A 115,343-nucleotide genomic window follows, 5' to 3' on the forward strand; every position below is an offset into this window, starting at 1 on the left:
ATGTATGTATAAACTGTAGCAACCAAATAATAATTCCCGAAATAGAGCCTACTGCCACTAAAAATATTTGTAGTGGCGCTACTCGTTTATATATTGGTGGAAAAAACCTACCGCCTATTCCAGTTCCTGCCTCCAAAGAAGCTGGGTGTTGTGCTAGAGAAATATAAACTGCCGCACCAAAAAATGTGCCTCAATTGAATAGTGCTATTACCTGTAAAATCATTAACCAGCCGCTGTTTGTGTATAACAATCAATCGTAGCACTTAATTATATTAATATAATTTATCTATTAACTCTTTCATAATAAGTATGTTTTTCTCTTTTCTTTATTCAAAAGTGCAAAAAGAAAGAGACCCAATGGGGAATTAAAGTAAAAAAAGATTCTTTCTTTAGTATAGTGTTCCAACATGCTTTGAATTCGGGGGAGGGTGGATAGTTATTTTCGCCTGTTGGATCGACATCTTTTATCAGAATGGCTAATTTTAATCTCGCCTGTTACGCATAATATCGACAAAAATCAATGGAGCCTCTTACCTCAGAAATACTGTCATCTTGCGTATGTTTTGCTTCGTGAGTGATAATGCTGATAAATTCTAATTGATTATCCTCTAATTGTTTCGCTACTTTGTCTGACAAATTTGCCCGTTTATTGAATCCGAATTTCTGCCAAAAGTCTTGTGCTGCAAGTGCTTTATTAAATTCTATCTTTACAAATTAAATAATTCAAAATTCCCACCACGGGCAACTAAATTTTCACAACAATGTCTTTCATTAATAAAACGCAATAAGTAATTAGGTCCACCAGCTTTAGGCCCTGTTCCTGAAAGTCCTGAGCCCCCAAAGGGTTGTGCTCCAACAACGGCTCCTATCATGTTGCGGTTTATATAGGTATTTCCTATCCGTGTATTGTCGATTATTTTATTAGCAAAAGACATTACTCGACTGTGAATGCCAAGTGTTAAATTATAGTGAGTGTTATTAATTTCAGCAATCACTTTGTCCAGCTCGTTAGAACTATAACGAATTATGTGCAATACTGGGCCGAACACCTCCTCTTGTAACTGAGATAAACTTTTTAGCTCAACAAGTGTTGGCGCAACAAAATGTTCAAATTCACTGTCGTTTATACTGGTCTGAAAGAGTAGTGTTGCTTCTTTCTTCATTTTGTTAATATGTTTATTAAGGCGCGTTGCTGCTATTTGGTCTATGACTGGACCAACATCTGTTGATAGCTTCTGAGGCTGACCTACATTTAGCTCCTTCATAGCACCAATTAGTAGCTCAATTGCCGATTCTGCAACCTCTTCTTGTAACCAAAGAACTCGCATAGCGGAGCAACGCTGTCCTGCACTTTTGAAAGCAGATAAAACAACATCATCAACTAATGTTTCAAGCAACACGGAAGAATCAGTTACCATACAATTTTGCCCACCTGTTTCAGCAATAAGTGTTGCTATAGACCCTTTACGTTTCGCTAATTGTTGATTGATAATAGAGGCAGTCTGGGTTGAGCCAGTAAAAGCTACGCCTGCTAATTGGGGATTGGTAAAGACTATCTCCGCTATTTTTGCACCGTCTCCAATAGCTAGTTGCAGTACATCTTCTGGAATGCCAGCTTTACGGCATAGCTGTAGAGTAAATTGAGCAATGTATGGCGTTTGCTCAGCAGGTTTAGCGATGACAGTATTGCCCGTTACTAATGCAGCCATTACCTGACCCATAAAGATGGCTAAAGGAAAATTCCAAGGACTGATACATACAAACACTCCTTTACCATGAAAACTAAGATAGTTACTTTCGCCTGTTGGACCAGACATCTTTATCGGAGTGGCTAATTTTAATCTCGCCTGTTGCGCATAATATCGACAAAAATCAATAGCTTCTCTTACTTCAGAAATACTATCATCTTGCGTACGTTTTGCTTCGTTAGTGATAATACTGATAAGTTCTAATTGATTATCCTCTAATTGCTTCGCTACTTTGTCTAACAAATCTGCCCGTTTATTGAATCCGAGCTTCTGCCAAGAGTCTTGTACTGCAAGTGCTTTGTTAAAAATTTGTTGTATTTCTTTTTCACTATGTTGTTTAACAATAGGAATATTAGACGTTACTTGTAATTGTGCAACTTGTATTGAACAACTCAAATCCAGACCTTTAGAGTTATCTCGTAAATCATTTTGATGGCGATATAAATCACACGGTAACGGAATACTTGGGTTAGAGTGCGTAGTATTATTTTTCACTAATTCAAGCGTATCTTTTACCAAGTGATTTGGAGCAACTTTTGCATCTAAAAAACGATTAACAAATGAACTGTTTGCACCGTTTTCAAGTAACCTTCTAACCAAATAGGGTAATAATTTTTCATGTTTCCCAACAGGTGCATATACTCTAATAGGAGCGGCTTCATTTTTATTATTATCAAGATAACATTGATATAATGTACTACCCATACCGTGTAGACGTTGAAATTCAAATTCTATATTACTTCCTTCGGTCAATTTTTCAATATAAGCAAGGCTGTAAGCATTATGAGTAGCGAATTGAGGATAGATGTCATTACAATTTTTTAATAAATAGCTTGCACAAACCTCATAACAAAAATCTGTATTTTCTTTACGTGTAAAAACTGGATAATCATTTAAACCCAACTCTTGTGCATGCTTGATTTCCGTATCCCAGTAAGCGCCTTTAACGAGTCTAACAATGATTTTTCTTTGGGACGATTTAGCCAGCTCCACTAGCCATTTCAACACAAGGTAAGCACGTTTTTGATAAGCCTGTACAACCAAACCAAGACCATTCCAATCTATTAATTCTGGTTCAAATGCGAGTATTGAAAATAAATCAAGTGATAAATCTAAACGATCTGCTTCTTCAGCATCAATGCTAATACTAATTCCGTAGCTTTTTGCCAAAACACATAATTGAACAAGCTTAGGTAATAATTCCTTAATAATAGTATCTTTTTGAAGGTGCTCATAGCGAGGATGCAAAGCGGATAATTTGATAGAAACATTAGCCGCATGGTAAATACTTTGATTACAATCGCTATTATTGTTCGATTTTTTTAGTTGCTTTTTTCCTATAGTATGAATGGCTTCTGTATAAGAGGCTAAATAGTCAGCTGCTTGTTGGGCACTTCTTGCCCCCTCACCAAGCATATCAAAGGAATACAAAAAACGGTTGTCACAACGTTTCAATGCTTTGTCTATTGTTTCACCAAGTACATATTGCTTACTCATAATTTCGATTGCCTTATACATAGCTTGCCTTATCAAAGGTTCGCCAAGGCGACTGAAAGTACGTTTAAACCAATTAGCAGGCTGATCGATCAAGTCATCATCGAGTGTAATTATTTTTCCTGTAAACAATAATCCCCATGTTGAAGCATTCACTAAAAGACTGGAAGATTCTCCAATATGTTTTGACCAATTTCCAGATTTGATTTTTTCTTCAATAAGTTTATCTGCAGTGAAACTATCTTTTACTCGCAACAAGGACTCAGCTAAGCACATTAAAGCAATGCCCTCTTGATTAGATAAAGAAAATTCAAGCAAGAAAAGACTCAACAAATCACCTTTATAGTTTTGCCGAGATTGCTCAACAAGATTAATGGCTTCAGTTCTAATATATTCTCGCTGTTCTACGCTAACCTCATTATTCCGAAGCAAACCTTCAACAGAGGACAATTCATCTGTCAATTTACTAGAAACAATAGTTTTTTTTAATTGATTTAAGCGTTTCATAATCATAAGAGTATTGGTTTAACTGTCATTGGAAGTGCGGAGTGCTACATTGTACGAGATAGTGTTTACTTGCCTGATAACTTCTGCACGATTTATAGCACACTGTTCAGGCGTTATCTTTTTTTGCAACGGCTCGGTAATATCATCTAAGTATTCAATAATTACATCTGATTTAAAAAAGAATTGAACCCATATCGGTAATTAAAATTATATAACTAACGCTTGCCATCAGCCACCGTTTAACTCAGAGCGAAGCTACGAGTGAAACATTCGGCTGGATGGATTTGTTAAATAATTTACTCCTCAATGAGATTATATGGACAAACTAAAGTAGTTTTATCTTTAGGGCGATCAAAAATATCGTGTTTCTTAAACCTTAATGTAATATGCAAATAAGTCTTACTTAAATTTATTCAAATACTTTCTTATCTTATTGATTTTTTGTAGGCTCATAAGCCAAAAATAAACTTCATTGTCATCTTCTTTTATAGTACCGATACCAAAAATATAGACACAAACCTGATAACTAATAAATTTCTCTACATTATTACTACAAATAGAAGGAAATTCCAAGGGATTAATAACTGTCAGATGGCGAGTATAGTTATCTCGTCTTTGTTGGTTTAATGTAAATGAAATAAAATCAAGAGGATCAATTATTTTTTAAAAAGAGTTTAACCAATTCGTTATGACGCATTCTTCTACCTTAGCGGATATGTAAACGTTACCTTCTGCATCGCTATTTAAAATGACAATTGTATTAAGTGTGTGCATATGTAGTCTCCTTATACTATCTAATGGCGCAAGTTAAATGACATTTGAGTTTCAAGTTTAACAGAAAGTTTATTTTCGTTATTAAACTAAACGAAGATGGAATGCCTGCCGAAGGCAGGTGTCCGCTTAAACGGTTTGTTCGTCTGCCTTGCGAGCGAACAATACGGAAAGTACCTTAACTTGCAACATTCGTCCTGCCCGCAAAGCAGTACAAATGCTCAAAACAGCAGCGCATTTATGCGTCTGACTGCTTTTACTTGTTATATTTATTCAACACATATATACCAGAGAGTATTAACGCCGCGCCTACATAATCCAAGATGACTAGAGGTTCGCCGACAATAAGAACAGCAATTACCAGCGCAACTACAGGCGGAAGATAAGTTACAGAGGCCGCCTTCACCGCGCCTAGCGCATCAACCAGATAGTAGTAGATGACATAAGCTAGACCTGTACCAATAACACCCAAACCAACGACAGTTGAAGTCAATGCCCAACCGTTAGAGCTCAGCTTGCTGAAATCTTCAAGGTTCGTAGCCAAAAGCAGAAATACAGCTGCAATACCAAGCTGATAAGTTACTAGGGCTGAATTCTCTATATTAAGTGGGATTATGTACTTTTTGGCATATACAAAAGAAAGGCCTAGACTGAGTGAGCCTAAAGCCATCCAAGAAACACCTAGCAGCAAATTGTTATCCAAAGTCCCAGAAAACGGCTTGGTTATCAAAGATATACCCACTAATGCCATCAAACACCCTATCAATTTTTCTTTGCCAAAAGACTCTTCTTCAAGAAATATAACAGCCGCAATAAATGAAAATAGTGGAATTGAGCCGCTAACTGCTCCGGCAACTCCTGAATACAGCAATTCTGTTCCCTTCACGAAAGCAAAGAAATACACCGATGTTGCCAAGAACGACATGACCACAAAATGGTGGGTATTCGCAATGTGCTCTGCTTTGAGAGTTCTTTTATACAAAGAGTAAAACAACAGCGGCAGAAAACCAGCAACTACCCTCAACAAAACCACTTGCCCAGGTGAAATATACTTGACAGCAATTTTCATAAACATGAAGCTTGTGCCCCAAATAACCCCTAGAGTTACAAATAATATATAAACAATTCTCAAGTGCTCTCCTTGGAAATATAATGTTGCGAGTTAAGTGGTATCTGAGTTTCAAGTTTAACAGAAAATTTATTTTCGTTGTTAAACTAAACGAAGATGGAATGCCTACCGAAGGCAGGTGTCCGCTTTGCGGGCGAATAAAGCAGAAAGTGCCTAACTTGATGTCAAATTATATTTGAACTAATACATATAAAGCCTGCCTAATAACCCTTATTATATATGGCGATTGCAATTTCTACTAGTGAAATCATACCTACAAATTACGATAGAAACAGGACTTTATTTAAGCTATATGACTAACAATTTAGCACTCTCAGTTAGGTAATCCAATATCATATCTCATTCGCATTCCTTTGAACGTCAGTGTGCCGACAGAAGCTCAAAAGTGATATTTACCTAATATACATAAATTCTTGCCTTTAACTTCTGTGGGTTGAAATAGATATGCTGCGGCTGGAAATTCATTGTGTTGGGCCAGCACTTCAATGGCTCATCAATGCCAGAACATAAACCAGTTACAAGTCTGGTAGCGACACTGAAACAATTGCTAATCTGTAATGGAGGTTCCCAAATTTCTTCTTTAGCAATGACATTAAAAACAGTTGATAAATTGTTTGTTATGCGAGGGAAAATAACTTCATATTCTGAATCCCCCATCCGAGTATTCACTTCAATCAAATTTAGTTTGCCTTGTTGATCTACTCACAACCCTAAATAAATTGCCCCATTAAAGATGATTCCCATATGCCTGAGAACTCCAAGCATTGGGTCAAGAATTTCAGATCGTATCCGTCTTTTCAATTTAATAATCTCTCTTGGATGAGGAGATAAACCCCTCATACCGTCGCAGTTTGTGCATTGATCGTCGCAATGGCTTTTTTTATAATCTTGAGCAGAAGGTAGTTGAACTACACTATATTTATTTAATAGGTAATGGGCTGAATAATCAAAACCCTCTAGGTAGTCTTCGACAAGAAATCTGTAAGGGGGGGCATTTTGTTTTCGTAATGCCCGTAGCTGACATAATAAGTCCAGAGTAGGCTGAGATGGAGATACTTGAATGGCTCCATTACCATTCAAGGTCAACCAATTTTCACAAGGAGGAATATTTATGAACATGGACTTATTCGACCCAATATTTAAATTGCAGGATGCACGCCTAAACAAACTTGGAGATCCTTTTTCAGAGCCTAATAATTTCATAATAGGCTTTAATCGTTCAACCAAAGTATCGTTTTTGTCTAGAAACCACTCCTCCACAATACGAAAGTCATCCAACAGTTGATGAAGTGCACTCTTAATTGCATTTGCATCTCTATGATACCAAGCTGCAGCACATTGGATTTGGATAGGTGATTTAGTATCACTGATTTGTTGTAAACGACTAGTTTATCAATATATTGACATGCAAAAATCTTTTGATGTGCTAGACCTCATTTTATCTCGCACCGGTACGGTGATTGTCTTCGACTTTTTTTAAGCGAGATGGAGTAAAAGGGAAATCTCATTTGGGCGGTGGACACTCAATAGGTGAATTTTACGAAACTATTGAGAAAAATGGATTTAAAATTCATAAAGATTTGGATGTTACATCTAAAGTAAGTCCGAACCTTCGACTTGTAAACGAAATACTGACGGATCGTATTTTACCTTTTATTGAAACCTTGGATCAATTTCTTTCAAAAAGACACAAAACACATTTAAGTTTTTTAATTTATTTTCAGTAAAAAATTGAAAAAACTTAAGTTTAAATACTCTTTAAAGCGAAACCATGAGTCTTTTGAGAAGTTTAAAACCTACAGACTCGTTGTCATTAAAAAATCCTAACAAAACACTCTGGCAGACTACTATGCCACCTCTAAGCTTGACTCTTCATATAGCACTTTTCGTTGCACAAGCACTTAATCTGACTTTCACTGCGTTGATTGTTTTGTGCATTTCAGCTACACTAACACAAAACAATCAGCTCCGTTTTGGCAACTTAGCCGAGTGTTAGTTCAAAAGGAAGTTAGATAGTGGAAATACGACAATATAGAGAATCTGATTTAGATTCTGTCCTTGAGTCCTGGGAAGTTGCGACTCGTTTAGCTCACGAATTTATGACTGATGAGTTCATCGCGCAGGAACGAAAAAATGTAGCTGAAATGTATATACCAAATACAGATACATGGGTTGCAGAGCTTGATGGTGAAGTAAAGGGCTTTATTTCACTAATGAGTAATGAGATCGGCGCGATTTTTCTTCAGCCAAATTATCATGGTAAAGGTATTGGTAAAGCGCTCATGGATAAGGCTCAATTTCTTCACGGAGATTTAGAAGTTGAGGTTTTCAAAGAAAACGCTATTGGGCGTAATTTTTATTCAAAATATGGCTTTGAATATCTAGAAGAAAAGCATCATGAACCAACCGGACAACAATTATTGCGCCTGAAATTTACAGCTAACAAATCAAGTAATCGGGACGCCGTAACCGGCGCTCACTTCTTGCGACGTTAGATTCATACCTATGTCATTAATAATTAACCATTACTCAGAAGATTATAAATATCTTTCAAGTTTAATATGGTAAATTTTATAGCTTAGCACAGCTGTATTTCTTTCATCTATTGTGGTTGTTGCCCTTGTGGCAGGAAATTTTGATAAATAATTAATTTTAAAGTAGATAGCCATATATTAACTAGAATTGTTTTAATCATAAGTTGATTAACAATTTTTTATTTTTTACTTCTGAAACACTTGTGACTTATTTTGTAACAGTCCAAGGACTTACATTCCTCTATATTTGTTTTTCAGGTTAGATGAGTTCTAATAATAACTTTTGCTTAATTTCTTTATATTTGTGATTTTTTTTATAGGGAATATCAAATAATAACTAATATGCAAAAGAATGCTAAAAATAATTAAATCAAACACCAAGATATATTTTAATGATAAAGCGTAAATTTATGAAAGCCGTAATTACATCAGACTACAGTTCTGTTGACGTATTAGAGGTTAAAGACATTGATAAACTAGAAATTAGCGATAAAGAAATTTTAATTCGTATCCATGCTTGTTCAGTGAACCTGATTGATTGGAAAATATAATTGAAAATAGTGAGTGGCAAAAAACCTCCAAAAATTCTTAGCGGAGACTTCTCTAGTATTGTAGATAAAACAGGCTCAGAAATTAATATTTAATATAGGCGATGAGAGGTGGGGACATGTTAATGCACTAAAAGGCGGCTCATATACCGAATATATAAAAGTAAATATTGAACAATTTTTATCTTATCTTGCTGTAGAGCGTCATGTATCTCCATCTACTCAAAATCAACCATTAATTCCTTAATCTTTCTTTGCGAGCAGGTATTAAATATTTCCTTGCAGATGCTCAAATAATTTCTGTAAGAGTTAACAACCAAACTCAGCGGCCTGCCGATTGCGGGTCCGTTGGAATGTTTTGTTAGCAATAATTGGCTCAACTATGACAAACTGCCTCAATATTGTGGCCATCTGGGTCAATAACAAACGCACCGTAATAATTAGGATGGTAAATTTCTCTTACTCCTGGCTTTCCGTTATCGGTTGCGCCAGCAGATAATGCGGCTTCATAAAAAGCATCTACTTGACTACGTGTTTCAGCCAAAAAAGCAACGTGCATGCGTTTGTGTGCTTGCCCATCAGGACCAAACCAAAATTCAGCTTTTCCTTTTTTTCCGAATCCAGCCCAGCCCTGTTCTTCCATAACTAATTCTATTCCGAGGGGGGATAAACTCTTCGTATAGAAATTTTTACTTTTTTCGTAATCAGAAATTACAAAACCAATATGGTCAATTATCATATTTTTTCCTTATAGATTTCTAATGTTGGGAGTTAAGTGGCATCCGAGTTTTTAGTTTAACAGAAAACTTGTTTTTGTTGTTAAGCTAAACGAAGACAGCAGGTCTGTCAAAGCAGATATCGTTTTGTGTGTGCTTTACCTTTGCTTGTTATATTCTATTAGTTAACATCAAAATAATTTCTAAACCAAGACTAAGAATAGTTACAAGCGCAACGATTAAAAATAATAGATAACTTCCCTCTAAATCTCCTTTTATTTTCTTGTTAGTTTTTTATTAGCAATAGTTTCTGAGTAAGGACAAACAGAAATCTATTTGTTAGATTTGCAACAAAAGCGCTTGATAATAGAGCGGTAATCAAAATCGCTGATATGAGTAAAATAACTAATAATACCAGCGTATTAGATACATGACTTAAAGCTTGTATAAGCCCAAAATATATTGCGATTTTTACAAAAACCCCATGCCAAATATAAACAAATAAAAGCTCTAGAAATACCCAAGAAATATCCAACATCACTAACATAACCGGCGCATAACGAAACGATTATGCTAAGTAATAAAGGAAATTTAAACTGTGTGATTATTGGGAGGAAAATTTTCCATATAAACATACTAAACAAAAACCAAAGGATCCAAACCTGGCGAGGACAAATTATTGCTATACACCCGATTGTGCTAAATATCCGGCTAAAAGAAAGATTTTCTTATGCTTACTTATTTTTGGTGATAAAAGAGTGAAATGGTTTATTAAAGATCATACAATTGTCAATTTTTACCAGTTCCTTAATGCCATATCAAGTTTTCAGAGGAAATTTAAGAAAAACACCTCATATTTTACTGATTTTGTTTTAATAAAAAATAAAGCTATAATTAACAGTTGGTCGGAATAGTTCGCCTGTTTGCAAAAGTCATTGCTTGAAGCCGTATCGTTGATATTAATCATAAAGAGACTTTTATAAAATCACTTTCTCAAATTTAATCACTCTGTATTGGATATTGTAATAGCCTTTCAAATATAAAGTCAGTAGCGTACTGAGAGCTACCAAAACAATCGCTCTTTAGTATTGTTAGCAGAGGATGAGTTAGCTTGGACAAAGCTCACTGCCAAAATAATTAAACTAATTAAAAATCAATCAAATTGCGGGCTAAAACCTGTTGAGGAAAATAGTAATGGAAAATTTTAAAGAATTAAACTTGCCAGAAGCACTCAATCATACATTAGAGCACATGCAGTTCTTAGCGCCTACGCCAATTCAGGCGAAAGCAATACCGGTTGCTATGTCAGGAAAAGATATCTTAGGGTCAGCTCAGACAGGAACTGGAAAAACAGCAGCATTTGGTATTCCACTAATAGCTAAATTGATGATGAATACTCTTTCAGCAGGGTTGATTATGACCCCAACGCGTGAACTGGCAGCTCAGGTGATGAAACAGCTGCAAATAATGGCGGGTAAAAAAGCAAAAATAAAAAGCGCTTTGCTTATTGGTGGAGAATCTATGTTGAAGCAAATTCAACAATTAAATAACGATCCTCGTTTGTTTGTGGGAACGCCTGGGCGAATCAATGATCATTTAGAAAGAGGAAGTCTAAAACTTAACGAAATTGATTTTTTAGTGTTGGATGAAACAGATCGTATGTTAGATATGGGGTTTACTATACAAATTGATAAGATTATCAAAAAAATACCGAAACAACGTCAAACTCTACTGTTCTCCGCTACGTTACCTAAAAATATCATAAAAATATCTGATAAATATCTAACCTCTCCAATTCATATGGCGATAAAAAGTGAATTTGAGTCGCAAATCAAACACGAAGTCTTAAAAACTTCTGAAGAAGATAAATACAATTTGTTATTGGAGCAATTAGAATCTCGTAAAGGCTCTATTATTGTATTTGTAAAAACAAAATATGGAACAGAAAAGTTATCCAAAAAAGTATCAAAATCAGGTTTTAGCGCTGATGCTATCCATGGTAATTTAAGACAAAATGTGCGCAATAAAGTAATTTCAAATTACCGTGAAAAGAAATTTAAAGTATTATTTGCAACCGATGTTGCTTCTCGTGGGTTAGATATACGACACATTGAACATGTTATTAACTATGATTTTCCTCAATGTGCAGAGGATTACATTCATCGCATAGGGCGGACCGGTCGTGCTGGAGCAACGGGAGAGGCGCTTTGTTTTATTACTCCTGAGCAACATGGTAAGTGGAATGTTATTAATCGAATGCTTAAGCTAGATCAACCATTGGAAGTATCTTCTACATCCACTAAGAAAAAAATAAGTAAAAAAAGACCGTTTCGCACTCAACGTAAAACATTTCAAAAAAATAAAAAAATAAAAGCGTAATAAACTTGATTTTTTATTAACTTATGGCAAGAAAAATTAATGTGTTCTTATGATTAATTTGTTTTAACGGTTATTCTGGCGACGTTCGGACTCTTTTAGATATTTCTTTCTTAACCGAATATTGGAGGGAGTGACCTCCACAAACTCATCATCTCCGATGTAATCTATGGCTTCTTCTAAACCTAATTTTCTAGGTGGTACTAGGTTGAGAGCATCATCTTTTCCTGAAGCTCGTACGTTAGTTAATTTTTTATTCTTAGTTGGGTTTACATTAAGATCACTACCCTTTAAATGCTCTCCGATAATCATGCCTTCGTAAACGGGAATTGCAGGATCTATAAATAGCGGGCCTCTTTCTTGTAACTTCCATAAGCTAAAAGCCATTGCTGTACCTGATTCGCTACAGATTAAGCTGCCCACTTCACGGTGCTCTATATCGCCTTTGTAGGGCTCGTATTTTTCAAAAACAGAGGTAAGAATACCTTCACCTTTGGTGAGAGTAGTGAACTGGGATTTAAAACCGAGTAACCCTCGTGTGGGTATAAAATATTCCATCATGTTTGATCCATTATGTTCTTGTAGATTAAGCATGTCACCTTTGCGTTTTCCCATTTCGGCAATAACATTTCCGGCAAACTCGCTAGGTAAGGATATGCTGACACGTTCAATGGGCTCAAGCCTTTTGTTGTTCTCAAATTGATAAATAACCTGAGGGGTGCCTATTTGTAATTCAAACCCTTCTCGTCTCATGCTTTCAACTAGAACAGCTAAATGGAGTTCGCCACGACCACAAACAATAAAGCATTCGGGATCACTAAAATCCATACTCATTCCGATATTGGTTTCTAGCTCCCTTTCTAAACGTTCTCTAATTTGTCTTGAAGTTAGTAATTTTCCTTCTTTCCCAGCAAAAGGGGAAGAGTTGACCATAAACGCCATTTTTAAAGTAGGTTCATCAATATTAATGGAGGGCATTGGGCTTTCTTTGGCATCAAATACAATGGTGTCTCCTACATAAATATCGCTGATTCCTGCGATGATAACAACATCGCCACTATAGGCAGTAGGAACCTTGACTCGTGCTAGTCCTAAACTTACAAGTACTTCTGATATTTTGGCAGGTTTTTTGGTGCCATCTGGCTTAATAACTGTTACTCGATCGTTTTTATTAACCGTGCCTTGATAAATTCGCCCAATCGCCATCCGCCCTAAAAAATTATCATATGCTAGGTTTGTTACTTGCATTTTTAATGGAGCCTCATCAGCGGTTTTTGCAGGGCTGACTTGTTGCATGATTAATTCGAATAATGGCTGTATATTTTCGGTTATATTGTCAGATTCGTTACCGGCTTTGCCTTCCGTGGCTATGGTGTAGCAAATGGGAAAATCAAGTTGTTCGTCTGTAGCATCAAGCTTAACAAAAAGATCAAAAAGTTCGTTAATAACCCAATCACAGCGTGCTGATGGTTTATCAACTTTGTTGATGACGACAATGGGATTTAATCCTAGTGCTAACGATTTACTAAGCACAAATTTAGTTTGAGGCATAGGGCCTTCGTAGGAATCAACTACAAGAATAACGCTATCTATCATTCTCAGTACGCGCTCAACTTCTGAGCCAAAGTCAGCATGTCCCGGAGTGTCTATAATATTAACTTTACAGTTTTTATATTGGTAGGAGGTGTTTTTTGCATAAATGGTAATGCCTCGTTCTTTTTCTTGGTCGTGAGAATCCATTACTCGAGTTTCAATTTGTTGATGTTCTTCGTACGTACCGCTTTGTTGTAATAGCGCGTCAACTAGGGTGGTTTTTCCGTGGTCAACGTGTGCAATGATGGCGATATTTCTAAATTCTGGCATGATTTGTATTGCTGTGTGTTTTCTTCAGTTTCTCAGTAATGCGTAGACCATCAGCTGATTGTCGTTTTTTTTAGGTTAACGCTTGAATTCAGCCGACGCATTAACCGCCTGCTGAAAAGTTTTGTTAGGTTTTTTATTGGGTGAAGTTTTTGTCAATTTTTAAGGCGACAGAATTTTACCATTTTAGTAGGCTGTGGCTGGTCGGAATATTAAATTTTTTATGCCACACTCGCTAGCGTGGCACGAATTTCTTTAGTGTAGATAGTTTTTTTGGGTAGTCGGGTTCATTGTTGTTACGGAAAATTAAATTTTTTGAGTATCTTCAATAATTGTCCTCTTTATGTTTGCCGCATTGTAAAATATCTATCAGTGCTTCAAAAGGAAGTTGTACGCACCCGTAGCGTGCTGGATGCTCAATGACTGGGGTAAATACGTCCATGGAGGCAATTATTTTTTTTTCACCAAACATATGGATTACGTCACGGCACATTTTGTGCAAAGTGGATTGCTGCGGGTATTGAGCAGCTAATTGAAGCATTTTTGTGGTTGCCGCCTTGCACAGCACACAACCTCGTGTACGATGTGCTAGCCGATGTAGCGACATTGTATCGGTGACGGCAGCTAAAATAATTTCATCACCGCACAGCGGATTACTTCGCTGACAGCGTGCGGTGGCATCGGTAATATCGCCATTGTTATTCGCGCTTTTGGCCAGGGCCATAATGGCAGCTTGATAAACAGAATCACTCATTGTAGTAACTGTAATGCTTCGGTAACGCCAGTAATAGCAGCATCGATATCGTTGGCGGTGTTGTAAGGCGCTAGACTGAATCGTACACTGCCATCAATGTCCCAATGCTGCATCAGCGGTTGAGCGCAATGATGACCGCCGCGCGCTGCTACTTGATGCGACGCTAAAATTTGGCAAATATCATGTGGATGTGCATTGTTGACGCAGAACGAAATAATGGGAGCATCATTGGGCTGTTTCTCGTCAAGGAAGCGCACTCCGGGCAGTTCGCACAATCCAGCCCTCAATGATGTAGCCAGCGTGTTTGTGTGTGCGGTTAATTCTGACCAATCCCACGATTGTATCCACCGCATTGCTGCGCCTAGCCCAATGGCTTGTGATACTGGTGGTGTGCCAGCTTCAAAGCGATGTGGCGTGGTACGGTAAGTCGAATGTGTGCTGCTCACTGATTCCACCATACCGCCACCGCCGAATGCTGGAGGTAAGGAGTCCAGCAATTCTTTTTTCCCCCATAGCACTCCGATACCGGTGGGAGCATAACATTTGTGACCAGAAAATACATAAAAGTCTGCGCCGGACTGTAGCAACGTTGGCAATTTATGCGGCACATACTGGGCACCGTCTACAACCAGCCGAACGGTAAACGGTTTAACTGCCATTGTCAAAGCATCTAGCGCAGTGTGAGCTCCACTTGCGTTGGCAATGTGTGATACGGCTAGTATCTGCGGCTTTTTGTTGTCCGCACTTAGTGCTTCTACTACGCGTGTTGGTAACAAACGACCGTTTTTTTCTGCTGGTAGCCATCTTAAAGCAAACCCTTTTTGTGCTGCGGCCATTTGCCAAGGCACGATGTTGCTGTGATGATTATCTCTCGCCAACCATACCGAATCATCACTACCTAAATCGCGGCATAAACTGGTAGCGAGTAAATTAAGTGCTGCCGTAGCACCGCTAGTAAAGATGATTTCTTCTGCTTTAGTTTGGACCGCAGTGGCAATGTGACGGCGAGCTTCTTCGTAGTGTGCGGTGGCTTGTTCTGCCCAAGCATAAACGCCACGTCCGACGTTGCTGCGAATGCGTCCGTCATAATCGGCAACGGCATTAATCACTGTTTTCGGCATCAGAGAAGTAGCAGCGTTATCCAAATAATGAATAGAATTATTTAGCAAAGGAATATCTTTGCGAAAGCGCGCAGCTTCTGTCATTTGTCCGTTTCCAAAGCAGAAGGGGAATCAATGTCAAAGAGCACCCCCGCGCTGGCAGGAGCTTCAGTAATGACACTGTCGGCGAACAAAGCACGCGCGCCGGTGTCGCCTTGTAATTGCTCCAATGCGGCAAAGTGCTGCCGACCAATGAGAACCGGATTGCCACGCTTGCTATTGTGAGTGGGTACAACAATGTTGTTGCCATCAAAAGCGGCAATAACAGCAGCAATATCGTCTATGGTTACCGCTGGCATATCTCCCAGCACAACTAGCACGCCATCCACGTTTTTTGTGGCAGTGAGTGCTTGCAATCCACAGCGTAGCGAAGAAGCCATGCCTTGGGAAAAATCGGGATTATGAGTGACAAGTAAATTGCCAATGGCCGCTTGAACGGTGTCAACTTCATGGCCACAAACCGCCACAACCGTTTGAATTAATCCTGCCTCATGTGCGGCAATAAGTGTGTGTGCGGCATGACTGACCAGCGGTTTCTCGTGCCACGGAGCAAGCAATTTATTGGTCTTTCCCATGCGAGTAGACAGCCCCGCAGCGAGCAAAATGCCGCCAATTATTGGCTTAGTAGCTAGTGTGCGGCGAACTGGGCGATCAACAATATCTTCCAGTAACCCGCCAACTCCCATTGCGGCAATATCATTGGCTGTTGTTTCTATACCAGCCAGCAATCGCGCCAGTACCCAATCAAAGCCGTTTAATTTCGGCGATCGGGCACAACCAGGCAGCACAATACAAGATGCACCGTGAAACGTCGCTAAAACTAGTAAATTGCCCGGATCCGTCGGCATGCCAAAGCGCGTGACAATGCCGCCAGCTGCGGTAATACTAGCCGGAACTACGTCAGCTTGATCACAAACTGCGCTGGCGCCGGCAATAAGATACAGGTCGGGAGAGATTTCACGCCGCACTATATTCAATGTGTCGGTAACCGCTTCTTGTTGATGCGCACAGCGCCATTCGCCACAAAGAGTGTTTTCCATATTAGCTAGACGCTGGACTGTAACGGCAGCGGTTTTATCTAATAGGTGCTTGTTAGCAACGGGCAACTCCGTTTGTATGAGGGCAATTTTCAAACGTTTAAAAGGGCGCACTTTAAGTAATTGCGCAAAACGCTGGACAGCAGCGTTAACTGCTGATAACGGTGCGGCAAAAGGAATGATTTTGATGGTGGCAACTAGACGCTTTTGTTGCACTACCGCAAGAGGAAGCAATGCTGCCAGAGTAATGGCTGGCGATAAGCGATTAAATTCCGTCAACGATACGGCATCATAATGTAGCAACCCTGCGGTGCGGCTGTAGAGATTGACTCGTCCGTGAACCGGCCGATGGGCTTCTAAATGCTCACCGCAGACAGCAGCTGCAACAATTTCCGCTGCTGTATTTTCTGCCACATCAATTTTTGTTTCTAGTGTGGCGGCTACAACTTCCGATATGCCCGCTTCCTGCAATTGTTGAATGTCATCTACCGTAAGCAATCGTCCTTTGGTAAGCCGACCGGCATGAGTTCGTTGTGAGTGCGCTAGTATTTTTCCTGCCGCTTTTTCAATTGGATAATTAGAAAATTTCATTTTTTTGAGTAAGTTGATAAAACTTCGGAAATGATAGCAACGGCAATTTCGGCAGCGCTTTTGGCGTTGATATCCAAGCCGACAGGAGCGTGGATGTGAGCAAAGGATTCCGCACTAATTCCTTCCGCCAATAATCGTTTTCGGCGTTTTTCGTGAGTGCGAACGGAGCCTAATGCACCTATATAGTGCGCTTTTTTGGACAACGCTATTGTTAATGCACCGTCGTCTATTTTGGGATCGTGAGCGAGCGTGACCACCGCAGTTTGTTCGTCAACACCAATATCTGGCAGTGCGTCTTCAGGCCAGCGTTCATCCAATACAGTATCGGGAAAGCGCGCTGCCGTCAACCAAGCTTGTCGTGGGTCAATAATTATGACGTCAAAATCACATTGCCGCGCCAGTGGAGCCAATGTTTGCGCGATGTGCGTAGCGCCGACAATTAATAGTCGGCGTTGTGGAATACACGGTTCCAGAAAGTGATTGTGATTATCATCAAAAATTGGTGATGGAGGAACGTCATTGATTTTTTTGAATGTTAATTCACCGTTATTAATATTTGTAATGAGAATGCCGTTATTGCGCTGGACAACTGCCTGTCGCCATTCTTCCAACGCTTGATGTCCGGAAGTGCCGGGAGCTGGAAGGGGAGCAACAAAAACATCTATTTGACCGCCGCATGAAAGGCCTGATTGCCATGCCATTTGATCTCCTATGCCAAAACTTAGATGGCGAACGGTATTGTGTTGTAAACAATCAGCAGCGGCGTGAATGACTTCTTTTTCTACGCAACCGCCAGAAACGGAGCCGGCAAATCGACCGTCTTGATTAATTATCAATCGTGCTCCCAGTGGGCGTGGTGCTGATTTCCAAGTGCGGATAACCGTGCCCACGGCTACCTTATTTCCTTCAACATGCCATTTGATGGCGGTCGCCAGCAAATCAACGTTTTCGCTTTGTGTCATGGCGAAAAACGATTATGGTGTGCGCCCAGTGCCGCCGTCAATTCTTGTAGTGAACGAACATTGTGAATGGAACATACGGCGTCGGCATGATGCGATAATATTTTAGCACCTTGAGCTAGCGGAGCATAGCCATCATATCGTAATAGCGGATTGAGCCACAATAGGCGGCGGCAGGATTTGCGTAAACGTGCCACTTCAGCGTTAAGGGTGGTTTTATCGCAATTGCGCTCCAGTCCATCGGTGGCAAACAGTACAGTTGCTTCTCCGCATCCTACTCGTCGCAGCCACAACCGATTGAACTGCCGTAGTGATGGGGTAAGTCGTGTACCGCCGTCCCAATCCTGCGCACTGGCGGCAATGCGGGCGGCTTCGGCTTCTACATCGCCGCCACGCCGCCGTCCTACCGCGGTGAGCTGTGTCCCCAGTAAAAAAGCATGTAGACGATATTCGTCCCCTACCGCTAATCCAGCAATAAAATGTAAAAACGCTCGTGCATAAGCGCTCATTGAGCCGGAAATATCTGCTAGCACCACCAGTTGAGATGGTTTGTGGCGGCGGCGAGAAAACAATAAGCGTTCGTCTTCGCCGCCACGGCGAATCGCACGGTGTATCGTACGACGCATATCTGGTTTACCGTATGTCGCTGCCCGCCGCCGCCGAGTGGGTATGGGTGGCAATATCGTACGCATATTCCGATTCAAGCGTAAAGCCGTATGCCATTCTATTTTGTTCATTTTTTCAAAATCTTTGTCAGCTAAATTTTCTGTTAAGCTGGCGCTGTGGGTGACTTCAGGTTGAGGAGTTGATTGATTTAGTGGTGTCACCGCACCTTCAAAAGCTGCGGATAGGGGCGCGCCTTCGGTTGGTGCCAGTGTTTTTTCATCGGTTGTGCCACGCAGGCCGCGCCAAAACAAATGAAACGCTTGGCGAAACAATTCTAGTTGTTCGCGTTTTTCTACAAATACCGTTGCCAGCGCCCAAAACACATCGGCGCGTTCATGAACACCCATTTGCGCTAGCGCAGTGGCGGCGGCATTCTCTTTGTCTAATCCGGCGGCAAATCCTATCTTTCGCAATACACCAGCAAAGGCGGTTAAATTGCGCAATAAACAGCCACTGTCGGCGCGGTCAACCAATAGATTGGCGGGTAATAATGACTCATTCATCATGCCCGTTTAGCAGGTCGGAAAGACCTTGCTGCCTTACTAAATTTAAATCGTCTTGATATTTAAGTAGTGCGCCCAAGGTTTCGTCTACGGTTTCAGCGTCTAGTGTATCGCGCTCCAAGCGCGTAATGGCATGCGCCCAATCCATGGTTTCAGCGATGCCCGGCAGTTTGTGTACGTCTAAAGCACGCAGGCGGTGAACAAAGGCCACGATTTGAGAGGTGAGCGCTTCGCCGATGTCGGGATAATGTAAGCGGATAATTTCGGCTTCGCGACGTGGACCGGGAAATTCTACCCAGTGATACAAACAACGTCGCTTGAGAGCGTCATGTACTTCACGAGTGCGATTGGAAGTTAATATTGTTAGTGGAACTTCCTTTGCGCGAATGGTGCCATATTCGGGAATACTGATTTGCCATTCAGCTAAAAATTCTAATAAAAAAGCTTCAAACGGCTCATCGGCACGGTCAATTTCATCAATCAATAATACCGGTGCTGGCTCGCCGTCAGCAGGAGTTAGAGCTTGTAACAGTGGACGGCGCAATAAAAACTCATCGCTATAAAGTGCATTGCTTGTGATACTGTCGTGTTGTTGGAGGCGAGCTGCAAGCAATTGGCGAGGATAATCCCAGTCGTACAAAGCGGTAGAAGCATCAATGCCTTCATAACACTGCAGTCGTACCAGAGGACGATTGAGCGCTGTCGCCAGTGTTTTGGCAACAGCGGTCTTACCTACACCAGCATCGCCTTCCAAAAACAGTGGACGGTGCATGGCGCTTGCCAAAAAAACAGACACTGCCAACGGTCGCGATGCAAGATAATGGTGCGTAGCAAGAGAAGTAATGGTTTCATCAACGGAGGCAAAATGCTGTGAACTCATGTTGTCAATTATAAACAAACTTATTTTTGCAGACTATGAAGTTAAGAAGATTGAAAAATCTTGGTAGATATTTTTTGATATATGATATTTCGTATTTAATTCAGTTATATCGCAAAATAGCGAAAAAAAGGAAAGCACAATATGCCATTATTTAATAAACGTGACCAATATGGATGGATGACGGTGCTATTGCACTGGCTCCTTTTTTTGATTATCGTTGGTTTGGTAGCGAGTGGTAAATATTCTGATTCACTATCCTCTTCAAATAAAAACAATTCATTGATTTTTATTCATACGCAAATTGGTATCGCTGTTTTTGTACTTATGGCGTTTCGTTTTTTGTGGCGGTTAATTAATACTACGCCGGAGCCACTTTCGGAGGTTTATTTTGCGCGGTTGCTGGCTTTTTTGATGCATTGGATCATGTATATTGTTGTGCTGGGACAGGTTGTTGTTGGCGTGTGCATGATGCAGTTAGGTGGGCGCGAAGTAGCATTTTTCGGAATTCAACTACCTCTTATTGTCAGCCAAGTCAGTGATACGTTGGCACCATTTTTAGGTATGTTGGGAGACGATTTGTCCCCTGTTAAACAGATGCGAAAGTTACATGAATTGGGCGGTTGGGCAATTATTGGTTTGGTCGGAGCACACATTGTTGTCGCATTTTTTCACCATTTTGTATTGGTAGATGACACATTACGGCGCATGAGTTTTGGTTACTTGCCCAGCTATATTCGTCATGATGTAAAAGTAAACAAAATGTTGCAAAAAAGGAAAAACAGACTCTGAATCGTCAGGCGGTCACGCGATTATTGACTGGCGCTGCCGGTATTGTCTTAGCTGCAGGTATTGGTGTGCTGTCGGCATTGTGCGGAATTTCGTTTATTGACGGCACGGCGATGTTGCATCATTGGTTGGGAGTAGCGCCAAATTTTTCTGGTAAAAGTACGCAAAATTTGTGGATATTGGCAGTTGCACCGATCATTGCTGGATTATTGTGTGTGTTAGCTAAAAACCGCATAAAAATATATTTTCTAGGATTGGCTGACACTATGTTGGAGGCGTGCTGTGATTCTAAAAAACCTTTTTTACGACAAAATGATACTTTATTGGTTGCCATGCAAAAAAGCGCAAATTTTACTGGAGAAAGAATGGCTGTCGTTACCGACGATGGCGTGCTAGTTGGCACTTTAACAGAAAGCGATTTGTTGCGCGCTCGCGCTTACATTATGAGTCTGTTGCGCAAAGAAGCAATATAACGCTATGTATTTTGACGTCATTGTTATTGGTGGTGGAGCGGCAGGGCTGACGACAGCGCTATCGTTAGACAAGCGGTTGCGGATCGGAGTGATGACTAAACGCACATTAAGTGATTGCGCTAGTACTTGGGCTCAAGGCGGTATTGCAGCGGTGTTAACAGAGGAAGATTCTTTTTCCGCTCACGCAGCTGATACCCTGCAAGCTGGCGGTGGTTTGTGCGATGAAACTGCGGTGAGTTCTATTGTTGCCGATGCGCCGGCGGCGATTAACTGGCTGGAGACGCAGGGAGTCAAGTTTAATCGTGACCGTGCGGGTGTCTTGGCGTTAGGTCGCGAGGGCGGTCATCATGCTCGCCGCATCGCGCATGTGGATGATACTACTGGTCAAGCAGTAATTGCAGCTCTGCAGGCACAAGTATTAAAACGCGACAATATTACGTTGTTGGAGCACACGATTGCTGTTAATGCGCAAGTCATTGGTGAGCGTTGTAACGGTGTATATGCGCTACATCTGCTGTCGGGCAAAGTCAAAACCATTGGTGCTGGTGCTACTGTGCTGGCGACTGGAGGTGCTGGCAAGGTGTATTTGTATGCGACCACACCGCAGGACACCACCGGTGACGGCGTAGCCATTGCCTTTCGCGCCGGTTGTCGTGTTCGTAACATGGAATTTGTGCAATTTCATCCGACTTGTCTGTATCACCCGCTATCTTCTTCGTTTTTAATTACCGAAGCGATGCGAGGCGAGGGTGCACTCCTAGTCAACGAACGAGGTGAGCGTTTTATGCTAGCGCATCATCCCGACGCTGAGCTTGCTCCACGAGATATTGTTGCTCGTACTATTGATTTTGAAATGAAAAGTAGCGGTACCGATTGCGTTTATTTGGATTTGTCGACGTGGCCAGCTGATTTTTGGCAACGGCGGTTTCCTACAATTATGCGCAACTGTAAGGCACTGGGATTGGAGGCAGCATCAAATACTAAAGCGCTGCGCATTCCGGTGGTGCCAGCTGCGCATTATTGCTGTGGTGGAGTACACACCGATTTGCTTGGACGCACTGATATTGCTGGCTTGTGGGCGGTTGGTGAGACTGCTTGTACTGGCTTACACGGTGCTAATCGGTTAGCTAGTAATTCTTTATTAGAATGTGTGGTTACGGCACGCCGTGCCGCTGCCGTGGTAGCGGACGAATTGCCCGTGACTACCGTAGCACTATCGCCGTGGGATGAGCGACGCATTTCGGCACCGCGCGAGCGAGTTATGGTCGCGCACAATTGGGAGGAATTGCGGCGAACAATGTGGGATTATGTTGGTATCGTGCGTAATGACGAAAGGCTATCACGAGCGCGGCGACGCATTGAGTGGATACGTGAGGAGATAGAAGATTATTATCGTCGGTATGTGGTTAGTCGCGATTTTTTGGAATTGCGCAATCTTGCACAGTGCGCAGAATTAATTATTGAAGGCGCGCTGTCGCGGCGAGAAAGCCGCGGACTACACTACAACGCTGATTGTCCGCACGAGGCAGAACAGGCAACGGATACGCTGCTGTTGCAGCAGGATTTTGTGCGGAGGCGACAGGCAGTCAACGATTTTTGTCCGTTCTCTGGTCGCTTCATTGTCGCCAATGCGCTGACGGACTATGTTGGCCATGTTGTGGGATTTTGCAATCCGAGCTGCCGTGATGATTTTGCTCGTGCGATTGTTGTCGATTTTTCAGGCGTTTCTGAAAAAATATTAACGGCAAAGGAGTTTTTTGACGAACGCATTGCCGCACGCAGGTAGAATCTGCCAGCATGTTTGATGATATTTATTTTCATAATACTTTAAGTAACCATAAAGAACGTTTTACCCCACAAGCAGCGGAGCGAGTTACTTTATATGTTTGCGGTCCCACGGTTTACGGGCCAGTGCATGTCGGTAATGCCCGTCCGGCAGTGGTGTTTGATATGTTATTTCGTCTACTGCGTCGTCAGTACGGTGTGGCGGCGGTACGCTACGCTCGCAATATTACCGATATTGATGACAAAATTATTGCCGCTGCTGCTATTAACAATGAACCGCCAGCAACATTGGCGGCACGTTGGCACAAAGATTACCATCTAAATATGCAGGCTTTGTCAGTGTTACCGCCAACCGATGAGCCGTGTGCAACAGATTACCTGCCACAAATGCTCGCCATGATTGAGACATTGGTACAAAAAAAACATGCTTACGAAGTTGAAGGGCATGTGCTTTTTCACGTGTCTTCCTATGCTAATCATGGTGTGTTGTCCAATCGCTGTCGTGAAGATATGCTTGCTGGAGCACGAGTGGAAGTAGCTCCATATAAACGCGATCCCGCCGACTTTGTGCTTTGGAAACCTTCTCCGCCTGAAGCGCCAGGTTGGGACAGCCCATGGGGGAGAGGACGTCCCGGTTGGCACATTGAATGTTCGGCAATGGCGGCAGCGTGTCTGGGAAAGTGTATTGACATTCATGGTGGTGGGCAGGATTTGATTTTTCCTCACCACGAAAATGAAATTGCACAAAGTTGTTGCGTCCATGATACCGACTTATTTGCGCGTTATTGGTTGCATAATGGTCACGTTAATATTGCTGGTGAAAAAATGTCCAAATCAATAGGTAACGTACGCTTGCTTGGCGAAGCGTTGCGGCAGTTTCCGGGTGAGGCGGTGCGTTATGCATTGCTGTCGGCGCATTATCGCAGCCCGCTCAATTGGACTTCGCGTTTATTGGAGGACGCCAAGTCATCGTTAGATCGACTGTATCGTGCCTTGCCGGCAGACAATGGTGAGGCAGCGGATAGCAGCGAAATGCCACCGCCATTTGTAAGTGCATTGGCTGACGATTTAAATACACCGTTGGCGTTTTCCGTCTTACATGATTATGCACATACCGCACAACAATCGCCGCCATCATCGCCAGTACGACAGCAACTCAAAGCTGCTGGTAGGTTTTTGGGGTTTTTCAATATGAATGCGGAGGAATGGTTTCACGCAGATTTGTCAGCAGTAAAATTATCTACTGCCGACATTGAGATGCTTGTTGCACGGCGCCAGGAAGCACGGGTTGGTCGTGATTTTTCTGGTGCTGACCGTATTCGTAGTGAGTTGGCGGAAAAAGGTGTGATATTAGAAGATGCGGCGGGTGGAACCACATGGCGGCGCAAATAATTACTTTGATTAGAGGTATTCCGCGCCGCTTGGCGTTAACATTGATCGTCGTTTATCAATATTTGTTTTCGCCATTTTTTGCCGGTAGTTGCCGTTTTTATCCCAGCTGTTCTGAATATGCAAAAACGGTGTTTACGCATTATGGGTTGTTGCAGGCATTGTTGCTTACTGTGTGTCGCCTGCTACGTTGTCACCCTTTTGCTACTGGCGGAGTGGATTTGCCACCCAAAAAAAGCGCTTGTTGTAGTAAAAAAATGCTGCCGCCTCAAAAAAGTGATTGACAAAAAATTGGTTTTAGCCACAGCTATCGGTACTTCCCAACAGTAGGATGAGCAGTGTTGTGTTAGAAAGGGCGGGAAGCACTCGTATTTGCATAAATACGGTTGTACGACACAATTATTGCATATTTTAACGGCGCTTTATTTTTACGAATTAAGCTTTGTCAGCATGTTAAAATAGGCTTTTTATTGTTACTACGGAAGGCTTATTAAATTACTGTGCCCGAAAAAGATATTAGTTTTGCCAAAGAATTATCCGAAGTTAGTTTAGAGTCGCGCATGCAAAGTGCCTATTTGGATTACGCTATGAGCGTGATTGTCGGGCGCGCTTTGCCGGATGTACGAGATGGACTAAAGCCAGTGCACCGGCGCACTCTGTATGCCATGCACCAGGCGTCCAACGACTGGAATAAGCCATATAAAAAATCAGCCCGCATCGTTGGTGATGTGTTGGGTAAATTTCACCCACACAGTCAGGATGCCGTTTATGATGCCTTAGTGCGCATGGCACAAAATTTTTCTATGCGCGCCATGCTGGTGGATGGGCAAGGGAACTTTGGCTCTATTGATGGTGATAACCCTGCTGCCATGCGTTACACCGAAGTACGAATGGCTAAAATCGCTCATGCGCTGCTTGAAGATATCGAAAAAGGCACGGTAGATTTTGTTCCCAACTATGACGGTTCTGAAAATGAACCGATGGTATTGCCAGCGCGTTTTCCCAATTTACTGGTGAACGGATCTTCCGGTATCGCCGTGGGCATGGCGACGAATATTCCACCGCATAATCTTGGTGAGACTATTGATGCCGCTTTGTTGCTGTTGGACAAACCTGATGCTGACGTTGCTGATTTGCAAAAATTAATGCCAGCGCCAGATTTTCCTACCGGTGCTTTATTGTTCGACATGGGTGGAGTGACGGCGGCGTATCGTACCGGTCGTGGGCGAGTAACTATGCGAGGCAGAACGCATTTTGAAAATATAGAAAAAAGTAGTTCACGGCAAGCAATTATTATTGATGAATTACCGTATCAAGTTAATAAAGCGACGCTTATTTCCCGCATTGCTGAGCTTGCGCGCGACAAAAAAATTAACGGTATTTCCGACCTGCGCGATGAATCAGACCGCAAGGGCATTCGCGTAGTGGTTGAACTGCGTCGTGGCGAAAATGCCGACGTGATACTTAACCATTTGCACAAAGAAACGCAGTTGCAGGATAATTTTTCCATTAACATGGTGGCGCTAGTAGACGGTGCACCGCAGCAGCTTACACTCAAAGAAATACTCGAAAATTTCTTGCGTCATCGGCGAGAAGTAGTAGTGCGACGGACGCTTTTTGAGTTGAACAAAGCGCGAACGCGAGCTCATTTGCTGGAAGGATATGCCGCAGCGGTGGCCAATGTAGACGAGATTGTTAATCTTATCAAGTCATCATCGTCGCCGGCGGAGGCTGAAAAAGCACTGCTTGCGCGTGAGTGGCCGGCAACAGTGGTGGTGGATATGCTGTCGCGGTTAGAAAAACCTGCCGATGCTATGCCCGAAGATGCTGATAATAGTCGCGGCTTGCAGGCGAACGGTGCTTACTTGTTTTCTACCGTGCAGACCAAAGCAATTTTGGATTTGCGATTGGCTCGATTGACGGCGATGGAGCGCGATAAAATTGCCGCCGATTATGCCTCGGTGGTAGAAGACATAGTGCAATACTTAAATTTGTTGGCTAGCCCTAAAAAGATCAATCGCCGCATTGCCGATGAGCTGAGAGAGGCACACAAAAAACTTTGCGACGCCGCGGCGCAGTGAAATTATCCCCGATGCTGATGACATTAACATAGAAAGCCTGATTACCGAAGAGGAAATGATGGTGACTTTTTCACACCGTGGTTATGTTAAGCGTCAGGCGGTGTCGGATTATCGTACTCAGCGGCGCGGCGGACGTGGTAAGCAAGCTGCGGGAACTCGCGAAGATGATTTTATTAATCGTCTTTTTGTAGCTAGCACACACGATTATCTGCTCATTTTTACTAATTTAGGCAAGGTTTTTTGGAAAAAAGTTTACGAACTACCACTAGCATCTCGCATCAGCCGCGGGCGCCCAATTGTGGGATTGTTGGAGTTGAGTGAAGGAGAGACGGTACAAACCGTTTTGCCGGTAGATAATTTTGAAGGTGAGCGGTATGTAGTTTTTGCCACCGCTGGTGGAGTGGTTAAAAAAACTTTACTATCGGCATTCTCTAATCCACGGCGTAATGGCATTATCGCCATTTCACTGGATGATAATGACCGATTAATTAACGCCGCGCTAACTGGCGACGGCGATACGTTGTTGCTATTTTCTAATGTCGGTAAGGCTGTGCGTTTTTATGCCGGTGACTTACGTGCCATGGGACGTTCGACGCGTGGCGTACGCGGTATGCGCCTTAAGGAGGGGCAACAATTGGTTTCAATGTTGGCGTTATCCGTTGAAGCGGCGGAGCAAAATGCTATTTTAGTAGCTGCAAACAATGGTCGCGGCAAGCGTACTGACGCCGATGAATTTGCTATTAAAGGGCGAGGAGGGCAGGGAGTTATTGCTTTGCGGCTGCCATCCAATGATAAAGATGCGGCCGTTATCGGTGCTACGCTGGCCGGTGATAAAGATGATTTGATGTTGATTACCAACGGCGGAGTGCTAGTACGCACCAGTATGAAAGAAATTCGCCGGTTAGGACGCGTTACCCAAGGTTCTAGATTGATTAATTTAGATAAAAATAGTCGGCTGGTTAGTGTGGCACAAATTATTGAAGAGGATGATGACGACGGAGAATAATCCGCGTGTTAGTGTGGTTTCTCCTACCTATCAGGAGGTGGAAAATATTCCATTATTGGCAGCACGAGTGAATGCGGCGCTAGCCAATGACTCTTATGAATTACTTATTGTTGATGATGACTCCGGTGATGGCACTGCTGCTGTTTGTGCGCAACTAGCAAAAACTCTGCCGGTGCGATTGCTATCGCGTACCGAAAATCGCGGTTTGTCGCCGGCGGTAATTGACGGTATCACTCACGCTAAAGGTGAATTTGTGGTGGTAATAGATGCCGATTTATCTCATCCACCAGAAAAAATATCAGAAATTGTGACCATGTTGGCAAATGGTGAGGCCGATTTTGTTGTTGGTTCGCGTTATGTCAAGGGTGGTGAATTAGATGAAGACTGGCCCTGGTATCGAAAAATAAATTCGCTGGGCGCAACATTGCTGGCAAAGCCGTTAGTACCGCTGGCCGATCCTATGTCGGGATTTTTTGCACTGCGCCGAGACGGTATGCCACAAAAGAATCTATCTCCTATCGGTTATAAAATCGGTTTGGAAATTGCAGTTAAAGCTGGCTGGCCTCGTGAGCGCATTCGGGAAGCACCGATACGTTTTGATGACCGGCAGCACGGAAAAAGTAAGATGACAATGGGGCAGCAGTTTAATTATTTGCGGCACTTGCGACGTTTGTATCACTATCGCTGGCCTAAACGTATGGAACTATTACAATTTACCGCCGTGGGCGGTAGCGGTTTTGTTTTGGATGTCGCGGCATATTTTGCTTTGTTAGCGGTAGGAGTGCCACATTTGGCGGCGCGGGCATTGGCATTTTGGCCGGCAGTAACGTCTAACTGGTTTCTCAATCGTATCATGACTTTTAAGACTCGAGTTCGCACTGAAGCTAAAAAACAGTGGTTTCAATACGTGGCGGTTTCCATTGCCGGTTTTGCTATCAATTGGGGGACATATGCCGGACTTACGCTACAAACTGAATTTTTTGCCGAGCAGCATTTTGTCGCCTTGATGATGGGTGTGTTGGCAGGGACGGCTTTTAATTTCATTTCGTCCGATTGGCTGGTTTTTAAAAAACAATAAGTCTATCGTTCTGATGTGCGCAAGTGACCGAACTGCTGAAATAAACAGTAAGGTCAGGAAATCAGGTTGATGTGAATAACATAATAAAACTCCCTAGCTACGGTTATTTATGTTTTTTCTGTCAATCCATTAATTTAATAGCGGCGGTAATTTCGGTTGCAGTTGTGGCGCCGGCAGAAACAAAATATCGTCAAATGATTTTATGCTATCGTGCCTTGTGGGATGCAATTTTTATTTTTACTTATGGAACGCACTTTGCATTTATGCTTATAAAAAAATATGAGCGCGTTTTTTTATTTACTGGAGGCGTGGTTGTAGTAACAGCTTCGACAGTATCTAGTCAGTTACGAGATATTGCCAACTAATATTGCGCTATCTTTAATTTCCCTTGAGTTAGGGTGGTATTTTACTTATGTTGGGGAGCTCTTTGCTTGCATTGTTCTTAACAAATTATCTGCATCGTCAAAGTTAGTAAAATAATTTTCAAATGGTGTACTGGCTGCGGCCGGATATTTAATCCGACAATGCCGATACCATTGCCAATGCGGCGAGTGCCGCCGTTTCCGCTCGTAGTATTCGTGTACCCAAATTAGCAAAAGTAAAGCCGGCTGAAAGGCATTGTTCTTCTTCTGTATTGGTTAGTCCAGATTCGGGACCAAATAAAAAAATTGCCGGTTGTGCCGACTGATACGCCACCGACAAATGTTGTTTGGCTCGTGGTGATAATAGGATTTTTTGTTTGCTATCGCCTTGCGCTAAAAAATCTGACAAGGTAATTAGAGAATCTACAACGGGTACAGTCGCTCGTCCGCATTGGCCGCTGGCAGCGGTGGACAAGCGTTGCCAACGAGCGATCGGAGCGCGAATATTATTTGTATGGGCGGTGGTTAATGGAGTAATACGAGCGGCGCCCAATTCTGTCATTTTTTCTACTGCCCAATCCATTTTGGCCGACGCACAAACGGCTTGGGCAATGTGAATGCAAATATCGCTATCCGCCATTAATGATGAGATCTTTTCATCTACATGCAATTCAACACCTTTTTTATCAGCGGTGATAATGATCGCCGCATACTCGCCGCCGTTACCGTCAAATACGTGTACAACATCTTTGGGTTTCATGCGCAATACGCGCAATAAGTAATGACTTTGTTGCGCGGGCAGGTAACAGGTGCTGTTGCTTGTTGCCTGCGGCAGGTACAAGCGCGGCGGCATGGCGTTAGTCGCTGGTGTTGCCAATTTTGTGCGGAACAGAAGGGGCGTTGTTCATATGATGCAGTGTGCGCGTGGGAAAGGCAAATTCGGCACCGTGTTTTTGTACAATGGCGGCAACTTCAAGCAAAACGTTGCCTTTGACAGCATGAAAAACTACCCAGTCGGTAGTGCGAGTCATAGCATAAATGAAAAAATCCAACGAAGAGTCGCCATAGCGGTCAAAGGCGACAATCAGCGTTTTATTCTGATCAACATCGGAGTGTGCTTGTAGCATGGCACGGGTGTCTTCTAAGATGACTGATAGCTTGTCAATATCATCGTAGCGCAATCCTATATATTCGTAAATGCGGCGGTTATTCATGCGCTGTGGATTTTCAATAATTTGGCTGGAAAATAGAGAATTTGGTACATACAGTGGCCGTTGGTCAAAAGTACGTAATTCTGTCATGCGCCAGCCAATTTTTTCCACCACGCCTTCAATATTTGAATCAGGGCATCGTATCCAGTCGCCGATAACAAAAGGACGTTCCCAAAAAATCACCATGCCAGATAAAAAATTGGCTAATGTATCTTTGGCGGCAAAACCGATGGCAATGCCGCCAATGCCACCAAAAGCCAACAAACCAGAAATAGACACGCCAAAAGCTTCCATGGTAGTTAGTAGGGCAATAAATACCAAAATTGCGCGTAACACCCGTGATACTGAATATACAGCACCGGGCTGCAACTGTTTGTCGCCGATGCGCAAAGTATTGCGACGATAATGTGTTTCCAAGCCGGAAATTAATCGCAAGAGCGCCCAAAAAAAATGCAATCGTAAAAGCAACGGAGCGTATTGTAGAAAAAAGATGGGCGATGTGTTGGTAATCGGAAAAAATAGTGCCGATGGTGGCGATGATTTGCTGTATTCCCAAAATGAGGATAAAAATCGCAACTGGCGTGTTGATAGCGCGAACGATAATGTCATCCCACGGCTTAACCGTTTCTTGTGCTCGTCGGCTCAGGTAGCGACAGATGCGCGCCCACAAAAATAAGGTAAGGATGGTGGAAACAAGCAATAGTGCACATTTAGCTAGCCAACCGTAGGTTCCTATCCAGATAGAGATGTCTGCAATAAAGGAAGTCATGATACTTTTCTTGTACGGGTAATGCGGGCGCGTAGTGAAGGAGCACGTAAAGCCAGTAAAGCAATCATAATGACCAAATAGGTTAACGGCTCAGAGAGATCTTCTCCGCGCTCAAGCCAGAGAAAGTGTAAGGGCCCCAGTAGCGCAATAAGATAAATACTTTTGTGTAGGCTCGTCCAGCGTTTGCTTCCCATTTTTTTGATACTGAAGCGATTAGAAGTTATTGCCAGTGGTAGCAACAGCAAAAAAGCAACAAAGCCGACGGTAATGTATTTGCGCTTGATAATGTCATCAACAACCAGTGAAAAATCTAGCTGCAAATCCAAAAACAAATAGGTGCAAAAATGGCAGAACACATAAAAAAATGCAAATAAGCCAAACATGCGGCGCAGTTTAATAGGGCTGTTCCATCGCGTTATTTGACGCAGCGGTGTCATCAGCAAGATGATAATTAAAAAGTGCAAAGCATGTTCTCCTGTCTCGCGGGTAATAAATTCTACCGGCTCGGTGATATTACCGCTTAATACGGCATAGGTTATTGCCGCCAGCGGCGCTAAGGAAACAATAAAAAGCGTTCCCTTGAGTAAGTTAAAGCGCTGAGGCGAAAGCGATTGCGCAACCGGCATTAGAAGTTTTTTTGCAAATCCATGCCGGCGTATAGTGACGCTACTTCATCGGCGAAACCGTTAAACATTTCAGTAGGACGGCGTGTCGGAAACAGACTATCGTCAATAACGCGCTCTGATGCTTGACTCCAGCGTGGATGATCAGCCATTGGATTGACGTTGGCATAAAAACCGTACTCGCTCGGTTGTATGAAATTCCATGTGGTGGTTGGTTGCTCAGCAGAAAAAACGATTTTGACTGGAGCTTTACCCGATTTAAACCCGTATTTCCAAGGAATCATAAGACGTACCGGTGCGCCGTTTTGAGTTGGAATACGCTCGCCGTACATGCCAAATACCAGTAGCGTTAGCGGATTTATGGCTTCATCCAGCCGCAAGGCTTCAATATAGGGCCAGGGCAGGGAACGGTTGGCTTTATCAGGAAATAGGGTTTCTGGATTGAAAGTAATAAAACTTACGTATTTACAACCAGCGGCGGGTTCTACTGCATTTACCAGTGCTTTTAGCGGAAAGCCAATCCAAGGAATAACCATAGACCACGCTTCTACACAGCGTAGGCGATAAATACGTTCTTCCATCGGTGCCAATTTTGCTAAGTCATCCACATCAAAAATTCGAGGCTTGTTGACCGTGCCGTTAACTTCCACTTTCCATGGTTCTGGTTTATACCAATCAGCGTTGCTGGCTGGGTCGCTTTTACCGGTACTCAATTCATAAAAGTTATTGTGTCCTTGCGCTTTCTTTTTTGGAGCCAAAGCTTCATAGTTTTGTGATTTCAAAGTATATGCCGAAGGGCTAGCGGCAAGTGGTGTGGCGGCTGTCGCGTTATTGGTCAGAGCAAAAGCCGACATTGACAACATCCCCGCAAGCAAACGACGACGATTGTGATAAAAATGCGATGGTGTGATTTCAGACGGACGGTAACGGTCAGGTTTACGAATTAGCATATTGTTCCTTTGAGAATCGCTTGTTAGGCGGAAATATAGCACGCAAGGAGGTTCTTATAGAAACGCTATCGCATGGATGACAGCATTAGAATATTGCCGATGTCTGGTACAAAGGCAGATTTTTTTATTAAAGGAGTAAGAGTTTTTTCAGTAAGAAGGGTAGTCTATAATTTAATTTATGTCGCATTCACTTAAATTAGATAATTATGAGCGTCCTGTTTTACACCCCCCTACGGGTGATAGGCGGTTGCTTCTCCATTCCTGTTGTGCGCCGTGCGCTGGTGAAATTATAGAAGCACTGTTGGCTTCTAATATTTTGCTCACAGTGTTTTTTTACAATCCCAACATTCATCCCCACGCTGAATATGAAATACGCAAGCGTGAAAATCGGCGTTTTTGCGAGCAACGTAACGTGCCCGTTATTGATGCTGATTACGATTTGGATAATTGGTTTGTGCGGGTGCGAGGACTAGAAAATGAACCAGAGCGCGGGCGGCGCTGTACGGCATGTTTTAATATGCGTTTTGAGCGTACTGCTCTGTATGCAGCAGAAAACGATTTTTCATTAATTTCTAGCACACTCGGTATTTCACGTTGGAAAGATATGGCGCAGATTAATGGTTGTGGTGAACGGGCTGCGGCGCGCTGGGAAGGCATGCACTATTGGACGTTTAACTGGCGTAAGCACGGTGGTAGTCAGCGTATGATTGAGCTAGCCAAGCGAGAAAATTTTTATCAGCAGGAATATTGCGGTTGTGTGTATTCACTGCGCGACACTAATTCTTGGCGAAGACAAAATAACCGCCCGCGAGTAGAGCGGGGAGTTAAGTTTTACGGTTATGGTGGGCTGTTATGACATTGCGGCGAATAGCCTGTCTGGGGAGAAGCAAACAAGCCTTACCAGCACGCGAACTGTTATCAGTAGTGACAAAATTATCAGCACAAGGGATTGAAGTGCTGTTTGAATCGCGCTTAGCGGCGCATTGTGATGCAGATGCAATAAAAAATAGCGGTGTGACGGTTTTGTCAATGAGCGAAGTGCGTCAAGCCGAAATAGCGGTGGTGTTGGGCGGTGACGGTACTTTTTTGCGAGCTGCGCGGCACTGCGCTCCACTGGGGATTCCGCTTGCTGGCGTTAATTTGGGACATTTGGGATTTCTGACCGACATTGCTTACGAAGATATGCGGCACGCGCTCTTAGATATTATCGGCGGTGCTCATCAGCTAGAAAAGCGCTTTATTTTGGCTGCGCAAGTGGAACGCAACGGAAAGGTATTGGAAGAAAGCGGTACCATTGCTATCAATGACATTGTGTTTAGTCGTGGCGAAGCCGGTGTATTGTTGGGACTGCGGGTTTCTATTAATGGTGCACTGGCGTACGATTTGCGTGCCGACGGGTTAATTGTATCAACACCGTCTGGTTCTACAGCTTATGCGTTGGCGGCGGGAGGACCTATTGTCGCGCCAAATTTAAAAGCGGTGTTGTTGGTGCCGCTGTGCCCACACGCGTTAACTTATCGACCGCTGGCATTGAACGCTGCCGGCATGGATGTGACAGTGGAAATTACTAAATCAAAAACGGCACAATTACATTTGGATGGTGATTTACGGGTGCCGCTGGATAAGGGAGATATTGTTCGGGTACGACGTTATGCTAAGCCACTACGCCTTTATCACCCGCAGTCGTATGATTATTTTGCGACATTGCGGCAAAAATTGCACTGGGGAAACTAAGTGTTGCTTCGCTTGGCGCTGCGGCGCTTTGTTGTGATTGAAGAAGTACAAATTGACTTTGCCACTGGCTTTTGTGTGCTAACCGGAGAAACTGGCGCTGGTAAATCTCTATTGGTTGACGCTTTAGCGTTATTGGCTGGCGGACGGATGACAGGTAGCAGAATCATGCCGGGAGCCGATGCAGCTGAAGTGGAAGCAGTTTTTGACGTCGTGGAGTGCCCGACATTAGTTCAATGGCTAGAAGACAACGCCTTGCCTGCCGATGAAGAATTTGTTGTGCGGCGGGTTTTGTCAGCGCAGAAATCACGAGCATTTATTAACGGTAGACAAGTGCCACTTACCGTTGCCGCTGATGCGGTATCGCAGTTAGTTGATATTTGTGGACAGCACGCACATTATTCTCTGCGTAAGGCGGCAGCGCATCGAGAGCTTTTAGATTCGTGCGCGCACGCAGACGACGAAATAGCTTCAGTGCAGCAGGCACATCGGTTGTGGTCATCGGCGAACGAAACGTTAAGTGCAGCGCAAAAATCAGCGGCGGATATACAACGACAGCAAGCGGTGCTGGAAGAAGAAATTGCGGAATTGGATGCTTTGCATTTTTCACTTGAACGTTGGGAACTTGAAAGTGCACAGTTAACACGTTTAGAGCATGTCGCCGATTTGGCGGTTGGGTGCGCACAAGCACAACAGGCATTGGAAGGCGACGATGGTGCCGAGCATGGATTAGTCCAGGCGCAACGAGCATTAGAGTCATTGCGGCGATTGGATGATGCTTTGAGTGAGCCGCTAGAGTGCCTAGAACAGGCATTAGTTGCCTCTAACGAGGCCGTGCGTGCCTTAAGCGCTTATGCCGACCAGTTGCAGCCTGACCCAGCAGCACAAGAGGCTGCTGATACCTTTATAGCTGCGGCTCATCGTTTGGCGCGTAAATATCAATTGGCCGCCCCGACACAGCTGGAAGAATTGTTAAACGCCAAAAAGGCGCAAGCAGCGCAAGGAGCAGCGGCAGATATTGAAGTACTAACGGCAAAAGAGCAACGCACACGTAAAGGACTGCTGGCGGCAAGTCGTCGGCTTAGCGGCAAAAGGAAGCGAGCTGCAGAAAAATTAGAAGAAAGCGTATCCATTATGTTGCCTCAATTGGCAATGCCGGAAGCGCGATTAACTGTGCAATTAACATCGTTGGATTTTCCTGATGTACACGGAGGTGAGCGGGTGGAATTATTAATTAACACACGCAAAAATGCGGTACCGGCGCCGATTGCAGAAGTGGCGTCTGGCGGCGAGTTGTCGCGGTTAGGGCTGGCTTTGCAGATTGCTGCCGGGCGAGAGCGTCCGCGTCCAATAGCGGTATTTGATGAAGTGGACGGCGGTATTGGTGGTGCCACGGCCGCTGTTGTTGGCAAAATGTTGCAAACGTTGGGGGAATCTCGACAAGTATTGTGCGTGACACATTTAGCGCAAGTCGCTGCCTGTGCCGCACATCATTGGCGGGTGCGCACTGTTGATATTCGTGGTATTCGCGGTGTAGAAATACAAAAGTTGTCTACCGGAGAGCGAGAAGAAGAATTAGCTCGCATTGTTGGTGGAGCGGTAATTACTGATGAGGCACGCGCTAACGCGGCGGACTTGTTGCGGCAAGCGCAGTATTAATAACTTAATAACAGTTGTTTATTTTTTTATTAATTTAGTATTCATTAGTTCTTAAATGTATTGCACAAAGTAGTGTTACTTTTTTAAAATTGTGTGCCGAGTGGCAGTTCTTTTATTAATCGCTACGGTAGCGATAATCAGCGCAGCAAAAAGCAAAGTCGGAAAATTCAGAGCCTCATCTACAATGACGAGTGAGGCAAAAATCGTTACCGCTGGCATCAGCAACATTGTTTGACTCACCCGTCACACCACCCAGTACTAATCTCTTGTTCCACCAAAAAAAGCCGGCTAATTGCTAATCAGTGCTAGATACCAAAAACCGCTCCACTCTGCCACCAACAAATGTGCCTACACATCTATGCCGTCTCGTCACAATGTGGGCGGAAAAAACCACAGTGCCACAAAAAATAAATAGTAAGGCAATGACGAGCGCCCAGCAGATTACCGCCAACCGTCAATTTCTTTGGATAATTGCCCACTCAGCAAATAGTCAACGGCGGCGCTGATAATGGCGCCAACAGCTACGGTTGAGCGCATGGGTGCTAAAAAAATCGGATCAAAGAGCAGCAACTCCTAAATTTTCCCAAGCCATACCAAGTGTCCCTTTGTTAGTTAATCGTTGCGCATGAGTGCCAACGGCGATTGTTTCATTCTGTGAATAACGCTTAGACAACCAGCGATTAAAAACAGAATAATACCAGCGGCAACTACGATAAAAGGATTTCCACCGCTTAGCTGCCATTTGAGTTCAAAAATAAACTCTACTATCAATTTCGATGCGAGAAGACCAAATATTAATGCTGGTAGTAGTGCTACGCCTGCCATAGCAGCAAATTCGGTAAACCCTTTTAGCGCCAATGTTTTGGTGGATGCGCCAAGTAACCGTAGCGTTGTTGCTTCGTCGGCGCGCCGTCGTTGTCCGTCCATGAGTGCCGCCACCACGACAGGTATTCCGCTTACCAGCAAAAATAGCGCTGATAATTGCAACAAAAAAGAAATGCTACGTAGCAGTCTCTTAATCAATTCAAATGCTGTGCCAGTGGACAGCGGCGTTACATTAGGAAACTGTTTAGCTAGTGCCAACTTAACAAGCGTTTCATCCGCCGGTGGCAAGAAGGCTGCGCCCATCAAGGAATAGGGCGCGTTACCAAAAGGGCGCTGATTCATCATGATAACAAAGTTAATATCAAAACTCTGCCAGTCAATATCGCGAAAACTAGTGACAATGCCGCTCCAGCGTCGCCCTAAAATATTGAGTTCCAGCGTGTCACCTAGTTCCATCCCAAAAGCTTCTCCCGCTTCGGCATCAAATGAGATTTGAGGTGCATCAATGTTCTCATTCCATAATTTTCCCGCGCTAACTTGGCTGGCACCAATATAATCACCGCCTATCGTCCATGTGAGACCGCGATCGCCCCGCAAAATCCAGCGTAAATTATCAGGTGCCTCAATGGTATCTGCTGCTCGTCCGCCGATAGAGACAATGCGTCCGCGTAAAAATGGAATAGTGCGCAACCGTGCTGTTGGACTGATGTCAGTAATAGCTTCCCGCAATGCTTGTTCTTGTTCTTCACGGATGCCAATAAAGTATAGTGTTGGTGCCTCACGACGTAGGGTATCGTCAATACGGGCTGCAAAATTGCTTTCAATATTGAGTATGCCAATGAGCAGTGCCATGCCGATGGAAAATGACACAATGCCGGCAGCAGTTTGCCGTCGGTTGCGGGCAATAGCCAGTAATCCCCAGGAAAACGGTGGTGGACAGCGTCTTGCTAGCGGCTCGCTGGCACCGGCAATGGCGACGGACAATCCGTAAATTATCGCTGCCGCAGCCAAAATGCCAGCAGCTGCGATTTTTTCGCGCCAGCCAAGTGGAATGGCAAGAATCGTTATCGTCCAAATCGTGCCAATGGTAAGCCAATCCCGTTTTGGTGGAGGCGGCGAATTGTCTTCCGTTGCTCCAAAAAGTGATAACGGATTAACCCGAGAAAAACGCAATACGGGTGCGGCAACAAATGCCGCGCCCATCATCAGCGCAACAAAAAAAGCGCGTGCCATAGCACTCCACGGCCATTCTGGCGTAAATGCTACAGGTAAAGAAGCTGACAGATAAGGCGATGCAGCAAAGAGTAAGCCGCCACCAATGAGTGTGCCTGCTAATGCGCCGCTAATGACAAATAAAAATACCACACCCAAATACACCCATCTCACGAGTGCTGCCGACCCACCTAACATTTTAATAACGGCAATGGCGCGTGTGCGAGCACGTAAAAAAGCCGATGCTGCTCCACCTACTCCAATGCCGGCAATGAGCATAGCTGCCAAGGACATCAGTGACAAAAAATCGCGCATGCGCGCTACAAACCGACGTAAACTTGGCATGGCTTCTTCTGCCCTACGTACTCGCCAGCCAGCCTCGGGAAATGCCTCAGTAAGCCGCGCCTCCCAGGCTGTTTCATCGTCGCTAGCTTTTAATTTCACCCGTGCAAAGTGATTTTCTAATAACCCAGCTGTGTCGGACAAAGTTTCATCAACGCCTCGAGCTTTAAGTAGCACTAGTGGCGAGGCCATCCACACTCGTGAATCAGGGTCGGGTTCTTGCTCCACGATGCCGACAATGCGTAAGGTAAGCCCCACGGCCTCAAAAATATCACCATGCCGCAAGTGCAATAGTTTTAGTAATTCTTGAGCAACTAAAGCCGGAAACGCACCTTCAGCATCTATATAGTCGGCGGACAGCAAAGGATTGTTATCTTCTTGCAACACCAAATCGCCATACAGAGGATAAGCATCATCAACCGTTTTAATGCGTACCATTTGTGTTTTGTCACCAGCAATCGCTAGCGCACTGGCGACTCGCATTTGAGACATGTTGGCACTGTTGTCATTGAGCCAACGTAATTCATCAGCATTGAAAGCGCGCTGCGACAAGCGTACAGACATATCGCCACCAAGTAACGTTTTGGAGGAGGCATTAAATGATTTTTCAAAGGTGTCGCTGATGGCAAGCACCAACGCAAGAGCGGCAGCGGCTAGTGCGGTGGTGAGCGCAGCAAGTACGAAAAGTCGCTTTTCGCCACGTAACTCACAACGAAAAATAAAACGTTCAGCTGACGTTAAGATTGCCATTTTTAAGTGTATGAATAGTATCAAATTGTTTCAGTATTTCGTTGTTATGTGTGACAAAAACTAGTGTAGTGCTGTATTCTCTTACTAATCCTAGTAGCGTATCTAAAACAAATTTTCCAGTATCATAATCCAAATTTCCAGTAGGCTCATCGGCAAGCAACAGGGGCGGGTGTAATGCAAAAGCACGGGCAATTGCGACTCGCTGTCGTTCCCCACCAGATAATTGCGAAGGGAAATGCGTCAGTCGAGGAGATAAACCTACTGCTGCCAGTGATTCTTTAGCACGAGCGGCCGGTTTGGTTATACCTGCCAATTCCAGCGGCAAAATAACGTTTTCTAATGCAGTCATCGTTTCCAGTAAATGAAAATGTTGAAAGACTATTCCTATTTGAGTGCGGCGTAAATCAGCAAGGGTATTTTCGTCCAATGTTGAAACATCACGCCCGAGCGTATTTGCCTTGCCTTGAGTAGGACGCAATAGTCCGGCGATAATCGCTAACAGGCTGGTTTTTCCAGCGCCGGAAGGGCCGGTCATGGCGACGGTTTCGCCATTGGCAACAGTTAAATTTAAGTTTTTTAACACTGGCACTGTGCCATTTGAAAAAGATAAGGCGACATCGGACAGGCAAACGGCGTTTGATGGGATAGAATCGTTACTCATGAAAGCGATTCTAATAGCAATTGTTGCCGTCGTTACCCTTTTCGCGCCAGTGCGTGCTGATTCTCCGGTGATTATTACCGCTTTTGGCGACAGTTTGGCCGCTGGTTATGGATTGAAAAAAAACGAAGGTTTTGTGCCGGTGCTGCAAGCACATTTGCGAGAGCAAGGATTGCCAGTGAAAGTTATTAACGCTGCTATTGCCGGCGACACAACGTCGGATGCCTTGGCACGAGTAGACTGGATGTTGGAGGACAAGCCCGATATTGTTATTGTAGAATTCGGCGCTAACGACATGTTTCGAGGTATTCCCATTGCATTAACACAAAAAAATTTCGATGCCATTATTCGCCGTATTCAACAAACAGGAGCTCATGTGTTACTGGCAGGGATGTTTGCTCCAAACAATTACGGAGAAAAATATAAAAGTAATTTCAAAGATTTATATAAAAAATTGAGTGTTAAATATGATGTTCCGCTGTATCCGTTTTTCTTATTTGGCGTGGCATTACAGCAAGCTCTTAATTTGCCGGATGGCATTCACCCCAATGCCGATGGAGTGAAAATTATCGTCAACAATATTGCGCCACAAGTTGCCGGCATGGTGCGTAACTTGAGGCAGGAATAAAACGTGTCCACTTTGCGTCTGTCTTTTTTTGCCGGTGCGGTATTGTGCTTTGCTTCGTTAGCAATTGCCTATTTTTACATGGAGCGGCATTTGTTGTTAGAACCATGTCCGCTGTGTATTTTAGATCGCATCGTAGTTTTCGTAATGGGATGCGCCTTTTTGCTGTCTGCTTTTTCTGGCACATACAGACGCAAGGTTTTGTGGAGTGTGAATTTGTTGGCTTTGGCGCTGGGGTTTGTTTTTGCTGGACGTCATGTCTGGCAACAATATCAACCAGTAAGCGAATCAGCAAATTGTCTATCAGATGGTGCTGTTGCCGCTAATTTTACGGAAGTTATTCGCCGCGCTTTTGGTGCTGAAGGTGATTGTGGCGCTATTTATTGGGAGTTCCTAGGTCTGAGTATCCCTGAGTTAGTGCTTATTTTGTTTGGTGTTTTTTCCGTATTGTTGGCAGCACAACTAGTATGGTTGCGTAAATGATAGCCAAAATAAAAGACATTGTCGCCGAACTTGCAGCCGGTCGCATGATTGTACTGGTGGATGATGAAGACCGTGAAAATGAAGGTGATTTGTTGCTGCCTGCTTGTTTTGCTACGCCGGAAGCGGTTAATTTCATGGCCATTCATGCTCGTGGATTAATTTGTCTTACTCTTACGGACACGCAATGCGAACGCTTACGTTTGCCGATGATGTCGTCGCACAATGGTGCGTCTTTTGGCACCAATTTTACCGTTTCCATTGAAGCAGCGCAGGGAGTCACTACCGGTATATCGGCGCAGGACCGTGCTCGCACCATTTTAGCTGCCGCTAACCCAGATGCTGCCGCTAATGACATTGTCATGCCCGGACATGTGTTTCCAGTACGCGCAAATCCGGGCGGGGTATTGGTGCGTGCTGGTCATACTGAAGCGGGTTGTGATCTTGCACGCATGGCAGGGCTGTTTCCTGCTACGGTAATTTGTGAAATCATGAATAAAGATGGCAGTATGGCGCGGCTAGACAATTTAATTACTTTTGCCCGCACACACAAAATTAAAATTGGTTCTATTCAATCTATTATTGAACATCGACTTAAGAATGAAGTGTTGGTAAAACGCGAACAGGCGCTGTCAGTGGAAACTGCTGCGGGAAGTTTTGAATTACTATCTTTTCGTGACACTGTATCCGGTCAGCTGCATCTAGCTTTTTGCCGAGGTAGCATTGTGCCAGATGAGCCGCTGTTGGTGAGAGTTCTGGTAGAACCTACGTTTTTAGACGGCGTGTTGTCTACATTACCATCCCGGTCGTGGAGCGTGATGGAAACTTTGCGGCGCATTGACAAGGAAGGGAAGGGCGCATTGGTAGTACTTAACGCTACTGATTCGGGTAATGACAAAATCGTTCAGCAATTGACTGATTTTTCTGCGCAGCCACCTATTGGTATTGCTGGGCGGTTGCGTACTTACGGCATTGGCGCACAAATTTTGCGTAACATCGGCGCAGGTCAGATTCGCTTACTTTCCGGAAAAATGACGCTGCCCAACATGGCTGGTTTTGGGCTGGAAATTATGGAGATTATTGAACGATGAACATTGCTATTGTGCTAGCAGATTTTTATTCTGATATTTCACAACAACTACTAGATAGCTGTGAAAAAGCGTTACGGGGTGTTGGTAATGTGCAAACTTGCATTGAGCGAGTTCCCGGAGCTTTGGAAATTCCGTTTGCACTTAAAACATTAGCCAACAAAAATTCGCCAACTGCATTGGTAGCGCTAGGGTGCGTGATTCGCGGTGAAACGTATCATTTTGAAACAGTCGCTGATATATGTGCGCAGGGGATATTGCAGGTGCAAATGGAAACAGGAGTGCCGGTAGGTAACGGAGTATTGACAGTGGAAAACATGACGCAGGCACAGGCGCGTACTGGTAAAGGGGCAGATGCGGCGTTGGCAGCAGTTCGGTTGGCAATGCTGGCAGGACGACCATGACCGCTCGCCGTTTGGCGCGGTTGGCAGTGGTAAGGGTGTTGTACGCAGCACTGTTACAAAATATCAGTGCGGAAGAAGCGTTATTAATGACCAGTCAGTCCAATTTTGAAAAGCCAGAGACACTGGAGGACAAGCTTACACTGGCGTTGTTGCAAGCAGCGGATGAGCATAGTGCGCGCATTGAAACGTTAACAGTGGAGGCATTGTCCCGCCCACTCACGCAATTAAGTGACATAGAACAGGTGATTATCCGCGCTGCAACGGCGGAATTGCTTGTTTTTCCGCTTACTTCTCATCGCGTTGTTATTGATGAGGCAATAGAAATTGCCAAACAATTTGGCGCTGAAGGCGGTTATAAAATTGTTAATGGTACGCTTAACGCTATTGCTATTAAACTCAGAAATAACCATGCCGGAAAAGTAAGTGATGGCACTGTGGAAAACAAAGAAAGCAATGACATATTAGAAGACGACAATGCATGAGCGGCGCGTTATTGCTGATTATTTTTATTTTTCTCACAATCAGTCGGTTACTGTCGGCATCGGTGATGATGCTGCCGTGGTGCGCCCTCCCACCAATGCCCAGCTAGCGGTTAGTACTGATACGTTGGTGGAAAACGTACACTTTTTTTCTGATGCAGCACCTTTTTTTCTTGCGCGCAAGGCGGCCGCAGTGAGTTTATCTGATATGGCAGCGATGGGTGCACGCCCATTGTGGATGACGGTAGCACTTACGGCGACCAAAGGTGCCGATTGGTTAGCAGCTTTTGCCAACGGCTTACGCAACAGTGCGGCAGAGTTTGACTATGCAATTATCGGCGGCGATTTATCGCGTGGAGAGCGAGTGTCAGTAACCACTACAGCAATCGGCACAGTGGAAGGTACTCCAATCGTGCGTGGCGGTGCTACCATTGGTGATGATGTGTGGTTATCTGGTGCCACCGGCGAGGCAGCACTGGCAGTGCGCTGGCGCCAGAAAATTTTACCGATACCAGAAAACACTGACTATGCAACCGTACTGGCGCGCTTGGATAATCCTACTCCACGAGTAGCACTAGGTTTTAGCTTACGCGGCATTGCTTCGGCGGCAATGGATTTGTCGGATGGCTTGATGTTGGCGGCAGAAGATGTTGCTGCCACTTCAGGCGTGAGCATTGTGCTGGAATTTCCCCGTTTGCCAGTAGCCGCAGCCTTGCACTGTTTGTCGGAATCGGCGCGTAATGAACTCATGCTTGCCGGCGGTGATGATTATGAATTGTTATTTTGTGCGCCGACGACAAAACATGCACAAGTGTTAGCCGCATCGAATGGAACGGCGTATTGTATCGGTCAGGTTGTAGCCGGAGAAGGTGTTATTGTTAGAGATGTCAACGGACAAGAAATAAATTTGTCACAAAAAGGTTATGAGCACGACTTCTGCGACTAAACAATGGGTTTTTAGCGACGTCGGGCACTGTCTTGCATTTGGTTTCGGTGCGGGATTAACACCGAAAATACCCGGGACGGCGGGTACCGTACTGGCATTCCCGTTGTATTGGCTCAGTGCGCAATGGCTGTGGCAAATACAATGGTTGTTGGTGTTGGTGCTAATCGTATTGGGAATCTGGCTGTGTGGGCGGGCTTGCCGTGCTTTGGGCCAGCATGATGATAGCGGTGTGGTATTGGATGAAATTGCCGCTTTTTACATGGTATTGTTATTGACGCCGTCAACATGGCAATGGCAAGCAGCAGCGTTTGCCGTTTTTCGCTTGCTAGATTCGCTCAAACCCCCCCCAATTAACTGGTTGGATAAATATGTCAAAGGGGGCACTGGCATTATGGTAGATGATTTGGCGGCGGCGGCACTAACCGTAGTGATAATTGCCGCGCCGCAATTTGCGGTAGAGTAATGAATGTAGAATTGTTTGAATTATCGCGCACGATAGGTGAGCTCGCACAACGGCAGCATATCAAAGTAGCAACGGCTGAGTCATGTACCGGTGGTTTACTTGCGGCAACGTTAACTCATTGGTCAGGCGCGTCGGCATGGTTTGAGTGTGGTGTCATTGCCTATACCAACGAAGCAAAAAAACAGCTGCTCGCGGTGCCGGAAGATATTTTGTCAATGCACGGTGCGGTGAGTGAACCTGTTGCTGCAGCCATGTGTGCCGGAGTAGAAAGTGATGCTGTACTGTCTATTACAGGCATTGCCGGACCGACCGGCGGTAGTGCAGAAAAACCAGTGGGGACGGTTTGTTTTGGCTGGCAGTTTATGGATGAAACGCACACAGCAACTCGGAGCTTTTCCGGAAATCGTGAAGCCGTGCGCATAGCCGCTGCTATTCACGCTTTGTTGACAATGGTAAAGTGGTTGCGGGAAGTAGAAAGTAAAGTTCTATAGTATGGTTTATTAATTTTCGTCTTTGAACTTAACACCATAACGCGGAGGAACTTGGGGGATGTTATCCCTAAAAATTCGTTGCATTACGCCTTCAAGACCGCCAGCAGCGATGATATGATAGTCTTCCCAGTCGCGTGTGGGAGTGTTAATATTTTTCCACAGAGCTGTTGTTTCATCCTGTTGTAATAATTCATAGTCATCTAGCACAATTTCTTGACCGCGATTATCCCAGTAAGTGATTTTTTTGGTTTTCCCATTAAAAATAAAAGTGGGTAGGCGAATGTTGCCTTTGTCTGTTTTTAAAAAAGGAACGCCTTGTTCGCTTACGCCGGTGTTTTCTGGTACAAACGCACTATTGGAAATAATGTGACTAGCATAGTCACTAGTTTTTTCAGGCACAATCAAATCTCGCCAAGAAGAAATATCGTAAAAAGGAATATGGCGGTTGAGGTAGTAATAACCGCCAGTATTGAAATAAGAGCGCGTGAGGTCCAGTACACCATGTACCGAATCATCATTAGCTAATTTTCCGTACAAATCAAAAACAGGATCTTGATTAATAATAAAGTTAACTTTTCCAGTTTCTTCAGAAAATCCTTGGTACACATTTTTTTGTAACGGGATAGAATTAAAAATCCCTAGTACGGAGATAAGGACGGCATAGCTCATTGCCGCTGCTGGCCACAACACTTTTTCAATAGCGTTTTTCAGTCCGGTGGAGGCGACGATGCAATCCGCCAATAATAATAGCCACAACGGCGTAACGATAAAGATGAAACGATATTCGCGATGATTTTGTAGCATGTGTGGCAATAGTGCTAGCAAAATGAGTGCCAAGATAAACCCGCGCTGTTTTATACGCGTTGCTGCAGGTAGCATTACCGTTGCCAAGCCGCCGCTGGCAATAAACAGCCACATCAAAAAAATTAGTGGAGAAGATTCGCCAGCGCGACCGGCACCCACAATAACATTCATTTTGTAGTTAACGTAATAGGAATGAAAAGCGCCTCCCCAAGTAAATATTTCCAGCAAGGCGACGCCTAGAAAGATGGCCAAGCTGCCGCCCAGCATTGCTGCGCGAGCTCGCTTATCTGCTGATATAAAACCCACCAGTAAAATCAATCCGATAACCGGTGTGTACTGAAATCGCACGGCAATAATTAATGTGCCAAGCACACCGAACAAGAAGGCGCGCCGAAGTGTAACCGCTGACATTGGAGACAATGCCAACAAAGTAAGTATTAGAGACGTGGCGACAAATTCAGTCATTGGTTTATGGGCAAAGCCGATTAATTCATACCAAAAAACGCCTAATATTAGCGCCATTCGTGCTGTTCGTTCTCCCCAGTGGCGGCGGCTAAATATATACATTCCCCACGGCACCAGTACGGCGATAAGACAAAAGAATAATTTAACCGCAGCAATGTAATAAATAGGAGAATCTAACCCCAGTAGTTTACAAATCCAAAGAATACCAGCGACCACTCCAGGCACCAGCCACGAGCGGGCACCGTAAAAATATTCCCAATACACTACACCGCTACCAAAAACCAGATTGTGTGCCGGCTCTAAATATTGCATGATTTCATCGGGATGAATAACAAAGTCGCCAGATAAGGCGACTATGGCACGCAAGATAAAAGCTGTCACCAACAAATAAGGTAACCAGCGCCAAGAAGATTCGGAAACTTCCTGTGGGTGTAGATATGTTTCAACTATCCGGTTGAGCGTGCCTCCAATAGATATATGTGGGGTTGCTTTTTTTCGCACTGCCGTTTTTTTCGTTGTTTTTTTCGTTGCCATAATTTTTATGTGCCTTTCGCTATTTCTGTTGTTGATAGCGTTAATATTTCGTAACCATCGGCGGTAACACGCACGGTGTGTTCCCACTGTGCCGATAGGCTACGGTCGCGAGTAACCGCAGTCCAGCCGTCATTCAAAATTTTAACCTGATATTTTCCAGCATTAATCATCGGTTCAATAGTAAAAACCATATTTTCTTTAAGTTCCGGTCCGCTGCCCGGTTTACCATAATGCAGTACTTGCGGTGGTTCATGAAATGAATCACCTAATCCATGACCGCAAAAATCCCGCACCACACTATAGTGATGAGCCTCTGCATGGGATTGAATGGCGTAGCCAATGTCTCCCAAATGAGCACCGGGACGTATCGCGCGAATACCGAGCCACAAACATTCTCGCGTGGTTTCACAAAGCCGGCGAGCAAGAACCGAGGGTGTGCCGGCATAAAACATGCGACAGGTATCGCCGTGCCAGCCGTCTTTGATAACGGTAACGTCAATGTTCAAAATGTCACCGTCTTTCAGCAGCCGCCTAAAATCAGGAATGCCGTGACAAACTTGGTTATTAATAGAAGTACAAGTAGCTTTTGGGTAGGGAGAGTGGCCGGGCGGTTGGTAGTTGAGTGGGGCGGGAATAGCACCGTTATCGGTGATGTAGGCGTGACAGAGGCGGTCTAGTTCGCCTGTGCTAATGCCCACTCGCACTTGTGGTGCGATGTAATCTAGTGCGTCGGCGGCTAACCGACCGGCAATGCGCATTTTTTCAATATCCGCTGGTGTTTTGATTTTTATAGTCATGAAAAGTGGATTTTAATCTGTTTTGTGTAAACAGTAAACGGCTAGCTCTGTATAGCCATAATCAAGTTGGTTATTGACAGAGGTGATTTACAAGGAAATATAGTAAGGAGAGGAGGTTGATCTACGACAGACGTAAAACAAATCTACCCACAAAAAAAGACAATGGAACGTTGACGATAATGACAAATATTGGTGCTAGCTCTTTAGCGAATCCAGCAGTTATGGAGATAGTTAATATCAGTAAGCCAATAAAATATTGCGCAATATAAATAAGAGGATAAAGTATAATTTTTTGCCGACTATGGGTTGTACGAAAAGTTATTTTTAGGTGTAATAAATAGGATGTCAGCACACCGGCGATGAAAGAAATGGTGTATGCTGCCTTAGGGCTGGCTGCTAATAGCGCGATAAGATAGACTAGATAAGAAAAAAGCGTGTTGACGCCGCCCATAAAAAGAAAGCGCAGAGGCTCAGTCTTCGTGTATTTCGTCCACCGCATAAAGAGGTCTATTCCTTGTCGCATCTAGAGTTCGCCATAAATATTCACCAATAACGCCGAGCATAATCATTACTAGCCCGATAAGAAAAGAGAGCAAAACAACGATAGTTGCCCATCCAGGAGGCTGATTGATAGGATACCACGCGGTTAATTTTCCAATGATTACGTATACAGCAAATAAAAAACTGCTCGTTGCTACGATAATGCCAACTACGCTCATCATACGAATGGGAAAGTAGGAAAAACTAGTGAAATTATCTATTGCTAGGTTAATATTTTTCGTAAAAGTCCAGTGGCTATGCTTTAGTTTTGGAGCAGGACGAGGGAAAGGATGAACTTTGTGATTGTATCCTAATGAAAAAATATAAGTGGCGATGTCCAGATTACGCTCACGATTTTTTCTTATTATATCTGCAATTTTTTTATCTATCAGGCAGACACCTAATCCGTTGGAAGGGTAGTCGGGCATTATAAACCAGCGAAAAAGGCGATGATAAATGTTGGCGCAAACTTTCTTAAGAAAAGGTTCATTTCGCTCGCCTGTGCGAATAATAAAATTTACCTTACTGTTTTCGTCCCGCCATGAACGAAACATAGCTGCAACCATTTCTGGTGTATCCTGCATGTCTTGAGAAATATTGCTGACACAATCTCCCTTTGCGTGATCTATGCCGGCCTGTAGGGCGGATACTGCCCCATAATTTCGTGACAGGCGAATGACTCGGAGTCTTTCCCCATATACGTCGCGCAATGCCAAAAGGCAACTGTATGAATCATCTTTGGAACCATCATCTACGCTTATTATTTCTATATTGACATCTGGTAAGTTTTCCTCAAAATAGGAAAATATTGTCGAGATGGTTTTGCCAATCAAAGAAGAACCTTCATAAACAGCAACTATGATTGAGAGTAGAGGTTTTGATTGTTGTTTGTTCATGTATGGGTTAAGAAATTATATTACAAGGATATTTCATGCGATAAATGGGCACAACTACCAGCGCCAAATTCCTGTTTGAATTGGTGTAAGCCATCGTTTAGCTCCCCATTGCTAGGAATATTAGAAGTGCCGAAGCTGAAATAGCGAATTTTTTTTTCCTGTGCCTGCAAGATAAGCGATTCAAAAAGAAAGTCCAACGCGCCAATTTTTCTTCCTTCATCGTTAGAGGCAATATATTGTGCATGCCAAACAGTAGCAGACAAAAATAAAACAACACCGCACACGATAGAGTCTTTTAGTATGCCAGCATAAAAAATAATGTTGTCGGAGAATAAGTTAGCTAGATGTAATATTTCCGTCTGTGTGTGGGCAGGAACAGTATTGTGCTGAGCGAGTAGATTATCCTCAATCAACTGCCAAATTGCTGGTGCATAGCTTTTCCCATAATCAACACGGATATTTGCCCGAATTGCTTTTTTTTTGCCGCGCTGTCGGCGCGTGCTTACTACGCCACGGTCCGTTAAATCAATAACCGAAGATAAATTGCACCGCAGAAGCCGAGCTCCTTTTTGATGAAGGGCATAAATATCATCGGCGTAGGGACGTTGGTGATAATATGTAGGCACTGCCTTGTACAATAAAGTTTGGAATTTTTGATCTTTATAGTGTGCAATAACGGCGCTTAACGCAGCGAGCATTTGTTTTCCACTGAGACGTCCGTTATGTACGATGCCACCGTAGGTTGCACCGGGGTGACTTGCTACAATTCGTTTTTCTGCCGCCGCCGGTAATACACCACACAGTTTCTCGTTATTAAAAATTAAAAGTGAACAGTCATTAAACCGATTTTTATGGTAGGACAAAAAGCGACGACTGTGCAAAAAAGTAGCCATTGGGCAATGATTGATAAAGTCATCCCAAATTTGGGCATCTGCGCGGGAATATTGAGCGATGCGCATAGTAATTAGGGATGGATAACTTGGGGAGAATGCACGCTAATTGATTCATTTTGACTCATAGATAGGAAATGGTCGTAATTGACTTCGCTAAAAATATTTTTTTTTGTGTTTTCATTTTATATTTTCTTACAAGTCGCCTTGTAATTCTGCCCAACCAAAGCCAGTTTTTCCATTGTCGTTACCATTGTAAAACATAAGCCACTTATCTTTTACGCGAATTACTGCAGAGTAACAAACCATTTCTGAATCCCATTCAGTGGATTGAGACGGATAGATAACATCTTTTGATTGCCGCTCCCAATTTTCCCCATCGCTGGATATAGCGTGTGATATACCAGTATAGGATATCCTCCCTGCTTGTATTGTTCTTCTAGAAAAAAACATGTGGTATTTTTCATCGTGCTTAATGACCCATGGTCTTGCCAAGCCACATTCATTTTTTTGGGGAGATAAACATGGTTTTTTGTACATTTGCCAAGAGCGACCATCATGAGACTCGGCGCACCCTATATGATATCTATAATACTGTTTGTCACCTAACTTATCCCAACCTGATGCAAACCAGTGCCACATTCGCCAGCGGTTTCCCTCTTTTAAAATACATGGAGCTCCTTGTCCATACGGGCGGTCTGGTGTACGAGGAAGAATCGGGGCTTGTGAAAATCTTTTATAAGTTTTTCCATCAAGAGAAAGTGCTAAACCCGCAAATAGCATAAAAGGAATTTTAACACACCGCTGAAATCCAACGGTATAGAGATAATATTGATTATCACTTTTGATGATGCATGATGGAACAACGCCACAATCATCAAATGTACCATCTGACCCTACGTCAAGGACATAAGAATCGTGTTCATAAACAATATGCGAGGGATTACTTGCCTTTACGTCTAAAAATGTGGTGCGACCAAATAATTTATCATCTGTAGTGCCAAAATATATTCGGATACATTGATTTTCTGGCATGTATAACGGAGTAGGCAGCATGCCATACAAGTGCGCCCACCAAGCTTTACCTGGTTTCCAAATTTGTCCTTTTTTAATCCATTCCATTATCGCGCACTTTCCATAACCGTCGGCTAATGTTTTCCCTTACCGGAGATTTTGGTGGCGCTATTGAGGAATTTTCCAGTAGGTCACTCGTGATAATCGAGCCTGCACCAATTGTACAATCTTTTCCGATGGTCAAATTGTTACCGATAGTTGAATTGACCCCAACAAAACAATTGTCGCCAATATCGCAAAATCCTGAAATAACCACATGAGATGAAATAAAACAGTTTTTTCTGATTACTGAACGATGACCGACGTGATTACCGCTCCACAAAATTACATTATCTTCAAGCTGACAAAGATGTTGGATAGTATTATTTTCAAAAACGAAAGTGTTTTCGCCAATGCTGATGTTAGGTGACACAAAAGCTGATGAACTTAGGTAAGAAACAGAACGATAGCCAGCTTGGCGAGACATCTCTACTAATCGGCTACGATCTCGGTTGAGGTGACCGTAAGTTAAAGCAACAAAAACGTCAAAATCGCTAGGTGGGTATCTTTCCGGTAATTCTTCAAAAGCAATGACGGGAATTTCGCAATAAGCGGTTTTTTCCAAAAATTTATTTTCTACCGCAAAGGCGACTACTTCATAATTTGAATCAACGTTAAAATAGTCATACGCTATTCTACCAAACTCGCCTGCACCAATAATAACAATTTTTCCACCTTGTTGTTTAATCTCTTCTGGTTTCATATATTAGTTACTTATGCTAGAGGTAGACATCATTCTGCCAAAACTTTATTCTACATTATCAATATACTTTTCTTGGCGTTCCCCATCCTAAAATTTTACATAATATATATTATGCGAAATTAGCACTGGCGCTGTTTATCATTGTAAGTGCTGTTTTTACTAATCTGCTACCAGATTTTTTCTATGTCTTCTAATTTTTGTATTGTGCCCATTAAATAAATGGGTCAGGAGGGATTTGAACCCCCAGCCAAAGGATTATGAGTCCTCTGCTCTAACCATTGAGCTACTGACCCGCCGGCTGCCTGCCGGCATTAATTTTTAATGCCACATCCGCATTGTAAATGTTGCAAGCGCGGCATTGAACACGATGTTATTACTTTTCTGTGGCCGGCGGAGGCGCCTCAGTTTGTTGCCGCAATACGTGCTCACGCCGTGGCGTACGCATTTTACGCAACGCTTTAGCTTCTATTTGGCGAATTCGCTCGCGAGTTACCTCAAACTGCCGTCCCACTTCTTCTAGTGTGTAATCGTTGTTGACGCCAATGCCGAAACGCATGCGTAATACTTTTGCTTCGCGTGGCGCTAGTTCTCTATCAAAGAAATTTTTCATAAATCTCTTTGTGTCTTTGTGCATGATGTTGTCTAACGGGTCTAACGCATCCGGATCGTGGATGAAATCCATTAATGTGGAATCATCATCACCCACTGGAGATTCCATAGAAATTGGTTCCTTAGCAATTTTGAGAATACGCCGTACCTTGTCCACAGTCATTTCCATTTCCACAGCAATTTGCTCTGGCGTCGGCTCGCTTCCATTTTTTTGAACTAATTGGCGAGAAACACGACTTAGTTTGTTGATGGTTTCAATCATGTGTACCGGAATTCGAATAGTGCGCCCTTGATCGGCGATGGCGCGAGTAATGGCTTGTCGTATCCACCATGTGGCATAAGTAGAAAATTTAAAACCGCGACGGTATTGAAATTTGTCTACCGCTTTCATCAATCCGATATTGCCTTCTTGAATCAAATCTAAGAAATGTAATCCGCGATTAGTATATTTTTTGGCGATAGAAATAACTAAACGTAAGTTGGAACTCACCATCTCGGCTTTGGCTTTTTTGACAATTTCTTCCTTTTCGCGCAACTCGCGATCCAATTCAATCATCGCCGTGGGCGTTTTAAGCCCAGATTTTTTTACAATTTCAGCGTATTGCTGTTGTAAATCAATTACTTCAGGAATATAGCTGTCGGTATGTTTACGGAACAAGTTGGAATTAACCGTTTCTATCCACCGCGGATTAATTTCGTTACCCGGGAACAACTCCAAAAAATCCCGCCGCTTCATTCCCATTTTACGGGTACAACAATCTCGAATTTTGCTTTCAATGTTCATCACATGCACGCTTTCTTCGCGAGCAATAGCGATTAATTGCTTAATATATTTTTCGGCAAAACAAAAGCGTGTCATCAATTCAGAAATATTCTTTTGCGGTCGTTTGCGATCGCGCTGGCGTTTTTTTTGTGCCATTTCTTTATGAATATTATCCAGTTCGTCCAGAACTTCCCAACATTGTGCTGCCAATTTTTTGCTAACTTCCTCGGGCGAGTCGCTTACTTCATCAGCACTGTCGTTTTTATTGCCGCTATCCGGTTCGTGTAAAAAAGCGCTTTTAGCGGATTTTGCGCCACTGTTTTGCTCGTCAATATTGAGACCAAAAACGCCATTAACAATATCTTCAATATTACCGCCCTCTTCCCGTATTTTTTTGAGATTATCGAGCACTAACTCGGCAATATTAGGACAATATGAGAGCACTTCTACAATACGGCGTTGACCATTTTCTACACGACGTGAAATTTCAATTTCTTCCTGATGGGTAAGCAATGTAGAAGAGCTCATTTCACGCATATACATACGTACCGGATCGGTAGTGCGGCTGATGCCGACAAAAGAGGAAATAGCCGCTTCTGCCTGGTCTTCAATGTCATTCTCATAACGCACTTGCCCATCTTCGTTGATAAGTAGTTCGTCTTGGTCGGGGGTGCTTTCAAAAACAGGGATACCCCATTCACGTAGAAGGTTAATTACGATCTGTGATGCTTCTTCAATTTCCTCCAACTCATCGGGCAAATGGTCGTTGATGATAGCGTGAGTTACATAGCCTTTTTCGGAAGCATAAGTAAAAAGATCACGAAGCTTGTTCCAGTTAATGTCCTCTGAGTCGTCTTTGCGAGTCGCGCTTTTTCGACGTGCCTTGCCAAGTTTTTTGTTGAGTTCACGTTCCATGCGCTGCATGGCGTTTTGGCCTTCCATTTTTTTCATCGCGGCCTTGCCTGATTTAATGGACTGCTCAGCAGCTTTCTTTATAGAATCTATGTTATCCGTCTTGGGCGCCGCTTTTATCTTGGCCGGCGTGCTTTTTTTGTTTGCTACCGGTGCTTTAGTAGCGGCCTTCTTTTTGATGCTGGATGAGGCCACTTTACTTGGAGATTTTGCCTCTTTGGTTACTTTGATCGGTTTGCTTTTTTTGTTTGCTACCGATGCTTTAGTAGCGACCTTCTTTTTAATGCTAGATGAGGCCACTTTACTTGGAGATTTTGTTTTTTTAGCGATAGAGGAAACTTTTTTTGAGGCGGGTTGAGTCCTGGATTTTTCCGACATATTGACGTTCCTTTGAGATATTCTTAAAACTTTTTATTATATAACACAAATACCTAATCATTGATATGTTTACGTATGTCAGCCAACCACTGACGCTTACCAGCACCAGTGCGGCGGTGATGTTCTTTTGCCAACCGCTCTAGTAGTGCCGAAAGTTCTTTTTCTACATCCAAACTTTGCAATTTGGCATAAATCCGCCCTGTTTCCTGTACTTGCCGTGATAGCATAAGGTAGCCTTCACTTTCTAGATAAGCAGGAAGATCGCTTTCCTCATTTTCTGGGTGCCAACGCAGGTGATGCAAGACGGCGGCAATAACTTCTACTTCTGCAGCTTCGCCGGGTAATGGTGGATGTTTCGTGAGCATTTCAATTAATGCCGGATTAACAGCTAAACAACATAATAATTTATATAACGGTTGTTCGCGACGCATTTTAAAACGCGCGCGTTCTGTCGGGCGCTTTGTTTCGCGTTGAGTAGCCTGATGTACGGCAGCAACTGACAATTTCGCTCGTGCAGCCAACCGTTCTTGTAGTAACTCCCGCAAAAAAGGAGCCCGTTGCGCTCCGACCAGCCCCAAAAGCCGTCTTCCTTCTTGTAAAGCAGCACTGGAACGACCTTCTTCGCTAGTGGCATTGCTGTTTTCCCATAGTTGCCGCACAATATAATCTGCTAGCGATTCTGCTCCAGATAATTGTTTTTCAAATGCAGCGGCACCGTGCGCACGAACAAAACTATCGGGATCCTCTCCCTGAGGCAAAAACAAAAAAAACACACTCGCCCCATCACGCAGTACTGGTAACGTATTTTCCATACCGCGCCATGCTGCCCGCCGCCCAGCATCATCACCATCAAAAGCAAAAATGACATTATCAGCGGAACGAATGATTTTTTCCATCTGCCGCGCTGTAACAGCCGTGCCCATGGTTGCAACCGATTCGGAAAAACCTGCCTGCGACAACATTACAGTATCCATATAACCTTCGGTGATGATAATACGTTTTTTCTCCCGCACGTGTTGGCGAGCTTGTGGCAGACCAAAAACGGTTTGTCCTTTGGAAAACACCGGCGAGTCCGGTGAATTTAAATATTTTGGAGTATCATCTCCCAGCGCCCTTCCACCAAAACCGCTAACACGCCCGTTATTTTCCATAATCGGAAACATAATACGATTGCGAAAATAATCGTACGTGCCGCCGCTCTCTTTTTTTCGCAGCAAGCCGACGGTGACAAGCGTTTTTTTGTCATGTTTGCTTAATGCGAGTTCTAATCCGTTCCAAGCGTCAGCGGCGTAACCAATGTTAAAGCGCGCTAGCGTTTCTGCTTCTAAGCCGCGTTGGGTGAGATATTCGCGCGCAATAGAGCTTTTTTTTAACTGTGCTTGCCAGTGTGCACATGCTTCCCGCAAAATATCATCAGAAAAACCGCTAGATTTGTCGTTGTCACCTCGGGGAATGGGCATTCCCAGCCGTGATGCTAGAATTTCTACACCGGCCACAAAGTCACCACCATGTTGCTCCACAATAAATCGCAAAGCATCGCCGTTGGCACCACAGCCAAAACAATAATAAAATCCTTTTTCTGTGTTAACCGAAAACGATGGCGTTTTTTCGGCATGAAATGGACACAACCCCACTAGGTTTTTGCCTTGTTTTTTTAGCTTGACAGTCTCACCAATAACTTGTTCCAAGTCGGCGGCAGCAATAAGTCGCTGAATAAATTCTCGTGAAATAGCCATGCGTACATTAAACCACTTGGCACGACTGATGGAGAACGGAGCAATCGGAATCAAAAATGGCTGTGGATAACCTGCACTTAACAAGGCATTCAACTGCTAGGAGGCAAAAATAGATTCATAAAACGTTTATCCAACCACTTTTTCCAGTGCCACAGCCAAGTACCGTCAGCGTACCAACTCCCCCAACCTGCAATCGCGCGTCCATCAGCAGTGTTAAGAATGTACAACTGCCGTTGTTGAAAGTGCCACGAAGAAAGCGGCATACCATTGATAGCTGCCAAGATGTTATCGCTCAACGTCGGTGACTGTCGGATTGCTGTTACGCCAGATTTTGGCGCGCTGATAGCGGCACAATCACCCGCAGCAAATACCTGTGGGTGAGAAATACTTTGCAGACAAGCATTCACTTGTACAAAGCCGTTGTCATTCAACGCCAAGTCACTGTTTGCCAGCCATGCAAGAGCTCTAACCGGTGTGGCATAAACAAGATATTGCGCAGTTGTCTGCCGACCATCTGCCAATATAATGGATTCGTCTTTGTAGCTAATCGCTGTCGATTCAAACAGTGTAATACCGCGCACCTGCAACACTTTCCGTACTTTATGCCTAACGCCGTTGTTTGCTGAAGGCAAAAGGGAATTACCGATTAATGCAATGTTATTACTGTTTCCAAAGTAAGAATTTAATGCTAGCGCCAATTCCACGCCGCCAGCACCAGCACCAATAATGGCAATCGTTTGCGGTTTGTTTGCCGTCAATCTGTTTAGCCAATGCAAAAAATCTTGCGCAGGCTTAACTGTTGTCGCTGCCGGAGTGTTGAATGTTTGCCTTGGCACACCGCCGACATTGATAGAAAGCAAATCAAAACGGATTTCATCGCCACCTGCGAGTAATAATTGCCCTTGTTCAGCACTGATGCTAACTGCTGCGGCTTCTACCCAGCGCACACCAGTGTTAGCGCAGAGAGTAGGCAAATCAATAAAACATTCTTCCCGCCGGAACTGCCCGGAAATATAACCAGGCAACATACCCGAATAGGCTACCTTTGAGCTGTCCGAAACCAATGTTACTGTTGTGCCGATTGGCCAGCGATTCGCTAACCGAAGTAATGATAATACATGCGTATGACCACCACCAACGAAAACAATTTCAGTTTTTTTCATTTTTGATGCCAGTAGGGACGTGCCCTGCTTCCAATATTCCTTCCACATTCCGAACTTGATCGTCAAAGAAAAAATCAGGATTGAAGGCGCGTAAAAACTCTTTTTTATTTTTACCGGAAAGAAACATTGCCTCGTCCACTTCCAGCCCCCACTCCATCAGAGTGCGAATCGGGCGCTCGTGTGCCGGTGCTCCGCGCGCAGTTACCAGTGCCGTTCGAATGGAATTTGAAGAGGCTTGTCGCAGCTTTTTCAATTTCTCTAAAAATGGCTTAAATGGCCCAGGTTGCAGCGGTGCTGCAACCATTTCTTTTTCCTGCTGCTGAAAAGCATCCAGTCCTTGTTCTTGATATACACGTTCTGATTCATCACCAAATAGCACTGCGTCACCGTCAAAAGCAATGCGCAATTCTTTTGATTCGTCAATCGTTTCGGTAATGGAGGTCTTTTTTTTAGCAATGGGGGTTGTAAGTGGTGTCGCAATATTCACCAATTCTTCCGCACGCAGGCTATCACCACCTTTAACGTGAGCGGCAGGAATGCCGTTTTCCAGTGCGGCACGGACATCATCAGCAAAAGCGGATAGAAATAAATTAGCTCCGCATGCCGGCAGATAACGGAATGGTGAGCGTCCGCGCACAAAACAACCGCATTGGATATTCAATCCGTTTTCGGCGATAGCTCGAAACACGCGCAATCCGGTGACAGGGTCATTACGCGACAACACAATAATTTCCACCCGTTTTTCCCCGTGGTTATTCATTGCCAGTAGTTTTTTTGCTAGCAGAAAAGCCACGCCTGGCTTGGCTACGCGCTCTAATCGATCCAGTTGTGTTTGAACATAGGCTTCTTCGCCGTGCAATTTGAAAATTTCATTTTCCTCTTCAAAATCAAACAAGGCGCGTGATGATACGGCAACGGTTAACAGTGGCATTGTCATGTACGCATTATAAATGCCAGCTCCGCTTCACTTTTTAGGCGATCTTTGTGACCGAATTTATAAGTGCTTTTATACTTATAATGCCTTACTCTTCTTATTTGCCAATTGTCTTAGCAGTTCAAAAGTCCACGCGGCGCCAAAGCCTGTTTCTGGTCCCGGTGCTGCTCCCAAGCCTCCTTTGCAGGAAGATGTCGACAAATCTAAATGCAGCCACGGAGGTGTCCCTTCTATAAATTCACGCAAAAACAACGCCGCTAATATGTGATCGGCATCGCCCTCTTCAGCGCATTGTTTAATATCGGCAATATTGCTTTTGAGTTTGTCTTTGTAATCTGTTGGTAGCGGGAATACGCATAGCCGCTCGCCACTTGCCGTTGCTGCTTCTACAGCGCGCTGTCGCCAGCCATCATTGTTAACCACCAGAATTAATGAGAATAGGGATTAATTGAGAAGCCTAAGGATGGTGCGGTTTCTAACGCTTTTTAATGATGAATATTTATTAAATACCAACTACCGTATTAACAATGATTTACGTGTCTTGCAATTACCTTGCACTGTCGTTATAAGGCGAAAAAAACGCATTTTTTAAATTGGTGTTTTTAACTTTTTTGACCTTTGTGGTAGGCGGTAGCGGTTTTTGATTCGTTATGCGCGCAAGAGCTTCACGCATAATTAAAATGCAGTGTGAGTACGGCGGCAACGCTCAAGTGCTACTCTCTCGGCGTTCTTTCCCTCGTTGGGTGGTTGGGTCAGTTTAGGCCAAGAACCAATGTCTTTAAAATACTCAACCCCGCGATCATAACAATCATCAATCTTATATTGTCTTTCTTTTTCGACCTTGCGAAAATAATCGCTAATAGACACAAGTATATAGAAAAAGCCAATAACTAGGCCACCCAGAATAATCGAGTCCAAAAATACCATAATCGGGTCTTCCTTCTTCTGCATGCCTCCATATTAAAACGTTATTACATATACATCAGTTAATTAAGGTGGAATACCATACGACCCTTCCAATGACAGAAAAATGGTCATATTCATCCGTTGATATCTGTACTGGTGGATATGATGAATTAGCGCCGGACATGATGATATGAGTATGGGTTTTCCTTAAGTACTTAATATAGAGGTCGTCATATAGGCGCACGCCATAAATAGAACCAACGAGGATGTCTTGCTGGGAGAGGTCAAACATAACAGAAGAAGCTGAAGGTATGGTTGGTGCCATACTATCGCCACGGACACGAGCCATGACAAGATCATCTGGATTTAAACGGGCGTAACCTAAAAAATCACGCCTAAAATCACGGTCAGACGGCAGTGTTTCGGCTGATGTGATACCGCGCCCCGCGGAAAATTCAGTGTCATATTCGGGGATACGGACAATTTCTTCCACCGGGCTGTATTGGTCATGAGATAACCCCAACAACCAATTAAGTGACACTCCCGCCCGTAAAGCTAATTCAGCCGCCTTATCTAATGCTGGCATAGTTCCCTTAGCCCAAGATCTAAGGCTATCTGGCGGCACCCCCCATGCGATAGAACACTTATTAATTGACCGACCAGCAATAACTTTTTTAAGATTTTCCTTAAAAGACTGCTTAAAATTGTAATTTGCGTGAGATTTCCCTGTATAATTATCCATAACTACTCATAACATAGAACAACAAAAAATCATAAATGACGCAACAACGCCTAACAGACAAAATAACAGAAACTAACAATATACTACAACTGCATATTATAGCGCATATTAAGATAATGGCAGAAGCTGCTGGCATATGCTGGGCAGATTGGGCAAGAACGAGAAAATTATCACCGGCGACGGTAAGGCAAGTGTTGACTGGAAGATCTAGCGGACGACGTGGTCATGCGCGCGAAGTAGTAGGAGAATTAAAGAATTTATCTCGGGAATTACGGCTGGATAGCGGCGCGATTACCAGAGAATCACAGCTTGCTGCACACCGCCGCGCGGCAATGGCTCGGAGAGGGTCAGTTTGATGGTTGATTACCGGTTGCCAGTGGGAGAATCCTACTCTCTCACTCCCACTGGCCGCGCGGCTATTTCGTATGGAGATAATCGCGCGTTATTATCAATGAATGCCCACAGCAGTGGTCCCTTTTTTGCTGCTGCTGGCCGCGCGCTTGCTCCTAGCGGTGTCAGGCGCGCACTATTATCTCCTTGGATGCCGGTGGGGAAGCTCACCGGCACGTTGATGTAATGGTTTTTATACGGATTAAAAAAGGTGACCGATTAGCTACGCCGCAGAGCGTAGAAATATGGGAAGAGACGCGGCAAAAAATGATAAAAAAACACGAAAGCGTGAAGGCCGTCGCTGAGCGAATGGGAGTGGATATTAAATATCTACAGGCATTGGTAGCTAAGGCGCCAGCTCGCGTACAGAGAGGCACAATACGAGCCCAAATAGTAGAGCGCTTAGGTGCCAATATCGCGATAGTTGACACGATTGGCGGCCGCTATAAAAGCTATAGAAGCAAAAGTGACGACCCATTCTGGGATTTTGCTGCAAATCCCTTTATTAAGTTGATTCGGGATAGACAGGGCAGAACATGAGCAGCATAGCGCCACCTCATGCCGTAGACGCTGAACAGGCATTGCTTGGTTCGCTATTGCTGAATAATAAATTGTTTGATGTAGTAGATCATCTGCGGGGTGAGCATTTTTATGACAAGCGCAACGCTGTCATATATGACACCCTCAAAAAGATGATAGCAGCGGGCGCGGTTGACCCGGTGCTATTGAGCAAACAGCTAGACGACGAAAAGAAGCTACGAGCGGCTGGTGGATCGGAATATATTGCAGATGTGGCTGATTGCGGTGCATCCGCAGTCAATGTGGCAGCATATGTAGAGCTGGTCGCCGATATGGCACAGCGCCGGCAGGTAATTACCATATTATCCGAGGCACAGGCGGCTGCCTATGCGCCCGGCGACGCAAAATCAAGCCAATTAATAGATGAGATAGAGCAGCGGCTATCCGAAGTGCAGAACGAATTTGCGCAACAGGGAACCGCGCTGCGTGATGCGGGTGTAGTCGCTGGTCAACATCTCGACAAAATAACGGATATTATTGCTCGCGACGCATTTGAGGAGTTGATTGGCGTGCCGACAGGCATCAGCCGGCTCGACAAGATGACATCTGGCTTACACGGGGGCGATTTGATTATTGTGGCAGCACGTCCCGGTGCGGGTAAGACGGCATTCGCGCTGAACCTCGCGCGGCATGCTACAGCGACAGGCGGCGGCGCCGTGTTTTTTAGCTTGGAAATGAGTGCCGAATTATTGGCACGGCGGCTGGTTAGCCAAGACGGTGTGCCGCTGAGTGCATTGCGCACCGGTAAGGGCGCTGATGGTAAGCCGATAGATGGCGATATGATACGCGCCTTTGCCGAAGGTGTTGGCGCACTGGAGGGGCGCGGTGTATGGATTGATGACCGCAGTGGCATCACTGTGCTGCAAGCGCGAGCGCAGGCGCGGCGAGTACGACGACTGCTAGCAGCCGAAAATAAAAAACTATCGTTAATAGTAGTGGATTATTTACAGCTGATGGGTTCAACTATTGCTGGAGATAATCGTGCGCTAGAGGTGGCTGCTGTATCCCGCGGGCTAAAGGCCTTAGCGAAAGAATTGAATGTACCAGTGGTAGCACTGTCACAGCTCAACCGGGCGGTTGATGCGCGTGCGGACACTACACCGAGATTGACAGATCTACGCGAGAGCGGCGCGATTGAGCAGGATGCTGACCTTGTCTTACTGCTCAACGAGACGGACAAAAACTCAATGAATACGCAGACAGCAGCCGTTGATTTGATTGTAGCGAAACAAAGAAACGGACCAATAGGCAAAGCCATGATGTCGTTTGAAAAAATGTTTAGCCGATTTAAGGAGAGAGCTGATGAATAACCAAGAGAAAATCAATACCATAATCAAAGCAAGCGGGCTGAGCTTAGAGGATTATGCGGTCAAGTATGGGCACGACCACCAGATACTGAGTGATTTAGTGGAGGGGCGCGTGAGCGGTGAGATCGGCGAACCAGCAGCGATGAGCGCCGAAATAAACCGGCGATTTATTGCGGAGAATGCGGCGGCAGACAGAAAACAACATGTAGTTGGGCTGCGATGAGCACCGCAGAGAAGATCAAAGACATTATTAACGCGAGTGGGATGAATACGCGATTGTATGCCGAGCGCAACGAATACAACTATCAAACACTGCGCAATATTGTCAGCGGCAGAGTAAGCGGTCAGCATGGCGAGGCAGCTCGGGTAGTGTCTGCCATCTTAGGCAGGGTTGCACAAAAACCAAAAAGGAAGAACAAGAATTTTGCACAAAACCTGAAAAAAATATCAGAAATAACCGACCATACAGACGTAACTTCGGCGGCGTTGATAACTAATGCAGTTAATAATAGCGGTCTCACCATCAAGGAATACGCGACACGGCACGGATATCCATATCACACAGTTAGAAATTTAGTTTATGGGAAAACTTGTGGTAAGTTTGGGTTACCAGCAAAGATAGTAGCTAGTGTGATGTGTAAAGATACGCCACTAGCTAACGGCGTGTCTTTACACAGTAAGCACAAAAAATTAAATGTGCAGCTAGCACTTAAGGGGTATCATTCTCTTACTGATTGGGCGAATAAGCACGGGTTCAATCACGACACAGTGCGAAGTGCTATACGGCGATATTGTGGTGCGCATGGTCGCTCACCACGTTACAACAGCCAGACACCTAAAATATTAGCAGCACTCAGTAAGACGCTGGGCCAATCGTGTATGGGTCTTCAGGTGACCAACGAATTAGCGCATGCGCAGCCCTGGTTACGGCAACAAGCATACTGGAGGCAAAATGTCATTTGCTGATCGGACGGCGCGCGCCGCCGAACTCTGGGGGCAAGTGCAGTGTGATATGTATGCACTGGGTGAGGAGCTGCAGTGGGTACACCAGCTACCAAAGGAACAACGGCAAGAGGCATGTAGCCAGATAGGTATTACTCCACAGATAGCGGCGCGGTACAGTGCATCATTTCTTGCGGTGCGGGATACAGGGTTGCCGCGAGATGCTGCTGCAGTATTAATAGGCATTGACCCCAACCGCATTGATGCGGTAATGAAAGTAGTTAAAAAACTCAATCATCAACCAACAGCAGATGACATAAGGAATATTGTCGCCGACAAACTAGCCGAATGGCAGATGGAAGCACACAATCAACGGCTCGCCCAACGCGCAAAAAATGAAGCCGAAAAGCAACGCAAAACGGCTGATATGGTTAATTTACTACCCGCAGCAAGTAAAAATATTGGCTGGCTCGCTGAATATCTAGCGAGCATTGTGCGTGCGACTGACTTATTAACCGCGGCGTATGAGCTATTAAGCGGACCACATGAATTAACGGATGCCGAAAAAGAAACCATCCTCAGCACACGAGACAAGCTGCAGGCCGAGCATCGCACCTGGCGCGAAGTTATCCGACAAAAAACAAATGAATAGAAATCAGATAGTCGTGTGGCAGTATCGCGGGATGTTTTATCCCGTGTTTGAGGTGCGGAATAATGAATATGCGGTGCTACCGGAGGTTGCTTTTAATAATTATGCTGCTGCACATATGTACGGTGATAGCCGAAACATTGGCATCGACCGAAGCAAGGCGCTGATTTTAAATATGGAGTGCGCAGGCAAGATGCTGTCATGACGGACACGCCGAATGTGATTAGTTGGCGTCTGTATTGGTCAGCACCGGAAGCGCGTCGCGACCAAGCGACCAAGCGATTAGCTATGGTGCGCCTAGCACAACGACAGTCGGTGCCGTATGCTGCAGACTATTATGGTGTTGCATACCCCACATTGCGACGGTGGTGTGCGGTGGTGAATAATGCACCAACTGGTGCAGCACTGCCCTCTCTACTACCGCAAAATGGTAATGCGGGCAGGCCAGCAACAACAGCAGTCAACGAAAAAATATGGGACTATCTTAAGGCGGATTATCTGCGGCTAGAAGCCCCGTCGCTATCGGCGTGTATTCGTCGCGCGAATAAGTATGCAGCGCGCAGAGAGCTATCACCGTTACCGAGCGAAGCAACCGTACGGAGGCGATTGACCGCTGAAATATCACCAAGTGCATTAGCGTTAGCGCGCGGAGGCGGCGAAGCCTTTGAAAAAACATATCCTTCGCAAACGCGTACGACTGCTGGGATGATGCCGCTGGATGCCGTCAACGGCGATGGTTTTAGGGTGAATGTGTTTGTGGAAACAGCAAGAAAAACTATCAAAAACAAAAATATCGTATGCCGCCCCGTACTGTGGGTGTGGCAGGATATTCGCACTCGAAAAATATTAGCGTGGCGGATCGCAGAGACCGAAAACGAGGAAATGATGCGGTTGAGTTTTGCTGATGTGTGCCGCCACCACGGCATACCCCAAAAAATATACCTAGATAATACACTCACCGCCGCCAACAAACGCATGACTGCGGGCGCACACATATCATCGGCAGCGCGGCGGCGACACACCGAGACAGACGATGAGCCGCTGGGCGTATTCGCGCAGCTGGGGTGTGAAGTACACAATACGCGGCTAGTCGAACACGCGCGCACCATCAGTGGCAAGCGCAAGCGCGGCGGCGCCGGGCAAAGCAAACCCGTAGAACGATTTTTTGGCACGTTGGATGATGAGCTGTGTCGCCACCCGTCAATGGCGGGGTATTACACCGGGCGAAATGCGATGGTTAAGCCAGCGAATTATGATTCCGGTCGTAGTGGTGTGCCGTGGGAACAATTTGTTGCGCATTGCAACACGATAATCAACGAAATAAATGCACGTTGCAACCGTCATATTGAGGGCTTGCAACGAGGTGAGTCGGTTGATGATTTTTATGCGCGCGAGATTTCCAATGTAGCGGTCAGACTAGCGACAGAAGAACAGCTGCGACTGCTATTGCGCCCGGCAGAAGTGGTGAAGGTGAGCGTGGATGGTACGATTACCCTACGCGCGGGACAGCTTGCAGGGGCGCGCAATAGATATTATGATGATGCGTTGTTGCGGATGGCTGGCAAGCGCGTCAGCGTTCGCTATGATCCACAACGCTTACACGAATCTGTGGCTGTATTTGATGTTGCTGGCGTCTTTGTGGCGGATGCAGTGTGTATGGTGCCGGCAGCATTCCAGAGCGCGAGCGCGGCAACCGCACACAATCGCGCACGGCAACAAGCACGGCGCGCTGCCGAAGAAGAATTGAACGCGCACAAGCGAGCAGCGCAAATAGTCAAGGCCGAAGCATATGCCAACCAAGACGGCGCAATCAATGCCAACCGGAAAAACATAAAAATCATCCGCATAGTCAGCACCGGCAAGCACAAGGATAACCGAGAAGCTATCCGGCGCGGCAAGGATTTGCTTGCTCGTGCCGCCGCGGGAGACAAAAAATGAAAACATCCCAACAACAAGCAATACTAAAAACACTAGAAGCTGGCGAGACATTAACGCCCCTAACCGCGCTCAATAAGTTCGGCTGTTTTCGGTTGGGCGCGCGCATATGTGAGTTGCGTGCGCAGGGACACAACATAACCACAGACAAACAACCAACCCAGAGTGGCGGTTATTTTGCCGAATATTCAATGAGAGGAATCAAATGACTGAATCATCATTTCCGGCGGCAGCAGTCGCTACGATGATCGCAGTGCGAGCATTATTAACCGAAGGCTATATTAGCCAAGCTAAGCTAGCACGGCGCGCGGGCGTATCCGCCACAACGATATCACGAATGTTGGACGGCACCTACATCGGTGACGCGGTCAAACAAGCAGCAAAGCTAGAAAATGTGCTCAAGGCGCTAGATAACGAACACCAGCACGACATACCCATTGGCGAATATGTGTCGCTAACCGCCAGCAACCGAATTATTAATTGCTTGGCGTCGGCGCACGCTACCGGAGATATTACAGTGATATATGGGCACGCGGGGCTGTCGCGGACGACTAGTGCGCGCCACTACGCCAAGACTCATGCGCCGGTATTCATGGTAACGATGTCACCGTGTGTGACGACACCGTTTGCGGTACTGCGGCGGTTGGCATCGGCAATGGAATTGGGAGATGCTGCGACGACTGCCGCACGGCTTGAAGAAGAGATTGTGGTCAAACTGACTGATATTGGTGCATTATTGATTGTGGACGAGGCGCATCATCTGACGCCGATTTTGATAGACACCATCAGAATAATCCACGATGCGACGGGTTGCGGGTTGGCGTTGATTGGCAATGCGCCACTGTGGGGGCGGATTAGCACCGGTAGCCGCATGGGGCAATTGGTATCGCGCGCCGGCACGCCGCACAAAACGAATACTGCATCACCGGACGATGTCAAGCTGTTATTACACGCGTTAGTCCCAGAAGCAGAAGAAAAAATGGAAAAAGTAGCGGTTAATATTTCACGCCGCCCGGGTCGCTTGCGGGCGGTAACAAAAGCAATCAATATATGCCGCCGGGCAACACGTGACGGTAGCAAAATAACGGCAGAAATGCTGGGTGATGCCGATGCCGCAAGATCATCAGGAGGAGATGAAGATGCCGAATGACATCATGATATGGGTATCTGCTGTCGTCTTTATGGTTTTCTTGTGGGCGATGTTGTTGATTGGTTTTTCATTTTGATTATGTGGATTATAGGCATGACGATATGGTGCATAGTCATTCACGTGGCGTCGGCAGTCATGTATCAATATCAACAAACAGCAAAAAAAAATCAAAGGGTTGGTGTGGTGTGTCTAGCGGTATCTTGGATTTCAGGCATCGGGGCGATAGCACTAACGTTTATAGGGTGGTTATTGCTTTTGTCGATGGAAAGGATGATATGAATAATACACGGAATTACTGGATTAAGCTGGCGCATGTACACCCACGCAGATTGGGTTGGAATGACGACACCCGCCGCGGCATCATGCAGCAGCGATATGGTGTGGAGAGCACGGCAAAGTTACCACTGGATAAACTACGCGACTGGGTGAGCTACTTATATCACCAAGTCCAAAAAATACCGACCAAGAGTGAGAGCGATTTTGCTGCAAAACAAAAACAAATAGCGAAAATTCACGCTCAATGTAAAGCAATGAATCTGCCATTATCCTATGCCAATACAATCGCCAAGAACCAACACGGGATTGATTATCTAGAGTGGCTATCGCCCGCACAACTCAGAGGGGTGATTGCGGCGTTAGCATACCACCAGCAACGGAGGAAAAGAAAATGAATAATAAAAGATACCTCGCACTCATTATAGGGATGGCGACGTGTGCAGCGGTGACGGCGAGCGACCAGATTGTTATCCCCGCTATATTGGTAAAGGACGGCGATACCATTCGCGCCGGTAGTGGATACGGCGCACATCATGTGCGCTTGTGTGCGATTGACACGCCAGAAAAAGACCAACCACACGGGGCAGAAGCGACAGCAGCACTGGCCGCTATGCTATTGAGCGGTGACCCGCTACGGATAGTATTCACCGGCAGTGCAGCGTGGGGTCGAGTGAATGGGCTAATTATCGGCGACGATCCAAAATACATAAATCTGCAGATGGTCAAAGATGGGCATGCATGGGCAGCACGTGACATATATGCTGACGATTGCGGGCAATTACTACCGCCGGAAGTATTACAAGCGGCAGAAGACGAAGCACGCGCTGCCAAACGCGGTCTGTGGACATTACCCAACCCCATTAGGCCCAGTGAATGGCGTAAAAAGTAACCAACATAACAGGAGCAAAACATGAACCACGAACACCACATCAACCAATTAGCTGAAGCGCACAACCAGAATATTATTGCGCTAGCCACCCTCGGCAGTAAAATAGAAGCCGCCGAAGCCAAAGTGCGAGAAGCAAAAAAAACAGACTTAGATAAATTGCTGCGAGCAGAAATAGAAACCCGAGTGGCACTATATAACGCTATTGTGGATAGTGATCCATCGCTGTGGCAATCCAAAAAAACACGGTCAGTCGGCGCAATTAAATATGGTCTACAAAAAGAACGTACGACAATCAACATCCCCGACGAAATCGCAACCATAGCTAAGTTACGCGAGATTTACGGGATTGACGCCAAGCGTTTTATTAACATCATTGAAAAAATAAAAAAGACAGCAGTGCATGATTTACCTGACGATGAAGCTAAGTCAGCAGGTATCAAAGTACAGCTTGGTGACGAAAATGCCATTTTCGTAAAAACGACTATTACCCTCCCCAATGTTATCAAGCAAATAATGGCTGATGGCTGGACTGACAGCGAAAATGCCTGATATTAAAGATAATATATTCTTGCGTGTGTTGACCGACCATCTGTCGCCGCAGCAGGCATATGATGTATCTATCTACGTAGGCAAACAGATGGGCGGTGCGCGGTTCTGGGTATCGAGTCAAGGAGCATCGCAATGCCCCACGGCGCAAAGGTTCATTAGAACACTACGGCGCGGGCTAATCCAGAACGGAATCCCACCCAAACTAACAGACCAGATAATTGCATCAATCAATGCAGTGACCCCCATGATATATGTGCCGACTAGCGGGCTAGGCCCCGTTACGAACAGCACAGCTGGGCAGAGAGCAATATAATATTGTGTACAACGACACCCAAGTATTTCCTTCCTGCAGCGAGAATTGTAGATATTCTTTTGACTTATTATTGATTTTTTAATAAAAAAAGAGAGAGAAAATGAAAATAGAAATTTTATTGGGTGATATAAATATCTAATTTCTACTGCAATAAATTATGCAAAGTAATGGCATCTATCAGCTAATGATGCCGCGCCGTTACGACTAAGCTACGTAGCCGATTTCCGTAAAAAAAACACCATAATGGAAGCATGAGATTTCCACAATTTACCGACTATGAGGCAAGCGAATGGATCGCGCGCCGACTAAAAGAAGAAAAAATAAATTCTGCAACCAAGCTGGATAGTGGCGATATCGCCGACTGGTCTACTAGCCAACATGTCGGTGAGGTCAGCTCAGCCACGTCAATGAAGCGAGTGTTGGGTGATGTTCGGATAGAAGCGATCGAGAATGACCGCATGCCGAATATTACCTTTTATCGCGGTGAAGGAGAGACAGAAGCCCAAGTGATAGCCGCAGCCAAACTAGCGGAAAAAGACTTAGCAATGGGGCGAGTGAGTGGAGGCTTTCCGTTCGTGATGGTGATTGTTGGATCGCACGAAGAGGGCTGTCGGCTGGCTACTGTTGCCGATGCTGAATCATTCACAGAGAGCGGAAAATGACAAAACTAACGTGTATGATGGGATTAACAATATTACTGAGTGGTTGCGCTATCACGCATGATGGTGATGCGCTGAGTATTCCCGCTGATGTGCAAACCAATGCCGAAGCGCGTGCTGATTATTGCGCTAACCGCGCGCAATTCAAAAACCAAATGACAATATTAGAAGCGCTTGCTAATGGTGTCGCTATACCAGCATCAGCAGTAGGCGTACCGGTTGGTGCGTTATTAGGCGTGGTTGGCAGCAGCAAGGTAGCACTCAAGCCAGCGACCGAAGCCGCCGATACACTGTGCGCTGATGAATGGGCGGGGTAATGGATGCGGCTATGCAATACGCATTCCCGGAGCATCCGCTCGTAATATCCATTAATCATGCCTCGCAAGATAAGGCATACATTAATCTGTATCCGTTTAATATTGTAATACCTGACATCGGCAAGATAACGCTGCCGGGGTTATTCATCTCTGACGGGATGTCAATCCCTGATTTCGCCCAAATGAGCATTCAAGGGGAGGATGGAATAGTGGCAGGGCATATTCATGATATGTTGTATTCACATGGGTTTCCCGCGCGGCTGGCAGCAGAGTACCCTAATGCACCGACATGGACGCGCGAGCAAGCGGACCAAGCACTACTGGATTACATAAATCAACACTGCCCGGGAATCAGTAAAATTGAGTCGTGGATAGCGCAGCGTGCCGTGCAGATATTCGGCGAGAGATATTTCCAAGCACAAAAAAACGACATATGGCGTCGGCGAATAGCAGATAACCTCGGCGGCATATCGGGCAATGGTTGCGGCGTGGAGTACCCGCAACCATTGCCCGGAGATGTGTACAAAATCAGATACGGCAATAGATATAGAGGGCAAGGGTAATGGTCGAATGGACCGAAGCCGTAATAACTATATTAGTTGCCGTTGGTGCGGCAATTATTACGGTGGCAAAATTCATTTCAGGTGCCAAGCGGGCGGAGAGGTCTGCAATACGTGCGCACGAGCGCATTGACGAAATGGCTGAAAAAATTACCGAAACGCAAAAAGAAACACGCGAAGAAATCAAAGCAAGCTTCACGCGTGTGCATAATCGGCTTGACCGCATGATGGAGCACATCAGCAATATTAAACAGTGACATGGCCAAAGGTAGCATAGTAAGAAAAAAATTACCTGCTCATGTTCGCGAAGAACTTGAGAAACAGCTAGTTAAGCATGGATTCGCCGATTATACGGAGCTTGTTGAATGGCTTAAAAAAACACACGGCTATACGATTAGTCGTGCTGCGCTCCACCGATTCGGACAGAAACTAGAAGAACGCATTAAAAAAATATCGGACATAACCGAAATAGCTAAGGCGCTAGGGCGTGCCTCTAACGATAACGAAGAAGAGTTAACCATAGCGACCAGCAGGTTAATATCCGCAGAGCTGTTTAATAATCTAATTAAAAATAAAGAATTATCCACAGCCGAATTAAAAGAAGCCGCCCAAAGCATATCTGTTCTACTCCGCAGCAAGGTTGGGCTGCTAGATTACCAACGAAAAGTACAAAACAATATAACCTCGGCACAAAACCAAGCAGAAAAACTTGTATCATCGGCGGGACTATCACCGGACAAGATAAAATTGTTGCGCGGCATAATTGCCGGTATTACTTGATGGCTTTTTCCGCTCCCGCATACGAGCGCAGCTCTCCCATATCAGATATTCCGCTGCTGGCATATCAGCGCGTATATGAAGCACTTAAAAAAAAGAATCAAATAATAGTATGGCTTAAGAGTCGGCGAATTGGCGCATCATGGGCTGATGCCGGGCTGGCAACGCTCAACATTGCCGCAGCGGGGACGGGCCATCATTACTACCAAGCATATAACAAGGATATGACGCGCCAGTACATATCCGACGCAAAAAATTGGGCAAAAAAATTCCAAATCGCAATGGGCGATATTCAGATCAACGATGCCGACAAAGATAATCTGACGTTTGAGGTTCGGTGCGCAAGCGGTCGCCGCATCGAAGCACTCTCAGCTAATCCGGCAGCATTTCGGTCAAAAGGTGCCCCCGGGGATTCGTTCACTGTTGACGAATGTCGTGATATTGCTGGCTTTATCGACATACTAGAAGCTATAACGCCAGTCATCATATGGGGCTCGCATATATCATTCATGTCATCAGCTGCGCGTGTGACACATCCATTTACAGAAGTCATTGCCGACATTCAGAGTGGAAAGAGAAAAGGATGGGCGCTACTCAAGACGACATTCCTCGATGCAATGAAGGATGGGCTGTACCGCCGCATCTGCCAAATAAACAAAAAAAATTGGGCTGTGAAAGAAGAAGAAGGTTTTTATTATCGTGTTATTGGCGAAGTAGAAAATCCAGCACAAGAGTTATTTTGTATCCCCGGAGAATCCAGTGGAGCATGGATGACGACAGCACTCATCGAAGCGCGGACTGATGCAGCACTACCGTTGTTACGCTGGGCAACGCCGGATGGCGTCTCTCCAACCGAGTTTACCTTTTGGCCGGAGCGCGCTCGCGAAGCAGAAATAAACCAGTTTTTTGTTTCGGTTGTGATGCCGGCACTGGTATCAGTGGGGCGCGAACAGCGGGGCTTTTTGGGTTGGGACTTTGGCCGCAGTGGCGACAAGTCCAGCATTGCGGTAATGTTTCTTATGCCGACTATGTTGCGGCGAGCGATTATTATTGAGTTGGCGGGGTGTCCATTTCGCCAGCAGGAGCAGCTGGGCAATCTCATGATTGAGTGGCTGGTTGATAATGGCGGCTTCGGTAGTGCGCAATGTGATGCGCGCGGCATTGGTAATCCTACATCAGAAGCACTACAACAGAAATGGGGTGAGAACGCAATTGTCGCCAACCAAACAAGCGCGCGATGGTACGACAACAACATGCCACCGCTCAAACAAGCATTCGAGGATGGCGCGATTGCGATACCGCGGCAGGTAGACATAATCAACGATTTACGGTCGGTTGAGGTGATCAACGGAACACCCAAACCGCCGGACGGCCGAATAAAAGGCACGGACGGCATCCAGCGGCACTGTGACTCGGCTGTTGCGCTGGCACTGGCTTATGCCGCAACGCGAAACGATGCCGGTGCATTGGAGTGGGAAGAGGTAATCCCGCACGACCCATTCCGTGAACAAATAATTGCCTATGGCAAGGGAGACGTATGATTAATTGGCTGATTAAGAATTTACCGGCGGGGCGCAGCAGCGAGGAATTAGTGCTGCCACAACCCATGCCTAAAAAAGAAAATTTAACCGACGAACAAGCAACCATCAATAGCGACCCGTATTACGCACCGACGGCTGGAGTCATTGATATTGACGAACACGATGACATTATTAAAAATCAATCTCCAACACAAAAGTTGAAAATATATCGTAAGTGTGAGCAAGATATACGCATAGCTAGTATGCTGGATATCCGCAAGCGAGGATTACTCACCAATGGCTGGAGCGTAGTGCCAGGAGGAGATGCTCCGGCGGATATACGTGCCGCCAAATTGTGTGATAAATGGCTAGCTGGGATTGATGCCGAGACGCTATTTAACAACATGCTGGACAGCACGCTATATGGGTTGAGCGTGATTGAATTAATCTGGGCAACAGACGGAGGTCACTGGCTCCCGCGAGAAGCGCGTAGTAAGCCGCCATGGCGATTTGTTTTTGATACGCAATTTCGGTTGCGTGTGTTGACGTGGGCGGATACCTATTACGGTGACCCTACCCTCCCCGCTAAATTTTTGGTGACCGTCCGCGAACGCTCAAATGACAATCCATACGGCAAAGGGCTGGGTATCCGACTGTACTGGGCGCAGCTATTTCGCCGTTATTGTATGCAGTTTTGGGCGCGGTATGGAGATAGGTTTGGTACGCCGTATGTCGTAGGAACGTACCCGGGCACAGCCAAGCAAAGCGAGCGAACATTATTCAGGCGGATGTTGGCTTCGTTGCGCCGAGACACGGCGTTAATGAAACAAGAAGGATTCCAAGTTGAATTTGCCAATGCGGGTAGCGGCGGGTCCGCCCAAACAGATTTTTATAAAAACTGGAAAATGGCAATAGATGAAGATATTGCGGTGTGCGTGCTCGGCAATACACTAACCACAACGATGTCAGGGTCGTCTGGGTCACGTGCCGCCGGCGAAGTTCATGAGAGGGTGAGCCAAGCTGCCATGACTGAAGACGCGCACAGAATACAGACTGCACTACGCCGTCAGGCATTTAAGTGGATTACACATTACAACATTGATGACAATGCCAAGGTGCCGATGCTGCACTTTGACATGCCGGCGTTGGGCGCGCAAATCCAACGGGCAGAACGCGATGCGATGTTACTGGCGCAGGGCGTACGCCCCGCCAATCCAGAACAATACTACCGTGAGAGATTCGGGGTTCAGATTGACGGCAATTTCTATCATAAGAATTCCGATGAGATGCCGACCACGCCAGAGCTAACGGCTAACTTTGCGGCAGAGGAATTAAACAATCGCCGCAACCAAGCAATAAAAATAATAAACGATATAGATGAGACGGCGACCGGCCATGCTGCTGAAGCATGGAAAGAATTACAGGCGTTTGCGCTCGAGCAGCTTGACGCCGCGCAAAATGCAGAAGAACTGGAAGCCATTATTGATGCAGTTGCCAGTGCAGCAGGTAACACGCCGATGAGTGAGAAGCTAGAAGCGTTGATGGTGTCGGGGATGGCGGCAGGCGAGGTAGGCAAGGTAGATTGATGGACATAGTCCTCCCCACTGCTGCGTTGAGATATTTACGCGCGCGGGGGGTCAGTATTAACAGCGGTGAATTTAAGCGGAGGTATGGTCAGTTGCGCGACGTAGCATTTACTGTTGCACAGGTATCAAAAATCAGCACACTAACCAAACTGAATGATAGTCTGATTGATGCCGCCGCCAAAGGCCAAGGATTTAATGAATGGCGAGCCGGAATTCAGGTACAAGTAGCCGCCAGCAAGATACCCGCCATCATAAAAAAGCCCCCCACCAATATAAAAGATAAAAAATATCAGTGGGCAGAGTATATGGACACTCACAGCTGGGCAGGCTGCGATGGAACCTAAATGACAATTAAGATAGACGATCGCGCGATTAAGAGCTATATCCGCGGGCTGAAAAATATAATAACCGCCGACATGCTTGATACTATCGGACGCACAGTGCAGACGCGTGTCGTGCGAACATTTCTCAATGAGACCGATCCATACGGGCAGCGTTGGCAACCGCTCAAGCGGCCGCGGCGAAGACAAGGGCGAGCCAGCAGGACTGATAAGGTGCTGAGTGATACCGACACTCTGCGGCGTAGTATTAACTACGTCATTAATGTCGCGCAGAAGAATGTTCGAATTGGTGCGGGTATGACCTATGTGCGACACCAGCATGGCACGCTGAGACGTAATCTCGTCGCTCGTCGCTTCATGCCGATAATCAACAATACAGCAGCATTACCGGCTTCTTGGCAGCGGGCAATACAACAAGCAGCCGAGCGGTCATTAAAAAATAAAGTAATACCAAAATAAAACCACCAACAAAACCGTTGCAAGTGCGTTGCATTTTGCGCGCACCGCGATAAAAATCACTTTACGGGCGGTCGCGCTATCCACCACCCAAAAACACGAAATAGACACCACTACGTAGCGGAAAGCCGGTAAAGAAAAGGCAAAATACAACCATGGACGAATTGATATTTAGGAAAGAAATAATGCGCACCGGCACATTCAGTGATAGCGCTGGAGTAACGCATACATTTAATTCTGATTATCTGGATCAGATTCAAGCATCATACAACCCTGACGATCCAGCACCCGTTGTATTAGGGCACCCAACAAACAATGATGCGCCCGCATTTGGCTGGGTGACGAAACTCAGTCGCACGGGCGATAGATTAGTAGCTACGATACGCGCGAATAGCGCTGAATTCATGGATTGGGTTCGTAATGGCCGCTACCCCAAGGTAAGCGTTAGCTTGCATCAGCGCGATAGCACATCTAATCCCACCCCGGGCAAACCTAACTTAAGACACCTAGGCTTTTTGGGTGGAGCAAGTCCGGCAATACCCGGACTTGCTCCAGCTAACTTAAATGCTGAAGATGATTATATTACCGTCGATTTGACAGATACAGAGACACCAATAAACACAGTGGTTGCCGATCAGTTCGCAGATCAGTTAGCCGTGATTAACGAGCGCAAAGCCGAGCTAGATTCTCAAGCGGCAGCACAGGCTGCACGCGAAGTCGAATTTGCGGCAAAACAAAACGAACTAGATGAGCGCGATACCGCCATTCGGGAAGCTGCGCGCAAAGAAGTCGTACATAAATGGATCACAGAAGGCAAGCTGCCGCCCGCATTTGCAGACAAGGCACAAAAAATATATGCAGCCTTGCAAGAGCCGCAATCAGCTGACTTCTGCGAAGGATTAGCGGCAGACAATTTCGTTGCATTGATGGACGGGATGTCGAAGACAGGATTATTTTCGGTGCTGGAAGATACCCCCCCAGCACCACGGATGAGTGCTGACACTGCCGGCAAACTCATAGCTAATTATGCAGCAGAAAACAACCTATCACTAAGCGAGGCGCAGCAGCAACTCGCATCAGAAAGAAAAATACCAGGAAAAATACCAGGAGACATGACACATGAGTAATCAAATATTAACCACATCACTAGAGGCGGCAGCGGACCTACCGGGTTGCTGCATTGTGCGGCCGACCGCCGACGGCATTGTAAATCTAGCGACAGCCGGCAGTCATCTAAGCATCGGAATTACAGATAAGCGTGGTGGCAATAGCGGCGAACAAGTCGGCGTTATAGTCAGCGGCATCGCGGAAGTAGAGGCATCAGCAACTATCGTACGCGGTGCGGCAATCACAGCGGCAGCCGACGGCAAGGGCGCGACAGCAGCCAGCGGTAATCGCGCTATTGGTGTCGCACTGGAATCAGCATCAGCGGGCGAGACCGTGCGCGTGCTAATCGGCATACACACCGCTTAAGGAGGATAAAAAATGACAACACAAGCACACCAACAGGATAATAGATTATCTCAATTAGCGATTGCGTATAGCAATATGCCCAATTCATTCATTGCCGAACAAGTGGCAATGAGAACGCCGGCAAACAAATACGGTCAATACCAAAAGTTTAGTGATGGTTCGTTTTTTCAGGCGGTCGAAACTAGGATGGCCTATGGTGCTCGCGCCCAAGAAATAGTGACGGCATCATCGCTAGAGGCGTTCTCATTAGATAGCCATGGAGTTGACGCGTTCATAGACCGCGCAGAAAATCGCCATGTCAGCGCGGATAGAGAGAGAATGAATCTCCTAGAAGACGCCGCGCTACAATCGGTACTCGCAACGATGAGGATCAACCACGAAGTAGAAGTTCGTGATGTCGTATTCGACACCACGAACTATGCATCAGCGTTGCAGTTCGCACTAGCCGGCGGTGATCAATTCGATAATGACGCGTCTGATCCAATTAAGACCATCACCAACGCAATTAAAGAGGCCATCGCCCGACCTAATGTTGCAGTGTGCGGTATGAATGTAGCGCACGCGCTACGATCAAACCCTAATATTAATAAGGCAGTACACCGGACAAATGGAGATGCCGGCTACCAATCACTGGATTCGATAGCCATGGTGTTGGGCCTAGATAAGATTATTGTCGGCGAAGCATGGGCAGCGACCAGCGATAATACAGCACCAACAAGCAGAATATGGGACAGTGCTGATACGCTCGCATTGGTTCGCGTGGGCGTGCCGACTGATTTGCGTTGTGCCAATGCTGCGGCTTTCGCGGTGACGGCGACAGAACACGGCGGGATGATCGTGCGCAAGTGGAACGAAGATAATCGCGGACCAGAAGGTGGTACTGTTATCCGGCCGGTTGACTGTCGGAAGGTGATCCACCTAAGCGAGATTTCTGGTGCGATCATAACTAACTGTCTGACTTAATAGTGACGTATGCGTCGTTAGCCGATCTGACCGACCGGTATGGTGAGGCGGAGCTTATCCGCCTTACCGACATTGAGGCCGTACGCAATAACGCCATCAATGAGACCGCAGTGACATCAGCGCTCACTGACGCATCCAACGAAATCAACGAATATGTAGGGCTGCGTAACCCAGCGCCACCAGCACTCATCACCATAGAATGCCGGATTGCTTATTATCTGCTCCAGCGGAATCTGCCGAATGAGGCAGCGCGGCTTGGGTACGAAGACGCCATCCGTAGACTTAAAGACATTAGTGCGGGGCGGGCTGTATTGCCGCTGGCTGATGCCGAAGCAACAGCAGCAGAAACAGCAGCTGACAGCGAAGCAATTCCACTCGATGCGCGGAACGGTAGCGATAGCCTCGGCACATTCAACGATAGCGCAATGCGGGGATATTAATGGGAGCACTATCTATCATTCCGAGTATTGCCGCAGTCGCCGCGCGATTACAAAGCCATGCCAGCACATCAGGCTATGATATTCGTGTTGGCATTGATCAGTTGTATGCTCCACTGCAAAAAGGCATTGTGGTCATTAATGGCGAGACGAGTGCGGATGCACCAGCAACAATTGGTAACTATATTCAGACTGTACGCGTACAAGTTGCGTGTGTGATTATCGCGCCGAGCCACACCATACAAGGTGAAACTATAACCGAACTAGAGCGTGTGGCGGCTGATGTCCGTGAGGCACTGATTGGACACGTCCTAGATAACGCATTTACTGAGGTGATCTATGTTGGCGGCGGACGCCCGGAGACACCGATTGACAGCTTACCGTTTTCTATCACGCAAGAATTGTTTGGTTATACAGCCGAACTAAGGAGAATAAATGACTAACAAAAATAAAAAAATAAGACATTGGGCACAAACCAATATCTTTTGGGACGGAGCATTAATTAAAAAAGGCGAAGAAATCCCAGAAAACAAAACCAAAAGCAAAGACTTTGAGCGACTGATAAAAGGCAAGAGTATCTGGTCGGATAAGGTGGCGGAAGAAAAAAAACCAGCAAGTAAACCTAGTATAGCTAGCGGAGTATAACGATGTTAAAATCCAACAATAGTATTATCCTCGCCAAGGTCGAGACGACATCAGGGACGGATGCTATCCCTACAGGCGCAGCGAATGCAATACAAGTAAGCAATATAGAGCACACGCCCATTGCCAGTGATACGGTTGATTTGCCGCGGAATACGGGATACTTCGGGCACGGGCCGCAACTATTAATTAATAAACGCGTGACTATTGCGTTTGACGTGGAGGTATCCGCAGCGGGTGCAGCCGATACGGTACCAGCATGGGCACCGTTATTGCGTGGGTGTTTGTTTAACGAGACCGTTACTGTCGGCACATCGGTGTCATGGTCGCCTATCACCAACAACGCCGAAACACTGACGATATATGTATATAGAGATGGCGTTGTGCAGAAGCTAGTCGGCTGTCAAGGAACATTTACGCTGACATTATCTGCGGGTGGTGCTCCATCATTCAGATACACATTCACTGGTTCTTATGCTGGGCCGAGTGACGAAGCCAATCCAACAGCAGCGCTATCGGCATTCCGTACGCCGCTTGCTGTTGATTTCACTAATGCAACATTAGCGATACACGGTTACGATGTTGTATGTAATGAATTTAGTATTGACATAGCCAATGCGGTGACATCTACCGACATTATCGGCAGCAATGACATTGTTATTAGCGAGCGAGCGCCGGTGGGCTCGGCAACAATAGACTATACCACCGTAGCGGATAAGAATTGGATTGATATTGCACGAGCGGCGACTGGTGGACCACTGGCATTTGTTTTAGGTGAGTCGGACGGTTCGGGTGGGCGCACTGCCGGCACAATATTCAAAGTTGATTGCCCCAATATCAGCCTCGGCGCACCGACATTCGGTGACCGCGATGGTATCTTGACGGCAACTATTCCGTTGCGGTTAGTGCCAGATGCCGGCAATGACGAAATCATAATCACAACACAATAATGACAATACGCACCTCAGCAACGGTAACACTAACAGGTTCATGGACAAACCTCGGTGCTGGTCCTATATTTGGGAACACCAACGGGCACAATAAGGGATTCCTAGAGCTTGGGTATAGCGACGGTTCTACGGCACCAACAGTGGGGATTCCGGTGGGGGATGATTTTGCCGTCGTGTCATCACGCACAGAGAATACATGGCTGCGCACAACTACTGGGGCAAGTATTGAGTTTCGTTACTATGCATATGAGAATACGCAGTAAGCGATTTGATTATTGGGTGGGATATTATCCGCGTCACAATAACGTATGCCGTATTCACGTTGGTTTTGGCGGTGGTGGCAGTAGCGGCGGCAGCGGACAGACTGCCGAACAAGTAAACTCAGCTATTACGGAGGCCCTGGCGCAAATACCGCAGCCGATGTTGCCGAATGCCGTCTCTGCTTCGGGCCCAGCCAAGCGGGGCTTGGGCGGCACAGGCACGTCAGTATTTCTGACTTTTCCGCCAGATCAATCTACAAGCAGCGATGCTGCCATAACTGGCACAGGCGATGAAGTAACCAATAACCCAGCAGGGGCTTACTCTATCAGGCTGAACGCTTTTCTCGATGAGCGCAACTCAAGCGGTAATCCAAGAAAAAATATTGAGACTAGACTATATAAAACCACCACACGCCTCTCTGAATATGATAGTCAATCGTGTTACCTTCGGGTAGTAGCTATTGATGGTCGCCTAGGCGCAAATTATCAAATAAATCTTGATGCTGGTGACACAATAAAATTTCAAGCCTATGTAATCCAGGCGCAAACATCAACCAATGTAAATCTTAAACAAAGGTATTTACGGGTTGATAGATTTGCCTTGTGATGAAAAAATTAAACGAATAATGATAATAGAGCTAGTTAGGTTCTATACGGATGGTTCCTGCACCGCGGGGGCGCTATATTGTCAAGATAAGCAGCTGTGTTATGTGCTCGAAGACAGAATGCGCAATAAAAAAATAAATGATATTACTGCCATACCAATCGGGGAATATCCCATTACCCTACACACGGCGGGGGGATTTCATGAACGATATAAAAAAAAATATCCCGAACACAAAGGCATGTTGCTGCTCAACAACATCCCTAATTTTAAGTGGGTACTAATCCACATCGGCAACACAATAGATGATACCAGCGGCTGCCTACTCGTCGGCAATGAATTACGCCTAGGCGAAAAAACAAACTGTAGAGTAGTACACAGCACAGTGGCCTATCGTGCTATTTATCCTCATCTTGCCGCTGCGGCGGCTTCTGAAGAAGGGCTGACAATAAAAGTAATAAATGGCTGTCCATTTGATTTTGGCGGCATTCCGGCCGCCGCATAACAGGAGCAAAAATGATACTCATTCAAAAAGATTTACAGGTCAGTTGGCCGGTTACCGTAAGCGTTGCCGCTGATGGCGGTGTGGTGACTGAACACGTTACTACGATGATATTGCGCGCGCTAAATAAAAAATCCCGAAACAAAATGCACCAAACACTGGATGAATCACGAGCATTAACTATTCGCTCATCGGCACAAGCAAAACAAAAAATAGAGGACGTGCTAGACCAAATATGCGTGGATAATGTATTGGGGTGGGATGATGTGCAGGACGCAGATGGGAAAAAAATATCCTTCAGCGAAAAAAACTTACTGGCGGCTATGGATGCCATGCCGGCGCTACGTGATGCTATTGTTCAATCGCTGGCAGACATAACGCTGGGAAAGCCCGCCGCCAGCACCTCAGACAATATATAGAGTGGGCAGATGGCGAGATGAAAGCCAAAAGCGAAAACGGCAAGAAAAATCTCGCCGCCGCCGCCGCCGCATTTGGCTTAGCGATGGCAGCAGAACCTCCCCCACAAAAATCATTCAAGCTGTGGCGCGGCGTGGTGCGCAGTGTATCGATATTTAATCAACTGCCCGATTCGGTGTGGCGGCATTACTTCCCGCCGATGGGCGGTAACGTGCTATTGCTGGGGCTTGATTGGGCGGCGGTTGCGGCGTTGTTGTCGTTGCGTTGTCCGCGCATTGCGGGGACAAAAATGACAACACTATTAGATGACCTGACAGCAATGGAAGCGGTGACCGTCAGCATCCGCAACAGAGTAAGAAAATGACGTTAACTGTACCTATTACCATTAACGCCGATACGGGCGACCTCGATGCAGCACTCAAAAAAGTAACCAACCAATTAACTGGGCTGGGTAGCGCGGCGCAAAAATCATCTGCCAAACTCACTACGCTCACCGGGCGGTTGAGTGGCAACGCTAAAGCAACAACAATAGCAGCGACCGCCAACAAAGGATATGCCGTTGCATCCCGTGGTGCGGCCTCGGCAACGAGCCGAGCAACCGCCCAACTCACCAAGGCCAACGTAGTAACAAATCAATTTAGCGGCGGCATGAGCGCCGCTACACAAAGCCTTATTGCTTTTTCTGCTTCTTATGTTGGAGTGCGACAGGCCGTATCCGCACTAAACGACCTCGGCAACATACGAAATCGACTATCGCTAGTGACAGATAGCACCCGCGAATTAATAGACATACAACAACAATTATTTGATATATCGTTGAAAACTCGTAGTTCGTTCGTATCCACTGGTGAGCTATACGGGCGCGTAGCGCTATCAACAGATGAGCTCGGACGAAGCCAGAAGGAATTATTAGAGATCGTAGAGATTACCGCCAAAGCAGTAGCCATATCCGGCGCGACAGCGGAGAGTGCTGCTGGCGGATTAGTTCAGTTTGCACAAGGGTTAGCAAGTAACCGACTGCAAGGCGATGAGCTGCGGTCAGTTTTGGAGAGTTTGCCGGGGTTATTTGCTACGCTACAGCGCGGGCTGAACGTCAATCGCAGCCAACTAAGACAGCTGGCTGAAGAAGGTAAGCTGACGGCGGAAGTGATTATCAACGCGATACTATCGCAGAACGAAGCCGTTAGTGAACAATTCAGCAGGCTAGCACCGACCATATCTCAGGGATGGCAACAGATCAGCACTGGTGTATTACGCTATGTGTCGGCGATGAATGATGCAAGCGCCGCATCAAAAGGACTGAACAAAGCCATGGAAAACTTAGGTCAGAATTTTGAGGGCGTGGCCGGTGCGCTAGCGATTATTGTTGGTTCTGGTGAATTGATTTTGGTGGGGCGGTATGCGTCACAAGCAGCGAAAGCATTGGGTACACTCACGGTTGCCGCGGCAACAGCAGCGGTAGCGGCAACAGGACTAAAACTAGCGGTTGGCGGATTGGTTGGCGTTGCCGTAGTTGGCTCAATTCATGGAATGTTAAAAGCAATAGATACATTGAAGAATGGGACAGTCGGCGCGACACTCGAGGTCACGAAGTTAGATACTTTTATTAGCAACTTGGGTAAGGCGGGAGCCAACAACGTAGACGCACTACAAACAAAAATTACCGAACTCGAAAAACGAATAGCATCAATCCGCCGCACTTTTGGGGAGCTTAATAATAAGGAGCTGGTAAACGACACAATAGATGAACTCACGAATCAACTCAAGACACTTCGCGGAGCATTATCAGCAGCCAAAAAAGGACTAGCGTCAGACGGGAGTGTTATACCCGAGCAAGAAACAAGGAAAGCACCTACCGATGAAGCAACCGCAAAAAAAACAGCAGATGCATTATTGCAAATTACCACTGGATTTGAGCGTGACAGGATTGCGTTGATTACCGATAGCTTTGCTCGTCAGCGAGCGCAAGCACTGGCAGCATTTGACGACAGGATAAAGCAAATTAAACAACTGGAAGTGGGCGAAGCAAAACTAGCGGAATTACGGGGTACAGCAGCAGGGTTACGCGACCAAGCTATCAGCCAGATTAATGCAGCGGAGTTGCGCGCGAATGTAGATGCGCAGGCAGCAGAATTTAAACGCGAAAAACAAGCCAGAGAAGATTATTACAACGCAGTCAAAACTAATGTAGACAATCTAGCAGACGACTATCGCCAAGACGAACAAAACCGTAAAGAATATGTTAATGGCGTGCGTAATAATACCGATGCGCTGGTGGAGCAATTCCGCCGTGAGCAGGATGTCACACTCGACATTGAGCAGCGGCGGGCAAAATTTCGCAAGGAGCGAGCAGACGCACTCAGTCAACGCGATATTTTTGGCGGCTTTGACGCTGGCGATGAGCTGGGGGTGCAAGCGGATATCGACTTCGCGACCATCAGCCGCGACCAGACACTCAACGACATTGACCAGCAGCAAGGCGTAGGCGAAATCACACCCGAACAAGGGTTTGAGCTGCGCGAATTAGCACAAGAAGAATGGCGGCTAGCGCTAGAGAACATACAAGACCAGACAGCGACAGCAGCAGAAGAATTGCGGGATACGCTGGCCGGTGCTTTTGTCGTTGACGTCAGCAGCTTAGGTACCCTAGAAGGTGCGGTGGAGTCATTACGCGCACCAATCCAAGGATTGTCTCAGGTAGCACTCGAAGGAGGTAGCGCATTGGAGACATACGCTAAGGGATATATTGCCGCCGTCGCTAAAAAGATAGCCGCCGCATCACTAGAGTTAGCGGCGGTAGCTACATTAGATTTGATCGCACAATCTTTTGGAGTCAAGCCTGGCACAGTGCTGCGTGCCTACTATGGCGATATGGCAGTTGATGCAGTTACCGGCGGTAACAGCAGTCCACAGTCAACGTCTGCAGGTCCACCAGCTCGGGCATATCACTCCGGCGGTGTGGTCGGACACCATACTGGGACTGAGCGACATGTGCCGCCGGGAACATTCGCTAATGCGCGGCGGTTTCATAACGGTGGCCTAGCTGGCGACGAAGTGCCAGCAATACTACAGACGGGCGAACGCGTGCTCAGCAGAGATGAGGCGCGCAATTACAGCAGACCGACGAACGTCATTATTAATATGGTTAACAATGGGGAAGCAGCTAATGTATCAGCGACTGCAACGCAACGCGATACTGGCGAAGGCGACGAAGTAATAGTGGACATTGTCGTTCAAAGCATAGCCGAGGGTGGACCAGTAGCTAAAAGCATCAGCCAGCAATTCGGGCTGACCGCAACACCAGTCTAATGCGCGAGATATCACTAGCATCTACTGCCGCATGGAATCGGATGGACGTATCCGACCCGCCATTATTGTTGGTCACGCTGAGTGCGCCTGATTATCAGTATGGAGATCCTATAAGATATGTGCCGGATGTACTCAGCATTGACTCGAACGGTAATACGTATTCTGCTTTTGCGCTGCAAATTGGACTACCTACTGATGCAGCGGTGCCACGAGCAACGCTCACACTAGGCAACGTCGATAAACAGATTATGCCGAACATAATGGATGGATCATTGCGCGGTGCAGTAATTAAGCTGGAGGTCATCCGGCGCAGCGAACCCGATGTTGTAGAAGCGGAGATTGATTTGATTGCCGATAGCATACGCGCAGAAGATGACCGGATTGTCTGTAGGCTGGTGAATGGAGCTGAATTGGGTGCGGCGGCCGTCCGCATTAACTACAATAATAATACAGCTCCAGGACTCTTCGAATGAAGTGGGCAAATAAATATCTAAGACGACGGCCACTAAGCTGTGCGCATCTAGTGGCGGACGTATTGCGGGAGGAATGGGGTGTGGACATCCCCCTACCGACACCGCACGGTACTGAAGCACAACGGCTATTTAAAGTGCATTTTCCTTGTGCCACGGAAGAGTGTATTAATCCGACCGACGGCGACATTGTTGTATTCGCTCGAGGACGAGCGAAGCACATTGGTATCGTAGTCATGCGGGGCGGGGTGCCCTATGTATTACACGGTGGCGGCGGCGGACAATTTGTGACGGCGGTGGAGTCGGTGTCGCGAGTGGCACAGCGAATGCGCCTCGAAGGGTATCGGCGATTAGTGCGCGATCCAGCAGGAGCGCTAAAAGATAATGGACTGGTAGCAGCAGAACCCACATCTATTTTTCTTGTTTTTGCCGCTGCGGCGGCGGTATCGGTGGGAGCAACACTACTCGCTGGGTTATTCTCGCCTAGTGTATCGGAGTTTAATTCAGAGTCAGAAACGACAGCCAGCAACACCTACAGCCTGTCCGGCGGCAGCAACAAGATACGTGCTTACGAACCGCTACCGCTGATATTCGGGAGGGTGCGAGTGTATGCTGATTATGCTGCTATGCCGTATGTGTACTATGATAAAGATGGCGAGCAGCATATCGCCGCCATCTATAACTTCGGATATGGCGATTTACGCGGCGTAAAATATCAACTTGGTGATACGGACATTACTGAGATACAGAGCTTAGTTATTGATAATATTAGTGGGACACTAGTAGCAGATGAAGACAGAGGAGATTTAGGTGGGAGTTATTTTATTAGAACCAGAGAATTGTTGGGTATTAGAGGTGAGGCTACCGGAAGAAAATTAAGGCACTCTATAGCAGATCGTGGGGGGAGGTAAAATGGGTTCGATTACTTGTAGTATTACGGTTAGAGAAGATGGCGAAACCATTACGTTAGTTACACCATATATCAGTGGTGCATGCACACTAAAAATATATGGCCACGCGATCATCAGGGTACGGGTAGCCGACGGGGTGTGGACGAGCTACGGGACAGAATCAAAAAAGGTACGCTATGCTATCCAAAGCGGGGAACTAGACAGAGAAAGGGAACTAGCAGGAGAAAGATGCGCGAGAAGCTACTACGCAGAAACAGTGGATAATACATTTAATGGGACGCTTGATTTGACTTCACTAGTAACGACACGAACCATATTAGAAATAGAAATAACGGCAGTCACTAATGTAACCGCGGAACTGACAGCAGCCAAACACCACTCATTGGGGGTCGACGAAGTACACCACAATGTATTAACACTAGATGGCGCGGTCATCACTAAGTCAGTCGGGAAGGATGGATCGGAACTCGTACGCACACTGAACGGAGAAAACATAACTGCCGTAGCAATAGATATTGAAGCGCAGTTGTATCAGCTGTCTAGTTCGTCCGAAGCGTCATTAACCGCTACATTATCGGTAATACTAGTCAACGAAGATGGCGACGAATATAATTTCAGTGATTATGTGACCGATGTGCCGCCGGGGTTATCATTCAGCGGGAGCAGGCTCACACTAACTAATGGTTCACGTGAGACAATGCGAAGAACAATACAAACGGACATAGCGCTCAACAATGGACTAACCACCAATACAACAATCAAAATCACACGAATAACATCCGAGCCGACCAGCAGCACACAATTTGCTAAGATTAATATACCTCGGTTGCGAGCCTTCCGTAGCGCCAATACAAATTACGAAAACCAAAACCGAGTGCAAATGAGCGCACAAGCAAGCGAGACGCTGAACGGGCGGATTGAGCGGTTTAACGCTATTGTTGACGCCCGCATACCGACATGGGATGCTACCGCCGAAGCGTGGGCGACAACAAAAACAGTTTCATCTAATCCAGCGGCAGCAATGCGCTACTTCATGATCGGCGAAAAAGATAATAATAATGAATTACTGTGGGGGGTGGGACTAGAGACAGATCAGCTCGATGATGCAGCACTCGGTGCATGGTACGAATTTTGCGAGCTGGAAGAGCTGGAATTTAATGCGGTCATAGATACGCGAAGGCGCGTTGACCAAGTGATTGAGTTCATTGCCGCTGCCGGTCATGGTTTCGTGTCATGGGCGACTGGACGGTTTTCGGTGTTGCCTGATTACCCGCACGCCGGGACAGAAAACACACGTTGGGCAGCAATAACCCCAGTTGCAGCGATAACAGATGATGATATCGTTAGCCGCAATAATTCGTCAACAATGAGATACGACACAACACTACGGCAGAAATATGGCGGCGTTGAGGTGGTGTACCGTAATTCGGCTGATGGATACCAGCAAGAGACAATCCGCCACCGACTAGAAGGACAACCAAACCACCTACCGCTCAAGCGCGTTGATTTATTTGGCGTCACTACTACAGCAGTGGCAGAGAGAGAAGCCGAATTACGTGCACGGTGGCTCATCCACCGGAGTGCGAAACTTACGTGGCGGATGAGTGCGCTCAATATGCACCTAACCGTAGGCGACATAGTTACCATAACCAGCGATTTTTTCGGAGACGAGACTAGTCGGCAATTCAAATTAACAGCGATAACCAACACGAGCGATACAGAGATATCACTGGAAGCAATCAAAGATGATGCTAACTCATTTAGTGCGGCGGTGACAGTTTGATGGCTACCTTTCCATCATATGCGACAGCAGCCAGAGAATCGTCAACGGCACAAAGACGAACGGATACCGGAGTCAAGACGGTTCAATTCAATTCCAGCGCAATCCAAACAATCCAATCAGCGCACCACCAAACCATCATCGAGAACATAACGCTGTTGCTGACCAGCGCGGAATACTTGAGTCTAAGAGTTTGGGTAGACATAGACATTGCCAGGATAGGGTCATTTGATTACACACCCGTTGGACGGACAAGTACAGTAACGGCTACATTGGTTGGTGGTGGGGCGACGAATGTTCAGCCAGTGGACCGAGGGCTGGTGCGCTGGCGCGTGGGATTAGCTATCCGGTGGACGGAAAAACCACCAGAACCAATATATGATGAGACAGGGTTCAGGCCTATTGACTTAGTGGGGGTACCGGACGTGGGCGAAGCCGGTACTGTATATGGTGTGCGAAGCATCGAAAGCGGCGTGAGTGCCGGCACATTACCATCCAATGTAATTGTGGTTGTTGGCGATGTCAATTACACCATCTGCGAAATTGACGAAGGAGAAGCTGGCGTTAATATTGGTTTCTGTACGCCTGAGACAGTAGATTTCCCCAGGATAAGACCTACTACCGATTTACTATTCACATTCATTAATCCTGATGGTGAAGCCACCTCACTACTGTCGGCGGATACCGACTCAACAATAACAGAGCTACAGTGGCCAGGAGCCACAATTGGTTGGGGGACTGATGCTGTCGGCCAAGACTACACCCTCAGAATATACCTAGCAGCCGATTTTCAGTAAGCTAACCCGAACAACATAGTAATTAAGCTAATTACTACCACCTTGCAACGGCCATTTTAGGCTATTGCAATAATCTATAATGAGTGTTACCGCTCAATAATTTGGAAAATTAGCTCAATAATTTTGGTGTTTTACAACCGCGCACAAAACAACCGCATTGGATATTCAATCCGTTTTCGGCGATAGCTCGAAACACGCGCAATCCGGTGACAGGGTCATTACGCGACAACACAATAATTTCCACCCGTTTTTCCCCGTGGTTATTCATTGCCAGTAGTTTTTTTGCTAGCAAAAAGCCACGCCTGGCTTGGCTACGCGCTCTAATCGATCCAGTTGTGTTTGAACATAGGCTTCTTCGCCGTGCAATTTGAAAATTTCATTTTCCTCTTCAAAATCAAACAAGGCGCGTGATGATACGGCAACGGTTAACAGTGGCATTGTCATGTACGCATTATAAATGCCAGCTCCGCTTCACTTTTTAGGCGATCTTTGTGACCGAATTTATAAGTGCTTTTATACTTATAATGCCTTACTCTTCTTATTTGCCAATTGTCTTAGCAGTTCAAAAGTCCACGCGGCGCCAAAGCCTGTTTCTGGTCCCGGTGCTGCTCCCAAGCCTCCTTTGCAGGAAGATGCCGACAAATCTAAATGCAGCCACGGAGGTGTCCCTTCTATGAATTCACGCAAAAACAACGCCGCTAATATGTGATCGGCATCGCCCTCTTCAGCGCATTGTTTAATATCGGCAATATTGCTTTTGAGTTTGTCTTTGTAATCTGTTGGTAGCGGGAATACGCATAGCCGCTCGCCACTTGCCGTTGCTGCTTCTACAGCGCGCTGTCGCCAGCCATCATCCACGGCAAATGCGCCACTCATGCGGGTTCCTAGTGCCGTTACCATGGTGCCAGTGAGCGTTGCAAAAGATACCACCGCATCAAAAGCCGGTTTAACTCGCGTTGCTAAGGTCAGGGTGTCTGCTAGGAGCATCCGTCCTTCGGCATCGCTATGTACAATTTCTATACGCTTGCCGTTCATTGCTGTCACTACCTCATCAGGGCAATAAGCAGCCGGCCCAATGCCGTTGTCGGCAAGCACCAAAAAGGCCTCTACTGATACCGGCAGACGATTTTGTGCTGCCGCTAATACTGCTGCTAATGCCACCGCAGCACCGGCCATGTCGCCTTTCATCCCACGCATATAGCGTGCAGGTTTCACGTTTACTCCACCACTGTCATAACAGACACCTTTGCCAACAAGTGCTACGCGAGGCGCATTTTTGACGGTATAACTCAACCGAACAACACACGGGGGTGCTACCGATGCCCGTCCTACCGCCAATATAGCGCCTGCCTTTAGTGTTTTTAATTTTTTATGGTCAATCAATTGTGTACGCACGCCATGACGACGTGCTAACGTGATTGCGCTGCGGGCAAAGGCAGGAACGGTCAACACATTGGGAGGAAGTCGACATAATCCTCGCGCTAATGTGTTAGCCGCTGCTGCTACCACGGCAATATTTGCGGTTTGTTGTGCGCAGCCAGCAAACATTAGACGACGGCATTTTCCTTTGTCACCAGGCAAATCGGAAGCCGCAATCAGTGTGGCGTAAATAGCACTATAAGCAGCACTCATAACGCGAATATCCACCGCCACTGATTTTGCCAGTAATGGCGTTAACAGCTTACGTAAACATTCCAGCTGTTCAAAAACGCTGTCTTGTTCCGACCATAATAGCCTTACAATCGCCGTACCATCTTCCAACGTGAGCGGTGGCAAGCCTTTATCGTGACCACGTTTTTTTGCTACGGCGTTAAATAAGCCGGCAAAAGGTGCTGACGATTTGTCGTTAATAATTTGTAGCACAGCATCATAGCGTCGGTACTCGTTTTCGGCAAGTACAGCACGCCGCACCCGCCATACCGGAGTATCGCCGAGCTGCGACAAAATGCTCATTCGTAAGCAATAGCCACAATTGCGTATTCTTGCACCCCGCCGGGCGTTTGAGCTACTACACTGTCACCGGCGTACTTGCCCAGCAACGCTCGCCCGATAGGAGATGGAGCAGATAATAAACCTTGTTCCAAATCCGCTTCATATTCGCTCACCAACCGGTATTTTATGGTTTTTCCCTCACCGTCTTGCAACGTCACATATGAGCCAAAAATACAACGCCCATCGGCGCCCACTGCCATCGGATCAATTACCTGAGCGCCACTGAGAACAGAGTCCAGCTCTTTGATGCGTGCTTCTATAAGTCCTTGTTTTTCTTTGGCTGAATGATATTCGGCATTTTCTGACAAATCACCATGCGCTCGTGCCTCGGCAATAGCTTTAATAATAGCCGGTCGCTCAGTGTTTTTGAGCTTATCCAACTCGCCTTGCAATTTTATTTTGCCTTCTTTGGTGATGGGTACACTCATTATTAGTCTCCTTTGTAATGCCACTCTTGCAAAGTGCGCGGTTGCGGCGCCCCATGCGCCCGCGAGATACCTTGCGCAGCTGCGGCTACGCCAGCAATGGTTGTAAAGTATATCACCCTACCCGCTAACGCGGCGCGGCGAATGGAAAAAGAATCGGCGCGGCTTTCAGCAGAATTACTTTCCGTATTAATCACCATTTGAGTCTGTCCGCTGACAATGCTGTCTACAATATGCGGACGTCCTTCCTTAACTTTATTTATGTCGGTAGTAGAAACACCGTGTGCCATAAAATAAGCTGCCGTGCCGCGCGTGGCGATGATATCAAAACCGTGTTGCTGAAATTGTGCAGCCAAATCTACCGCCGCCGCTTTGTCTTCATCGCGAACACTAAAACATACTGCACCATTTTTAGGTGCTGCCTGTATTGCTTCTTGAGCATAAAAAAATGCGGCGGCAAAATCATGACTAATACCCATTGATTCGCCAGTAGATTTCATTTCTGGTCCGAGTAATACGTCGACATCGGGAAATTTATTAAATGGAAATACCGCCTCTTTAACCGCATAATAGTTTAGTGGCGGCAGTTCACTTACACCCTGCTCAGCCAGTGTGATGCCGGCCATAGCTTTAGCGGCAATTTTAGCAATCGGTAGTCCCGAAGCTTTAGAAACAAACGGCGTAGTTCTTGAAGCACGAGGGTTAACTTCCAACACGTAAATATCATCGCCACGAATGGCAAATTGCACATTCATCAATCCAATCACACCCAATGCTTTTGCCAGTAATCGCGTTTGCCGGCGCAATTCTTCTACTATCTCATTGCTCAGTGAGTACGGCGGTAGTGAGCACGCAGAATCACCAGAATGAACGCCAGCACGTTCAATATGTTCCATTACCCCTGCTACTAAACAATTACCTTCACTATCGGCAACGGCGTCTACATCTACCTCAATTGCATTATCTAAAAATTTATCCAGCAAAATATCGCCACCCAGCATCTCGGTGGCAATTTCTTTGCGAAAGTAAGTGCGCAAATCTCGTTCATCGTACACCAAACGCATAGACCTACCGCCTAGAACATAACTGGGACGCACCACCAACGGATAGCCCACGCGAGTAGCAGCGGTCAATGCTTGCTTTTCCTCTTTTTGGAAAGCTACGGAATCAAGCCGGTCTCCTCCAGCGCTATGGATAGAAAAATGTACGATGTCATTTTCTGTTTGGCGCAGTTCACAACGGTGTAACAACTGTTTAAATTGTTCACGCGATTCAGCGTGGGCAATGGCTTCCACGGACGTACCAATAATCGGCGCCCCCGCATCTTGTAGCGCCTGCGCGATAGACAGTGGCGTTTGTCCACCAAATTGAACAATCACGCCAATTGGTTTTTCTCGATGGATGACAGCAAGCACTTCTTCCGCCGTCAGCGGTTCAAAAAATAGTCGGTCAGAAGTGTCATAGTCGGTGGACACCGTTTCCGGATTGCAATTAATCATGATGGTTTCAAAGCCCGCCTCTTTGAGCGCAAGCACACCGTGAACGCAACAATAATCAAATTCAATGCCTTGACCAATACGATTGGGACCACTACCTAAAATAACAATTTTTTTGTTGTCAGTGGGATTGAGCTCGCACTCCGTTTCATAGGTAGAATATAAATAAGCAGTGTCGGTCGGAAACTCACCAGCACAAGTGTCAATGCGTTTAAACACTGGTCGTACATTCAGTTCTTCGCGGTGGTGGCGTACGGCAAGCTCATCAGCACCAATCAACGTAGCAATGCGTGCATCAGCAAAACCCTGCCGCTTCCATTCCAATAGTATTTGGCGGGGAATATCAGTCACGTTGTTTTCTGCATAATCATGCCGCATGCTGGTTTCGGTGTTTATTAATTCTTCAATTTGCTCCAAAAACCAAGGGTCAATTTTGCACAATGCGTGAATTTCTTCTACAGAAAAGCCAAGGCGAAAAGCATCTGCTAACCAAAATAATCGCTCCGAATTGGGTTTGGACAATTGCTCCTTAACTTTCTCGCGTTCATGCACCAATTCTGGCTTTCGTGTTTCTTCTTCCTCACGGGTTGTCGTATTCAGCCGGCGTACTCCGTCTAATTCAATTTTTGATGACAAACCGCAGGCTCCAGTTTCTAGTCCACGCAAAGCTTTTTGTAATGATTCGGAAAAAGTACGTCCAATGGCCATCACCTCACCTACCGATTTCATTTGCGTAGTGAGAAAATCCGGTGTTGGTGGAAATTTGGCAAAATCAAATCGCGGAATTTTCGTGACAATATAATCAATGGAAGGTTCAAATGACGCTGGTGTACCTCCGGTAATGTCATTGCTAACTTCGTCCAATGTATAACCAATAGCTAGTTTGGTGGCAACTTTAGCAATGGGAAAGCCAGTAGCTTTGGATGCTAGCGCCGATGAGCGTGAGACTCGCGGATTCATCTCAATCACTACCATGTCACCGTTGACGGGATTAATCGCAAACTGTACGTTAGCGCCGCCGGTGTCCACACCTATTTTGCGCAATACGGCAATGGAGGTGTTGCGCATGCGCTGATATTCTTTGTCGGTCAGAGTTTGTGCCGGCGCCACAGTGACGGAATCACCAGTGTGTACCCCCATTGGATCCACGTTTTCAATAGAACAAATGATAATGCAATTGTCGGCAGAGTCTCGCACTACTTCCATTTCAAATTCTTTCCAGCCAATGAGTGAACGTTCCATGAGAATTGATCCATTGGGCGATTCAGAAATTCCGCGTGCCGCCAGTGCCTCAAATTCTTGCCGGTTAAAAGCAATGCCGCCGCCACTGCCGCCGAGTGTGAATGACGGTCGCACAATTACTGGAAAACCAATAGTTTCTAGTGCCGCATTGGCCTCAAGCAAATCGCGTGCAACCAATGATGGCGCGCACTGTAATCCGATGGTTTCCATCGCTTGTTTGAAGGCACTACGGTCTTCGGCATCAAATATACTCTTGGGGTTAGCACCAATTAATCGTGGTGCTCCTGGTTCATCAAAAACGCCGCGGCGATGCAATTCCATAGCACAATTAAGCGCCGTTTGCCCACCCATTGTCGGCAATACGGCATCTACTTTTTCGCGCCGCATCACTGCTAGTGCCGTATCGGCGTTAACCGGTTCCACATAGGTGGCATCCGCCATATCGGGATCGGTCATAATTGTCGCCGGATTGGAATTCAGCAACACCACGCGAATACCTTCTTCTCGTAACGCCCGGCAGGCCTGAGTTCCTGAATAATCAAATTCACAGGCTTGACCGATGACGATAGGTCCCGCCCCCAGCACTAAAACGCTGTTAATATCCTCGCGCTTAGGCATGTTTGCCCATTAGTTGCATAAAATTATCAAACAAAAAATCGGCGTCATGCGGTCCCGGATTTGCTTCTGGATGCCCCTGAAAAGTGATAACTGGTGGTGCCTCACACGCTAATCCCTGTAAAGAACCGTCAAACAACGACACATAGGTAACCCGAGCTGAAGCCGGCAGTGATTTAGCGTCTACAGCAAAACCATGATTTTGGCTGGTGATTAACACTCGCCCGTGTGTCGTGTCTCGCACTGGATGGTTGGCGCCATGGTGACCAAATTTCATTTTTATTGTTTTCCCTCCCAAAGCAACAGCGAGAATTTGATGCCCTAAACAGATACCCAGTAACGGCATATTTTGGTTGAGTAAGGCGCGCGCCAGTTTTATTGCTGCCTCACAGGGTTCTGGGTCACCTGGTCCATTAGAAAACACTACGCCGTCGGGTCGCTGTGCTAACACCGCAGCGACGTCTGATTCATAAGGCATGACAGTGAGTTGGCAGCCGCGTGCTGCCAAGTGCCTCAAAATAGCGCTTTTAGTGCCACAATCCAATATCACAACACGCTTGCCGCCACCACCGCCGCCAACATAGTCATTATGTGCTGCCCGCCACAAACCTTCTTCCCAAGTGTTTGAGCGTGAGCTGCCAGCTTCACTGGCGAGCATGACGCCTTGTAACCCAGCAAAGGCGCGGGCTGCTGCTAGCGCCTCAGTTTGAACCGCTTCGCTCTTTCCCGGTGCAATACTGGCGGAAATCGCACCGCCATTGCGCAATTTGCGAGTGATGGCGCGAGTATCAATATCTTCAATCGCGGTGATGCGCTTGTCGCATAAAAAACCAGGTAGTGATTGCACAGCACGCCAGTTACTGTGGTGGCGAGTGATGCGGCGGGCAATAATTCCAGCAACAAAAGCTTGCGGAGACTCATCATCTAGCGGAGTAACGCCAGTGTTACCAATATGGGGATGGGTGAAATTGACTAATTGCCGATGGTAAGAAGGGTCGGTGATAATTTCCTGATAACCGGTTATTGCAGTATTAAAGACCGCTTCGCCAACGACGATACCGCTGTGTCCAACTAACCGTCCGGTAAATACGTCACCGTCGGCAAAGGTTAATATGGCGTTGTGGGTCATTAGGCAAAAAAAACAGCGCCGCGCCGGTGGCGTGTCGCTGGATGTCAATTATACCTCGTCACCGAACGATCCCGTGGTACGCCGGCGAATATTTTTTGTGCTAACGTGTTTGCCATATTTTGAATATTTATGGCAGCAAAAAAAGAAGGTTGCAGATCTCAAAACTTCGTTTTATAGTTATCAATGAAAATTATTTTTCGGGGATGCAGTTATTTTTTGTCGTTATTTCAATGAATTAAATAAATATTATTGTTTTTTTATCAATTAAAATGTGTCCCTGTTATTAACCCTTGTTATATTTATTTTTATAAAGTTGTTGGTAAATTAAATATCCAACAAAAACTTCCGCTCCCACGCAGTCACCACATGTTTGTAATTTTCCAGTTCAGTGCGTTTGCAAGCGACATAAATGTCTACAAAGCGATTGCCCAATTTCTCACGCAGCATTTTTGATTTTTGCATATTTTCCAGTGCCTGTTCTAGCGTTAATGGAATACCGCGTTTCATGTCCCACGTTGCGCTAGTAACCATTGCAGCCAACGGCAATTTTTGTTTGATACCGACAAAACCAGCCAGTAGTGATGCCGCTATTGCCAAATAAGGATTGGCGTCGGAGCCACTAATGCGATTTTCCACTCGCATGGACTCGACTTCGCCAATGTCAGGCACCCGTAAACCTACAGTGCGGTTGTTTACCCCCCAGTGGTTGTTGTTGCTTTGCCATGGTACGTTGATTCGGCGATATGAATTGATATTAGGAATAAGCATCGCAGCAATGTCGGGCAGATAACGCTGCAATCCGCCAATATAATGCTTAAACATCGTACTCATCGTTCCGTGACTGGAAGCAAAAAGATTGTGACCGCCGGTGCGTGATACAACACTTTGATGAATATGCATAGAACTACCCGGCTGCCCTTCCACCGGTTTGGCCATAAAAGTAGCCGCCATGTTATGGCGCACCGCCGCTTCGCGCACACAACGCTTGAACATAAGCACTTGGTCAGCCAATTCTAATGCATCGCCGTGTTTGAAATTAATTTCAAACTGTGCAACGCCTTCTTCGTGTGTCAACGTATCTACTGCTAACTCCTGCGCTTCGGCAAAACGATAAATATCGTTAATAATCGGCTCAAATTCGTTAAGCGCGTCAATGTTAAATGGTTGTCGCGAAAACTCGGGACGACCAGTTCGACCAACCGGCGGCGTCAGCGGATTATCTGGATTGTTGTCGCGGGTTGCTAAGTAAAATTCCAGCTCTGGTGCCACAATGGGTTGCCAGCCTTCACGGTGAAAAAAGCGAATAACTTTTTTTAGCACACTCCGTGGTGCATAGCGAATAAGGCTACCTTTTCTGCTCACACAATCGCAAATGATTTGTCCAGTTGGCTCATCTGCCCATGGTACGACAAAACAACCTTCTGGGTCGGGACGCAACTCCATGTCACCATCAGCTTCGTCCATCAAGTCGTCTTGTTCTCCCCAGTCGCCGGTTAATGTTTGTGCAAGCGCTGATTCGGGCATGCGCACAGATGATTGAATGAATTTCTCACACGGGATGATTTTGCCGCGCATTATCCCGCTTAAATCAGGCACAAAAATTTCCACTTCAGTGATATTGTGCTCTTTCAACCAATGCACTAGTGTTTTATTAAGCGTCATACAGGTATTATCCAATGTTTCCGATTTTAACAAAATTATGTAAAGATAAAGAATACGAAAATACAGTGAAAAAAATATGAAAAAAAGTATAGGACAAGAAACCGAACAAATATTAACAACGAAATATCGTCTAACCGGTAGCGTTCAAAACGTGGGCTTTCGCTATTTTTTGGCGCAAAAGGCAAAACAGTTATCTGTGTGCGGCTGGGGTAAAAACGAAAATGATGGCAGTCTTATTGTATTGTTTTCAGGTGAAAGAGAGGCTGTGCGGAAGATGTTGGAGTGTGCACAAAATGGTCCTCCAAGTGCTGTTGTCTCCAATTTTGTTGAGCTCATAGTTGAAGACGGTGATATCCCGAATGAAAATAACTTTGAGCAACGCTAGTATCAATTACTGATAATCAGGCTTTTCCGCATTAGTAATTGTTGATCTCCATAGCCGGCTTTTAATCAGCAGGTTTTTATTAGCGTCTTGAACGTGCCAGATGATTTTTATCACTCCTGACACGGATGAGTAACTTGACAGCGTTTGCGGCGCAAGTCCAAATCATGAAACAGCCGCCCATCAGAAAAATGTACCGGCGTGTAGTGTGGCTGATGCAACACATAGATATAACGCTGACTAGAAAAAAATGTTGCTTGTCGGCAAACAGTGAGCCTTCTTTAAATAGTCCAAGTTTTCGTCGGCGCAGTTTTTGTCAAAACACGCCTCCCTAGAAAAAAATAATTTTTGTTGTCTTAAAAAATCCGTAATGTGACGGTGAATAATCCAGCGTCCGCCTAAAAAATTACGTAGATCATTAATCACCGCGCGACTGAAAACGCCGTGCCATTTTAGCGGCAACTGGAAGCGAAAGTGCGGCCAACGCCAGTTTAAGAATATCTCCGGGAATGAACGGAAACAGCCCCAATTGCAATATAGGTTTGTCCCAGCCGATCACAGTGCCCAGCCAAAGCAAACCCGGCACATAAATTGCCACATGACCGACGAACATCACTAACGCAACGAAGTAAACAGTTCGATCTAAACCTCGCTCGGCTAACCGACCACAAATACCTGCTGCCAAAACAAAACCAATCAAATAGCCACCAGTACCGCTAAGCATATAAGCCAAACCAATGCCTTTTTCTGGCGAGCCTGCAAAAACCGGTAACCCGACAGCTCCTTCAGCCAAATACAGTAACACCGTCGCCACGCCCAATCGAGAACCGTAAGCCATCCCTAACAACATTACTATCATTGTTTGCATCGTGACTGGAATCGGGTAAAAAGGTACCTGAACTTTTGCCGATACGGTAAGCAATAAACTTCCCGTTAGAGCAAGTATCGCCGCCCTGCTATAAGATGATGTGGAAACTTCTGGCCAAAGCAGTTGTGCGATTGTAAGATGTGATTTTCGTGTATTCATTTATTTCTTCCCAAGAAAAATAGTACGCAATTGAGATGGAAAAATTATAGCATGATGGCTTGTGCCACGATTACCGCTACCGACACAACACATTGCTACGTATGGGGTTAATGTGAGCGATTTGCTCGCACCGTTTCCACGACGGCAGTGACACATTCTGGTGGCGTGCTTTTATCCACCCCATGTCCCAAATTAAAAATATGCCCAGAACTGTCACCATAATCAGCTAAAACACGAGCTGCTGCTGCTGCCGCAATATCGGGCGTGCCGAGCAATGCTGCCGGCTCTAAATTTCCTTGAATCGCTACTTTACCGCCTATCATACGCCGCGCCATGCGCAAAGACGTTTGCCAGTCTACGCCCACGGCATCGCAACCGCAAGCGGCAAGGGCTGGTAACATCAAGCCACAACGACGACCAAATACGATAATTGGAGCATCACTTTTTTCTTTGACTAAGGAAACAACGTGGCGGATATAGGAAAGAGAAAAATCTTCGTATTCGTCACCGCCTAGCAGACCACCCCAGCTATCAAAAATCATCACCGCTTGGCAGCCGGCATCAATTTGTGCACAGAGCAATTCAGCGGTGGAAATGGTATTAATTTCCAGCACCCGCCGTAATAAATCAGGGCGGGAAAAGCGCATTTGGCGGGTGCGCCAAAAGTTGCCACCAGAACCGTCTATCATGTAACACGCCAGCGTAAAAGGTGATCCGCAAAATCCGATTAATGGTGTTTCAGCGGGTAACGTTTGCCGCGTAAGCACACTAGCATCCATGACATAACGCAATTCTTCCAGTGATGCTGGGCGCAATTTTTGAATGGCTTCTTCCGTCTGTAATGGCTGACTAAACCGCGGTCCTTCGCCTTCGGAAAAAAACAATCCCAGTCCCATGGCATCCGGAATGGTGAGGATATCGGAAAACAAAATCGCAGCATCAAAGCCAAACCGACGAATTGGTTGTAGAGTAATTTCGCTGGCAATTTGCGGGTTTTTTGCCATCGCCAAAAAACCGCCTGCTTCCTTGCGAATAGCGCGGTACTCGGGTAGATAACGTCCCGCCTGTCGCATCAACCAAATTGGTGGACGCGGCACGGGCTGCTGCCGCAACGCGCGAAAAAGTAATGTATCTTTCCAATTGTTCATGCTAATAGTGGATTATACTTGCCATATAATTCCCTTTATGCTTTCTCTAACCGACAAAAAAATATTGATTACCGGAGTGCGCAATCGGCGATCGCTGGCTTATTTCATCGCGGCCCGTGCCGCTGCCGAAGGTGCACAGTTGGTTTTTGCCGTACAGCCTGACAATCGCGGTGATGATAATAAAGCCGCAGCTTTGGTTGCCACAGATTTTAATAATGCTCCCGCTTTGTTTTGCGATGCTGGCGACGATGACAGCGTTACTGCCACTGTCAACAGTGCCTCTGAAATTTTGGGTGGGCTGGACGGACTTGTGCACGCCATCGCTTTTGCGCGCCGAGAAACCATCGCTGGTGCTTATCAAGATAGTATTGACCGCGCCTCCTTTACCGAAGCCTTGGATATTAGTGCTTACACGCTCACCGCATTTGCCAAAGCGGCTCTACCTCATTTTGGCGATGGTGGCTCACTGGTCACGCTAAGCTACTTAGGCGCCGAGCGAGCATTGCCAAACTACAATGTCATGGGAGTAGCGAAAGCTGCGCTAGAGGCTAGTGTGCGCTATTTGGCGCTGGGCTTGGGTGCTAATAATGTGCGGGTAAACGCCGTTTCAGCCGGACCAGTTAAAACCCTGTCGGCCGCTGGCATTGACGGCTTTGGCAAAATTCTTAAACAAGTGGAGAAACAGGCACCACTCAAGCGTAATGTTAGTGCTGAAGAAATCGCAAATGCAGCCGTTTTTTTGTTGTCAGAACAAGCTGCTGCTATTACCGGTGAAGTGCTACATGTAGATGCCGGTTTTCATATTACTGCCGGATTTGAATTTGAAGAAGAAAATAAATAGCGGACGCCTACACTTAAAGGCAAAATTACTTATTGTCGCTGTAATTCTGGCACATCAAAAAACACATCGTAGCGACCAGAAAGCGATTCCAAATATGCAGCACCACCAACTCCAGCTTGTGGTGGATTAAGCAATTGGTCAACAACTTCAAAATCTTCTTCTTGCGGTTCATTCTCTATAACGTTATTAATACGAAAAATGCGCACATAGTTGGCGGCGGCAACAAAGGCGTATGATGGCATTCCACCACTTAAATCGGCAATAAAAATCTGATTTACTGCGTCATCATCAATTTCTTCAGCTATCTTTAAAACCTCCTCACCAGCTTCATGGGAAGTGCTATCTTCCGTTTTGCCAGTACCATCATTATTAGAATCGCCACCACCACCGGTCGCCGATTTAGTGCCTTCATCGCTCGCATCCTTACTGGTTTTCTCTGCATCAGTAGTTTCATCGGTGAGACTGAGTGTGTAAGGTCCACGCCAAAGCAATTCTGCTGGCAAATCATATTCGCCACGGCTTTCTTTGTCTGCTTGTATCATTGTAATTTTTTGCCGAGCGCGCAAAATGCCCAAAATTTCATCGCCTACTTCCGCCAGCGATTTAACGCGTCCCTCTTGATACCGCAGCACGCGCGCTATTAGGTATAAATTATCATTAACAGCCACGGCAGGGCTAGCCTCACCACTAGTAAGAACTTCTTCTACAAATATTTGATCTAATAAGTTTTCATCAGTAAATGGAGAAGGATTGCTCTTTACTCCACGAGCAATGGTGGTAACTGTTTGTACGGAACTTCTCGCCGCCACCGCCACTGACAACAACGAACCGACATTCAAATAAGAAATATCTTGAAGACGGTCAATTTCATTCAAAAAATCATTTTCTGCCGCAAAACGCCGCGCAATTTTTTCTACATCCTCGCGCACTACTTCCAACGGTGGTACGGTGGCAGAAGACGATCCCATTTTTAAGATACTAAACCCATCATCTAGTACTACGGGAGCACTGACTTCGTTAGCAGATAGCGTGAATAGCACCGTTTCCATAGCTTCCGGTAAGTCACCCCGTACAACCACGCCTAAATCGCCGCCATTAATGGCACTGCCGGTATCATCGGAATATTTCGCCGCTAAAGCGGCAAAATTATCGGGCGATTGTTTTGCTTCAGTAGCGACTTCGGTAGCACGTTGAGAAGCTTCTTCATCAGTGCCAGAAATATAAATGTGACTGGCGGTGCGCTGTTCGTCAGCATTTTGTTTTTCAACAAACTCTTCGTACGCTAACTCAACATCTTCATCATCAGGAACATACTCGGCAGCAAAATCATCCAAAGAAATCAATACATACTCAAAATCTGCCTCTTCTTGTATTTGGTATTCATCGCGATTGGCATTGTAATAACGAGCAATATTTTGCTCATCAATATTAAACGCCGTGGTGAGTTTAAGGGTTGCTTCTTCAACAATCCGATTTTGCCGGCGAAAAGCGGCGAGCTCTTCTTCTATCGGTATTACCGAAAAAGGATCCATCGCGCGTAACAATGGGCGCCGGTTGAGCGAAATACGAACTTGGTTTTGCAACCGTCGGACATCACTGACATAATCATTAAGAAGTGCTAAGGAAAAATTTCCATCTTCGTCTTGAAAATCTTCCATTTGGCGAATTTCTTCAGCTACTGCCTCATCTGGAGCATATAGTTTTTTGTCGTCCGCAGAAGCGCGCATGAGATACTCTGATAATAGGCGGTTTTGTGTTTCCGACAATATTTGTTGAGACAAATCGTCAGGAATTTCCTCTAAATCGTAATTTTGCCGGTAATATTCTTCCAATCTTTGGTATGTGTTAAAAAATTCCCCGCGTGAAATTTCTAATGAGCCAACACCACCTATTACGGAATCTAAGCCACCAATCAGTGAGCCGCCAGCGAACATCAGCGGCAGTGAAGAAACAACAATCAACAATCGTCGTAAAGAAGGAAATCGGCGAAAGAAAGAAAACATTATAAAAAATGAATTAGTGTTACTGCGCGATTTCTGTATTGAAAATATGGCGGAGTGGACGGGATTCGAACCCGCGACCCCCGGCGTGACAGGCCGATATTCTAACCATCTGAACTACCACTCCGCGTTTATGAATCTCGACCGTGCTTTTTACAGCGTCGGACGAAATACAAATTATATTTATTACTTATTAACTGTGTCCTTAAGAGTTTTTCCGGGACGAAAACGCGGTGCTATCGAAGCTTTAATTTTCAGCTCTTCGCCGGTCTGCGGATTGCGCCCTTTACGTGCTTTACGTTTTTGCACGTCAAAAGTACCGAAGCCAACGATTGCTACAGGTTTCTTTTTGCGCAAAGAAGTGCTGATAAGGTCAATAAACGCGCTTAATGCTCGTCCGGCATCAGCTTTGCTAAGCCCCGCATCCGTGGCTATTTTTTCAATGATTTCACTTTTGTTCATAAGTCTCTCCTTTGAGTGGTAGATAAATAAATACCGTATCATGCGGCATGTAGGTGATTATATTATTAAAAATCTATACAAACCACAGCTATTGTGCGTGATTTGGATAAAAAAATTAAATAATCACAATAAAAATATCGCACCTAGACTAAGAAAAACAAAAAACCCTAGTGTATCCACTACGCTAGTAAGCACTACTGAGGCACCTAAGGCTGGGTCTTTACCAATTCTTTTCATCAATAGTGGGAAGAAAAATCCGGTAACTGCGGCAGCAAAGAAAGAAAATATCATTGCCACTACTAATACCAACGCCAAATCCAGCCGCTCATACAGCAAATACGCAAAACAACCGACTAATCCGCCCCACACCAAACCATTAATAAGACTTAGCGCTATTTCGCCCCACACGACGGCGCGCCAATTAGTTCGATCAATCTGCTCCAGTGCTAATGCCCGGACAGTAAGTGTTGCTGTTTGATTGCCCACATTGCCACTCATGCCAGCAACAATCGGCATGAGCGATGCCAGTGCCACGACATTGACAATTGTTGACTCAAACAGCCCCACCACACGTGAGATAAAAAAAGCGGCCACTAAATTAACCAGCAGCCAACGCCAACGATTCGTAAAACGGCGCGGTAATGAAGCAAACAAATCTTCCTCTTCCGTCACGCCAGCGCTATTGAGCAACCCCAACTCGCGATTTTTTTGTAGATGATCCAAAATTTCATCAATAGTCAATCGCCCTACAATCTGATGTGTGTCAGTAAGCACCGGTGCGGAAATCAGATCATAACGCTCAAAAGCGCTAGCTGCTTTTTCAATACTTTCTTCGGTACGAAAAAAATGTAAATCTTCCGTTACCATAATTTCACGTGCCAATGACGTTGGTGGATACAGTAGTAACCGCTTGAGCGGCAGTACGCCAACCAACCGCGAAAGGGTATCCACAACAAACAACTTGTCACAGTGGCTGGGAAGTTCACCTCGCTTGCGTAATCGGTTACATAAATCGTCAACCGTATCTGTCTCATCTGCGATAACAGAATCAAAACCCATTAGCGCACCAACTGTGTCATCGGCAAAAGCCAAACTGGTGCGCAGTTCAATATTGTTGACCAAGCCAGCTCGTCTGATAAGACGACCGCTCAACTCTGGACTGATATCACGCAATAGACTGGCGACATCATCCCCCGTCATTTGCTGCATTAATTCAGCAGTTTGTTCCTCAGGAATTTGAGGAAGCAAATCTTGCAGAACTCGTTCCGATAATTCCAATAGCACATCGCTTTTAAGCGTCATTGGTAGACGCTCCCACAAAGTCAACCGTTCATTGCGCGGGATTGTCTCCATCACGTCGGCAATATCCGCCTCGTGCACGGCGGACAACATGCTGTCTAACCGTTGACTACTATCATTATTTTCGACGTCACGCAGCTGCTCTAACAACAGAAGCAGTTGTCGCTTAGGCTTAGGTGCGGAAAGTGTGGAGGAAGAAGTTTGCATTGATGACATAAAAAAATATATAATTTTAATTCTACGCTTCTTGCCGCTTGCACATAATTTTTGTCGTAGGCGGCCATAACTCAGACCGAAAGGAGCCAAATAGATGCGCCATTACGAAATTGTCGCCGTTGTACACCCCGATCAACAGGGGCGGATGTCGGCAATGATTGATTTATACAAAAAAATTGTCGTTGACGGCGGCGGCACTCTTCATCGCTTTGAAGACTGGGGACGCCGTTCGCTATCCTATCCTATCCAAAGCCAACACAAAGCGCAATATCTTTTGATGAATATTGAGTGTGATGGCAGCACATTAGAAAAACTACGAGAAACTTTTCGTTTTAGTGATTCTATTTTGCGTTCTTTGGTGATACGAAGAGAAGAAGCCGTCACTGAGCCGTCTCCCATGATGAAGGCACTTGACAGTAAAGAAAACAACAAAAATGGCAAAGGAAGCGGAGATGGCAGACAGGAAAATAATGTCTCCGGTGATAAATTCAGCAAGCCTGATGCTCAGGGAAGCGACTCGCCGGTTCACTCTTCTGCCGAATCACAAAAATCAAATCAACCCGAAGATTCGATTCCTCCAGAAAAAGGAACTAAATCATGAGCCGTACCTTTCAGAATCGTCCCTTTCGCAAACGTAAAAAAACCGCTCAGTCCATGCAACGAGCGATGTTTCGAAAACCTCCGTCATGCCCTTTGTTATCGGCAGGCATCACTCAAGTTGACTACAAAGACATTGATTTGCTTTCTCGTCACATTACCGAAGAAGCGCGCATCCAACCGTCTGCTTACAGCAATGTCTGCGCAAAAATGCAGCGCCAACTCAAACGAGCGATTAAGCAGGCACGCTTTCTATCTTTGCTACCCTATTCACGCTCACACACCTTGAGGCGCGACAAATGAACATTATTTTATTAGAAAGCGTTACCGGTCTTGGTATGTTGGGTGATATTGCTAATGTGCGCCCTGGCTATGCTCGCAATTATTTACTTCCACAAGGCAAAGCCGAACGTGCCACCAAAGAAGCTATTGCTACATTTGAAAGCCGTCGTAGTGAGTTAGAGAAACGCCAGGCTAACCTCGCTTCGGCAATGAAAACTGCAGGCAATGCCTTAAATCGCTATCTACTCCAAATGACTGCCCGTGCTGGCCCGGATGGAAATTTGTACGGTTCTATCACTGCCGCCGCCATTGCTACTCAGTTGAACGCGCAAAAAATTGCCGAAAATATTGAAATTCGGCGTGGCCAAATCACACTTCCGAATGGCAACCTTAAAGAAATTGGCAATCACGAAATTACCGTAACTTTACATCCAGATGTCGTTGCTAATATTACTGTGTCGGTACTTGCCGGCAGTGCCGACGGGAAAAACGAATGAACACATCCATCCGAGAACTCATGTTGGCGGGCGGGCACTTTGGCCATCGCACCCGCTTTTGGAACCCAAAAATGGCGCCTTACATTTACGGCACTTATTACCAAACTCACATTATCAATTTAGATCACACATTATCAGGGTTGGAAAAGGCCAGTGAATTCTTTGGTTCGGTGTCTTTAGATGGTGGGACTATTTTGTATGTGTGTGCTAAACCAGTAGGCAGCGAAGCTATCATGACACAAGCGCGTGCCGCTAGTATGCCTTATATGTCACAACGTTGGCTTGGTGGTATGCTGACCAATTTTAAAACTACTCTTAAATCAGTTGAGCGTCTAAAAAGTGTGGAAGCCGATATTGAAAGTGGTATATTAAAAACGCTTACTAAAAAGGAAGGTATCCAATTGTTGTCTACGAAAGACAAACTGGAAAAATCTATCGGTGGTGTGCGTGAAATGAATGAACTGCCTGACGCACTGTTTATTATTGATGCCGGCTGGCACAAAGGAGCTGTACGTGAGGCTAACTTACTTGGTATTCCTGTGGTGTCAGTAGTAGATACTAATCACTCGCCAGAAGGTGTTGATTATGTTATTCCCGGCAATGACGACTCAAGGCAAGCTGTAGAAATATACGCTCGTTTGATGTCCGAAGCTATTATCGCCGGACGCGAAGAACGCACTCGCCAAGTTGCTATAGCCGCAGCGTCTGGAAATGAATCACCTATGGTAGAGGCAAACAACCGATGACAATTACCGCCTCTATGGTCAAAAATTTGCGCGAAACTACTGGGCTCGGCATGATGGAATGCAAAAAAGCATTGACGGAGTGCGACGGTGATTTTGATAAAGCGACAGATTTGCTACGAGTTAGAAGCGGTGCCAAGGCAGAACGAGTTTCTGGTAGAACAGCGGCCGAAGGGCGTATTGCGGTATCTGTTGGCAATGGTATTGCTGCGCTGGCAGAAGTTAACTGCGAAACTGATTTTGTCGCCCGCGATGATGATTTTCGTGCTTTCTGTCAGCAATTGGCTGACGCAGCAGCAGCGGGAAATAACGTAGAAAAATTGATTCTAGCTGATGACCGTGACGCAGATACGGCACGGCAAGAGCTAATTATGAAAATTGGCGAAAACGTAATTATTGGTCGCGTTGCCACTCTACCTATTAGCGAATCTGTCGCCCATTATTTGCATACTGGTGACAAAATTGCCGCGATGCTAACTTATGAAGGTGGCAATGCAGCAGCAGCTACTGCTCGCGACATCTGCATGCATATCGCCGCCATGCGTCCGAAGTATTTAAGCCCTGACGATGTGCCATCAGCCGACGTAGAGAAAGAGCGCACTATTTTTATTGCTCAGGCTGCCGAATCCGGCAAGCCACCAGAAGTAGCTCAAAAAATAGTTGAAGGAAAATTAAATAAACATTTTTCTGAACTTACGCTACTCAAACAATCGTTTGTCAAAGATGGTGATAAAACCGTACAACAAGTTTTAGATGAGGCTGGCATACACGCCTCTGGTTTTCGTTTGTTGGCAGTAGGTAGCGACTCTTAATATTTCATGAGGAATGCCGCCGATTATCGCCGCATTCTTCTAAAAATTAGTGGAGAGGCGTTAAACGGCGGTTCCAATTTTTGCTTTAATTCCCAAGTACTCAGCTATTTAGCCGACGAAGTTGCTGCCGCACTTGCGATGAAAAAGCAGGTAGCAATAGTTGTCGGTGGCGGCAATATTGTGCGCGGTGAAATGTTGTCATCAGACATGGGTGTGGATAGAGTAACCGCTGATTACATGGGCATGTTAGCAACTGTTATCAATGGCAAAGCACTACAGTCAGCACTTAACGCTGCCGGCATAGACACCCGCTTACAGTCAGCACTTAACATGGAACAAGTCGTAGCACCCTATATTCGAGAAAAAGCGGTACGACATTTAGAAAATGGGCAAGTCGTAATTTTTGCAGGTGGCACCGGCAATCCATTTTTTTCCACTGACACAGCAGCGGCGTTACGTGCTTCCGAAATTGGTGCAAATGCCCTGCTCAAAGCAACAAACGTAGACGGCGTATACTCCAGCGATCCAGCAAAAAACGCCGATGCCAAGCGCTACGATACTTTACCAATGAACGACGCCATTAACCAGCAATTACGAGTGATGGATGCTACGGCACTAGCGTTATGCCGCGAAAGAAAACTGCCAGTACACGTGTTCAAGCTTACTACTCCCGGCACGTTAGCCGCCATTCTTAAAGGCCAGGATGAAGGAACTTTACTGACTTGTTAACAATTTTTTTTCGTCCGTTACGGCTTTCCACAACAACAATCGCGTGCCAGCACAGAAAAAATTAACCCACAACGATTTTTCCTCAGGCACGCACAATACGCGCCGCACTCGCGATTTATTTTTTGCTATGTACCTGTCGCTAGCGGCAGGCGCACTGATATTCGCCATTAAAATACATGCTTATTACATTACCAATTCGGCAGCGATTTTGTCCGATGCAGCTGAATCGGTTGTTCATTTACTTGCTGTTGGTTTTGCTGCATACAGCTTGTGGCTTTCACAAAAACCTGCAGATCGCGGGCATTTATACGGTCACGACCGCATAAACTTTTTTTCCGCTGGATTTGAGGGGGCGATGATTATTATTGCTGCCTTGTTTATCTTTTACGAATCATTAAAAAAATTGTTGTACGGTGGAAGCATCACGCACATTGAATATGGTGCTGGCTATATCGCTTTAGCGGCGCTCATAAATGGTGGACTGGGATTATTTATTTTGCGCCGAGGACAACGCTTGCACTCTATCGTTCTAGAAGCTAATGGGCGGCACGTGTTGACGGATTGTTTTACAAGTATTGGTGTTTTGGTCGGACTGTTACTCACAAAAACCACTGGATGGTTGCTATTTGATCCGCTACTAGCGCTTGTTATCGCACTACATATTTTGTGGTCAGGCGCCGGATTAATTCGCCGTTCGGTGGGCGGGTTGATGGATAGCGCCGACCCTCAGGTAGATGTTACGCTACGCCAGATTTTGGGTACGGAAACGCAAAAACATGGTATTTCCTATCATTTTTTGCGCCATCGAAATGCCGGAAACCGCCTTATCATTGACTTTCATTTGCAATTTGACAACACCACAGTCATCGCCGTCGCCCACCGCCAAGCGACAGAAATAGAGCAAGAAATTTGTCGCGCTTTTGATATGCCTGCCGAAGTCACGAGTCACTTTGAGCCGGTAGATGGTCACGATGAGGCGCACAAACCGCCACAAACGCAGCCAAAGTAAGTACATAAAGCTTTTAGGGCAAGTTAAATATTAATCAGATACGATTTTAAGCCAAGGCGTTTCCGATTCTTTCTACCGCCTGCTCCAATAAATTATCCGCTGTAGCAAAAGAAAGTCTAAAGCAATTTTCGCAACCAAACGCCGAACCTGGCACCATTGCGACACCCGCATTTTCTAGTAAATAATCACAAAATGCTAAATCCGTCTGCGCACTAATGCGCCCTGCCTCATACAATTTAGTAATGGCGGCTTCGGCGCTAGCAAAGGCGTAAAAAGCTCCTTCTATAGGTGGAAAATCCACACAGTCGATAGCATTAAGTTTTTCACTAACCATACTCCGTCGGCGCGCAAAGGCTTCCAACATCGGTTCCACGCAATCGGTACCGGCCTCAATCGCCGCTTGCGCAGCCGCTTGAGCGATGGAGCACGGATTAGAAGTTCCTTGCGATTGAATTTTTGTCATTGCCTTAATGAGGTATTCGGGACCAGCAGCATAACCAATTCGCCAGCCAGTCATGGCATAAGCTTTGGACACGCCATTAATGATAACCGTGCGGCCAGCCAAGTCTGGACAAGCGTTTAGAATATTGTGAAAAGGACGTCCTTCATAGCGAATATGTTCATAAATATCATCGCTGGCGATAACGACATCTGGAAAATCACGTAATACCGCACCCAAGGCAGCTAGTTCTACCTTATCGTAAAGCACACCGGAAGGGTTGGAAGGACTATTGAGCAGGAGCATTTTAGTCTTATTATTAAGAACGGAAGCAAGCTGCTGCGGTGTGATTTTTGTATGCGGCGAGTCGGAAGAAATGGCAACCGGCGTGGCATCTGCCAAAAGTGCCATGTCAGGATACGACACCCAATACGGAGCAAAGAAAACCGCTTCATCTCCAGTATTCAGCACTGCCATCATTAGGTTATAAATGCTTTGTTTTGCGCCAGTGGAAACAATGATTTGTGATGGAGCGTAATCAAGTGTATTTTCTCGCCGAAACTTTTCGGACACTACCGACTTGAGTTCTGAAATACCGCCGACAGCTGTGTATTTGGTTGCGCCAGCTTGCATAGCGGCAATAGCGGCATCTTTAATATGTTGTGGTGTGTCAAAATCGGGTTCGCCGGAACCAAGATTGATAACATCGCGTCCGGCAGCTTTCATCTCTTGCGCCTTGGTGGAAATGGCAATGGTGGGAGAAGGTTTAATACGGTCGGCACGCCGAGCAAGGTGAATCATAAAGGCTCCTTTTTTACAATTTTTCCGGTACTTATCTGTTTAGACTTTCATTAAACTAGCAGAAGGTTACAGTGCTAACTGCAATAATTTCCCAATTTCCGCTGGATTTTTTGTAACTTTAATACCGCATTCTTCCATAACGGCAATTTTTTCAGCTGCACCACCTTCGCCGCCAGAGATAATCGCTCCAGCATGTCCCATGCGTTTTCCCGATGGTGCGGTAACACCGGCAATAAAACCGACTATCGGCTTACTCATGTTGTCACGTGCCCAACGAGCAGCATTTTCTTCATCACTGCCACCTATTTCACCGACCATAATTACAGCCTCGGTTTCTGCATCTTGTTCAAACAATTCCAACACATCGCGGTGTTTTAATCCATTGACAGGGTCGCCGCCGATGCCCACACAAGTAGTTTGTCCTAAGCCCAACTGGGTAACTTGATGCACGGCTTCGTAGGTGAGAGTGCCGGAGCGTGAGACAATACCGATAGTTCCTTTTTTGTGAATGTAGCCAGGCATAATGCCGATTTTTAGTTCATTTGGCGTGATGACACCTGGACAGTTTGGCCCCACCAGCAGCGTTTTTTTTCCTTGCATGTTGTCACGTACCCGAACCATGTCGCGCACTGGAATACCTTCAGTAATACAAATCACTAAATCCAGTTCCGCGCTGACAGCTTCGTCAATAGCGGCGGCGGCAAATTTGGGTGGGACATAAATCACCGATACGGTGGCATCGGTAGCGTCTTTAGCTTCGGCGACCGTGTTGTAAACAGGCACGCCTTCAAAAGATTCACCACCTTTTCCAGGCGTAACTCCTGCCACATAGCAGGCTTCACCATTAGCGTAACGGCGTCCGTGGTAAGTATGAAAGCGTCCGGTTTTACCAGTGATGCCTTGCGTGATAACGCGGGTATTTTTATTGATTAATATGGACATGGAGATTAAACATGGCTAACTAATAATTTCATTTGACAAAACGTTCTCAATATTCATGCTGCGGCAGCCACGGCTTTTTGTGCCGCATCTGCCATGTCGCTGGCGGTGGTAATGGCCAAACCGGACTCGGCTAGAATTTTTTTGCCTTGTTCCACGTTGGTGCCTTCTAGCCGCACTACTAACGGTACTGCTATTTCCATTTCACGTGCGGCAGCTACAACGCCTTCTGCAATAATGTCGCAACGCATGATACCACCAAAAATATTAATTAAAATTGCACGAATACCTGGATTGACAAGCATGAGCTTGAATGCTTCCGCCACTTTTTCTTTGTCGGCGCCACCGCCGACATCCAAGAAATTTGCCGGTTCACCGCCACAGAGTTTAATAATGTCCATCGTTGCCATGGCGAGACCGGCGCCATTAACCATACAACCGATATTACCTTCCAATGAAATATAAGACAAATCATGCTTGGCCGCTTGCACTTCCATAGCGTCTTCTTCGTTTGGATCGTGTAAGGCGGCAATATTTGGCTGGCGAAATAGCGCATTGTCATCAAAATTCATTTTGCCATCTAATGCCAACAAACCGCCGTCGTCGGTAACGACCAGCGGGTTAATTTCAATCAATGAAGCATCCGTTTCTTCATAGAGACGATATAACTTTTCCATTAGCGATACAGCCTCATTTAATGCCGACGCCGGTACGCCAATATCGGTGGCAATTTTCCGAGCCGCCGTGCTGTCCAGCCCATGCTTTGGGTTAATCCACAACTTGCGAATTTTTTCAGGTGTGCGAGCGGCAACCTCTTCTATATCCATACCACCTTCAGAAGAGGCCATTAGTGCCACTTGCTGCTTGGCACGGTCAGTAACCAGCCCCATATAAAGCTCAGCTGCAATGTTAGCACCTTCCTCAATCAGTAACCGTCTAACCGGTGTTCCCGCCGCGCCGGTTTGGTGCGTAACCAATGTCATACCGAGAATGGATTCAGCATATGCTTCGGCTTCTTCTCGCGTTTGCGCTACTTTAACGCCACCGCCCTTGCCTCGCCCACCAGCATGAATTTGCGCTTTAATTACCCATACGGTAGAGTTTAAATTACAAATAGCTTCCCGTGCCTCATCCAAGCTAAAGCAAGCTTTTCCCTTGGGTGTTGTTATGCCGTAATGAGCAAAAATTTCTTTAGCTTGGTGTTCGTGTATTTTCATGTGTTGTGGACAGGCAAATCAGCTGACGCAATGTATTGATTAAAACTTTCGCACCAAATGGTCACCGAGCGCGCCTTGCATAGGTGACAGCATCTATTTCATAAACTTGAGAACTAGTAGAATTATTTACTTTAGCGATTTTAACACGTTCGTTATCTGCATAAAAATTTTGTTCGTCTTTGATGTCAGCACGACTGTTCAGATAACCAAAAATTCGGTCCCGCTCCTACTTTAAAGTCGTCTTGCATCTCTAGCAAAACCATACCGCCCTCTACTTGATAAATGCGAACGCCGCCGCGTCCCCACGTCCCAGATGAGCACTGTCCTGTCCGGCAGAATCTTCACGAAAACGAATATCGCTAATAACGGTAAGGATGCTATCTGACACAGTTTCATTTACTTCCGGCGGTGGGAAAAGAAAAGGAAAAACAATGAGCATACCGCCGGCACCGGCTACACCACCCAGCATTGCACCCAATAAAAACCGATAATCAACTTTCTCATTGGATTACCAATCGGAAAAATTATTTTCTTCGGGTCTACTAATTGTTAGCATATCGTTAGCCGTTGCCGATGACCATTTCCAGTGTGCTGGTTCCACCACATACCCCATATCCACCGAAAGGTTTTCAATATTGGTTTTATGGCGCATGAGCCCATCCATATTGCTGACCTTTTCTATCAAGGTTTTATCGTGCCAAAAACCTTCATTAACAATCAGCTTTTGATTTTCCTCACTTTCAGTGCGCTTGATATTTTCGTGCATTAACTGGTAAGAGTGAGAACGAAGGTAATTTATGAAAAATTTTGCGTTATAAACTTTCATAAGCAGATGTGCCGCGCTAGGCAAAAAAGCATAAGCGTATAGTACCGGCGGATATTCTTGTCGTAATAAGGCACCGTTTAGTACTTCGGCAAGTGCTTTCCAACGAATGCCCCGACCTCCGGCTAAATTGTATTCCAAGCGGCTTTTCATCACCACATAATATACGCCCGGTGGCGTCGCTTTCTCTTCCTCATCGTCAACCACTACTTTACTTAATCTGTCTTGCACTTTCTGCAGATGTTTCCACGATAACGTGTCTTCAGAAATCAATAATTGACGCAATTCGGATTCAGTTTCATCATCTAAAGCTGTTTTAAAAAGTGAAAGTATTTGTGGCACCCACGATAGGGTTACCCGTCTTGAGCGACGTTCCTCGTTGGCAACATAATGCAGACAAATGCCCATATAGTAAAAAAAGTCGGGAAAACTGACATTTTCCGCCATTTGCTCAATGCTCATATTCGCCATGATGCTGGATATTGCGTGCTCATGACGGACGCTCCATTCAGGAATTGTTGCTTCAATGGGCATGGAGCCGTATTTGCCTTTCATGGCTGTCAGACCGGAAGGCCAACGTGCATTGAGTACCCACTTCTCTGTGCCTGGTAACACACCACTCGCTATTTCTCGCAAGGCGTAGCGCATAGCGACGTGGGAGCACACGGGGCAATATAAGTTGGCACACCAATTTTTTTTTGTCGCAATCTTAGAGAGTACGACGATTGGGTTAATTTCGGAATTGTTTTCTATTGTCATTACCAATAATTCTCCACTGTAATATGACCGGGATTGCGGCGGCGGTTTCTTTCAAAACCCATTTGCTGCAAGGTAGTTGAGGTGTCTTTTACCATCTGCGGATTGCCGCAAATCATAAATTGCGTGTCGGTAGGTGAAATGTCTAACCCAGTCCGAGACTGTAGGATACCAGATTCAAGTGCGGTTGGAATACGACCAGATAAAGCATCAAGATAAGATTCCCTGCTAACAAAGGGCACAAATCGCAACCGACCATTGCTACTTTCAACTAAATTTTGAATTTCATCACCATAAGATAAATCGGCAGTGTGGCGCACTGCATGCACCAGCACCAATTGTTCAAATCGCTGCCAAACTTTTGGGTTTTTAAGAATGGACAAAAAAGGTCCTACTGCGGTACCAGTACAAAGCATCCACAATTGTTTAGCATCGGGAACTTCGGACAGCACCAAATAACCATTGGGCTTGTCAGCAATATAAATATCATCACCACTGTTGAGGGTCGACAGACGGCTAGATAACGGTCCTTCGGGTACTACCGCATAATAAAACTCATGCCGCAATTCAGTCGGTGAATTAACAAAAGAATAGGGTCGCATAATAATTTTGTCATCAACCTTGAGTCCAATACGACCAAACTGACCGGGTTCAAACGTGACAAAATCTGCCTTAATATAAATGGAATGCAAAATTTCCGTCCATCGCTTTTTTCCTACAACTTTTGCAATCTTGGGTTCCGCCATATCTCTCCTTTATCAATATTTGATTCTAACACCGTTTGTTTAATGGACACTGTCAGTTTTTTGAGAGTAAGAGACCTTGTACGGTTTTTTCATAAATAGTGGCAAGCTGACGGACTTCTTCTATACCTACGCGCTCATTGGGAGCATGAATAGTTTCATTGCGAGGACCGAATTCAACCAGTTCGCGGCAGATAGTCCGCAAGAAACGCCCATCGGATGTGCCTCCACCGGTGGAAAGTGCTGGTCGTCTGCCAGTAACCTTATCAATCTCCTCTTGCAACGCGTGTACCAATACGCTGTCGGTAGCAGTAAAAAATGGTTCTGCACTGTGTTCCCAATCACAGGTCCAATTCTTTCCGGTGGTTTGGGTCAGGGATGATTCCAGTGTTTGTTGCAACTGCGCTGGATCATCCGCAGGCGCGTAGCGAAAATTAATCGTTGCTGTCGCCGATGCGGGCGTTATATTATTCGCACCGGCTCCACTTTTTAGTGAGACCACTTGAAAACCAGTGGACGGCGCAGA

Annotated in this window: 122 protein-coding genes, 2 tRNA genes and 2 pseudogenes (1 of these 126 cut by a window edge); 72 read left to right on the forward strand and 54 right to left on the reverse strand. The window is 45.8% G+C overall.

Annotated features, from left to right (window positions below; all coding sequences use genetic code 11):
- Window positions 1-707: 707 nt before the first annotated feature.
- The 3 genes from NQX30_05190 to NQX30_05200 all read right to left on the reverse strand — a co-directional run bounded on the left by NQX30_05190 (window position 708) and on the right by NQX30_05200 (window position 6,927).
- Window positions 708-3,755: an L-glutamate gamma-semialdehyde dehydrogenase gene (locus tag NQX30_05190; protein MDM5147761.1), complete on the reverse strand. Its 3,048-nt coding sequence runs from the start codon at window positions 3,753-3,755 to the stop codon at window positions 708-710.
- 1,021 nt (window positions 3,756-4,776) lie between these two features.
- Window positions 4,777-5,652, reverse strand: coding sequence for a DMT family transporter (locus tag NQX30_05195; GenBank protein MDM5147762.1), 876 nt, complete (start codon window positions 5,650-5,652; stop codon window positions 4,777-4,779).
- A 699-nt stretch (window positions 5,653-6,351) separates the two neighbouring features.
- A complete protein-coding gene (locus tag NQX30_05200) occupies window positions 6,352-6,927 on the reverse strand; it encodes a hypothetical protein (protein ID MDM5147763.1) in 576 nt (191 codons plus the stop codon).
- A 182-nt stretch (window positions 6,928-7,109) separates the two neighbouring features.
- On the opposite strand from NQX30_05200, the gene NQX30_05205 reads away from it, so the two are divergent.
- From NQX30_05205 to NQX30_05215, 3 genes are all read left to right on the forward strand, one after another.
- On the forward strand, window positions 7,110-7,376 hold the full coding sequence (locus NQX30_05205) for a hypothetical protein (protein MDM5147764.1): 267 nt from the start codon (window positions 7,110-7,112) through the stop codon (window positions 7,374-7,376).
- A 288-nt stretch (window positions 7,377-7,664) separates the two neighbouring features.
- Window positions 7,665-8,144, forward strand: a complete 480-nt coding sequence (locus NQX30_05210; protein ID MDM5147765.1) for a GNAT family N-acetyltransferase — start codon at window positions 7,665-7,667, stop codon at window positions 8,142-8,144.
- Window positions 8,145-8,593: 449 nt separating this feature from the next.
- On the forward strand, window positions 8,594-8,734 hold the full coding sequence (locus NQX30_05215) for a hypothetical protein (protein MDM5147766.1): 141 nt from the start codon (window positions 8,594-8,596) through the stop codon (window positions 8,732-8,734).
- A gap of 373 nt (window positions 8,735-9,107) precedes the next feature.
- Here NQX30_05215 and NQX30_05220 read toward each other — a convergent pair whose 3' ends face one another.
- Window positions 9,108-9,467, reverse strand: coding sequence for a VOC family protein (locus NQX30_05220; protein MDM5147767.1), 360 nt, complete (start codon window positions 9,465-9,467; stop codon window positions 9,108-9,110).
- 1,174 nt (window positions 9,468-10,641) lie between these two features.
- Between NQX30_05220 and NQX30_05225 the strand changes: the two genes are divergently transcribed.
- Window positions 10,642-11,826, forward strand: a complete 1,185-nt coding sequence (locus tag NQX30_05225; GenBank protein MDM5147768.1) for a DEAD/DEAH box helicase — start codon at window positions 10,642-10,644, stop codon at window positions 11,824-11,826.
- Between the two features lie 63 nt (window positions 11,827-11,889).
- Here NQX30_05225 and typA read toward each other — a convergent pair whose 3' ends face one another.
- From typA to NQX30_05260, 7 genes are all read right to left on the reverse strand, one after another.
- Entirely contained in the window at window positions 11,890-13,686 is a 1,797-nt protein-coding gene (gene typA, locus NQX30_05230) for a translational GTPase TypA (protein MDM5147769.1), read from the reverse strand.
- A gap of 322 nt (window positions 13,687-14,008) precedes the next feature.
- On the reverse strand, window positions 14,009-14,437 hold the full coding sequence (locus NQX30_05235; GenBank protein ID MDM5147770.1) for an iron-sulfur cluster assembly scaffold protein: 429 nt from the start codon (window positions 14,435-14,437) through the stop codon (window positions 14,009-14,011).
- Window positions 14,434-15,642, reverse strand: a complete 1,209-nt coding sequence (locus tag NQX30_05240) for an aminotransferase class V-fold PLP-dependent enzyme (protein MDM5147771.1) — start codon at window positions 15,640-15,642, stop codon at window positions 14,434-14,436. Before NQX30_05240 ends, NQX30_05235 begins: the two co-directional genes overlap by 4 nt.
- Window positions 15,639-17,225, reverse strand: coding sequence for a molybdopterin-binding/glycosyltransferase family 2 protein (locus NQX30_05245; GenBank protein ID MDM5147772.1), 1,587 nt, complete (start codon window positions 17,223-17,225; stop codon window positions 15,639-15,641). Before NQX30_05245 ends, NQX30_05240 begins: the two co-directional genes overlap by 4 nt.
- Entirely contained in the window at window positions 17,222-18,187 is a 966-nt protein-coding gene (locus tag NQX30_05250) for an XdhC/CoxI family protein (protein MDM5147773.1), read from the reverse strand. Before NQX30_05250 ends, NQX30_05245 begins: the two co-directional genes overlap by 4 nt.
- Window positions 18,184-19,356, reverse strand: coding sequence for a VWA domain-containing protein (locus NQX30_05255; GenBank protein ID MDM5147774.1), 1,173 nt, complete (start codon window positions 19,354-19,356; stop codon window positions 18,184-18,186). The genes NQX30_05250 and NQX30_05255 overlap by 4 nt, the downstream gene beginning before the upstream one ends.
- Window positions 19,346-20,233 (reverse strand): MoxR family ATPase, encoded by an 888-nt coding sequence (locus NQX30_05260; protein ID MDM5147775.1) that lies wholly within the window; start codon window positions 20,231-20,233, stop codon window positions 19,346-19,348. The genes NQX30_05255 and NQX30_05260 overlap by 11 nt, the downstream gene beginning before the upstream one ends.
- A 141-nt stretch (window positions 20,234-20,374) precedes the next feature.
- On the opposite strand from NQX30_05260, the gene NQX30_05265 reads away from it, so the two are divergent.
- The 8 genes and pseudogenes from NQX30_05265 to NQX30_05300 all read left to right on the forward strand — a co-directional run bounded on the left by NQX30_05265 (window position 20,375) and on the right by NQX30_05300 (window position 29,196).
- Complete coding sequence (locus NQX30_05265) at window positions 20,375-21,022, forward strand: cytochrome b/b6 domain-containing protein (protein ID MDM5147776.1); 648 nt, start codon at window positions 20,375-20,377, stop codon at window positions 21,020-21,022.
- 23 nt (window positions 21,023-21,045) lie between these two features.
- Window positions 21,046-21,492: a CBS domain-containing protein gene (locus NQX30_05270; protein ID MDM5147777.1), complete on the forward strand. Its 447-nt coding sequence runs from the start codon at window positions 21,046-21,048 to the stop codon at window positions 21,490-21,492.
- 4 nt (window positions 21,493-21,496) lie between these two features.
- Window positions 21,497-23,278: an L-aspartate oxidase gene (gene nadB, locus NQX30_05275; GenBank protein MDM5147778.1), complete on the forward strand. Its 1,782-nt coding sequence runs from the start codon at window positions 21,497-21,499 to the stop codon at window positions 23,276-23,278.
- A gap of 11 nt (window positions 23,279-23,289) precedes the next feature.
- Window positions 23,290-24,669, forward strand: a complete 1,380-nt coding sequence (gene cysS, locus NQX30_05280; protein MDM5147779.1) for a cysteine--tRNA ligase — start codon at window positions 23,290-23,292, stop codon at window positions 24,667-24,669.
- Complete coding sequence (gene yidD, locus NQX30_05285; GenBank protein ID MDM5147780.1) at window positions 24,654-24,950, forward strand: membrane protein insertion efficiency factor YidD; 297 nt, start codon at window positions 24,654-24,656, stop codon at window positions 24,948-24,950. The genes cysS and yidD overlap by 16 nt, the downstream gene beginning before the upstream one ends.
- 276 nt (window positions 24,951-25,226) lie before the next feature.
- Window positions 25,227-27,753: pseudogene (gene gyrA, locus NQX30_05290) on the forward strand (DNA gyrase subunit A).
- Window positions 27,734-28,831 (forward strand): glycosyltransferase family 2 protein, encoded by a 1,098-nt coding sequence (locus tag NQX30_05295; GenBank protein MDM5147781.1) that lies wholly within the window; start codon window positions 27,734-27,736, stop codon window positions 28,829-28,831. The pseudogene gyrA and the gene NQX30_05295 overlap by 20 nt, the downstream one beginning before the upstream one ends.
- 71 nt (window positions 28,832-28,902) lie before the next feature.
- On the forward strand, window positions 28,903-29,196 hold the full coding sequence (locus NQX30_05300; GenBank protein MDM5147782.1) for a hypothetical protein: 294 nt from the start codon (window positions 28,903-28,905) through the stop codon (window positions 29,194-29,196).
- A gap of 148 nt (window positions 29,197-29,344) precedes the next feature.
- On the opposite strand, the gene NQX30_05305 is transcribed toward NQX30_05300, so the two are convergent.
- Both NQX30_05305 and NQX30_05310 read right to left on the reverse strand, forming a co-directional pair.
- The gene (locus NQX30_05305) at window positions 29,345-30,070 is read right to left on the reverse strand and encodes a 16S rRNA (uracil(1498)-N(3))-methyltransferase (GenBank protein MDM5147783.1); all 726 of its coding nucleotides are present in this window, start codon (window positions 30,068-30,070) and stop codon (window positions 29,345-29,347) included.
- Window positions 30,051-30,839 (reverse strand): mechanosensitive ion channel family protein, encoded by a 789-nt coding sequence (locus tag NQX30_05310; GenBank protein MDM5147784.1) that lies wholly within the window; start codon window positions 30,837-30,839, stop codon window positions 30,051-30,053. The genes NQX30_05305 and NQX30_05310 overlap by 20 nt, the downstream gene beginning before the upstream one ends.
- 55 nt (window positions 30,840-30,894) lie before the next feature.
- Here NQX30_05310 and NQX30_05315 point away from each other — a divergent pair, with 55 nt between their 5' ends.
- Window positions 30,895-31,080 carry a hypothetical protein gene (locus NQX30_05315; protein MDM5147785.1) on the forward strand — a complete coding sequence of 62 codons (186 nt, stop codon included), beginning with the start codon at window positions 30,895-30,897 and terminating at the stop codon, window positions 31,078-31,080.
- A gap of 89 nt (window positions 31,081-31,169) precedes the next feature.
- On the opposite strand, the gene NQX30_05320 is transcribed toward NQX30_05315, so the two are convergent.
- Both NQX30_05320 and msrP read right to left on the reverse strand, forming a co-directional pair.
- Window positions 31,170-31,799: a sulfoxide reductase heme-binding subunit YedZ gene (locus tag NQX30_05320; GenBank protein ID MDM5147786.1), complete on the reverse strand. Its 630-nt coding sequence runs from the start codon at window positions 31,797-31,799 to the stop codon at window positions 31,170-31,172.
- Window positions 31,799-32,746, reverse strand: a complete 948-nt coding sequence (gene msrP, locus NQX30_05325; GenBank protein MDM5147787.1) for a protein-methionine-sulfoxide reductase catalytic subunit MsrP — start codon at window positions 32,744-32,746, stop codon at window positions 31,799-31,801. The genes NQX30_05320 and msrP overlap by 1 nt, the downstream gene beginning before the upstream one ends.
- Before the next feature lie 178 nt (window positions 32,747-32,924).
- On the opposite strand from msrP, the gene NQX30_05330 reads away from it, so the two are divergent.
- The 3 genes from NQX30_05330 to NQX30_05340 are packed head-to-tail and all read left to right on the forward strand — an operon-like array spanning window position 32,925 to window position 36,136.
- Complete coding sequence (locus NQX30_05330; GenBank protein MDM5147788.1) at window positions 32,925-33,602, forward strand: epoxyqueuosine reductase QueH; 678 nt, start codon at window positions 32,925-32,927, stop codon at window positions 33,600-33,602.
- Window positions 33,599-34,480: an NAD(+)/NADH kinase gene (locus tag NQX30_05335; protein ID MDM5147789.1), complete on the forward strand. Its 882-nt coding sequence runs from the start codon at window positions 33,599-33,601 to the stop codon at window positions 34,478-34,480. Before NQX30_05330 ends, NQX30_05335 begins: the two co-directional genes overlap by 4 nt.
- Window positions 34,481-36,136, forward strand: a complete 1,656-nt coding sequence (locus tag NQX30_05340) for a DNA repair protein RecN (protein ID MDM5147790.1) — start codon at window positions 34,481-34,483, stop codon at window positions 36,134-36,136. It begins immediately after the preceding gene.
- Window positions 36,137-36,211: 75 nt separating this feature from the next.
- Here the strand turns inward: NQX30_05340 and NQX30_05345 are convergent, their stop codons facing one another.
- The 4 genes from NQX30_05345 to NQX30_05360 form a co-directional block, all read right to left on the reverse strand.
- Entirely contained in the window at window positions 36,212-36,376 is a 165-nt protein-coding gene (locus tag NQX30_05345; GenBank protein MDM5147791.1) for a hypothetical protein, read from the reverse strand.
- Window positions 36,377-36,577: 201 nt separating this feature from the next.
- Complete coding sequence (locus NQX30_05350; GenBank protein MDM5147792.1) at window positions 36,578-36,706, reverse strand: hypothetical protein; 129 nt, start codon at window positions 36,704-36,706, stop codon at window positions 36,578-36,580.
- A gap of 42 nt (window positions 36,707-36,748) precedes the next feature.
- On the reverse strand, window positions 36,749-39,265 hold the full coding sequence (locus NQX30_05355) for an ABC transporter permease (protein MDM5147793.1): 2,517 nt from the start codon (window positions 39,263-39,265) through the stop codon (window positions 36,749-36,751).
- Window positions 39,243-39,926 carry an ABC transporter ATP-binding protein gene (locus NQX30_05360; GenBank protein MDM5147794.1) on the reverse strand — a complete coding sequence of 228 codons (684 nt, stop codon included), beginning with the start codon at window positions 39,924-39,926 and terminating at the stop codon, window positions 39,243-39,245. The genes NQX30_05355 and NQX30_05360 overlap by 23 nt, the downstream gene beginning before the upstream one ends.
- Here NQX30_05360 and NQX30_05365 point away from each other — a divergent pair.
- Genes NQX30_05365 through NQX30_05400 form a run of 8 tightly spaced genes read left to right on the forward strand, consistent with a single transcriptional unit; the run spans window position 39,925 to window position 44,899 of the window.
- On the forward strand, window positions 39,925-40,551 hold the full coding sequence (locus NQX30_05365) for an arylesterase (GenBank protein ID MDM5147795.1): 627 nt from the start codon (window positions 39,925-39,927) through the stop codon (window positions 40,549-40,551). The genes NQX30_05360 and NQX30_05365 overlap by 2 nt on opposite strands.
- Window positions 40,552-40,554: 3 nt before the next feature.
- Window positions 40,555-41,031: a disulfide bond formation protein B gene (locus tag NQX30_05370; GenBank protein MDM5147796.1), complete on the forward strand. Its 477-nt coding sequence runs from the start codon at window positions 40,555-40,557 to the stop codon at window positions 41,029-41,031.
- A complete protein-coding gene (gene ribB / locus NQX30_05375) occupies window positions 41,028-42,119 on the forward strand; it encodes a 3,4-dihydroxy-2-butanone-4-phosphate synthase (protein ID MDM5147797.1) in 1,092 nt (363 codons plus the stop codon). Before NQX30_05370 ends, ribB begins: the two co-directional genes overlap by 4 nt.
- Window positions 42,116-42,520, forward strand: coding sequence for a 6,7-dimethyl-8-ribityllumazine synthase (gene ribH, locus NQX30_05380; protein ID MDM5147798.1), 405 nt, complete (start codon window positions 42,116-42,118; stop codon window positions 42,518-42,520). Before ribB ends, ribH begins: the two co-directional genes overlap by 4 nt.
- Window positions 42,517-43,002, forward strand: coding sequence for a transcription antitermination protein NusB (locus NQX30_05385; protein ID MDM5147799.1), 486 nt, complete (start codon window positions 42,517-42,519; stop codon window positions 43,000-43,002). The genes ribH and NQX30_05385 overlap by 4 nt, the downstream gene beginning before the upstream one ends.
- A complete protein-coding gene (thiL, locus tag NQX30_05390) occupies window positions 42,995-43,945 on the forward strand; it encodes a thiamine-phosphate kinase (protein MDM5147800.1) in 951 nt (316 codons plus the stop codon). Before NQX30_05385 ends, thiL begins: the two co-directional genes overlap by 8 nt.
- The gene (locus tag NQX30_05395; protein ID MDM5147801.1) at window positions 43,923-44,408 is read left to right on the forward strand and encodes a phosphatidylglycerophosphatase A; all 486 of its coding nucleotides are present in this window, start codon (window positions 43,923-43,925) and stop codon (window positions 44,406-44,408) included. The genes thiL and NQX30_05395 overlap by 23 nt, the downstream gene beginning before the upstream one ends.
- The gene (locus NQX30_05400) at window positions 44,408-44,899 is read left to right on the forward strand and encodes a CinA family protein (protein MDM5147802.1); all 492 of its coding nucleotides are present in this window, start codon (window positions 44,408-44,410) and stop codon (window positions 44,897-44,899) included. The genes NQX30_05395 and NQX30_05400 overlap by 1 nt, the downstream gene beginning before the upstream one ends.
- Before the next feature lie 9 nt (window positions 44,900-44,908).
- Here the strand turns inward: NQX30_05400 and NQX30_05405 are convergent, their stop codons facing one another.
- The 9 genes from NQX30_05405 to rpoD all read right to left on the reverse strand — a co-directional run bounded on the left by NQX30_05405 (window position 44,909) and on the right by rpoD (window position 53,955).
- A complete protein-coding gene (locus NQX30_05405; protein MDM5147803.1) occupies window positions 44,909-46,702 on the reverse strand; it encodes a hypothetical protein in 1,794 nt (597 codons plus the stop codon).
- A gap of 5 nt (window positions 46,703-46,707) precedes the next feature.
- On the reverse strand, window positions 46,708-47,499 hold the full coding sequence (map, locus tag NQX30_05410; protein ID MDM5147804.1) for a type I methionyl aminopeptidase: 792 nt from the start codon (window positions 47,497-47,499) through the stop codon (window positions 46,708-46,710).
- 121 nt (window positions 47,500-47,620) lie between these two features.
- On the reverse strand, window positions 47,621-47,950 hold the full coding sequence (locus NQX30_05415; GenBank protein ID MDM5147805.1) for a GtrA family protein: 330 nt from the start codon (window positions 47,948-47,950) through the stop codon (window positions 47,621-47,623).
- 19 nt (window positions 47,951-47,969) lie between these two features.
- Window positions 47,970-48,935, reverse strand: coding sequence for a glycosyltransferase (locus tag NQX30_05420; protein ID MDM5147806.1), 966 nt, complete (start codon window positions 48,933-48,935; stop codon window positions 47,970-47,972).
- A gap of 20 nt (window positions 48,936-48,955) precedes the next feature.
- Entirely contained in the window at window positions 48,956-49,894 is a 939-nt protein-coding gene (locus NQX30_05425; GenBank protein ID MDM5147807.1) for a GNAT family N-acetyltransferase, read from the reverse strand.
- Window positions 49,895-50,020: 126 nt separating this feature from the next.
- Entirely contained in the window at window positions 50,021-50,947 is a 927-nt protein-coding gene (locus tag NQX30_05430; GenBank protein MDM5147808.1) for a hypothetical protein, read from the reverse strand.
- Entirely contained in the window at window positions 50,934-51,641 is a 708-nt protein-coding gene (locus NQX30_05435; protein MDM5147809.1) for an acetyltransferase, read from the reverse strand. Before NQX30_05435 ends, NQX30_05430 begins: the two co-directional genes overlap by 14 nt.
- A gap of 220 nt (window positions 51,642-51,861) precedes the next feature.
- A tRNA-Ile gene (locus tag NQX30_05440) sits at window positions 51,862-51,934 on the reverse strand.
- An 80-nt stretch (window positions 51,935-52,014) separates the two neighbouring features.
- Window positions 52,015-53,955, reverse strand: a complete 1,941-nt coding sequence (rpoD, locus tag NQX30_05445; protein ID MDM5147810.1) for an RNA polymerase sigma factor RpoD — start codon at window positions 53,953-53,955, stop codon at window positions 52,015-52,017.
- On the opposite strand from rpoD, the gene NQX30_05450 reads away from it, so the two are divergent.
- Complete coding sequence (locus NQX30_05450; GenBank protein MDM5147811.1) at window positions 53,936-54,283, forward strand: hypothetical protein; 348 nt, start codon at window positions 53,936-53,938, stop codon at window positions 54,281-54,283. The genes rpoD and NQX30_05450 overlap by 20 nt on opposite strands.
- Before the next feature lie 73 nt (window positions 54,284-54,356).
- Here the strand turns inward: NQX30_05450 and dnaG are convergent, their stop codons facing one another.
- The 6 genes from dnaG to NQX30_05480 form a co-directional block, all read right to left on the reverse strand.
- On the reverse strand, window positions 54,357-56,132 hold the full coding sequence (gene dnaG / locus NQX30_05455; protein MDM5147812.1) for a DNA primase: 1,776 nt from the start codon (window positions 56,130-56,132) through the stop codon (window positions 54,357-54,359).
- Window positions 56,129-57,202 carry an FAD-dependent oxidoreductase gene (locus tag NQX30_05460; protein MDM5147813.1) on the reverse strand — a complete coding sequence of 358 codons (1,074 nt, stop codon included), beginning with the start codon at window positions 57,200-57,202 and terminating at the stop codon, window positions 56,129-56,131. The genes dnaG and NQX30_05460 overlap by 4 nt, the downstream gene beginning before the upstream one ends.
- Window positions 57,189-58,139, reverse strand: a complete 951-nt coding sequence (locus tag NQX30_05465; GenBank protein ID MDM5147814.1) for a 5'-nucleotidase — start codon at window positions 58,137-58,139, stop codon at window positions 57,189-57,191. Before NQX30_05465 ends, NQX30_05460 begins: the two co-directional genes overlap by 14 nt.
- Before the next feature lie 75 nt (window positions 58,140-58,214).
- Window positions 58,215-58,565 carry a hypothetical protein gene (locus NQX30_05470; GenBank protein MDM5147815.1) on the reverse strand — a complete coding sequence of 117 codons (351 nt, stop codon included), beginning with the start codon at window positions 58,563-58,565 and terminating at the stop codon, window positions 58,215-58,217.
- A gap of 246 nt (window positions 58,566-58,811) precedes the next feature.
- Window positions 58,812-59,063 (reverse strand): hypothetical protein, encoded by a 252-nt coding sequence (locus tag NQX30_05475; GenBank protein MDM5147816.1) that lies wholly within the window; start codon window positions 59,061-59,063, stop codon window positions 58,812-58,814.
- 55 nt (window positions 59,064-59,118) lie between these two features.
- Window positions 59,119-59,628 (reverse strand): S24 family peptidase, encoded by a 510-nt coding sequence (locus tag NQX30_05480; protein ID MDM5147817.1) that lies wholly within the window; start codon window positions 59,626-59,628, stop codon window positions 59,119-59,121.
- Window positions 59,629-59,819: 191 nt separating this feature from the next.
- Between NQX30_05480 and NQX30_05485 the strand changes: the two genes are divergently transcribed.
- From NQX30_05485 to NQX30_05670, 38 genes are all read left to right on the forward strand, one after another.
- On the forward strand, window positions 59,820-60,140 hold the full coding sequence (locus NQX30_05485) for a hypothetical protein (GenBank protein ID MDM5147818.1): 321 nt from the start codon (window positions 59,820-59,822) through the stop codon (window positions 60,138-60,140).
- A complete protein-coding gene (locus tag NQX30_05490) occupies window positions 60,137-60,361 on the forward strand; it encodes a hypothetical protein (GenBank protein MDM5147819.1) in 225 nt (74 codons plus the stop codon). The genes NQX30_05485 and NQX30_05490 overlap by 4 nt, the downstream gene beginning before the upstream one ends.
- Window positions 60,361-60,714 (forward strand): hypothetical protein, encoded by a 354-nt coding sequence (locus NQX30_05495; GenBank protein MDM5147820.1) that lies wholly within the window; start codon window positions 60,361-60,363, stop codon window positions 60,712-60,714. Before NQX30_05490 ends, NQX30_05495 begins: the two co-directional genes overlap by 1 nt.
- Window positions 60,711-62,063 carry a replicative DNA helicase gene (gene dnaB / locus NQX30_05500; protein MDM5147821.1) on the forward strand — a complete coding sequence of 451 codons (1,353 nt, stop codon included), beginning with the start codon at window positions 60,711-60,713 and terminating at the stop codon, window positions 62,061-62,063. The genes NQX30_05495 and dnaB overlap by 4 nt, the downstream gene beginning before the upstream one ends.
- Entirely contained in the window at window positions 62,056-62,283 is a 228-nt protein-coding gene (locus NQX30_05505) for a hypothetical protein (protein ID MDM5147822.1), read from the forward strand. The genes dnaB and NQX30_05505 overlap by 8 nt, the downstream gene beginning before the upstream one ends.
- Window positions 62,280-63,026: a hypothetical protein gene (locus tag NQX30_05510; GenBank protein ID MDM5147823.1), complete on the forward strand. Its 747-nt coding sequence runs from the start codon at window positions 62,280-62,282 to the stop codon at window positions 63,024-63,026. Before NQX30_05505 ends, NQX30_05510 begins: the two co-directional genes overlap by 4 nt.
- Window positions 63,013-63,654, forward strand: a complete 642-nt coding sequence (locus tag NQX30_05515; GenBank protein MDM5147824.1) for a hypothetical protein — start codon at window positions 63,013-63,015, stop codon at window positions 63,652-63,654. Before NQX30_05510 ends, NQX30_05515 begins: the two co-directional genes overlap by 14 nt.
- A 198-nt stretch (window positions 63,655-63,852) precedes the next feature.
- Window positions 63,853-65,589 carry a Mu transposase C-terminal domain-containing protein gene (locus NQX30_05520; GenBank protein ID MDM5147825.1) on the forward strand — a complete coding sequence of 579 codons (1,737 nt, stop codon included), beginning with the start codon at window positions 63,853-63,855 and terminating at the stop codon, window positions 65,587-65,589.
- Window positions 65,586-65,795, forward strand: a complete 210-nt coding sequence (locus NQX30_05525; GenBank protein ID MDM5147826.1) for a helix-turn-helix domain-containing protein — start codon at window positions 65,586-65,588, stop codon at window positions 65,793-65,795. The genes NQX30_05520 and NQX30_05525 overlap by 4 nt, the downstream gene beginning before the upstream one ends.
- Window positions 65,792-66,736, forward strand: coding sequence for an AAA family ATPase (locus tag NQX30_05530; GenBank protein ID MDM5147827.1), 945 nt, complete (start codon window positions 65,792-65,794; stop codon window positions 66,734-66,736). Before NQX30_05525 ends, NQX30_05530 begins: the two co-directional genes overlap by 4 nt.
- A gap of 275 nt (window positions 66,737-67,011) precedes the next feature.
- Window positions 67,012-67,407 (forward strand): regulatory protein GemA, encoded by a 396-nt coding sequence (locus tag NQX30_05535; GenBank protein ID MDM5147828.1) that lies wholly within the window; start codon window positions 67,012-67,014, stop codon window positions 67,405-67,407.
- Entirely contained in the window at window positions 67,404-67,901 is a 498-nt protein-coding gene (locus tag NQX30_05540) for a thermonuclease family protein (protein ID MDM5147829.1), read from the forward strand. Before NQX30_05535 ends, NQX30_05540 begins: the two co-directional genes overlap by 4 nt.
- Before the next feature lie 21 nt (window positions 67,902-67,922).
- A complete protein-coding gene (locus NQX30_05545; GenBank protein ID MDM5147830.1) occupies window positions 67,923-68,450 on the forward strand; it encodes a host-nuclease inhibitor Gam family protein in 528 nt (175 codons plus the stop codon).
- Window positions 68,451-69,014: 564 nt separating this feature from the next.
- Window positions 69,015-69,425 (forward strand): hypothetical protein, encoded by a 411-nt coding sequence (locus NQX30_05550; protein MDM5147831.1) that lies wholly within the window; start codon window positions 69,015-69,017, stop codon window positions 69,423-69,425.
- Window positions 69,422-69,739: a hypothetical protein gene (locus tag NQX30_05555; protein MDM5147832.1), complete on the forward strand. Its 318-nt coding sequence runs from the start codon at window positions 69,422-69,424 to the stop codon at window positions 69,737-69,739. Before NQX30_05550 ends, NQX30_05555 begins: the two co-directional genes overlap by 4 nt.
- 11 nt (window positions 69,740-69,750) lie before the next feature.
- A complete protein-coding gene (locus NQX30_05560; GenBank protein MDM5147833.1) occupies window positions 69,751-70,302 on the forward strand; it encodes a hypothetical protein in 552 nt (183 codons plus the stop codon).
- Window positions 70,302-70,556, forward strand: a complete 255-nt coding sequence (locus NQX30_05565; protein MDM5147834.1) for a hypothetical protein — start codon at window positions 70,302-70,304, stop codon at window positions 70,554-70,556. The genes NQX30_05560 and NQX30_05565 overlap by 1 nt, the downstream gene beginning before the upstream one ends.
- Window position 70,557: 1 nt before the next feature.
- Window positions 70,558-71,079 carry a DUF3486 family protein gene (locus NQX30_05570; GenBank protein ID MDM5147835.1) on the forward strand — a complete coding sequence of 174 codons (522 nt, stop codon included), beginning with the start codon at window positions 70,558-70,560 and terminating at the stop codon, window positions 71,077-71,079.
- A complete protein-coding gene (locus tag NQX30_05575; GenBank protein ID MDM5147836.1) occupies window positions 71,079-72,617 on the forward strand; it encodes a hypothetical protein in 1,539 nt (512 codons plus the stop codon). The genes NQX30_05570 and NQX30_05575 overlap by 1 nt, the downstream gene beginning before the upstream one ends.
- Entirely contained in the window at window positions 72,614-74,182 is a 1,569-nt protein-coding gene (locus NQX30_05580; GenBank protein MDM5147837.1) for a DUF935 domain-containing protein, read from the forward strand. The genes NQX30_05575 and NQX30_05580 overlap by 4 nt, the downstream gene beginning before the upstream one ends.
- Window positions 74,182-74,526: a hypothetical protein gene (locus tag NQX30_05585; protein ID MDM5147838.1), complete on the forward strand. Its 345-nt coding sequence runs from the start codon at window positions 74,182-74,184 to the stop codon at window positions 74,524-74,526. Before NQX30_05580 ends, NQX30_05585 begins: the two co-directional genes overlap by 1 nt.
- Complete coding sequence (locus tag NQX30_05590; protein MDM5147839.1) at window positions 74,527-74,982, forward strand: phage virion morphogenesis protein; 456 nt, start codon at window positions 74,527-74,529, stop codon at window positions 74,980-74,982.
- Window positions 74,983-75,134: 152 nt separating this feature from the next.
- Window positions 75,135-76,106 (forward strand): hypothetical protein, encoded by a 972-nt coding sequence (locus NQX30_05595; protein MDM5147840.1) that lies wholly within the window; start codon window positions 75,135-75,137, stop codon window positions 76,104-76,106.
- Entirely contained in the window at window positions 76,099-76,452 is a 354-nt protein-coding gene (locus NQX30_05600; GenBank protein MDM5147841.1) for a DUF2190 family protein, read from the forward strand. The genes NQX30_05595 and NQX30_05600 overlap by 8 nt, the downstream gene beginning before the upstream one ends.
- A 12-nt stretch (window positions 76,453-76,464) precedes the next feature.
- Window positions 76,465-77,415, forward strand: a complete 951-nt coding sequence (locus tag NQX30_05605; GenBank protein MDM5147842.1) for a hypothetical protein — start codon at window positions 76,465-76,467, stop codon at window positions 77,413-77,415.
- Window positions 77,416-77,417: 2 nt separating this feature from the next.
- Complete coding sequence (locus NQX30_05610; protein ID MDM5147843.1) at window positions 77,418-77,855, forward strand: DUF1320 domain-containing protein; 438 nt, start codon at window positions 77,418-77,420, stop codon at window positions 77,853-77,855.
- Window positions 77,855-78,295, forward strand: a complete 441-nt coding sequence (locus tag NQX30_05615) for a hypothetical protein (GenBank protein MDM5147844.1) — start codon at window positions 77,855-77,857, stop codon at window positions 78,293-78,295. The genes NQX30_05610 and NQX30_05615 overlap by 1 nt, the downstream gene beginning before the upstream one ends.
- Entirely contained in the window at window positions 78,288-78,497 is a 210-nt protein-coding gene (locus NQX30_05620) for a hypothetical protein (protein MDM5147845.1), read from the forward strand. Before NQX30_05615 ends, NQX30_05620 begins: the two co-directional genes overlap by 8 nt.
- Before the next feature lie 2 nt (window positions 78,498-78,499).
- Window positions 78,500-79,444: a phage tail tube protein gene (locus tag NQX30_05625; protein MDM5147846.1), complete on the forward strand. Its 945-nt coding sequence runs from the start codon at window positions 78,500-78,502 to the stop codon at window positions 79,442-79,444.
- A 159-nt stretch (window positions 79,445-79,603) separates the two neighbouring features.
- Window positions 79,604-80,311, forward strand: coding sequence for a hypothetical protein (locus NQX30_05630; protein ID MDM5147847.1), 708 nt, complete (start codon window positions 79,604-79,606; stop codon window positions 80,309-80,311).
- Window positions 80,312-80,330: 19 nt separating this feature from the next.
- Window positions 80,331-80,813 carry a DUF5675 family protein gene (locus NQX30_05635; GenBank protein MDM5147848.1) on the forward strand — a complete coding sequence of 161 codons (483 nt, stop codon included), beginning with the start codon at window positions 80,331-80,333 and terminating at the stop codon, window positions 80,811-80,813.
- Between the two features lie 11 nt (window positions 80,814-80,824).
- Window positions 80,825-81,229, forward strand: coding sequence for a hypothetical protein (locus tag NQX30_05640; protein MDM5147849.1), 405 nt, complete (start codon window positions 80,825-80,827; stop codon window positions 81,227-81,229).
- 17 nt (window positions 81,230-81,246) lie between these two features.
- Window positions 81,247-81,591 (forward strand): hypothetical protein, encoded by a 345-nt coding sequence (locus NQX30_05645; protein ID MDM5147850.1) that lies wholly within the window; start codon window positions 81,247-81,249, stop codon window positions 81,589-81,591.
- A complete protein-coding gene (locus tag NQX30_05650) occupies window positions 81,588-84,536 on the forward strand; it encodes a tape measure protein (protein ID MDM5147851.1) in 2,949 nt (982 codons plus the stop codon). The genes NQX30_05645 and NQX30_05650 overlap by 4 nt, the downstream gene beginning before the upstream one ends.
- Window positions 84,536-85,009, forward strand: a complete 474-nt coding sequence (locus NQX30_05655) for a hypothetical protein (GenBank protein MDM5147852.1) — start codon at window positions 84,536-84,538, stop codon at window positions 85,007-85,009. The genes NQX30_05650 and NQX30_05655 overlap by 1 nt, the downstream gene beginning before the upstream one ends.
- Window positions 85,006-85,917 carry a hypothetical protein gene (locus NQX30_05660; protein MDM5147853.1) on the forward strand — a complete coding sequence of 304 codons (912 nt, stop codon included), beginning with the start codon at window positions 85,006-85,008 and terminating at the stop codon, window positions 85,915-85,917. Before NQX30_05655 ends, NQX30_05660 begins: the two co-directional genes overlap by 4 nt.
- A 1-nt stretch (window position 85,918) precedes the next feature.
- Entirely contained in the window at window positions 85,919-87,700 is a 1,782-nt protein-coding gene (locus NQX30_05665) for a phage tail protein (GenBank protein MDM5147854.1), read from the forward strand.
- The gene (locus tag NQX30_05670) at window positions 87,700-88,494 is read left to right on the forward strand and encodes a hypothetical protein (protein MDM5147855.1); all 795 of its coding nucleotides are present in this window, start codon (window positions 87,700-87,702) and stop codon (window positions 88,492-88,494) included. Before NQX30_05665 ends, NQX30_05670 begins: the two co-directional genes overlap by 1 nt.
- Before the next feature lie 109 nt (window positions 88,495-88,603).
- Here the strand turns inward: NQX30_05670 and NQX30_05675 are convergent, their stop codons facing one another.
- The 7 genes from NQX30_05675 to NQX30_05705 all read right to left on the reverse strand — a co-directional run bounded on the left by NQX30_05675 (window position 88,604) and on the right by NQX30_05705 (window position 97,055).
- Window positions 88,604-88,762: a 5'-nucleotidase gene (locus NQX30_05675; GenBank protein MDM5147856.1), complete on the reverse strand. Its 159-nt coding sequence runs from the start codon at window positions 88,760-88,762 to the stop codon at window positions 88,604-88,606.
- Between the two features lie 17 nt (window positions 88,763-88,779).
- Window positions 88,780-88,938 carry a hypothetical protein gene (locus tag NQX30_05680; GenBank protein ID MDM5147857.1) on the reverse strand — a complete coding sequence of 53 codons (159 nt, stop codon included), beginning with the start codon at window positions 88,936-88,938 and terminating at the stop codon, window positions 88,780-88,782.
- Window positions 88,939-89,013: 75 nt separating this feature from the next.
- Window positions 89,014-90,447, reverse strand: a complete 1,434-nt coding sequence (locus tag NQX30_05685) for a M17 family metallopeptidase (protein MDM5147858.1) — start codon at window positions 90,445-90,447, stop codon at window positions 89,014-89,016.
- On the reverse strand, window positions 90,444-90,917 hold the full coding sequence (greA, locus tag NQX30_05690; GenBank protein MDM5147859.1) for a transcription elongation factor GreA: 474 nt from the start codon (window positions 90,915-90,917) through the stop codon (window positions 90,444-90,446). Before greA ends, NQX30_05685 begins: the two co-directional genes overlap by 4 nt.
- Window positions 90,917-94,267 carry a carbamoyl-phosphate synthase large subunit gene (gene carB / locus NQX30_05695; GenBank protein MDM5147860.1) on the reverse strand — a complete coding sequence of 1,117 codons (3,351 nt, stop codon included), beginning with the start codon at window positions 94,265-94,267 and terminating at the stop codon, window positions 90,917-90,919. Before carB ends, greA begins: the two co-directional genes overlap by 1 nt.
- Window positions 94,260-95,393 carry a glutamine-hydrolyzing carbamoyl-phosphate synthase small subunit gene (carA, locus tag NQX30_05700; protein ID MDM5147861.1) on the reverse strand — a complete coding sequence of 378 codons (1,134 nt, stop codon included), beginning with the start codon at window positions 95,391-95,393 and terminating at the stop codon, window positions 94,260-94,262. Before carA ends, carB begins: the two co-directional genes overlap by 8 nt.
- A gap of 324 nt (window positions 95,394-95,717) precedes the next feature.
- Window positions 95,718-97,055 carry a glutamine synthetase family protein gene (locus tag NQX30_05705; protein ID MDM5147862.1) on the reverse strand — a complete coding sequence of 446 codons (1,338 nt, stop codon included), beginning with the start codon at window positions 97,053-97,055 and terminating at the stop codon, window positions 95,718-95,720.
- A 76-nt stretch (window positions 97,056-97,131) separates the two neighbouring features.
- Here NQX30_05705 and NQX30_05710 point away from each other — a divergent pair, with 76 nt between their 5' ends.
- A complete protein-coding gene (locus NQX30_05710; protein MDM5147863.1) occupies window positions 97,132-97,440 on the forward strand; it encodes an acylphosphatase in 309 nt (102 codons plus the stop codon).
- Window positions 97,441-97,855: 415 nt separating this feature from the next.
- On the opposite strand, the gene NQX30_05715 is transcribed toward NQX30_05710, so the two are convergent.
- Window positions 97,856-98,464, reverse strand: coding sequence for a biotin transporter BioY (locus NQX30_05715; protein ID MDM5147864.1), 609 nt, complete (start codon window positions 98,462-98,464; stop codon window positions 97,856-97,858).
- Window positions 98,465-98,571: 107 nt separating this feature from the next.
- Entirely contained in the window at window positions 98,572-99,612 is a 1,041-nt protein-coding gene (hemE, locus tag NQX30_05720) for a uroporphyrinogen decarboxylase (GenBank protein MDM5147865.1), read from the reverse strand.
- A 37-nt stretch (window positions 99,613-99,649) separates the two neighbouring features.
- On the opposite strand from hemE, the gene NQX30_05725 reads away from it, so the two are divergent.
- Entirely contained in the window at window positions 99,650-100,453 is an 804-nt protein-coding gene (locus NQX30_05725) for an SDR family oxidoreductase (GenBank protein MDM5147866.1), read from the forward strand.
- Window positions 100,454-100,482: 29 nt separating this feature from the next.
- On the opposite strand, the gene NQX30_05730 is transcribed toward NQX30_05725, so the two are convergent.
- The 4 genes from NQX30_05730 to NQX30_05745 all read right to left on the reverse strand — a co-directional run bounded on the left by NQX30_05730 (window position 100,483) and on the right by NQX30_05745 (window position 104,421).
- Window positions 100,483-102,456 (reverse strand): peptidylprolyl isomerase, encoded by a 1,974-nt coding sequence (locus NQX30_05730; GenBank protein MDM5147867.1) that lies wholly within the window; start codon window positions 102,454-102,456, stop codon window positions 100,483-100,485.
- 47 nt (window positions 102,457-102,503) lie between these two features.
- Window positions 102,504-102,580: transfer RNA gene (locus NQX30_05735), tRNA-Asp, on the reverse strand.
- Between the two features lie 59 nt (window positions 102,581-102,639).
- Entirely contained in the window at window positions 102,640-102,915 is a 276-nt protein-coding gene (locus NQX30_05740) for an HU family DNA-binding protein (GenBank protein ID MDM5147868.1), read from the reverse strand.
- A gap of 123 nt (window positions 102,916-103,038) precedes the next feature.
- Window positions 103,039-104,421: a magnesium transporter gene (locus tag NQX30_05745; protein ID MDM5147869.1), complete on the reverse strand. Its 1,383-nt coding sequence runs from the start codon at window positions 104,419-104,421 to the stop codon at window positions 103,039-103,041.
- A 103-nt stretch (window positions 104,422-104,524) separates the two neighbouring features.
- On the opposite strand from NQX30_05745, the pseudogene rpsF reads away from it, so the two are divergent.
- The 7 genes and pseudogenes from rpsF to NQX30_05780 all read left to right on the forward strand — a co-directional run bounded on the left by rpsF (window position 104,525) and on the right by NQX30_05780 (window position 109,099).
- Window positions 104,525-104,836, forward strand: a pseudogene (gene rpsF / locus NQX30_05750) (30S ribosomal protein S6).
- Window positions 104,837-105,027: 191 nt separating this feature from the next.
- The gene (gene rpsR / locus NQX30_05755; protein MDM5147870.1) at window positions 105,028-105,330 is read left to right on the forward strand and encodes a 30S ribosomal protein S18; all 303 of its coding nucleotides are present in this window, start codon (window positions 105,028-105,030) and stop codon (window positions 105,328-105,330) included.
- A complete protein-coding gene (rplI, locus tag NQX30_05760) occupies window positions 105,327-105,806 on the forward strand; it encodes a 50S ribosomal protein L9 (protein ID MDM5147871.1) in 480 nt (159 codons plus the stop codon). Before rpsR ends, rplI begins: the two co-directional genes overlap by 4 nt.
- Complete coding sequence (rpsB, locus tag NQX30_05765; protein ID MDM5147872.1) at window positions 105,803-106,552, forward strand: 30S ribosomal protein S2; 750 nt, start codon at window positions 105,803-105,805, stop codon at window positions 106,550-106,552. The genes rplI and rpsB overlap by 4 nt, the downstream gene beginning before the upstream one ends.
- Window positions 106,549-107,361, forward strand: a complete 813-nt coding sequence (gene tsf, locus NQX30_05770; protein ID MDM5147873.1) for a translation elongation factor Ts — start codon at window positions 106,549-106,551, stop codon at window positions 107,359-107,361. Before rpsB ends, tsf begins: the two co-directional genes overlap by 4 nt.
- A 6-nt stretch (window positions 107,362-107,367) precedes the next feature.
- Entirely contained in the window at window positions 107,368-108,090 is a 723-nt protein-coding gene (gene pyrH, locus NQX30_05775) for a UMP kinase (GenBank protein ID MDM5147874.1), read from the forward strand.
- Window positions 108,091-108,133: 43 nt separating this feature from the next.
- Window positions 108,134-109,099, forward strand: coding sequence for a cation diffusion facilitator family transporter (locus tag NQX30_05780; protein ID MDM5147875.1), 966 nt, complete (start codon window positions 108,134-108,136; stop codon window positions 109,097-109,099).
- Window positions 109,100-109,145: 46 nt separating this feature from the next.
- On the opposite strand, the gene NQX30_05785 is transcribed toward NQX30_05780, so the two are convergent.
- The 7 genes from NQX30_05785 to dapE form a co-directional block, all read right to left on the reverse strand.
- The gene (locus NQX30_05785; protein MDM5147876.1) at window positions 109,146-110,339 is read right to left on the reverse strand and encodes a pyridoxal phosphate-dependent aminotransferase; all 1,194 of its coding nucleotides are present in this window, start codon (window positions 110,337-110,339) and stop codon (window positions 109,146-109,148) included.
- Between the two features lie 66 nt (window positions 110,340-110,405).
- On the reverse strand, window positions 110,406-111,281 hold the full coding sequence (gene sucD, locus NQX30_05790) for a succinate--CoA ligase subunit alpha (GenBank protein MDM5147877.1): 876 nt from the start codon (window positions 111,279-111,281) through the stop codon (window positions 110,406-110,408).
- A gap of 53 nt (window positions 111,282-111,334) precedes the next feature.
- Window positions 111,335-112,495 (reverse strand): ADP-forming succinate--CoA ligase subunit beta, encoded by a 1,161-nt coding sequence (gene sucC, locus NQX30_05795; protein MDM5147878.1) that lies wholly within the window; start codon window positions 112,493-112,495, stop codon window positions 111,335-111,337.
- A 271-nt stretch (window positions 112,496-112,766) separates the two neighbouring features.
- The gene (locus tag NQX30_05800; GenBank protein MDM5147879.1) at window positions 112,767-112,964 is read right to left on the reverse strand and encodes a hypothetical protein; all 198 of its coding nucleotides are present in this window, start codon (window positions 112,962-112,964) and stop codon (window positions 112,767-112,769) included.
- A 39-nt stretch (window positions 112,965-113,003) separates the two neighbouring features.
- Window positions 113,004-114,077 (reverse strand): hypothetical protein, encoded by a 1,074-nt coding sequence (locus NQX30_05805; GenBank protein MDM5147880.1) that lies wholly within the window; start codon window positions 114,075-114,077, stop codon window positions 113,004-113,006.
- Complete coding sequence (locus tag NQX30_05810; GenBank protein ID MDM5147881.1) at window positions 114,077-114,820, reverse strand: ferredoxin--NADP reductase; 744 nt, start codon at window positions 114,818-114,820, stop codon at window positions 114,077-114,079. Before NQX30_05810 ends, NQX30_05805 begins: the two co-directional genes overlap by 1 nt.
- A 52-nt stretch (window positions 114,821-114,872) precedes the next feature.
- A protein-coding gene (gene dapE, locus NQX30_05815; GenBank protein MDM5147882.1) for a succinyl-diaminopimelate desuccinylase crosses the window boundary here: on the reverse strand, window positions 114,873-115,343 show its 3' end. It continues 672 nt past the right edge of the window; 471 of the gene's 1,143 nt are visible here — the last part of the coding sequence; its start codon lies off the right edge, out of view — the gene reads right to left on this strand; it ends in the stop codon at window positions 114,873-114,875.

Source organism: Candidatus Persebacteraceae bacterium Df01 (assembly GCA_030386295.1).
Taxonomy (GTDB): domain Bacteria; phylum Pseudomonadota; class Gammaproteobacteria; order Tethybacterales; family Persebacteraceae; genus Doriopsillibacter; species Doriopsillibacter californiensis.

Bases quoted from the DNA above. Each gene is read 5' to 3' on its own strand.
- NQX30_05400 (MDM5147802.1), top strand. From the start codon at position 44,408: ATGAATGTAGAATTGTTTGAATTATCGCGCACGATAGGTGAGCTCGCA.
- ribB (MDM5147797.1), top strand. From the start codon at position 41,028: ATGATAGCCAAAATAAAAGACATTGTCGCCGAACTTGCAGCCGGTCGC.
- NQX30_05575 (MDM5147836.1), top strand. From the start codon at position 71,079: ATGGCTTTTTCCGCTCCCGCATACGAGCGCAGCTCTCCCATATCAGAT.
- NQX30_05635 (MDM5147848.1), top strand. From the start codon at position 80,331: ATGATAATAGAGCTAGTTAGGTTCTATACGGATGGTTCCTGCACCGCG.
- NQX30_05580 (MDM5147837.1), top strand. From the start codon at position 72,614: ATGATTAATTGGCTGATTAAGAATTTACCGGCGGGGCGCAGCAGCGAG.
- NQX30_05595 (MDM5147840.1), top strand. From the start codon at position 75,135: ATGGACGAATTGATATTTAGGAAAGAAATAATGCGCACCGGCACATTC.
- NQX30_05555 (MDM5147832.1), top strand. From the start codon at position 69,422: ATGACAAAACTAACGTGTATGATGGGATTAACAATATTACTGAGTGGT.
- cysS (MDM5147779.1), top strand. From the start codon at position 23,290: ATGTTTGATGATATTTATTTTCATAATACTTTAAGTAACCATAAAGAA.
- NQX30_05600 (MDM5147841.1), top strand. From the start codon at position 76,099: ATGAGTAATCAAATATTAACCACATCACTAGAGGCGGCAGCGGACCTA.
- NQX30_05710 (MDM5147863.1), top strand. From the start codon at position 97,132: ATGAAAAAAAGTATAGGACAAGAAACCGAACAAATATTAACAACGAAA.
- NQX30_05525 (MDM5147826.1), top strand. From the start codon at position 65,586: ATGAAAACATCCCAACAACAAGCAATACTAAAAACACTAGAAGCTGGC.
- dnaB (MDM5147821.1), top strand. From the start codon at position 60,711: ATGAGCAGCATAGCGCCACCTCATGCCGTAGACGCTGAACAGGCATTG.
- NQX30_05315 (MDM5147785.1), top strand. From the start codon at position 30,895: ATGGGCGATGTGTTGGTAATCGGAAAAAATAGTGCCGATGGTGGCGAT.
- NQX30_05250 (MDM5147773.1), bottom strand. From the start codon at position 18,187: ATGACACAAAGCGAAAACGTTGATTTGCTGGCGACCGCCATCAAATGG.
- NQX30_05640 (MDM5147849.1), top strand. From the start codon at position 80,825: ATGATACTCATTCAAAAAGATTTACAGGTCAGTTGGCCGGTTACCGTA.
- NQX30_05330 (MDM5147788.1), top strand. From the start codon at position 32,925: ATGTCGCATTCACTTAAATTAGATAATTATGAGCGTCCTGTTTTACAC.
- NQX30_05810 (MDM5147881.1), bottom strand. From the start codon at position 114,820: ATGGCGGAACCCAAGATTGCAAAAGTTGTAGGAAAAAAGCGATGGACG.
- rplI (MDM5147871.1), top strand. From the start codon at position 105,327: ATGAACATTATTTTATTAGAAAGCGTTACCGGTCTTGGTATGTTGGGT.
- tsf (MDM5147873.1), top strand. From the start codon at position 106,549: ATGACAATTACCGCCTCTATGGTCAAAAATTTGCGCGAAACTACTGGG.
- NQX30_05565 (MDM5147834.1), top strand. From the start codon at position 70,302: ATGGTCGAATGGACCGAAGCCGTAATAACTATATTAGTTGCCGTTGGT.
- NQX30_05535 (MDM5147828.1), top strand. From the start codon at position 67,012: ATGAATAATACACGGAATTACTGGATTAAGCTGGCGCATGTACACCCA.
- NQX30_05805 (MDM5147880.1), bottom strand. From the start codon at position 114,077: ATGACAATAGAAAACAATTCCGAAATTAACCCAATCGTCGTACTCTCT.
- NQX30_05435 (MDM5147809.1), bottom strand. From the start codon at position 51,641: ATGAAACCAGAAGAGATTAAACAACAAGGTGGAAAAATTGTTATTATT.
- NQX30_05430 (MDM5147808.1), bottom strand. From the start codon at position 50,947: ATGGAATGGATTAAAAAAGGACAAATTTGGAAACCAGGTAAAGCTTGG.
- NQX30_05240 (MDM5147771.1), bottom strand. From the start codon at position 15,642: ATGACAGAAGCTGCGCGCTTTCGCAAAGATATTCCTTTGCTAAATAAT.
- NQX30_05675 (MDM5147856.1), bottom strand. From the start codon at position 88,762: ATGAATAACCACGGGGAAAAACGGGTGGAAATTATTGTGTTGTCGCGT.
- NQX30_05255 (MDM5147774.1), bottom strand. From the start codon at position 19,356: ATGATGAATGAGTCATTATTACCCGCCAATCTATTGGTTGACCGCGCC.
- NQX30_05630 (MDM5147847.1), top strand. From the start codon at position 79,604: ATGATTTTGCCGTCGTGTCATCACGCACAGAGAATACATGGCTGCGCA.
- NQX30_05655 (MDM5147852.1), top strand. From the start codon at position 84,536: ATGCGCGAGATATCACTAGCATCTACTGCCGCATGGAATCGGATGGAC.
- NQX30_05560 (MDM5147833.1), top strand. From the start codon at position 69,751: ATGCAATACGCATTCCCGGAGCATCCGCTCGTAATATCCATTAATCAT.
- NQX30_05620 (MDM5147845.1), top strand. From the start codon at position 78,288: ATGACTAACAAAAATAAAAAAATAAGACATTGGGCACAAACCAATATC.
- NQX30_05685 (MDM5147858.1), bottom strand. From the start codon at position 90,447: ATGAGCATTTTGTCGCAGCTCGGCGATACTCCGGTATGGCGGGTGCGG.
- NQX30_05465 (MDM5147814.1), bottom strand. From the start codon at position 58,139: ATGACAATGCCACTGTTAACCGTTGCCGTATCATCACGCGCCTTGTTT.
- NQX30_05650 (MDM5147851.1), top strand. From the start codon at position 81,588: ATGACGTTAACTGTACCTATTACCATTAACGCCGATACGGGCGACCTC.
- NQX30_05485 (MDM5147818.1), top strand. From the start codon at position 59,820: ATGACGCAACAACGCCTAACAGACAAAATAACAGAAACTAACAATATA.
- NQX30_05660 (MDM5147853.1), top strand. From the start codon at position 85,006: ATGAAGTGGGCAAATAAATATCTAAGACGACGGCCACTAAGCTGTGCG.
- NQX30_05235 (MDM5147770.1), bottom strand. From the start codon at position 14,437: ATGAGTGATTCTGTTTATCAAGCTGCCATTATGGCCCTGGCCAAAAGC.
- NQX30_05385 (MDM5147799.1), top strand. From the start codon at position 42,517: ATGACCGCTCGCCGTTTGGCGCGGTTGGCAGTGGTAAGGGTGTTGTAC.
- NQX30_05550 (MDM5147831.1), top strand. From the start codon at position 69,015: ATGAGATTTCCACAATTTACCGACTATGAGGCAAGCGAATGGATCGCG.
- rpoD (MDM5147810.1), bottom strand. From the start codon at position 53,955: ATGGAAGGCCAAAACGCCATGCAGCGCATGGAACGTGAACTCAACAAA.
- yidD (MDM5147780.1), top strand. From the start codon at position 24,654: ATGGCGGCGCAAATAATTACTTTGATTAGAGGTATTCCGCGCCGCTTG.
- NQX30_05265 (MDM5147776.1), top strand. From the start codon at position 20,375: ATGCCATTATTTAATAAACGTGACCAATATGGATGGATGACGGTGCTA.
- NQX30_05415 (MDM5147805.1), bottom strand. From the start codon at position 47,950: ATGGGCGGCGTCAACACGCTTTTTTCTTATCTAGTCTATCTTATCGCG.
- nadB (MDM5147778.1), top strand. From the start codon at position 21,497: ATGTATTTTGACGTCATTGTTATTGGTGGTGGAGCGGCAGGGCTGACG.
- NQX30_05360 (MDM5147794.1), bottom strand. From the start codon at position 39,926: ATGAGTAACGATTCTATCCCATCAAACGCCGTTTGCCTGTCCGATGTC.
- NQX30_05320 (MDM5147786.1), bottom strand. From the start codon at position 31,799: ATGCCGGTTGCGCAATCGCTTTCGCCTCAGCGCTTTAACTTACTCAAG.
- carB (MDM5147860.1), bottom strand. From the start codon at position 94,267: ATGCCTAAGCGCGAGGATATTAACAGCGTTTTAGTGCTGGGGGCGGGA.
- NQX30_05190 (MDM5147761.1), bottom strand. From the start codon at position 3,755: ATGATTATGAAACGCTTAAATCAATTAAAAAAAACTATTGTTTCTAGT.
- NQX30_05245 (MDM5147772.1), bottom strand. From the start codon at position 17,225: ATGAAATTTTCTAATTATCCAATTGAAAAAGCGGCAGGAAAAATACTA.
- NQX30_05295 (MDM5147781.1), top strand. From the start codon at position 27,734: ATGATGACGACGGAGAATAATCCGCGTGTTAGTGTGGTTTCTCCTACC.
- NQX30_05705 (MDM5147862.1), bottom strand. From the start codon at position 97,055: ATGACGCTTAATAAAACACTAGTGCATTGGTTGAAAGAGCACAATATC.
- NQX30_05540 (MDM5147829.1), top strand. From the start codon at position 67,404: ATGAATAATAAAAGATACCTCGCACTCATTATAGGGATGGCGACGTGT.
- NQX30_05475 (MDM5147816.1), bottom strand. From the start codon at position 59,063: ATGGTATTTTTGGACTCGATTATTCTGGGTGGCCTAGTTATTGGCTTT.
- NQX30_05405 (MDM5147803.1), bottom strand. From the start codon at position 46,702: ATGGCAACGAAAAAAACAACGAAAAAAACGGCAGTGCGAAAAAAAGCA.
- thiL (MDM5147800.1), top strand. From the start codon at position 42,995: ATGCATGAGCGGCGCGTTATTGCTGATTATTTTTATTTTTCTCACAAT.
- NQX30_05740 (MDM5147868.1), bottom strand. From the start codon at position 102,915: ATGAACAAAAGTGAAATCATTGAAAAAATAGCCACGGATGCGGGGCTT.
- NQX30_05605 (MDM5147842.1), top strand. From the start codon at position 76,465: ATGACAACACAAGCACACCAACAGGATAATAGATTATCTCAATTAGCG.
- NQX30_05450 (MDM5147811.1), top strand. From the start codon at position 53,936: ATGGCGTTTTGGCCTTCCATTTTTTTCATCGCGGCCTTGCCTGATTTA.
- NQX30_05530 (MDM5147827.1), top strand. From the start codon at position 65,792: ATGACTGAATCATCATTTCCGGCGGCAGCAGTCGCTACGATGATCGCA.
- NQX30_05225 (MDM5147768.1), top strand. From the start codon at position 10,642: ATGGAAAATTTTAAAGAATTAAACTTGCCAGAAGCACTCAATCATACA.
- map (MDM5147804.1), bottom strand. From the start codon at position 47,499: ATGACTATAAAAATCAAAACACCAGCGGATATTGAAAAAATGCGCATT.
- NQX30_05545 (MDM5147830.1), top strand. From the start codon at position 67,923: ATGAACCACGAACACCACATCAACCAATTAGCTGAAGCGCACAACCAG.
- NQX30_05590 (MDM5147839.1), top strand. From the start codon at position 74,527: ATGACAATTAAGATAGACGATCGCGCGATTAAGAGCTATATCCGCGGG.
- NQX30_05395 (MDM5147801.1), top strand. From the start codon at position 43,923: ATGAGCACGACTTCTGCGACTAAACAATGGGTTTTTAGCGACGTCGGG.
- NQX30_05425 (MDM5147807.1), bottom strand. From the start codon at position 49,894: ATGCGCATCGCTCAATATTCCCGCGCAGATGCCCAAATTTGGGATGAC.
- ribH (MDM5147798.1), top strand. From the start codon at position 42,116: ATGAACATTGCTATTGTGCTAGCAGATTTTTATTCTGATATTTCACAA.
- sucC (MDM5147878.1), bottom strand. From the start codon at position 112,495: ATGAAAATACACGAACACCAAGCTAAAGAAATTTTTGCTCATTACGGC.
- NQX30_05745 (MDM5147869.1), bottom strand. From the start codon at position 104,421: ATGCAAACTTCTTCCTCCACACTTTCCGCACCTAAGCCTAAGCGACAA.
- NQX30_05505 (MDM5147822.1), top strand. From the start codon at position 62,056: ATGAATAACCAAGAGAAAATCAATACCATAATCAAAGCAAGCGGGCTG.
- NQX30_05495 (MDM5147820.1), top strand. From the start codon at position 60,361: ATGGTTTTTATACGGATTAAAAAAGGTGACCGATTAGCTACGCCGCAG.
- NQX30_05460 (MDM5147813.1), bottom strand. From the start codon at position 57,202: ATGAAAAAAACTGAAATTGTTTTCGTTGGTGGTGGTCATACGCATGTA.
- NQX30_05645 (MDM5147850.1), top strand. From the start codon at position 81,247: ATGAAAGCCAAAAGCGAAAACGGCAAGAAAAATCTCGCCGCCGCCGCC.
- NQX30_05725 (MDM5147866.1), top strand. From the start codon at position 99,650: ATGCTTTCTCTAACCGACAAAAAAATATTGATTACCGGAGTGCGCAAT.
- rpsR (MDM5147870.1), top strand. From the start codon at position 105,028: ATGAGCCGTACCTTTCAGAATCGTCCCTTTCGCAAACGTAAAAAAACC.
- hemE (MDM5147865.1), bottom strand. From the start codon at position 99,612: ATGAACAATTGGAAAGATACATTACTTTTTCGCGCGTTGCGGCAGCAG.
- NQX30_05365 (MDM5147795.1), top strand. From the start codon at position 39,925: ATGAAAGCGATTCTAATAGCAATTGTTGCCGTCGTTACCCTTTTCGCG.
- NQX30_05585 (MDM5147838.1), top strand. From the start codon at position 74,182: ATGGACATAGTCCTCCCCACTGCTGCGTTGAGATATTTACGCGCGCGG.
- msrP (MDM5147787.1), bottom strand. From the start codon at position 32,746: ATGCTAATTCGTAAACCTGACCGTTACCGTCCGTCTGAAATCACACCA.
- NQX30_05335 (MDM5147789.1), top strand. From the start codon at position 33,599: ATGACATTGCGGCGAATAGCCTGTCTGGGGAGAAGCAAACAAGCCTTA.
- NQX30_05800 (MDM5147879.1), bottom strand. From the start codon at position 112,964: ATGCTGGGTGGTGTAGCCGGTGCCGGCGGTATGCTCATTGTTTTTCCT.
- NQX30_05215 (MDM5147766.1), top strand. From the start codon at position 8,594: ATGAAAGCCGTAATTACATCAGACTACAGTTCTGTTGACGTATTAGAG.
- pyrH (MDM5147874.1), top strand. From the start codon at position 107,368: ATGAGGAATGCCGCCGATTATCGCCGCATTCTTCTAAAAATTAGTGGA.
- NQX30_05520 (MDM5147825.1), top strand. From the start codon at position 63,853: ATGACGGACACGCCGAATGTGATTAGTTGGCGTCTGTATTGGTCAGCA.
- NQX30_05510 (MDM5147823.1), top strand. From the start codon at position 62,280: ATGAGCACCGCAGAGAAGATCAAAGACATTATTAACGCGAGTGGGATG.
- NQX30_05625 (MDM5147846.1), top strand. From the start codon at position 78,500: ATGTTAAAATCCAACAATAGTATTATCCTCGCCAAGGTCGAGACGACA.
- NQX30_05480 (MDM5147817.1), bottom strand. From the start codon at position 59,628: ATGCCAGCATTAGATAAGGCGGCTGAATTAGCTTTACGGGCGGGAGTG.
- rpsB (MDM5147872.1), top strand. From the start codon at position 105,803: ATGAACACATCCATCCGAGAACTCATGTTGGCGGGCGGGCACTTTGGC.
- NQX30_05730 (MDM5147867.1), bottom strand. From the start codon at position 102,456: ATGTTTTCTTTCTTTCGCCGATTTCCTTCTTTACGACGATTGTTGATT.
- NQX30_05665 (MDM5147854.1), top strand. From the start codon at position 85,919: ATGGGTTCGATTACTTGTAGTATTACGGTTAGAGAAGATGGCGAAACC.
- NQX30_05615 (MDM5147844.1), top strand. From the start codon at position 77,855: ATGGGAGCACTATCTATCATTCCGAGTATTGCCGCAGTCGCCGCGCGA.
- sucD (MDM5147877.1), bottom strand. From the start codon at position 111,281: ATGTCCATATTAATCAATAAAAATACCCGCGTTATCACGCAAGGCATC.
- NQX30_05680 (MDM5147857.1), bottom strand. From the start codon at position 88,938: ATGACAATGCCACTGTTAACCGTTGCCGTATCATCACGCGCCTTGTTT.
- NQX30_05785 (MDM5147876.1), bottom strand. From the start codon at position 110,339: ATGATTCACCTTGCTCGGCGTGCCGACCGTATTAAACCTTCTCCCACC.
- carA (MDM5147861.1), bottom strand. From the start codon at position 95,393: ATGACCCACAACGCCATATTAACCTTTGCCGACGGTGACGTATTTACC.
- NQX30_05670 (MDM5147855.1), top strand. From the start codon at position 87,700: ATGGCTACCTTTCCATCATATGCGACAGCAGCCAGAGAATCGTCAACG.
- NQX30_05515 (MDM5147824.1), top strand. From the start codon at position 63,013: ATGTCATTTGCTGATCGGACGGCGCGCGCCGCCGAACTCTGGGGGCAA.
- NQX30_05260 (MDM5147775.1), bottom strand. From the start codon at position 20,233: ATGAGTTCACAGCATTTTGCCTCCGTTGATGAAACCATTACTTCTCTT.
- NQX30_05715 (MDM5147864.1), bottom strand. From the start codon at position 98,464: ATGAATACACGAAAATCACATCTTACAATCGCACAACTGCTTTGGCCA.
- NQX30_05570 (MDM5147835.1), top strand. From the start codon at position 70,558: ATGGCCAAAGGTAGCATAGTAAGAAAAAAATTACCTGCTCATGTTCGC.
- NQX30_05420 (MDM5147806.1), bottom strand. From the start codon at position 48,935: ATGAACAAACAACAATCAAAACCTCTACTCTCAATCATAGTTGCTGTT.
- NQX30_05355 (MDM5147793.1), bottom strand. From the start codon at position 39,265: ATGGCAATCTTAACGTCAGCTGAACGTTTTATTTTTCGTTGTGAGTTA.
- typA (MDM5147769.1), bottom strand. From the start codon at position 13,686: ATGCCAGAATTTAGAAATATCGCCATCATTGCACACGTTGACCACGGA.